98 protein-coding genes, 1 tRNA gene and 1 pseudogene (1 of these 100 cut by a window edge) are annotated in these 115,343 nt (G+C 51.2%); 46 read left to right on the forward strand and 54 right to left on the reverse strand.

Going from position 1 to position 115,343, the window contains the following annotated elements:
• The first annotated feature begins 28 nt into the window (after positions 1 to 28).
• From E4Z61_RS11855 to E4Z61_RS11865, 3 genes are all read left to right on the forward strand, one after another.
• Positions 29 to 841 carry a DNA-binding transcriptional regulator gene (locus tag E4Z61_RS11855; RefSeq protein ID WP_135322938.1) on the forward strand — a complete coding sequence of 271 codons (813 nt, stop codon included), beginning with the start codon at positions 29 to 31 and terminating at the stop codon, positions 839 to 841.
• 283 nt (positions 842 to 1,124) lie between these two features.
• Complete coding sequence (locus E4Z61_RS11860; protein ID WP_135322939.1) at positions 1,125 to 1,421, forward strand: putative quinol monooxygenase; 297 nt, start codon at positions 1,125 to 1,127, stop codon at positions 1,419 to 1,421.
• A 25-nt stretch (positions 1,422 to 1,446) separates the two neighbouring features.
• Positions 1,447 to 1,842: a VOC family protein gene (locus tag E4Z61_RS11865; RefSeq protein ID WP_135322940.1), complete on the forward strand. Its 396-nt coding sequence runs from the start codon at positions 1,447 to 1,449 to the stop codon at positions 1,840 to 1,842.
• 90 nt (positions 1,843 to 1,932) lie between these two features.
• On the opposite strand, the gene E4Z61_RS11870 is transcribed toward E4Z61_RS11865, so the two are convergent.
• Both E4Z61_RS11870 and E4Z61_RS11875 read right to left on the reverse strand, forming a co-directional pair.
• Complete coding sequence (locus tag E4Z61_RS11870) at positions 1,933 to 2,415, reverse strand: cold-shock protein (protein WP_135322941.1); 483 nt, start codon at positions 2,413 to 2,415, stop codon at positions 1,933 to 1,935.
• Between the two features lie 80 nt (positions 2,416 to 2,495).
• Positions 2,496 to 2,741, reverse strand: coding sequence for a YmjA family protein (locus tag E4Z61_RS11875; RefSeq protein WP_135322942.1), 246 nt, complete (start codon positions 2,739 to 2,741; stop codon positions 2,496 to 2,498).
• A 314-nt stretch (positions 2,742 to 3,055) separates the two neighbouring features.
• On the opposite strand from E4Z61_RS11875, the gene E4Z61_RS11880 reads away from it, so the two are divergent.
• Positions 3,056 to 3,304, forward strand: a complete 249-nt coding sequence (locus tag E4Z61_RS11880) for a hypothetical protein (protein WP_135322943.1) — start codon at positions 3,056 to 3,058, stop codon at positions 3,302 to 3,304.
• 226 nt (positions 3,305 to 3,530) lie between these two features.
• On the opposite strand, the gene E4Z61_RS11885 is transcribed toward E4Z61_RS11880, so the two are convergent.
• The 5 genes from E4Z61_RS11885 to E4Z61_RS11905 all read right to left on the reverse strand — a co-directional run bounded on the left by E4Z61_RS11885 (position 3,531) and on the right by E4Z61_RS11905 (position 18,658).
• Positions 3,531 to 3,755, reverse strand: coding sequence for a hypothetical protein (locus E4Z61_RS11885; protein WP_135322944.1), 225 nt, complete (start codon positions 3,753 to 3,755; stop codon positions 3,531 to 3,533).
• Positions 3,755 to 4,288 carry a hypothetical protein gene (locus E4Z61_RS24140; protein ID WP_240703869.1) on the reverse strand — a complete coding sequence of 178 codons (534 nt, stop codon included), beginning with the start codon at positions 4,286 to 4,288 and terminating at the stop codon, positions 3,755 to 3,757. Before E4Z61_RS24140 ends, E4Z61_RS11885 begins: the two co-directional genes overlap by 1 nt.
• Positions 4,289 to 4,928: 640 nt before the next feature.
• On the reverse strand, positions 4,929 to 5,240 hold the full coding sequence (gene imm45, locus E4Z61_RS11895) for an Imm45 family immunity protein (protein WP_135322945.1): 312 nt from the start codon (positions 5,238 to 5,240) through the stop codon (positions 4,929 to 4,931).
• Positions 5,240 to 17,008, reverse strand: coding sequence for a hemagglutinin repeat-containing protein (locus tag E4Z61_RS11900; protein ID WP_167817551.1), 11,769 nt, complete (start codon positions 17,006 to 17,008; stop codon positions 5,240 to 5,242). Before E4Z61_RS11900 ends, imm45 begins: the two co-directional genes overlap by 1 nt.
• A gap of 12 nt (positions 17,009 to 17,020) precedes the next feature.
• Entirely contained in the window at positions 17,021 to 18,658 is a 1,638-nt protein-coding gene (locus E4Z61_RS11905; RefSeq protein WP_135324931.1) for a ShlB/FhaC/HecB family hemolysin secretion/activation protein, read from the reverse strand.
• Between the two features lie 308 nt (positions 18,659 to 18,966).
• On the opposite strand from E4Z61_RS11905, the gene E4Z61_RS11910 reads away from it, so the two are divergent.
• Together E4Z61_RS11910 and E4Z61_RS11915 are read left to right on the forward strand one after the other, a co-directional pair.
• Complete coding sequence (locus E4Z61_RS11910; RefSeq protein WP_135322946.1) at positions 18,967 to 19,743, forward strand: MBL fold metallo-hydrolase; 777 nt, start codon at positions 18,967 to 18,969, stop codon at positions 19,741 to 19,743.
• An 18-nt stretch (positions 19,744 to 19,761) separates the two neighbouring features.
• Positions 19,762 to 20,712, forward strand: coding sequence for a GlxA family transcriptional regulator (locus tag E4Z61_RS11915; protein ID WP_135322947.1), 951 nt, complete (start codon positions 19,762 to 19,764; stop codon positions 20,710 to 20,712).
• Here E4Z61_RS11915 and E4Z61_RS11920 read toward each other — a convergent pair.
• A complete protein-coding gene (locus E4Z61_RS11920) occupies positions 20,709 to 21,317 on the reverse strand; it encodes a class I SAM-dependent DNA methyltransferase (protein WP_135322948.1) in 609 nt (202 codons plus the stop codon). The genes E4Z61_RS11915 and E4Z61_RS11920 overlap by 4 nt on opposite strands.
• Before the next feature lie 304 nt (positions 21,318 to 21,621).
• Here E4Z61_RS11920 and E4Z61_RS11930 point away from each other — a divergent pair, with 304 nt between their 5' ends.
• The 5 genes from E4Z61_RS11930 to E4Z61_RS11950 all read left to right on the forward strand — a co-directional run bounded on the left by E4Z61_RS11930 (position 21,622) and on the right by E4Z61_RS11950 (position 28,308).
• Complete coding sequence (locus E4Z61_RS11930; RefSeq protein WP_135324932.1) at positions 21,622 to 22,713, forward strand: LacI family DNA-binding transcriptional regulator; 1,092 nt, start codon at positions 21,622 to 21,624, stop codon at positions 22,711 to 22,713.
• 121 nt (positions 22,714 to 22,834) lie between these two features.
• Positions 22,835 to 25,918: a beta-galactosidase gene (locus tag E4Z61_RS11935; RefSeq protein ID WP_135322949.1), complete on the forward strand. Its 3,084-nt coding sequence runs from the start codon at positions 22,835 to 22,837 to the stop codon at positions 25,916 to 25,918.
• 55 nt (positions 25,919 to 25,973) lie between these two features.
• The gene (locus E4Z61_RS11940; protein ID WP_135322950.1) at positions 25,974 to 27,227 is read left to right on the forward strand and encodes an MFS transporter; all 1,254 of its coding nucleotides are present in this window, start codon (positions 25,974 to 25,976) and stop codon (positions 27,225 to 27,227) included.
• A gap of 29 nt (positions 27,228 to 27,256) precedes the next feature.
• Positions 27,257 to 27,868, forward strand: a complete 612-nt coding sequence (gene lacA / locus E4Z61_RS11945; RefSeq protein ID WP_135322951.1) for a galactoside O-acetyltransferase — start codon at positions 27,257 to 27,259, stop codon at positions 27,866 to 27,868.
• 164 nt (positions 27,869 to 28,032) lie between these two features.
• Positions 28,033 to 28,308 (forward strand): YceK/YidQ family lipoprotein, encoded by a 276-nt coding sequence (locus tag E4Z61_RS11950; protein ID WP_135322952.1) that lies wholly within the window; start codon positions 28,033 to 28,035, stop codon positions 28,306 to 28,308.
• 46 nt (positions 28,309 to 28,354) lie between these two features.
• Here E4Z61_RS11950 and prpE read toward each other — a convergent pair whose 3' ends face one another.
• The 4 genes from prpE to prpB all read right to left on the reverse strand — a co-directional run bounded on the left by prpE (position 28,355) and on the right by prpB (position 33,890).
• Complete coding sequence (prpE, locus tag E4Z61_RS11955; protein ID WP_135322953.1) at positions 28,355 to 30,241, reverse strand: propionate--CoA ligase; 1,887 nt, start codon at positions 30,239 to 30,241, stop codon at positions 28,355 to 28,357.
• 26 nt (positions 30,242 to 30,267) lie between these two features.
• A complete protein-coding gene (locus E4Z61_RS11960) occupies positions 30,268 to 31,719 on the reverse strand; it encodes a bifunctional 2-methylcitrate dehydratase/aconitate hydratase (protein ID WP_135322954.1) in 1,452 nt (483 codons plus the stop codon).
• 39 nt (positions 31,720 to 31,758) lie between these two features.
• Complete coding sequence (gene prpC, locus E4Z61_RS11965) at positions 31,759 to 32,928, reverse strand: bifunctional 2-methylcitrate synthase/citrate synthase (protein ID WP_135322955.1); 1,170 nt, start codon at positions 32,926 to 32,928, stop codon at positions 31,759 to 31,761.
• A gap of 80 nt (positions 32,929 to 33,008) precedes the next feature.
• The gene (prpB, locus tag E4Z61_RS11970) at positions 33,009 to 33,890 is read right to left on the reverse strand and encodes a methylisocitrate lyase (RefSeq protein ID WP_135322956.1); all 882 of its coding nucleotides are present in this window, start codon (positions 33,888 to 33,890) and stop codon (positions 33,009 to 33,011) included.
• 250 nt (positions 33,891 to 34,140) lie between these two features.
• Between prpB and prpR the strand changes: the two genes are divergently transcribed.
• A complete protein-coding gene (gene prpR, locus E4Z61_RS11975; RefSeq protein ID WP_135322957.1) occupies positions 34,141 to 35,736 on the forward strand; it encodes a propionate catabolism operon regulatory protein PrpR in 1,596 nt (531 codons plus the stop codon).
• Between the two features lie 48 nt (positions 35,737 to 35,784).
• On the opposite strand, the gene yahO is transcribed toward prpR, so the two are convergent.
• On the reverse strand, positions 35,785 to 36,060 hold the full coding sequence (gene yahO, locus E4Z61_RS11980; protein WP_135322958.1) for a DUF1471 family periplasmic protein YahO: 276 nt from the start codon (positions 36,058 to 36,060) through the stop codon (positions 35,785 to 35,787).
• Positions 36,061 to 36,420: 360 nt separating this feature from the next.
• On the opposite strand from yahO, the gene E4Z61_RS11985 reads away from it, so the two are divergent.
• From E4Z61_RS11985 to E4Z61_RS11995, 3 genes are all read left to right on the forward strand, one after another.
• Complete coding sequence (locus E4Z61_RS11985) at positions 36,421 to 37,053, forward strand: LysE family transporter (protein ID WP_135322959.1); 633 nt, start codon at positions 36,421 to 36,423, stop codon at positions 37,051 to 37,053.
• Positions 37,054 to 37,144: 91 nt separating this feature from the next.
• Positions 37,145 to 38,533 carry a diguanylate cyclase gene (locus tag E4Z61_RS11990; RefSeq protein WP_135322960.1) on the forward strand — a complete coding sequence of 463 codons (1,389 nt, stop codon included), beginning with the start codon at positions 37,145 to 37,147 and terminating at the stop codon, positions 38,531 to 38,533.
• A 118-nt stretch (positions 38,534 to 38,651) separates the two neighbouring features.
• Positions 38,652 to 39,746: a 4Fe-4S binding protein gene (locus tag E4Z61_RS11995; RefSeq protein WP_135322961.1), complete on the forward strand. Its 1,095-nt coding sequence runs from the start codon at positions 38,652 to 38,654 to the stop codon at positions 39,744 to 39,746.
• 49 nt (positions 39,747 to 39,795) lie between these two features.
• Here the strand turns inward: E4Z61_RS11995 and foxA are convergent, their stop codons facing one another.
• The 6 genes from foxA to pepT form a co-directional block, all read right to left on the reverse strand.
• Positions 39,796 to 41,904: a ferrioxamine B receptor FoxA gene (gene foxA / locus E4Z61_RS12000; RefSeq protein WP_135322962.1), complete on the reverse strand. Its 2,109-nt coding sequence runs from the start codon at positions 41,902 to 41,904 to the stop codon at positions 39,796 to 39,798.
• Positions 41,905 to 42,025: 121 nt separating this feature from the next.
• Entirely contained in the window at positions 42,026 to 43,009 is a 984-nt protein-coding gene (locus tag E4Z61_RS12005) for a helix-turn-helix transcriptional regulator (RefSeq protein WP_135322963.1), read from the reverse strand.
• A 198-nt stretch (positions 43,010 to 43,207) separates the two neighbouring features.
• A complete protein-coding gene (locus E4Z61_RS12010) occupies positions 43,208 to 44,767 on the reverse strand; it encodes a methyl-accepting chemotaxis protein (RefSeq protein WP_135322964.1) in 1,560 nt (519 codons plus the stop codon).
• Positions 44,768 to 44,997: 230 nt separating this feature from the next.
• The gene (locus E4Z61_RS12015; RefSeq protein WP_240703870.1) at positions 44,998 to 45,606 is read right to left on the reverse strand and encodes a DUF2913 family protein; all 609 of its coding nucleotides are present in this window, start codon (positions 45,604 to 45,606) and stop codon (positions 44,998 to 45,000) included.
• Between the two features lie 148 nt (positions 45,607 to 45,754).
• Entirely contained in the window at positions 45,755 to 47,116 is a 1,362-nt protein-coding gene (dcuC, locus tag E4Z61_RS12020; protein WP_135322966.1) for a C4-dicarboxylate transporter DcuC, read from the reverse strand.
• Entirely contained in the window at positions 47,113 to 48,369 is a 1,257-nt protein-coding gene (gene pepT, locus E4Z61_RS12025) for a peptidase T (RefSeq protein WP_135322967.1), read from the reverse strand. The genes dcuC and pepT overlap by 4 nt, the downstream gene beginning before the upstream one ends.
• A gap of 1,084 nt (positions 48,370 to 49,453) precedes the next feature.
• Here pepT and E4Z61_RS12030 point away from each other — a divergent pair.
• Positions 49,454 to 49,583: pseudogene (locus E4Z61_RS12030) on the forward strand (YjhX family toxin); the annotation flags it as partial.
• Positions 49,584 to 49,663: 80 nt separating this feature from the next.
• Here the strand turns inward: E4Z61_RS12030 and E4Z61_RS12035 are convergent.
• Positions 49,664 to 50,233, reverse strand: coding sequence for a DJ-1/PfpI family protein (locus tag E4Z61_RS12035; protein ID WP_135322968.1), 570 nt, complete (start codon positions 50,231 to 50,233; stop codon positions 49,664 to 49,666).
• Between the two features lie 397 nt (positions 50,234 to 50,630).
• On the opposite strand from E4Z61_RS12035, the gene E4Z61_RS12040 reads away from it, so the two are divergent.
• Positions 50,631 to 51,743, forward strand: coding sequence for an agmatine deiminase family protein (locus tag E4Z61_RS12040; RefSeq protein WP_135322969.1), 1,113 nt, complete (start codon positions 50,631 to 50,633; stop codon positions 51,741 to 51,743).
• Positions 51,744 to 51,848: 105 nt separating this feature from the next.
• Here the strand turns inward: E4Z61_RS12040 and E4Z61_RS12045 are convergent, their stop codons facing one another.
• From E4Z61_RS12045 to E4Z61_RS12065, 5 genes are all read right to left on the reverse strand, one after another.
• Positions 51,849 to 55,046, reverse strand: a complete 3,198-nt coding sequence (locus E4Z61_RS12045) for a hypothetical protein (protein ID WP_135322970.1) — start codon at positions 55,044 to 55,046, stop codon at positions 51,849 to 51,851.
• Between the two features lie 9 nt (positions 55,047 to 55,055).
• Positions 55,056 to 56,471, reverse strand: coding sequence for a hypothetical protein (locus tag E4Z61_RS12050; protein ID WP_135322971.1), 1,416 nt, complete (start codon positions 56,469 to 56,471; stop codon positions 55,056 to 55,058).
• Between the two features lie 9 nt (positions 56,472 to 56,480).
• A complete protein-coding gene (locus E4Z61_RS12055) occupies positions 56,481 to 57,422 on the reverse strand; it encodes a helix-turn-helix transcriptional regulator (RefSeq protein WP_135322972.1) in 942 nt (313 codons plus the stop codon).
• 270 nt (positions 57,423 to 57,692) lie between these two features.
• Positions 57,693 to 59,081 (reverse strand): APC family permease, encoded by a 1,389-nt coding sequence (locus E4Z61_RS12060; protein WP_135322973.1) that lies wholly within the window; start codon positions 59,079 to 59,081, stop codon positions 57,693 to 57,695.
• A gap of 347 nt (positions 59,082 to 59,428) precedes the next feature.
• Entirely contained in the window at positions 59,429 to 60,847 is a 1,419-nt protein-coding gene (locus E4Z61_RS12065; RefSeq protein ID WP_135322974.1) for a glutamine synthetase family protein, read from the reverse strand.
• A 211-nt stretch (positions 60,848 to 61,058) separates the two neighbouring features.
• On the opposite strand from E4Z61_RS12065, the gene puuD reads away from it, so the two are divergent.
• From puuD to E4Z61_RS12135, 14 genes are all read left to right on the forward strand, one after another.
• A complete protein-coding gene (puuD, locus tag E4Z61_RS12070) occupies positions 61,059 to 61,823 on the forward strand; it encodes a gamma-glutamyl-gamma-aminobutyrate hydrolase (protein WP_135322975.1) in 765 nt (254 codons plus the stop codon).
• Positions 61,824 to 61,848: 25 nt separating this feature from the next.
• Positions 61,849 to 62,406: an HTH-type transcriptional regulator PuuR gene (gene puuR / locus E4Z61_RS12075; protein WP_135322976.1), complete on the forward strand. Its 558-nt coding sequence runs from the start codon at positions 61,849 to 61,851 to the stop codon at positions 62,404 to 62,406.
• A gap of 138 nt (positions 62,407 to 62,544) precedes the next feature.
• Positions 62,545 to 64,032 (forward strand): aldehyde dehydrogenase PuuC, encoded by a 1,488-nt coding sequence (gene puuC, locus E4Z61_RS12080; RefSeq protein WP_135322977.1) that lies wholly within the window; start codon positions 62,545 to 62,547, stop codon positions 64,030 to 64,032.
• A gap of 2 nt (positions 64,033 to 64,034) precedes the next feature.
• Positions 64,035 to 65,315, forward strand: a complete 1,281-nt coding sequence (locus E4Z61_RS12085; protein ID WP_135322978.1) for an NAD(P)/FAD-dependent oxidoreductase — start codon at positions 64,035 to 64,037, stop codon at positions 65,313 to 65,315.
• A gap of 211 nt (positions 65,316 to 65,526) precedes the next feature.
• Positions 65,527 to 66,654: a hydrogenase 1 small subunit gene (gene hyaA / locus E4Z61_RS12090; protein WP_135322979.1), complete on the forward strand. Its 1,128-nt coding sequence runs from the start codon at positions 65,527 to 65,529 to the stop codon at positions 66,652 to 66,654.
• The gene (gene hyaB, locus E4Z61_RS12095) at positions 66,651 to 68,444 is read left to right on the forward strand and encodes a Ni/Fe-hydrogenase large subunit (protein WP_135322980.1); all 1,794 of its coding nucleotides are present in this window, start codon (positions 66,651 to 66,653) and stop codon (positions 68,442 to 68,444) included. Before hyaA ends, hyaB begins: the two co-directional genes overlap by 4 nt.
• An 18-nt stretch (positions 68,445 to 68,462) precedes the next feature.
• Positions 68,463 to 69,197 (forward strand): Ni/Fe-hydrogenase b-type cytochrome subunit, encoded by a 735-nt coding sequence (gene hyaC, locus E4Z61_RS12100; protein WP_135324933.1) that lies wholly within the window; start codon positions 68,463 to 68,465, stop codon positions 69,195 to 69,197.
• Positions 69,194 to 69,775, forward strand: coding sequence for a hydrogenase 1 maturation protease (gene hyaD / locus E4Z61_RS12105; RefSeq protein WP_135322981.1), 582 nt, complete (start codon positions 69,194 to 69,196; stop codon positions 69,773 to 69,775). Before hyaC ends, hyaD begins: the two co-directional genes overlap by 4 nt.
• 5 nt (positions 69,776 to 69,780) lie before the next feature.
• Positions 69,781 to 70,185: a hydrogenase-1 operon protein HyaE gene (gene hyaE / locus E4Z61_RS12110; RefSeq protein ID WP_135322982.1), complete on the forward strand. Its 405-nt coding sequence runs from the start codon at positions 69,781 to 69,783 to the stop codon at positions 70,183 to 70,185.
• Positions 70,182 to 71,039 carry a hydrogenase expression/formation protein gene (locus E4Z61_RS12115; protein WP_135322983.1) on the forward strand — a complete coding sequence of 286 codons (858 nt, stop codon included), beginning with the start codon at positions 70,182 to 70,184 and terminating at the stop codon, positions 71,037 to 71,039. The genes hyaE and E4Z61_RS12115 overlap by 4 nt, the downstream gene beginning before the upstream one ends.
• An 89-nt stretch (positions 71,040 to 71,128) precedes the next feature.
• Positions 71,129 to 72,673 (forward strand): cytochrome bd-II oxidase subunit 1, encoded by a 1,545-nt coding sequence (gene appC, locus E4Z61_RS12120; protein WP_135322984.1) that lies wholly within the window; start codon positions 71,129 to 71,131, stop codon positions 72,671 to 72,673.
• Between the two features lie 11 nt (positions 72,674 to 72,684).
• Positions 72,685 to 73,821, forward strand: a complete 1,137-nt coding sequence (gene appB / locus E4Z61_RS12125) for a cytochrome d ubiquinol oxidase subunit II (RefSeq protein ID WP_135322985.1) — start codon at positions 72,685 to 72,687, stop codon at positions 73,819 to 73,821.
• 13 nt (positions 73,822 to 73,834) lie between these two features.
• Complete coding sequence (gene cbdX / locus E4Z61_RS12130) at positions 73,835 to 73,924, forward strand: cytochrome bd-II oxidase subunit CbdX (protein ID WP_135322986.1); 90 nt, start codon at positions 73,835 to 73,837, stop codon at positions 73,922 to 73,924.
• A 234-nt stretch (positions 73,925 to 74,158) separates the two neighbouring features.
• Complete coding sequence (locus tag E4Z61_RS12135; protein WP_135322987.1) at positions 74,159 to 74,695, forward strand: tetratricopeptide repeat protein; 537 nt, start codon at positions 74,159 to 74,161, stop codon at positions 74,693 to 74,695.
• Positions 74,696 to 74,906: 211 nt separating this feature from the next.
• On the opposite strand, the gene E4Z61_RS12140 is transcribed toward E4Z61_RS12135, so the two are convergent.
• The 3 genes from E4Z61_RS12140 to proB form a co-directional block, all read right to left on the reverse strand.
• Positions 74,907 to 74,982, reverse strand: a tRNA-Thr gene (locus E4Z61_RS12140).
• A gap of 114 nt (positions 74,983 to 75,096) precedes the next feature.
• A complete protein-coding gene (gene proA, locus E4Z61_RS12145) occupies positions 75,097 to 76,350 on the reverse strand; it encodes a glutamate-5-semialdehyde dehydrogenase (RefSeq protein WP_135322988.1) in 1,254 nt (417 codons plus the stop codon).
• A gap of 11 nt (positions 76,351 to 76,361) precedes the next feature.
• A complete protein-coding gene (gene proB, locus E4Z61_RS12150; protein ID WP_135322989.1) occupies positions 76,362 to 77,465 on the reverse strand; it encodes a glutamate 5-kinase in 1,104 nt (367 codons plus the stop codon).
• Positions 77,466 to 77,754: 289 nt separating this feature from the next.
• On the opposite strand from proB, the gene phoE reads away from it, so the two are divergent.
• A complete protein-coding gene (gene phoE, locus E4Z61_RS12155; RefSeq protein WP_135322990.1) occupies positions 77,755 to 78,810 on the forward strand; it encodes a phosphoporin PhoE in 1,056 nt (351 codons plus the stop codon).
• Positions 78,811 to 78,866: 56 nt separating this feature from the next.
• Here phoE and crl read toward each other — a convergent pair whose 3' ends face one another.
• The 3 genes from crl to gpt form a co-directional block, all read right to left on the reverse strand.
• Positions 78,867 to 79,268, reverse strand: a complete 402-nt coding sequence (gene crl / locus E4Z61_RS12160) for a sigma factor-binding protein Crl (RefSeq protein ID WP_135322991.1) — start codon at positions 79,266 to 79,268, stop codon at positions 78,867 to 78,869.
• A 57-nt stretch (positions 79,269 to 79,325) separates the two neighbouring features.
• Positions 79,326 to 80,570, reverse strand: coding sequence for an esterase FrsA (gene frsA / locus E4Z61_RS12165; protein WP_135322992.1), 1,245 nt, complete (start codon positions 80,568 to 80,570; stop codon positions 79,326 to 79,328).
• Positions 80,571 to 80,669: 99 nt separating this feature from the next.
• Positions 80,670 to 81,128 (reverse strand): xanthine phosphoribosyltransferase, encoded by a 459-nt coding sequence (gene gpt / locus E4Z61_RS12170; RefSeq protein WP_115259349.1) that lies wholly within the window; start codon positions 81,126 to 81,128, stop codon positions 80,670 to 80,672.
• A gap of 261 nt (positions 81,129 to 81,389) precedes the next feature.
• Here gpt and pepD point away from each other — a divergent pair, with 261 nt between their 5' ends.
• Positions 81,390 to 82,847 carry a cytosol nonspecific dipeptidase gene (gene pepD, locus E4Z61_RS12175; RefSeq protein WP_135322993.1) on the forward strand — a complete coding sequence of 486 codons (1,458 nt, stop codon included), beginning with the start codon at positions 81,390 to 81,392 and terminating at the stop codon, positions 82,845 to 82,847.
• A 52-nt stretch (positions 82,848 to 82,899) separates the two neighbouring features.
• Here pepD and dinB read toward each other — a convergent pair whose 3' ends face one another.
• From dinB to lafA, 11 genes are all read right to left on the reverse strand, one after another.
• Positions 82,900 to 83,955, reverse strand: a complete 1,056-nt coding sequence (gene dinB, locus E4Z61_RS12180; RefSeq protein WP_135322994.1) for a DNA polymerase IV — start codon at positions 83,953 to 83,955, stop codon at positions 82,900 to 82,902.
• A 66-nt stretch (positions 83,956 to 84,021) separates the two neighbouring features.
• Positions 84,022 to 84,669 (reverse strand): DNA primase, encoded by a 648-nt coding sequence (locus E4Z61_RS12185; protein ID WP_135322995.1) that lies wholly within the window; start codon positions 84,667 to 84,669, stop codon positions 84,022 to 84,024.
• A 57-nt stretch (positions 84,670 to 84,726) separates the two neighbouring features.
• On the reverse strand, positions 84,727 to 85,725 hold the full coding sequence (lafU, locus tag E4Z61_RS12190; protein WP_135322996.1) for a putative lateral flagellar export/assembly protein LafU: 999 nt from the start codon (positions 85,723 to 85,725) through the stop codon (positions 84,727 to 84,729).
• Between the two features lie 2 nt (positions 85,726 to 85,727).
• Entirely contained in the window at positions 85,728 to 86,591 is an 864-nt protein-coding gene (motA, locus tag E4Z61_RS12195; protein ID WP_135322997.1) for a flagellar motor stator protein MotA, read from the reverse strand.
• 29 nt (positions 86,592 to 86,620) lie between these two features.
• On the reverse strand, positions 86,621 to 87,337 hold the full coding sequence (locus E4Z61_RS12200) for a FliA/WhiG family RNA polymerase sigma factor (protein WP_135322998.1): 717 nt from the start codon (positions 87,335 to 87,337) through the stop codon (positions 86,621 to 86,623).
• A 20-nt stretch (positions 87,338 to 87,357) separates the two neighbouring features.
• Positions 87,358 to 87,828, reverse strand: coding sequence for a flagellar basal body-associated FliL family protein (locus tag E4Z61_RS12205; RefSeq protein WP_135322999.1), 471 nt, complete (start codon positions 87,826 to 87,828; stop codon positions 87,358 to 87,360).
• Between the two features lie 7 nt (positions 87,829 to 87,835).
• Complete coding sequence (locus E4Z61_RS12210) at positions 87,836 to 89,011, reverse strand: flagellar hook-length control protein FliK (protein ID WP_135323000.1); 1,176 nt, start codon at positions 89,009 to 89,011, stop codon at positions 87,836 to 87,838.
• Entirely contained in the window at positions 89,008 to 89,325 is a 318-nt protein-coding gene (locus E4Z61_RS12215; RefSeq protein WP_135323001.1) for a flagellar protein FliT, read from the reverse strand. The genes E4Z61_RS12210 and E4Z61_RS12215 overlap by 4 nt, the downstream gene beginning before the upstream one ends.
• Before the next feature lie 4 nt (positions 89,326 to 89,329).
• Positions 89,330 to 89,722: a flagellar export chaperone FliS gene (gene fliS, locus E4Z61_RS12220; RefSeq protein ID WP_135323002.1), complete on the reverse strand. Its 393-nt coding sequence runs from the start codon at positions 89,720 to 89,722 to the stop codon at positions 89,330 to 89,332.
• A gap of 33 nt (positions 89,723 to 89,755) precedes the next feature.
• Positions 89,756 to 91,096: a flagellar filament capping protein FliD gene (gene fliD, locus E4Z61_RS12225; protein WP_135323003.1), complete on the reverse strand. Its 1,341-nt coding sequence runs from the start codon at positions 91,094 to 91,096 to the stop codon at positions 89,756 to 89,758.
• A 201-nt stretch (positions 91,097 to 91,297) separates the two neighbouring features.
• Complete coding sequence (gene lafA, locus E4Z61_RS12230; protein WP_135323004.1) at positions 91,298 to 92,200, reverse strand: lateral flagellin LafA; 903 nt, start codon at positions 92,198 to 92,200, stop codon at positions 91,298 to 91,300.
• 571 nt (positions 92,201 to 92,771) lie between these two features.
• Here lafA and E4Z61_RS12235 point away from each other — a divergent pair.
• Both E4Z61_RS12235 and E4Z61_RS12240 read left to right on the forward strand, forming a co-directional pair.
• On the forward strand, positions 92,772 to 93,734 hold the full coding sequence (locus E4Z61_RS12235) for a transcriptional regulator (protein WP_135323005.1): 963 nt from the start codon (positions 92,772 to 92,774) through the stop codon (positions 93,732 to 93,734).
• Positions 93,712 to 94,191 (forward strand): hypothetical protein, encoded by a 480-nt coding sequence (locus E4Z61_RS12240; protein WP_135323006.1) that lies wholly within the window; start codon positions 93,712 to 93,714, stop codon positions 94,189 to 94,191. Before E4Z61_RS12235 ends, E4Z61_RS12240 begins: the two co-directional genes overlap by 23 nt.
• Before the next feature lie 2 nt (positions 94,192 to 94,193).
• Here the strand turns inward: E4Z61_RS12240 and E4Z61_RS12245 are convergent, their stop codons facing one another.
• The 12 genes from E4Z61_RS12245 to flgB form a co-directional block, all read right to left on the reverse strand.
• Positions 94,194 to 95,195: a flagellar hook-associated protein gene (locus tag E4Z61_RS12245; protein WP_135323007.1), complete on the reverse strand. Its 1,002-nt coding sequence runs from the start codon at positions 95,193 to 95,195 to the stop codon at positions 94,194 to 94,196.
• 25 nt (positions 95,196 to 95,220) lie between these two features.
• Positions 95,221 to 96,150: a flagellar hook-associated protein FlgL gene (gene flgL, locus E4Z61_RS12250; protein WP_135323008.1), complete on the reverse strand. Its 930-nt coding sequence runs from the start codon at positions 96,148 to 96,150 to the stop codon at positions 95,221 to 95,223.
• Between the two features lie 17 nt (positions 96,151 to 96,167).
• Positions 96,168 to 97,544: a flagellar hook-associated protein FlgK gene (gene flgK, locus E4Z61_RS12255; protein ID WP_135323009.1), complete on the reverse strand. Its 1,377-nt coding sequence runs from the start codon at positions 97,542 to 97,544 to the stop codon at positions 96,168 to 96,170.
• 98 nt (positions 97,545 to 97,642) lie between these two features.
• Positions 97,643 to 97,945, reverse strand: a complete 303-nt coding sequence (locus E4Z61_RS12260) for a rod-binding protein (RefSeq protein WP_205746896.1) — start codon at positions 97,943 to 97,945, stop codon at positions 97,643 to 97,645.
• A gap of 8 nt (positions 97,946 to 97,953) precedes the next feature.
• On the reverse strand, positions 97,954 to 99,075 hold the full coding sequence (locus tag E4Z61_RS12265; RefSeq protein ID WP_135323011.1) for a flagellar basal body P-ring protein FlgI: 1,122 nt from the start codon (positions 99,073 to 99,075) through the stop codon (positions 97,954 to 97,956).
• A gap of 14 nt (positions 99,076 to 99,089) precedes the next feature.
• Complete coding sequence (gene flgH / locus E4Z61_RS12270) at positions 99,090 to 99,755, reverse strand: flagellar basal body L-ring protein FlgH (protein WP_135323012.1); 666 nt, start codon at positions 99,753 to 99,755, stop codon at positions 99,090 to 99,092.
• A gap of 67 nt (positions 99,756 to 99,822) precedes the next feature.
• Positions 99,823 to 100,608, reverse strand: coding sequence for a flagellar basal-body rod protein FlgG (gene flgG / locus E4Z61_RS12275; protein WP_135323013.1), 786 nt, complete (start codon positions 100,606 to 100,608; stop codon positions 99,823 to 99,825).
• A gap of 16 nt (positions 100,609 to 100,624) precedes the next feature.
• The gene (locus E4Z61_RS12280) at positions 100,625 to 101,362 is read right to left on the reverse strand and encodes a flagellar basal body rod protein FlgF (RefSeq protein ID WP_135323014.1); all 738 of its coding nucleotides are present in this window, start codon (positions 101,360 to 101,362) and stop codon (positions 100,625 to 100,627) included.
• A gap of 11 nt (positions 101,363 to 101,373) precedes the next feature.
• Positions 101,374 to 102,606, reverse strand: a complete 1,233-nt coding sequence (gene flgE, locus E4Z61_RS12285; RefSeq protein WP_135323015.1) for a flagellar hook protein FlgE — start codon at positions 102,604 to 102,606, stop codon at positions 101,374 to 101,376.
• 26 nt (positions 102,607 to 102,632) lie between these two features.
• Positions 102,633 to 103,517 (reverse strand): flagellar hook capping FlgD N-terminal domain-containing protein, encoded by an 885-nt coding sequence (locus E4Z61_RS12290; protein ID WP_135323016.1) that lies wholly within the window; start codon positions 103,515 to 103,517, stop codon positions 102,633 to 102,635.
• Positions 103,517 to 103,948 carry a flagellar basal body rod protein FlgC gene (flgC, locus tag E4Z61_RS12295; RefSeq protein WP_135323017.1) on the reverse strand — a complete coding sequence of 144 codons (432 nt, stop codon included), beginning with the start codon at positions 103,946 to 103,948 and terminating at the stop codon, positions 103,517 to 103,519. The genes E4Z61_RS12290 and flgC overlap by 1 nt, the downstream gene beginning before the upstream one ends.
• Before the next feature lie 2 nt (positions 103,949 to 103,950).
• Positions 103,951 to 104,298 carry a flagellar basal body rod protein FlgB gene (gene flgB, locus E4Z61_RS12300; protein ID WP_135324934.1) on the reverse strand — a complete coding sequence of 116 codons (348 nt, stop codon included), beginning with the start codon at positions 104,296 to 104,298 and terminating at the stop codon, positions 103,951 to 103,953.
• Positions 104,299 to 104,380: 82 nt separating this feature from the next.
• Between flgB and flgA the strand changes: the two genes are divergently transcribed.
• From flgA to E4Z61_RS12355, 11 genes are all read left to right on the forward strand, one after another.
• Entirely contained in the window at positions 104,381 to 105,151 is a 771-nt protein-coding gene (gene flgA, locus E4Z61_RS12305; protein WP_135323018.1) for a flagellar basal body P-ring formation chaperone FlgA, read from the forward strand.
• 96 nt (positions 105,152 to 105,247) lie between these two features.
• The gene (gene flgM, locus E4Z61_RS12310; RefSeq protein WP_135323019.1) at positions 105,248 to 105,535 is read left to right on the forward strand and encodes a flagellar biosynthesis anti-sigma factor FlgM; all 288 of its coding nucleotides are present in this window, start codon (positions 105,248 to 105,250) and stop codon (positions 105,533 to 105,535) included.
• Positions 105,536 to 105,547: 12 nt separating this feature from the next.
• Positions 105,548 to 105,976 carry a flagellar protein FlgN gene (flgN, locus tag E4Z61_RS12315; RefSeq protein WP_135323020.1) on the forward strand — a complete coding sequence of 143 codons (429 nt, stop codon included), beginning with the start codon at positions 105,548 to 105,550 and terminating at the stop codon, positions 105,974 to 105,976.
• Positions 105,977 to 106,109: 133 nt separating this feature from the next.
• A complete protein-coding gene (locus E4Z61_RS12320) occupies positions 106,110 to 107,054 on the forward strand; it encodes a lysine-N-methylase (RefSeq protein ID WP_135323021.1) in 945 nt (314 codons plus the stop codon).
• A 56-nt stretch (positions 107,055 to 107,110) separates the two neighbouring features.
• The gene (locus E4Z61_RS12325) at positions 107,111 to 109,660 is read left to right on the forward strand and encodes a glycosyltransferase (RefSeq protein WP_135323022.1); all 2,550 of its coding nucleotides are present in this window, start codon (positions 107,111 to 107,113) and stop codon (positions 109,658 to 109,660) included.
• 234 nt (positions 109,661 to 109,894) lie between these two features.
• The gene (locus E4Z61_RS12330) at positions 109,895 to 111,085 is read left to right on the forward strand and encodes a UDP-N-acetylglucosamine 4,6-dehydratase (protein ID WP_135323023.1); all 1,191 of its coding nucleotides are present in this window, start codon (positions 109,895 to 109,897) and stop codon (positions 111,083 to 111,085) included.
• Positions 111,086 to 111,100: 15 nt separating this feature from the next.
• Complete coding sequence (locus E4Z61_RS12335; protein ID WP_135323024.1) at positions 111,101 to 112,249, forward strand: LegC family aminotransferase; 1,149 nt, start codon at positions 111,101 to 111,103, stop codon at positions 112,247 to 112,249.
• 11 nt (positions 112,250 to 112,260) lie between these two features.
• A complete protein-coding gene (gene neuC / locus E4Z61_RS12340) occupies positions 112,261 to 113,409 on the forward strand; it encodes a UDP-N-acetylglucosamine 2-epimerase (RefSeq protein WP_240703871.1) in 1,149 nt (382 codons plus the stop codon).
• Between the two features lie 6 nt (positions 113,410 to 113,415).
• Positions 113,416 to 114,489, forward strand: coding sequence for an N-acetylneuraminate synthase (gene neuB, locus E4Z61_RS12345; RefSeq protein ID WP_135323026.1), 1,074 nt, complete (start codon positions 113,416 to 113,418; stop codon positions 114,487 to 114,489).
• A complete protein-coding gene (locus E4Z61_RS12350) occupies positions 114,482 to 115,123 on the forward strand; it encodes an acetyltransferase (RefSeq protein ID WP_167817552.1) in 642 nt (213 codons plus the stop codon). The genes neuB and E4Z61_RS12350 overlap by 8 nt, the downstream gene beginning before the upstream one ends.
• A 25-nt stretch (positions 115,124 to 115,148) precedes the next feature.
• A protein-coding gene (locus tag E4Z61_RS12355; protein WP_135323028.1) for a nucleotidyltransferase family protein crosses the window boundary here: on the forward strand, positions 115,149 to 115,343 show its 5' end (the start). 858 nt of this gene lie beyond the right edge of the window; the window shows 195 of its 1,053 coding nt (coding positions 1-195); it begins with the start codon at positions 115,149 to 115,151; its stop codon lies beyond the right edge, outside the window.

Consider the following 115,343-nt stretch of genomic DNA (forward strand, 5'->3'; position numbering starts at 1 on the left):
TGTTTTACCTGTAGATTTGTCAATAAATATGAAAAATGACGACAGTACTGAGTACAAAACCGTGCGTGGGTTAACGCGCGGATTAATGTTATTAAATATGTTAAACCGGCTCGACGGCGGGGCCAGCGTTGGCCTGCTGGCAGAGCTGAGCGGCCTGCACCGCACGACGGTCAGGCGACTGCTGGAAACGTTGCAGGATGAAGGTTACGTCCGACGCAGCCTGTCCGATGACAGCTTTCGCTTAACCATTAAAGTCCGCCAGCTTAGTGAGGGGTTTCGTGACGAGCAGTGGATTTCTGCGCTGGCCGCCCCGCTGCTGGGAGATTTACTACGCGAGGTCATCTGGCCGACCGACGTTTCCACACTAGACGTGGACGCCATGGTCGTGCGTGAAACCACCCACCGCTTCAGCCGCCTGTCGTTTCACCGGGCGATGGTCGGGCGTCGATTACCACTGCTGAAAACCGCCTCCGGCCTGACCTGGCTGGCGTTTTGTCCGGAGAATGAGCGTCAGGAACTGATTGAAATACTGGCATCACGACCGGGAGAAGAGTTTCAGTTGGCGCGCGAACCCTTAAAGCTCGACGCCATTTTGACCCGTGCGCGTAAAGACGGTTTTGGTCAGAACTTTCGCGGCTGGGATCAGGAGGAGAAAATCGCCTCCATCGCCGTGCCGATCCGCAGCGAACAGCGTGTCATCGGCTGCCTGAACCTGGTGTATATAGCCAGCGCGATGACCATCGAACAGGCTGCGGAAAAGCATCTTTCGGCCTTACAAAAGGTGGCAAAACAGATAGAGGAAGGCGTCGAGTCGCAGGAGATTTTGGTTGCAGGGAGGTGAGGTGGATCACAGTTATGCGGATCATCTGATTGATAGTTGGGAAGACTTAGAGCCTATCCCAGTAGGCGTTATTGGCGCAGGCAGTTTGAACATGGCCAGCGCGGAAGAACCGGAGCGTACACGGAGTACGTGAGGATTCTGAGCACTGCCCAGGTTCGAAATGGCAAGCAAAATAGCCCTAATGGGATAGGCTCTTACTCACCTGTCGATATAACATTGTGGCATCTTGCCCAAATGATAGCTTCATTACATAGTGTGCATTGTTTATTTGCCTGGAGGCTGCATGTTAAAGGTCATTGCCGAAGATTTTATCAAACCTGAGTGTATTGAAACCGTTATCCCTTTGTATCGTGAGCTCATATCGGCAACGAAAAAGGAACCACTCTGTCTTGCTTATGACCTCTATATTGATGAAAAAGATCCGGGGCATTTTATATTTATAGAAGAATGGCCAGACCACGCGGCTCTCGATGAACATTGTGCCAGTGAGCATTTCCGGCGACTTGTGCCGTTAATCGATCAATACACGCGCAAAGAAGCTCGTTATATTCTTATGGATAACGTGGTGAACCCTCGCTAATATTAACTTAATACAGGGAAACATCTTGAAAACGCATAAAAAATGCCTGGGATTTATTTCGATTGTTGTCGATGATTACGACAGGGCTATTGATTATTACATAAATAAGCTCGGTTTTACCCTGGTTGAAGATACTCCACAGCCTGGAAAACGTTGGGTTGTGGTATCACCGAACCCGGACAGTGACTGTCATTTGTTACTTTCCAGGGCCGCTAATGAGACTCAGAAAGCGTTCATCGGTAACCAATGTGGCGGACGCGTATTCCTGTTTCTGCAAACCGATGATTTTTGGCGTGATTACAATGCAATGAAGTCAGCCGGTGTTCAGTTCTGCGAAGCTCCCAGAGAAGAAGAGTATGGTACCGTGGTGGTATTTGAGGATCTCTATGGCAATCGATGGGATTTATTACAGAAGGCTTAAACCCTAGCGTTAGTTTTTTGACTCATAAAAAAACCGAAACCCCGCTTCAGAAAAGAGCAGAGTTTCGGTATTCATTCAGTCCGAAGAGCTTCAGACCTTAAGCAGTTTCACCGTTTCCTCGATGTCGATCTCATCTTCCGAGAAGATCAGCGTCGTACCCTGGAAGGTGGTGATGGCCAGCTTTTTCAGCGAACGCATTTCCCCAGGCTTCACGTCTGACTTCGGTTTGATGCTGTTCATCAGCGCGCCCACAGACAGCACCGCATTTTCTTTATCAATGCGAGTCTCAACCGGCACTTCTTCGCTGTAAACCAGATAGGACTTGATCGCCGTGAGCTTCAGGCGCTCGCCTGCGATATAGATGTATTTGCTGTCTGGTATGACTTTCACCGCGTAGGCTGACAGGCCTTTGTTGTTGGTGGTTGGCTCAAAGGTCACCGCCGCGTCTTTCTTGATCAGCTCAGGATTAGCAACCTTAATCACATGAAAATAGCGGTTATCGCCGTTTTCATCTTTGATAAATCCAAAGCCTTTATCTTTAAACCACGTTGTGATTGTTCCGTTCATCGCTATTTCCGCCTGATTAAACCTAATACTCGTAGAGTATATCTACTCAATTTGCGCGCAGTGTAAAACATAGGCCACGTCTTTGGCTACTCGTTACCCCAGCGATTGAGGAACTCGGCGATATCGTCGATACGCTGTGCGTCGACGCCTGCCACGGTTGCCATCTCCTGCTGCGCTTCTTCACTGATCTCTTCGTTGTTCATCAAACGGGTAATCAGCTGCTGGAAGTAGTGCGCCAGCGCGTCGCGTTCTGCATCGCCCACCGGCTTTGCGGCCTCGGTCGCGTACTCGTCGGCGATATCATAATATTTTAGCGGAATGTCGTTGTTCATCAGGTGCTCCGGGGTGAATGCGTGTGCCAGCAGGTTCCTGCCGCGTCTGGTGCGAATGATAGCATTCTTATTTCATGGTTCGCGAACTGTTTTATTGGCTGTAACACATTGCATATATTAACACTATTTCCCGGAGCCGCTTTGCATTTAATAAATATACCATTTTTAAATGACGACATTTTTATTAACACGGTATAATAGTCATAGGTTAAATAGTGTAGTAGCAAAGGAATTTCATATTTTTATTCGCGGAACAACGGTGCACGAACACTTTTATTCCGATTAGCACAGGGCAACTTACAAGGAGTTGATTATTGCTGACACGAATTTTATGCCAGAACCCGCCGTTGCCTAAGCAGCTTCTGGTGTTTTACCAGATGAGCCGCAAAACCGCGAACTGGTATGCAAAAAACCGCTTTCCCCCCCTGCACAGTATGCAGACAGGTACGGCAAGTATTCACCCGCGAGCGGAATCAGCGCAGGACAGTTCTGCCTTCACCCAGCTTTTCCCTAAACTGATTTTACAGGGATTCAGCAGCTTGTTTCGCCGCTTCGCGAGCTAGGTTACCAATGAGCGAGTTATTCTCAACAACAACTCGATCCGGCGCACATTGCTGTGATGATAACGATTTTTCTCTGTGCTTTCCGTCAGTTACAGCCCTTTTTGCCTGCTGTACTTACGGCGCGGCAACTTTTTGCCCCAACGCGCGTTTTTGACTAGGAGATGCTACTGAAGTGACGCTCAGGTCTATCACGCCACAACTATATAGACTTAATGTTTTCCCTGACTCATCGATAATAAAAATACCAAAAAATAAATCCAGCAGGTACTCCCATCCAAGTTAATTTGAGACAAACAATTAAATCTTTTAATGAAAATGGAAAACTATCATTCACATCCCAAGCCAACCATGCCCCTAATAAGCGGCCAAACACAGTCAGGACAAACAACGCCAAGCTCAAAGAGCAGCATAGGGATAAAAGGTTAAGTAACGACTTAGTGCTATCTTTCATCACTTACCCCCACTATCTTTCAGCTTATCCTGAACCATACCTGATATAGCAGAATCGCCGACATTACCCATTATTGATGGCAACGGGTGCTGTGGTGCTGGTTTCGTTATAGTCCAAACACCAGTAGGAACCCATTCATACTGCTTTGATATTGGGTTTAATTTTTTATCAAATGGGACTTTTAGAACATTGCCCGTAGCATAACCAGCCGAAGCACCTACTTTACTCAATAAAGATGCAATAAATGGATCATCACCACTGATTTGAGCCTGGTAATAACCACCTAATGCATTCCATGTCACGGTTGGATTATAACCTTTACCGGCAGTAATCCCACCAATCAGGCCGGTTCCTATCAGATCTGAAAGTTTCACCTCTCCCGTCGTTCCGTATTGAATACCGGCCCCTAATCCAACACCAACACCCACAGCTATAAGCTGTTCTTTAGTGTTATTGACTGCATTGGTGATAAAGGCCTTACCTCCCATTACCGCAACAGGCCAGGAAGTTGGATCGCTTATTACGGACAGCAAACGGTCACCTTCCGTAATGTTATCTTTTAGGAATTTAAGATCTGAACGATTGAGATAATTTACGATTGCTGCCGCATCGGGATCTTTCAGTTTTTCATCCAGTCTGAATTGTCCTGATTGCTGGTCATTAGCAACATTCGTTCCTCCCTGAATCAGCTCCTCCCAAGTTACACACGCGACGCCACCACCAGTACAGGCCTCAGCCAGCTCCTTGCTGTTTTTGTTACTAATATCCAGATACTTCTGAACAACAGATTTGCAGTCTCCGCCAGAAGCTTAGTATTCGGTTAATTCCTGATCAAGTTGTCGTGCTTCTTTAGAGCTTAAGTAGTTATTCTCAACAACAACTAACTCTGACATAAGACAGTGCTTTGAACTTACTTTTACCCTTCAAAATTAGTAAGTTGCAACATTTTTTTGCCTGTGCATTCTGATGCACGGACGACGAAGCCCCGACGCGCGTTTTCAGCCCGTTATGCCGTTTTCCACGATGATGTTAAAGAGCAACCACAACACCCGCTGTAGTATTCGGGACGGATACACCTGCCACTAAGACCGTTAAGCACGGACAACTGGTCATACGGCCGCTGGCTAAGTAACAGCTAAAAAGATCCCGGCACGCTTTGGCCGGGATCGTTGTTTATTCAATGGGAGTTGCCACATATCCATTAAGGATATAAACATCTTCGACATTACATTCCGGATATATCCATTTAGCCCAATTGGTAATGACCCATTCTGTACTTAATGCTCTACCTTCGATTGATGCACTTTCGATTGGTAAAGATATTAAAATCAGGCCAGCTTTGTGACCCGAAGATACAACTAAGCCATGAGTTTCAAATAAATCTATGACCATAAAATCAACCCATTTTTCATATGGCCAAACAGCAGGTAACCTAAAGATAGTTCCTCGCTTGATAGATTTATTCTTATAGTCAATAAGTTTCATTATTTCACCTTCAAATCATGGCCACCTGACTTATCTAGGCTGTTAGGGATTTTTTGCATAGAGAAATCAACTTCGCCCAAATGCTTACCTTTCGGGCTGACAGCCTCAAATCGGCCATGCTGGGTATCAAGTGCATATAAATTGCCATCTGCTCCTCGATAAACATCTCGATTATTTAGTTTGGTCAACTTATTGTCTTTCACCATACCTTGTTCAAGGACAACTTTATTAACTGTTTCTTTTACAATAGCTACTCGTTCTCCTGGTGGAAGCTTGGACAGGCTCGCTTCAAAAGCACCAACAGTACTCCCTGTGGCAATTTTTATAGTTGGATCAACTACTTTAATAGCACCAGGGACTTTCTTACCAGGCAGAATGATACTTGCCAGTATTCCACCTGTCGCTTCCAGCGCCGTCTGGTTCCCTGTTGAAGCTTCTTTAACTGTATCAGCTATCGCTGACCAGGTTTCACTCTTCATCAACGCAGTAACGCTATCTGCTACTGCCTGATTCTTCCCTGCCAAGTCGCTCATCGCTTTGCTGCAATAGCTATCCCCGGCAGCACAGGAAGCCAGTGCCATCGCCGCATCAGCCGCGTAGTCCGCAGAGCCTAATGCTGCATCACCGGTATCAGCAAGACCATTGATAATGGCGTTTGCGATAGCAGAAGTGGTGCCTTCACCCAGCTTTTCCCTGACCTGATTTTTCAGAGATTCAGCCGCCTGCTTCGCCGCTTCTCGGGCCTTATCACCGCTGAGCGAGTTATTCTCAACCGCATTTTTCCCGGCCTGCGCCCCGGCAGCCGCCGACGCCGTACTGTCACCCGACAGACCACCGGCCATCCCTGCTGATATCGTTGCCAGCGTGCTGATGGTCTGCTTCTGATCCTCACTCAGTTGCGACAGGTCAGTCACATCAGGATACAGCATACCTGCAATCGCCCGGGCCGCAAGTTCACCCGTTGCCGCACCCGCTGCGCCCGCTGCCGCGCTGTTTCCCTGCATCGCCGCCACTGCGCCGCCCAGTATCGCGTGGGCAATAACATTTACCGCAGTATTGCCCTCTGTCGATTTAAGCAGATGCGCTAGCTCCGGTGCTGACGCCCCCGCCAGCGCGGCCCCCATATCACCACCAGCCAGCCCCTGAAGCGCCGCCGTTGCCGCCTGAATCCCCCGCTGAATATCGCTGCCCGTGCCATACTTCGCCAGTTCTTCCTTATACTTCGGCGTATCTTTCAGCTTATCCGCAGGCAGATTCGGATTGTCCCTGCGCGCCTCTTTCAGCGCATTTATCTCTCCCTGTGTTCTGGCAATATCCGCTGCCTGACCGCCAATATCACTGATGAGACTTACCGTCTGCAGCCGCTTCTGCTCTTTCTCTTTGTCAAAAATCGGGCTGATGCTGTCGTTCGCATGTTCCGTATCACGGCTCAGACCGGATACATCCTGCTGCTTGTTCGCTGTATCACGAACCGTAATTGTTCCTTCCGCTACCGCCGCCTGCGTAGTTCCTTCCGCATGCCCGCTGTTGCCTCCGGCTGATATCATCCCGCCTGGCATATTGCCTTTGAACGTGTCGCCGCCAAAAGAACCGCCGCCACTCAGGCTGACGCCTGAATGACTGACCTTAAAATCCGCTTCGTTATGAATGTCCCTGAACCCCAGCGTTCCGGTATCCAGGCTGTTTTTGTCCCCCGTTGCCGTCGAAGCGATTACCGCGCCGTCCAGTTGCGTGTGACGTCCCACCGCCACATCAAATCCGCCATCGCCCGCAAAAAGCCCTGTCTGCTCCTGAACCGAGTCATAAGTGCTTTTCATCTTGTCCTGGCTGGCGCTGATATAGCCCGAACCGGTCATGCTACCGAAGGTAAAACTGCCGCCTGCCGCTACGCTGTTCTGCTTCGATTTGTAGTCGTTGCTGTCCTGCTGGCTGCTCATCCACAGGTCTCGACCAATATCCGCGACCACTTTATCGCCGCTGACCTGCGCGCCATTCAGAAGGGCATCGCGACCACTGGTCATCGATACAATGCCACCGCTGTCCAGTGTGGTCTCCGTCCACGCCGTGCCGTTACCCTTCTCATGTCCTTTTGCCGCATTCACGTTGGCGAAGACGCTGATACCATAGCCATTGGTTCCTCCGCCAATGCTGACCCCTACACCGCCGCCGCTGCTGCTATTTTTCCCGGTTGTCTGTTGAGTGTTTGCCGCACCGCTCAGTACGATATCATTCGCTGCTGCAAGCGTGGTGTCCCCACCCGCCTTTATCTGGCTGCCGCCGATCAGAATATCGCCGCTGTTCCCGCTCTGACCTTTACCCGTCGCCGTAATAGCCAGATTGTTGCCTGCATTCAGGGTGCTGCCTGCCACAGTATCACTCCGGGCATGCTGCTCAGACTTTGATTTCTGGGAAGTCAGAGAAATGCTGACGCCTATACCGTTATTCGGATCGCCGCCAGCCTGAGCAACTGCAACCCCCTGCGCAGCCTGCACGCCGGAAAGCGCCGCTTTCGTTGCCTTCAGAGCTGCAAGCCGATCATCACTCTCATCTTTCGCATCCTGCGCTGCTGAAACCGCGCTGTTCACCGCACTGCCCACAGCCCCTGACAACGCCACCGTCAGTCCGCTGGTTTTCTGCTCAAACTTCTCATCACGGGTGCGTTTGTCGTGTCCCGGTTCAATAAGTACACTATCGCCGCGAACAGCAATATCTTTCTGGGCGATGATATCCGCGCCGCCGATATGTGCCTGCTGGCCTGCGGTGATACTGACGTTGCCCCCCGTTGAGCCGACAGTACTGAAGCTCTCGCTTTGGGTGGTGCCTTTTTCGCGCAGATCGTGCGTCGTTTTACTGCTACCTATGGTGAAGCCGATCCCGCCCGACCCCATCAGCCCGCTCTTTTTCGTCTCTTTAAAGTGCCATGAGGTATCCGTATTGGTCGCGGCAACAATATCCACATTGTTGCCAGCCCCCAGCGCCACATTGCCGTCACCGGCAACGGCTGAGCCCTGTACCAGAATGTTATTCCCGGCGGCGACAGTCACATTGTCCCCGCTCAGCAACGCGCCTTTTTCCCGCGTAGCACTGTCTTCTTCAATCGTATGGGTAGTCTTTTTACTGAGGAATCCTTTTTTGGTTTTCGTGGTTTCCTGGTAGTGATAATCGCTCACTGTGGCGGTCGTGAGATTCACATCCCGGCCTGCCGTGACGCCGATATCGCCCTGCGCCGTAACATCCGCTGCCTGCGCACTCACATCGCGCCCGGCGATAATGACCGTGTCGCCACCGCTGGCAATTTCCGTCCCCTGCTGGCGTACGGCGTCATTGACCACGGTTTTCTTCTTCGCACGATAGCTGTCGCCGTCGGTCGTTGCTTCAGCCAGCAGGTTGACATCTCGCCCGGCCTGGAAGCCGACATCATTTTCCGCTGCCAGCCCGGCCGCGTGGGAATTAATATCCTGACCCGCTTTCAACACCAGATTGTCACCCGCTGACACGGTGGTACGGGAAAGCCCTGTACTGTGCGATTCACTGCCGCCGTTACGGCTATTCTGCTGAGTGGTGGCCGCATTCAGACTGAGATCGTTACCCGCTGTAAGCTGAGCATTCCCTCCCGCGTTAACATTGCTGGCGGTGACGTTGAGGTTATTCCCGGCATTGATACCGAGGTTACCGCCCGCGCTGATGGTGCTACCCTGCCAGTCCACTGACGAACGGCTAGTCTCAGTTATCCAGCGTCCGGAGTGGCTCCGGGCATCGTTAATCTGGTTGGCATTTACCGCAATATCTCCCCACGCCTCCATCAGCAATGAACCGCCTGCAGAGAGATTCGCGCCCGTAACGGTGATATCTTTACCTGCCAAGAGCGACAATCCGTCCTGCGCGGTAATGGATGCCGTAGACCCCAGCAACGTATCTTTAAAGCTCACGTTGCGGTATTTGTCCCTGGCACTCACATCAATCTGTTCCGCCAGCGTCAGGTTATTGATGTTGCCGCCCAGGCTTTCCAGCGCCACCGTTTTTCCGCTGATGGCGGAGCTGACGTTATTGATATCACCCATCGCGCTCAGGTCGAGGTTGCCCCCGGCCTGCATCAGACTATTGTTAAGGTTGTTAATACTGTTTTGGCTGTCGAGGGTGAGATCGTTTCTCGCCAACAGCGTGCTGCCGGAGTTGGTGATATTCCCGCTGGTCAGTTGAACATTATTCCCGGCAATGACGCTACCGTTGTTCACGGTGATATCTTTCGGCGAGAGATACAGCTTCGGTATCATTACCGTCTCACCGTTGACGGTCGCGGCTTCCCACCACAGCATGCTGTGCTCAAGGGACGCTATTTGATCGGCCGTCAGCGCCACGCCAAATTTCAGTCCCAGCGACTGCTGGGTACTGGCAGCGCTATCCATCAGATAACGCATCTGATCAAGGTCAGAACCAATACCGTTGATATATCGACTTCCCGTCTGATTCAGCATGGCGTTACTGACATAGCGAGTATCAAACGCCGCATCACCGAGGAAGCGGTAGTCATATTCCGGGTTCAGTTTGAGACGATCGAGCATATAGGCCGATCCCAGGAACTGGTTTTGATCGGTATACGCAATATTGGTTTCACGCGGCGCTTCGCCAGGTTTGATACCCAGCATTGCATTCAAATCACCAAACAGGCTGGGATCGAGCTGACCAAGACCGTTCAGTTTCGGGTTAACGTTGATCAGGTACGGGCTTTTCGGATCGTCAGAGACGACGAAATACCCGTTCTTTCCGGAAGGTAACGGATACGCGCTGGTATCCACCGTTTTGCCCTGATTTTGCCCGGCAGCATTCACGCCCTTCTCGCCTGGGTTAATCAGGCCATTGAGTTGACCGAGGCTGGCGTTACCTTTCTGCGTGGTAGAAACAGGGTTGAGCGTAGAGTCTGATACGCCACCGCTTTCCAGCGCGCCGCCGCCGTTAATCTGCTGCAATGCGTCATGCAGTCGATCGTTCCACTGTGGGGAACTGACGCTCACCGTGTCATTGCCTGCCAACGCCTGCTTCTGCACCCCATTACTGATGGTTTGGTTGCTGAGGGTGTTGAGGGTTGGGGTAACGATGGTATTTATCCCCCCTCCCGTATTAGGCGTGGTACTGGTATTGCTAATATCTTGCGAAAAAACAGCCAGAGTTTTTCCGCTCGACTGAATCACCGAACGATATATCGTTGCACCCGCAGCATCTTCTCGATCGCTTCCTTGTGCAATGTAGTGAATTGGGTTCTTTCTATAACTATCGGCTTTTACTGAAGCAACAGGCGTCTCCCATTTGTTATCTTGTTGGTCAGCAATATATGTCCGATAACGGGTAACTGTACCGTCTGTCCAGGACTGATTTTGCAGGGTTGTACCCGAAAGATGCATATCCCCACCAGCCAATAGCGTACTTGCACTATTTTCCAGATGTCCCGCCTGAATGACCATTCCACGAGATGAACTAATGCGTCCCGCCCCACCATTGGCTGATACAGAAAGGGTAGAACGTGAGATTGCAATCTCCTTAGCCGGACTATTTTTCATCGCCTTAGGAACAGCTATGTTGTAACAATCAGGACTAGCGCCGTGCCCCGGACTCCCTCCACCGCTGCAGGATCGGTTAACAATGTAGCCATAGTCAGTTCCAAGTTTCAGCTCAGAAAGAGGAATATCTGCAAAACTCTCATTCAGCCAAGCGTACTGTTGTGTCAGATCTTCAGTTTTGCCATTACTTACCACCAGACCATCCCGCTGGTTCAGCAGATGTCCTGTTTTGATGGTGATATCACCGTTCTGGGTTTCGATATTGCCGGAGGTGTTGACCACTTCGCTGTTGGCATTGCCCGCAGCATCTCGCTGCATCCACAGATTGTTGCCCGCGAGAATATCGCCGCGCTGGTTGGTAATGGTGTTAGCATAAAGCGCCAGATTATTTGCCGCGTACAACAGCGCCGTATTGACGATGGCGCCCGGTGCATTGAGCGTCAGAGAGCCACGAGTTCCGGTGAAACCAGCGACTGAAATATTACCGCGACTGGTCAGCGTAATATCGCCACCGCCCTGTAACGTTCCGGCGGCATTGAGCGCTACGCTGTCGCCGCTAAAATAACTGACGCCGTTGCCAGTTGTAATTTGTCCGTTATTGCTGAGCTGTCCGCCCGCCGCCAGGTTGAGCGATTGCCCCTGAAGCACGCTACGGTTGTCGATAGCGCCATCGCTGGTAATGGTCAACGTTTTACCCGCGGCAAAAGCGCTTTGCGCAGTAAAATCATTCACCAGCCTCAGCGTCAGATTACCCAGCGCAACCACCTGTCCCAACGCACCCAGCCCGCGACTTTCAACGGACAGGTCGCCGCCGCTGAACAGTTTCCCGGCCGCATTCTGATTAACTTCGCTGGCATTCACACTCAGCTGCGAGTTGCCTAACAGCGTACCGTTATTCGTCAGTTGCACGTATTTCACCGACAGTTGACCGGCCTGCGCGGTTCCCTGGTTGGTAAACCTGGTCCCTGCAAGCGTGGCGCTGTCGGCCAGCCAGTTACCGTCATTGGTGGCCGTTGCCGCATTCAGAATGAGGTTTGTCGCCTGTAACCAGCCTGCACCGGAATACTGCGCCGTGGTCAGCGTCATTCCCGCGCCGGAAAGCAGTTTGCCGTCATTGAGCGCGCGAGTTGTGGCGTTAAGATGGGTCTCTCCGCCGCCCTGCATTAAACCGTAGTTGGACAGCACTGGCGTAGAAAGCGTCAGCCCCTGGCGGCTGACAATCTCCCCGGAAGCCTGGTTTATCAAATCACCACTCAGCGACAGCGTTGCGCCATTATCCCCTTGTAGTCTTCCGCTGTTGGTCAATGCGCCGGTCGTCATGCCCAGCGTCGCACCCTGAATTTTGCCATCGTTGGTGACTGACGCCGCAGTCAGATCCAACGCGCCGCCGCTCAGCATACTGCCCGCTTTCTGCTGCCTGACCGCACCGTTCATGGCAAGCGTGAGCGCATTTACGCCGCTAATCGCCGCGCTGTTATCAAGGGTTGTCCCCTTCAGCGTAAGATTTTTCGCCGTCCATTGCCCGGAGTTAGTCAGAGAAAGCGCCTGTAGCGTCGCGTTACCAAGGGCGGTAATTTTGCTGCCAGCCGCAGAAGTCAGGTTATTTGCGAGCGTAAGGTTCAGGGCGTCGGCGCTTTGTATTGCCCCATTGTTTGTCAGCGTTTGCGCATTGAGCAGAACAGACTGTCCCTGCCACGTACCGTTATTCGTCACATCGCCAGAAGTGAGTTTCAGCGCTCCCTGCGTCAGCAGTGAACCGCCTGCTGCGTTAATCAATTCCTGTTGCGGTGAAGCCATCGCCATTCGCGCCATTAGACGCTGACGAGCCTCCAGCGTCAGGCTTTGCAGGCCGGTCAGCGTGCCCTGATTGTGGATCCGGTTTTGCTGCAGGGTCAGGGTATTTCCCTGTACCGTGCCACTGTTATCGAACTGTGCGCCGTCGAGCGTTACGTCGCTCTCGCTGAGCAGCTTTCCGCTGTTATCAAGCTGCTGCGCGGTTAGTGACATTCCGCCATGACTCATCACATCGCCTGATGTGGTAAGGCCGTTGTTTATAGTAGCCGTCAGATTACCCAGGCTTATCAGCGATCCTTTGTGCAGCCAGTTATCAGCGGTCAGCGTAAGCTGCTGCCCCTGCAGCGTTCCTTGCGTCGTTATATTGCCAGCATCGAAGGTCATCGCGCCGCCGCTCAGCGTACGGGACGTTATGCCCGTCGTGAGTACATCGCCAGACAGCGCAAGCCCGTTAGTCCCCTGCCACAGGCCTGAATTGTTTAACGTCGAGGCTGCAAGTGTCAGCCTGTCACCGGCAATACGTCCGGCGCTGTTGATATCATCAGCAGTAAGCGTCAGTGCGCCGCCACTTTGAATGTGTCCGGGGTTGGTAAGTCGCCCGGATAGCTTGCCTTCCAGGCCATGTAAGCCGCTAAGCACGCCGCTGTTATTCAGCGAGTCGGCAGTGAATGCCAGAGTTCCGCCCTGCAATACACCGGCATTTTCCATCGCACCGGTATGCACCAACAACGCATTACCGGCCAACAATTTACCTGTGGCATCCGTGGTGAAGTTATTCGCAGAAACCGAGGTACTGTCGTTACCCTGTACCAGACCGCTGTTACGGATTGATTTTCCATCCAGAGTGACACTTTTCGCCGCCAGCGTACCGCGGTTATCCAGGGATGCAGTATTCATCGACGCCCCCTGTTTCGCCACCAGGCTCCCCAGGTTTTCAACCGAGTTTGCCAGCGTCAGGTTCAGGGAATCGGCCTGAATATCACCTGCGTTAATTAATTTGCTGCCGCGCAGCGTGAAGTCGGTATTCGTCAACAGCAGACCGTGGTTTTCCAGCGAGTCGAGGCCTAAATCCAGCCCCGCGCCGCTAACCAATTGCCCCTGCTGACCATTGAACAGATTGCGGGTGGTGAGCTGTAGCGCCGAATTACCCTGCACAATGCCGTTATTCACCAGCTCCGGCGCGAAAATACTAAGGGATTTTGCTGCAATCGTTTTGTCGTTAAACAACTGCGCCGCAGCCAACTCAAACAGGTTGAGACTGCGCAGCGATCCCTGATTATCCAGTCGCCCGTTAGCCTTAATCTTCAGGCTGTCCAGAGCCTGAACGCTACCGCCATTGCGCAGGCTATCCAGTCTAATTACCGCCGTACGGCCCTCCAGTTGGCCATCATTTTCGAAACGTTTTCCGCTGAGCTGTAGATCTTCGCCGCTGGTCACCTGCCCACCAGCAAGGTTAGTGAAGCGATTGCCATCCCAAGCGAGCGCCTGATTCCCTTGCAGGATCCCACTGTTGCTGAGATCGCCGTATAATGCCAGCACCTTCGCCGCCAGCATTCCGCTGTTATTCGCACTGGCGGCATGCACGGTCATACCTTGTTGACTGAGTACCTTGCCCTGGTTAGTGAACGCGTCGTGTACTGTTGCCGTCACCCCTGCTTCACCCAGCGCATTACCGCTGTTTTGCCACGTATTTGCGTCCAGACTCAGCGTGCCGCCCTGCAGCAAGCCGGTGTTGTGCAGGGTCTGATTCTTCAGGCTCAATTCACCCACCGACAACACATTACCGTCGTTTTTCACGTCCTGACTGTTCAGCGCTAGCGTATCGGCGGCCATGAGCCCAAGGTTATCTGTCTGCTGTCCGTTAACAGATAATGAGGCGTCCGCCAGCAGGCGCCCTGCGGCTTCGTTTTTTACCGTCGCATAATTACTTTGCAGATTAACGCCGTTAATTTCTCCCGTGTTAACCAACTGGCGACCGTTGAGGTCCAATGAACCGTCGGTGGTAATCAGCCCATGGTTGGTCAGATACGGTATATCCAGCGCCAGAGAATGCCTGGCATAGAGCGAGCCGCCGCTAAGGTTATCTAACTTATCAATCTGCAGGTCCATTGCCGCGTTGCCCTGCATCAGACCGCTATTCACAGCATGCTGACTGTGGAGAGTTAGCGTGTCGGCTATCAGAGAGCCGCTGCTGGTCAGCAGTTCAGGTGCAATAATCGAGATGCGTTCAGCGCTGGCGCTGCCGCTATGAGTCAGTGTCGCCGCGCTGAGCGTCAGGGTGTCTGCCAACAGTTCGCCATGGTTATCAACTGACTGCTGCGCGCTGAAACCAACGTGCGTACCCGTGGATTTTCCGCCATGGCTGAGCCTGTCTGCCGTTACGTCCAGCGAACCTTTTGCCGCCTGCACACCGTCCAGCGTCACGTTATCGCCATTTATCGCGAGGTCCTGGCCACTCTGCAGATGACCGTCTTTGCCGGTCGTCAACTGTTTTGCACTAACTCCAAGCGCACCTGCCGCATTAACCTGACCGTTCAGGCCAAGGTTATGCGCAGCGTTTATCTGTATAGATTTTTGTCCGGTGATAAGCGAGTCTTTCGCTGCGTTGAGGCTCTCTGCATTGATGGTCAATGCCTGGTCGCCGGAGAAGATACCCTGTTGTTCGACCGTAGCGGCCCGCACCGTTAATGCGCCTTCGAAAAGCAGCTTCCCGCTGTTATACAGCGTGGCATCAGCCCGGATATCCGCATCACTTTTCGCGCTCAGCGTCCCCTGCTGATTCAGCGTTGTCGTCTGTACTGAAAGCAGGCTGCCGCTCACCAGCGTACCGGAATTATCCAGCGACCCGCTGTGGACCGATACGCTGTTACCCTGCATCAGACCTGCGTTGTTAAGGCTGCTGACAGAAGCATCAAGACTGCCGTTTGTAGCCAGTTGACCACCATTAACGAGGTGCTCACCGGAAAGGGACAACGCGCCTACCGCATTGATCTGTCCCTGGTTATTCATTTCGCTACCGGTCAGGTTTAATGCGCCTTTCGCATCGGCCCGACTGGCGTTATCCAGTGTTATGCGCTGTGCCTTCAGCGTTAATTCGTTACCTGCAGAGAGCAATCCCCCTTTCGCCGACAGATCGCCGTTACTGTTAAGACTAACATCAGCATCACTACCCAGCGTGGAACGTGTCAGCGTCAGCCCATTAGTACCCGCGATATCCAGTTTTTCTTTACTGGTCAGGCTGCCGTCGGTGATTGTCAGCGAACCGTCACTGCGTAGTGAGGTGTTTTTCTGGCTAACCAGAGTGGTTGCGGCAACGGCTATATCCTGTTTAGCAGACACCTGCAACTCACCAGCTGCGGCAACTCCGCCACCATCGATCGTCACCCTACCATCGCTGCCCAGCTGCACGTTTGCGCCGCTGGAGAGATTTGCATCCTGTAGCGCTAACGCCCCGGTGCTGTTGATGACCATCCCGCTTGCGGTCTTATGACTGCCGGTCAACGTGACGCCTTCGCCCCTGGCGGAAAGACCACCATTTGCCAGACTGTTGCCGATCGTTAATTTCCCGTTAGCATTGAGGGTGATATCCCCCTGACGGGCATTCAGATTCCCGAGGTTGACCCCCAGGCCTTTCTCGCTGGAGACCAAATGAATTCGATTAGCATACATGCCGCCTAACGCGCCGGTATCTACCGCGATTTTCGGTGCTTCTCCTTCGCCATTCAGCGGGCTCGTCTGGCCATTCGCCGCAACGCGATTCGCCCCTGCGATAACTGTCAAATCTTTGGCGTGTAGCGCAGCATTAATTTCCGTGGCGCGGGCAATAATCGACACTGCATCGCTCTGGCTACCATCCAGCCCCTTACCTTCGATGGTAATACTGCCCTTGCTTACATCCAGCGACTGCAGGTTGCCGTTGGCGTCCAACACAGGTTTGCCGGTGGTCAGGGTGGCGTTAGGCGTATTGATAAATCCACAACCATTACAGGTAATGCCATAGGGGTTAGCGACCATGACGTTGGCGGCTTTCCCCGCGACTTCGGTATAGCCCTGCAGCTGCGAACGGTTAGCGCCGGTAACTTCGTTGATGATCCCTGAAGCTTCCTTTCCTGGCTGTAGGTTCGGGTTATTCTGGATGATGCCGCCGAGCTGGGTTTGGGTAAATTGCCCGGTCGCGTTGTTGAGGATAAGCCCCTCTTTTCCCACGTTGTAGTCGTTATATTTGTTGTGTGAAATCCCGGACTGGTTCGGCGTAGCAATATTCACCACCGGAACACCATTGGCGGCTTTATCCATTTGTGTATTGCCTTCAGGCGTGATGGTGGCAGCCATCGCCGGGAGCAACGGTTGGGTAGCCAGCAGGACACTCAACACGCCACTTAACAAACGCTGGGAAAAACGAACCTGATCCTTTTTCATCACCCTTGTTCCTTAAAATGCCACAGCAACGCGGTAATACACATTGAGATGATCCGGTGCCACCCAGTCCGGATAGTTAACTGGCGTTCCTACGGTAAACTGACTGGAGAACCAGCGCCCTGAGCTGGTTAATCCCAGCGCTGCCCCCCACAACGTGCCGGAAGCATACCTGTCAACACTATCCTGTTTCAGCCAGCCGCCGTCGAATGCCGCCATCGCGCCAATCTGTCCGAATACCGGCAGCGTAAACAGCGAATAATTCACTTCATTTCGCCAGTAACCGCCGTTATCTCCAGAAATGTATTGTTCTTTAAAACCGCGAACTGAGGTTTCTCCGCCCAACGTCAGGCGTTCACTGCCGTAGAGTCGGTCCACAGACCATTGAAAATAGACGCTGCTAAGCCACCACAGTCTTTCAGCCAACGGGCGCTGAAAACTGCCATTGACGCTCCATTTGCGAAATTCCGCCCTTGGCACATCCCCCTGTTTATCGTTGTCATCCTCTGCGCCAAACCACGGCACGCCCTGGGTGAATGAAGGGTTAAACGTCGCAACGCCAGAAGCAATTTTTTGCGTATGGTTGATGCCCAGCGAAACGCTGGAAAGCTTGCGGCTACTGGTTTCCAGCAGGACATCATTCAATCTATTACGGTTAATTCGATGCGTGAGACCCAGCGATGCAGCGGTCTTGACATCACCATTGCGAAACAAAACCCAGGATCCGTTCAACCGATGGGTTTCGCTATCACCAGTGGAACGCCAGGCATAACCATTGTTATCAATAGTGCTGAGGTAGTTACTCCAGCTGTAACTGTAATCAAGCAGTCCGTAGCCATAAGGAATACTCACGCCGGCTGCAAAGTTCTGCGCATCTTTGCTACTGGAAAAATCGCTGCTGCGTCCGCCGCTGATAAACCATTTATCTGCCAGGCCGAGCATATTATTGAAAAATAATGCACCACTGAGTTGCCCGGTTCCGGTGCTCTTTTGCCCGCTGTTATCAAAACTCACTGAACCACTGAGTGGAAATTCTGGCGTGGCGGTGAGGTTAACTATTGAGAACCCCTGCTGACTGCCCGGCAAAATTTCAATTTCCACCGGCGTCTGGCGAACCCGGTTCAACTGCTCCATCCCCTGTTCAATGTCACGCAGATTGAGAATTTTTCCTTCCATTCCGGGAAAGGTCATCAGCAGAGTGCGCGATGGGACGCCTTCCAGACGTATTTGCTGCAATTTCCCCTCAAGCACCGCGATATGCAGCACCCCGGATGAGAGATCCTGTTCGGTTAAAAAGGCACGACTGGTGATATAGCCTCGACTGATATACCAGTCGGAAATTGCATTTGTCAGTTCCGTCAGCCGGGGAATATCCAGGCATTGATTCACCCACGGCGCGATAAGCTTTGCCGAGGCAGCGGCGGACAACTTCGTTGCGCCGTCAATATCAATGCGTGAAATCATAAAACACGGCCCTTCAGCCCGGGCTGGCGTTTTCGGCGTTACGGTTTCAGGCAGCGTAACGCTACGCTCCAGCTCTTCACGCTGGCGCTGGTTTTCATTAAGTAGCTGCTGCTGTTGCTGCTGAATGGTATTACGATCCGCAGGAGAGAGTGGTGCGGCAGAAACAGTTGTGAACGGCAAAATTAACATCCCAATCAGTAATGCCAACTTTCTTTCATCCCTGAACTTCACCCCAACCCCCAAAAAAAGTACGAAAGCGAACTTGACTGCAAAGCACAGCCGACCATTTTAAAAAAGCACAAAATGTAAACAAAAGTAAAGACATTAAGTGCTGTTTCACTTCATTCCTATTGCATTTTAGGATTTTTTATATTTTTTAATTAGATTATTCTTACTCTATTGGCCCGATCTCATCGCTACTCGCCCATTTGCCCACATTCATCTTCTGGACAACACTCTACGATGACACCACTGACCCAACACGTGGAGCAAACACCATGAACATCACGCAAATTCGTAACGCTACGCAGCGCATCACCTTTGGTGGAATGACTTTTCTGATCGATCCGATGCTGGCAGCGAAAGGCGCGTATGCGGGTTTTGCCGGAACGGCACGCGCGGAGATCCGCAACCCAACCGTCGATCTACCCGTTGATATCGCAACCCTGCTCAACGTCGACGCGCTGATCGTGACCCATCTGCATGAAGATCACTGGGATGAGTCTGCGGCTCGCATTGTGCCGAAAGACAAACCGATCTATGTACAAAATGAGCAGGATGCGCAGGTGCTGCGAGGTCAGGGTTTCACGCAACTGACCGTCCTGACACACAACACCATGCTGGGCGACATCACCCTGCGTAAAACCGGCGGTCAGCACGGCTCCGATCGCGCTTACGCCATCCCGCAAATGGCGGAACGCTTAGGCGAAGCCTGCGGAATTATCTTCCAGCATCCGGCGGAAAAAACGCTGTATTTGGTCGGCGACACCATCTGGCGCGACGAGGTGGAAACCAACATGCGGAATTTCCAACCCGGCGTGGTAGTACTGAATGCGGGATTTGCCCACGTCATCGGTTTTGGGCCAATCATTATGGGCGCGGAAGATGTGCTGAAAACCCACTTCACGCTACCCGAAGCACAAATTGTGGCAACGCATATGGAAGCGATTAACCACTGTCTGCTGACCCGCGCGGCGCTGAAAGAGTACGCACGCGACAACCAGATTGCGCAATTCGTTAACGTGCCGGAAGATGGCGAAACCCTGACGTTTTAATGCCCGCAGAGGAATCGTATGCAGCCGCTTACCGTTGCCATTGTTGCCGTGGAAGATTTCAGCCCGTTTCACTTTTCGGTGCCGTGCATCATTTTCAGTGACAAAGTGGCGGTGAAAAAGCGCTTTGAGGTGCAACTGTGCGCCGAACAGCCCGGCATCGTCTCCTCGCAGGATGGCTTCTCCATTACCGCAGCTCATGGTTTTGAGGCTGTGGAAACCGCCGATATCGTGGTGATCCCCTACTGGGGCACCACGGCGCATCGCCCGCCACAAAACCTGCTTGACGCACTCAACAGTGCGCGACAAAACGGCGCGCAGATTGTCGGGCTGTGTCTGGGTGCATTTGTCCTTGGCTATGCCAGTCTGCTGGATGGCAAACGGGCGGCCACACACTGGGAGTTCGAACGGGATTTTCAGGCCCGCTTCCCGGCGGCTCGTCTGGATATCAACGCCCTGTATGTAGATGATGACGGCATTATTACCTCGGCAGGCACCGCCGCCGCGCTGGATTGCTGCCTGTACGTTATCCGCCAGCGTTTTGGTAGCACGGTGGCGAATCAGATTGCCCGACGGATGATTGTGCCGCCACATCGTGAGGGCGGTCAGGCGCAGTTTATCGAACAACCGGTAGCGAAAAACACCCAAGATCAGCGCATCAACGCCCTGCTCGACTATTTGCGCCAGCATCTCCACGAACCCCAAAATCTCGACGTTCTGGCCCAGCGGGTGATGATGAGTCGTCGCACCCTAACCCGCCACTTTATGAAGGCTACCGGGTCGAGCGTCGCGGAATGGCTGATTGCCGAGCGCCTGCGCCGTAGCCAGACGTTGCTGGAATCCAGCTCGTTGCCCGTTGAGCGCATCGCTGAGCAGGTCGGATTTCAGTCGCCCGTCACCTGGCGTCAGCATTTTAAATCCCACTTTGGCGTCAGTCCGGCTGAATGGCGCAAAACCTTTCGTGGCGTTTAACCGCTTTTTTTCGCCAGCCAGATGGTGTGCCCGGCGCAGTGCGGATCTTCCATCACCATCTCGACCACCACAAAGCCATGCGCTGACAGCAATGCGCGGTATTCATCCGGTGCGAGGCTAGCGTGAAACAGCGGCTCGCCCTCAAATTGCCCCATGGCGATGCCGTTATCCGTACCGCTGGTAAACATCAGCGCGCTACCGGGATGGCTGAGACGGTCAAAAATCGGGAACATCTTTTGTTGGTCCCGCTGGGTTAAATGGAAAAAGCTGTCCCACGCGATCAGACCGTCAAAAGTTTCGTTGAGCGCCAGCTTGCGCATATCCTGCTCCAGCCAGCGCTGTGCGGGAAAAGATTGCCGGGCGCGCGCCAGCATCGCCGCGGAACCATCAACGCCCGTAAGCTGAAAGCCTTGCTGGATAAAATAACCGGCAATCGGCAGACCGTTGCCGCAGCCAATATCCACAATACTGCCCTGCCCGCCCATCACGGTGATGAACTTGTCCAACCAGTTTTTCTCGAACAAGGTGCGCGAGCGCTGGCTGGCAAAGGCATCCGCATGGCGTCGGTAGATGGACAGAATATTATTTGCCGCAGAGTCGCTCACGATTTCCTCTCTTTTTTATTCTGTATAAGAGCCTATCCCAGTAGGCGTTATTGGCGCAGACAGTTTGAACACGGTCAGCGCGGAAGAACCGGAGCGTACACGCAGTACGTGAGGATTCTGAGCACCGTCCAGGTTCAAAATGGCAAGCAAAATAGTCCTAATGGGATAGGCTCTAAACATCACGACGATAAATCCTCTAGCACACGATCCGCAACCCTGGAATGCGCCTCGCAGAACCAATGAGCAAATCCCCCAAAACCGCCTCGCTGTGGCATCATAGCGTGCAGATAACGACATGACAGGGGTGATAAACGTGAAACCGGTAACGTTGTACGATGTAGCAGACCATGCAGGAGTCTCTTACCAGACCGTCTCGCGCGTCGTGAATCAGGCCAGCCACGTTTCCGCAAAAACCCGACAGAAAGTTGAGGCCGCGATGGCGGAACTCAATTACATCCCTAACCGCGTCGCACAGCAGTTGGCAGGCAAACAGACGCCGCTGATTGGCGTTGTGACGGCGAACCTTGCCCTGCACGCCCCCTCACAAATCGTTGCTGCCATAAAATCCCGCGCCGACCAGTCTGGCGCCAGCGTGGTGATCGCCATGGTCGAGCGCAGCGGCGTAGAGGCATGTAAAGCCGCGGTCCACAACCTGCTTTCTCAACGCGTAACCGGGCTTATCATCAATTATCCGCTGGATGAAAAAGACGCCATTGCCGTGGCCGCCTCCTGTGGCACGGTGCCAGTGCTGTTTCTCGATGTCTCTGACCAGACGCCAATTAACAGCGTGATTTTCTCCCATGACGACGGCGCGCGCCTCGGCGTTGAACATCTGGTTCAGTACGGGCATCAGCGTATCGCCCTGCTGAGCGGGCCTCATACTTCGGTATCGGCAAGGCTCCGGCACGCGGGCTGGCACAAGTATCTGGCGCACTACCAGCTGCAACCCGTAGCTGAACTGGAAGGCGACTGGAGCGCGATGTCTGGTTTTCAGCAAACGCTGCATATGCTCAATAGCGGTAATCTCCCCACCGCTGTGCTGGTTGCCAACGATCAAATGGCGCTGGGGGCGATGCGAGCAATCAGCGAGTTCGGTCTGCGTGTAGCGGTGGATATCTCGGTAATCGGCTACGATGACACCGAAGACAGCGCCTGCTACATCCCACCGCTGACCACTATCAGGCAGGATTTTCCGTTATTGGGTGAAACCAGCGTCGACAGGCTGCTGCAAATTCCCCGTGGCGAATCAACCGTGGGCAACCAACTGCTGCCCGTAACTTTGGTTAAGCGCAAAACGGTTCTGCCTCCCGATACGCAAACCACCTCTCCCCAGGCGCTGGCGAATTCACTGATCCAGCTCGCGCGGCAAGTTTCTCAGCTCGCACCTAAATTGTGAACGCATAACAATTGTGTGAGTCAGTTCACTCATTGAACGCCCCATCCTTTACAGTTGGGATCGCTTATCCGTATTTTGATTGAAATTGTGAGCGAATAACAAATTCAAACAGGATACCGTTATGAACCTGAACACAGATTCACTCTCCGCTGTTCTGGCCCGCCGTGACTGGGAAAATCCCGGCGTCACGCAACTCAACCGTCTGGAGGCGCACCCGCCGTTCTGTAGCTGGCGCTCAGCGGATGATGCGCGTATCAATCAGCGCTCGACTCAGTTACGCTCGCTGAATGGCAAATGGCAGTTCGCCTGGTTTCCCGCGCCGGAGGCAGTGCCGGAAAGCTGGCTGACAAACGATCTACCACAGGCTGACACTATCAACGTCCCCTCTAACTGGCAGATGGACGGTTACGATGCGCCGATTTATACCAACGTCACCTACCCGATCCCGGTTAATCCCCCTCATGTTCCAGCGGAAAACCCTACAGGGTGTTACTCGCTCACATTTAATATTGAAGACGCGTGGTTAGATGAGGGGCAGACGCGCATTATTTTTGACGGCGTCAATTCCGCGTTTCATCTGTGGTGCAACGGTCGTTGGGTCGGCTACGGTCAGGACAGCCGCCTGCCGTCTGAATTCGATCTTAGCGATTATCTACTGAGCGGCGAAAACCGCCTGGCCGTCATGGTGCTGCGCTGGAGCGACGGCAGCTATCTGGAAGACCAGGACATGTGGCGGATGAGCGGTATCTTTCGCGATGTCTCCCTGCTGCACAAGCCCACTACGCAAATCAGTGACCTGCGCATTAACACCCGCTTTAACGACGACTTCAGTCGCGCAGTGCTGGAAGCGGAAGTCAGGGTGGCGGGCAACGAGAGCGAAGATTTACGCGTCACTCTGCAATTGTGGGAAGGTAAAACGCTCACTCACGAAACGACCTCCCCGCTCGGCAGCGAGATCGTTGATGAACGCGGCGCTTATCATGACCGGGTTACCCTGCACCTGAACGTCGAAAACCCGGCGCTGTGGAGTGCCGAAACGCCCAATCTGTACCGCGCCGTTGTCCAGTTACGCACCGCTAACGGAGTGCTGATTGAAGCGGAAGCCTGTGACGTTGGCTTTCGTCAGGTTCGTATCGAAAACGGCCTGCTGCTGTTAAACGGTAAGCCACTGTTGATTCGCGGCACCAACCGTCATGAGCATCACCCGGTCAACGGTCAGGTGATGGACGAGGCGACGATGGTGCAGGATATTCTGCTGATGAAGCAGAACAACTTTAATGCCGTGCGCTGCTCCCATTACCCGAACCATCCGTTGTGGTACACCCTGTGCGATCGCTACGGCCTGTATGTGGTTGACGAAGCCAACATTGAAACCCACGGCATGGTGCCGATGAATCGCCTCACCGACGATCCCGCATGGTTGCCAGCCATGAGCCAGCGCGTCACGCGCATGGTGCAGCGCGATCGCAACCACCCGAGCATTATCATCTGGTCGCTGGGCAATGAATCCGGTCACGGCGCGAACCACGACGCCCTCTACCGTTGGATAAAATCCGACGATCCGTCACGTCCAGTACAGTATGAAGGTGGCGGCGCAAATACCGCGGCGACCGACATTATTTGCCCAATGTACGCCCGCGTCGATCAGGACCAGCCCTTCCCGGCGGTACCGAAATGGTCGATTAAAAAGTGGCTGTCGATGCCCGGCGAACAGCGTCCGCTGATCCTCTGCGAATACGCCCACGCCATGGGCAACAGTTTTGGCGGCTTCGCCAAATACTGGCAAGCGTTCCGTCAATATCCGCGCCTGCAGGGCGGGTTTGTCTGGGATTGGGTGGATCAGTCGCTAATTAAATATGATGAGAACGGCAAGGCGTGGTCAGCCTACGGCGGTGACTTTGGCGACACGCCTAACGATCGTCAGTTTTGCATGAACGGACTGGTGTTCGCCGATCGTACCCCGCACCCGGCGTTATATGAGGCCAAACATGAACAGCAGTTTTTCCAGTTCACGTTACTGTCGGGCGCTGAACGCCAGATTGAAGTGACCAGCGAATATCTGTTCCGCCGCAGCGATAACGAGATTCTGCACTGGACAATAACCCAGGACGGTAATCCGCTGGCCGCCGGAGAAATCGTGCTGGATATCGCCCCGCAGGGCCGCCAGGTGATTACCCTGCCAGATGTCCCGATGCCGGAAACCGCAGGTCAGCTCTGGCTGACGGTGCGTGTAGAGCAGCCTGTGGCAACCGCGTGGTCAGATACCGGCCATATCAGCGCCTGGCAGCAGTGGAAGCTGGAAGAAAAACTCAGCCAGGCACAGCCACCACGTATCAGCACCACGCCACAACTGAACGTTAGCGAGAGTACCTTTACTGCGGCGGTCAACGACAAGCGCTGGCAATTCGATCGTCAGTCTGGCCTGCTAACACAATACTGGATTGGTGATAAACCTCAGTTGTTAACCCCGCTCACTGACCAGTTCACCCGTGCGCCGTTGGACAACGACATCGGCGTGAGCGAGTCAACCCGCATCGACCCTAATGCCTGGGTTGAACGCTGGAAGGCCGCCGGTCATTATCAGGTCGAGGCAACGTTACTGTACTGTGCTGCCGACACGCTAAGAAATGCAGTGCTGATTACCACCGAACATGCCTGGCAATATCAGGGCAACACTCTGTTTATCAGCCGTAAGTCCTACCGTATTGACGGCAATGGTGAAATGCAGATAACGGTGGATGTCGATGTCGCCAGCGGTACGCCGCATCCGGCCCGCATCGGCCTAAGCTGCCAACTGGCACAGGTCGCAGAGCGAGTGAACTGGTTAGGTCTCGGCCCGCATGAGAACTACCCGGATCGCCTGAGCGCCGCCTGTTTCGATCGCTGGGATCTGTCGCTTGATGAGATGTACACCCCGTATGTTTTCCCGAGCGAAAACGGTCTGCGCTGCGGCACACGCGAACTGCACTACGGTGCGCACCAGTGGCGCGGAGACTTCCTGTTCAATATCAGCCGCTTTAGCCAGCAGCAACTGATGGAAACCAGTCACCGCCATCTGCTGCAGCCGGAAGCGGGCACCTGGCTCAATATTGATGGCTTTCATATGGGCGTCGGCGGCGATGATTCGTGGAGTCCTTCCGTGTCGCCGGAATTTCTGCTGAGCACCGGACGCTACCACTACCAGTTCGTCTGGGGCCAAAAATAATAATAAAAATCGGGCAGGTTGGTGCCTGCCCGCATTCATAGTAAGGAAGTCTGTTATGTATTATTTAAAAAACACTAACTTTTGGATGTTCGGCTTTTTCTTCTTCTTTTACTTTTTCATTATGGGTGCTTATTTCCCCTTCTTCCCTATCTGGTTACACGATGTAAACCATATCAGCAAAGGTGACACCGGGATCATTTTCGCCTGTATTTCACTGTTTTCGTTATTATTCCAGCCTGTTTTCGGACTGCTTTCCGATAAGCTTGGCCTGCGTAAACACCTGCTGTGGGTAATTACCGGAATGCTGGTAATGTTTGCCCCGTTCTTTATTTACGTTTTTGGCCCGTTATTACAGGTTAATATTTTACTGGGTTCGATTGTCGGCGGGATTTATCTTGGCTTTATTTACAATGCCGGCGCTCCGGCGATTGAAGCCTATATTGAAAAGGCCAGCCGCCGAAGCAACTTTGAATTTGGTCGCGCGCGCATGTTTGGCTGCGTGGGCTGGGCGCTGTGCGCCTCGATTGCCGGGATTATGTTCACCATCAATAACCAGTTCGTCTTCTGGTTAGGTTCTGGCTGTGCGGTCATTCTGGCATTGCTGCTGCTCTTTTCAAAAACAGATGCCCCCTCATCTGCAAAAGTCGCGGATGCGGTAGGCGCCAACAACTCGGCATTCAGCCTGAAACTGGCGCTGGAGTTATTCAAACAACCGAAACTCTGGTTCCTCTCCCTTTACGTGGTCGGCGTTTCCTGTACTTATGATGTGTTTGACCAGCAGTTCGCCAACTTCTTTACCTCGTTCTTTGCCACCGGCGAACAGGGCACCCGTGTGTTTGGCTACGTCACGACCATGGGGGAATTACTCAACGCCTCGATCATGTTCTTTGCGCCGCTGATTGTGAATCGCATCGGCGGAAAGAACGCCCTGCTGCTGGCCGGTGCGATCATGTCGGTGCGGATCATCGGATCCTCATTCGCCACCTCTGCGCTGGAGGTCGTTATCCTCAAAACGTTACATATGTTTGAGATACCGTTCCTGATTGTCGGTTGCTTCAAATACATCACCAGTCAGTTTGAGGTGCGCTTCTCGGCGACGATTTACCTGGTGTGTTTCTGTTTCTTCAAACAGTTAGCAATGATTTTCATGTCAGTTCTGGCCGGAAAAATGTATGAGAGTATTGGTTTCCAGGGAGCTTATCTGGTGCTGGGGGTGATCGCGCTGAGCTTCACACTGATTTCCGTATTTACCCTTAGTGGGCCGGGGCCATTTTCCCGCGTTTTCACCCCAGCAAGTAAACAAGTCTGAAGACGAATGACAGGGAAGGAATATCTTCGATGAGCATTTCTATGAGAGACAGATTAAAAGCAGGCAAGCTGTTTACCGATATGTGCGAGGGGTTGCCGGAAGAGAGACTGCGCGGAAAAGAGTTGATGTATGAATTTAACCACACGCGTCCATCGGAGGTTAAAAAGAGGGAAACACTGATTCGTGAAATGTTTGCCACCGTGGGAGAAAATGCGTGGATTGAGCCCCCCATTTATTTCTCGTACGGGAGCAATATTCACATTGGCAAAAACTTCTACGCCAATTTTAACTTTACTATTGTGGATGATTACACGGTCACCATCGGCGATAACGTTTTAATTGCGCCCAACGTCACGATCATTGTAACGGGTCACCCTGTCCATCATGAATTAAGGAAATCCGGAGAGATGTTTTCCTTTCCGATCACCATCGGCAATAACGTATGGATTGGCAGTAACGTAGTCATCAATCCCGGCATAACGATTGGCGATAATTCTGTTATCGGCGCGGGGAGCGTAGTCACAAAAGACATTCCGGCAGATGTCGTGGCCGTGGGGGTTCCCTGTCGGGTTATCAGAACCATTAATGAAAGAGACAGAGAGTACTATTACCAAAATTATAAAGTAGAGCCGTCAATATAAGGTGTCATGCCGGATGCACCGCGCGCGGCTTACCCGGCTTACGGGGGCAACCCCCGCACCATGATTAGCCGCTTGATCAGCCTGACCTGGTAGCTTAAGTTCTGCTGGCAAAAAGCCGCTTTTCTACCGTTATGGTAAAACGGGACGATAAGCCAGGTCATAACATGAGCAGAAAGACGGTTGCGGTAATGGCGCTATTTATCAGCGCATTACTTTCAGGATGTGGCAGCATTAATGCACGCACGGAAGGTGAGGACTCAAACACGTATTACGTGGGTATGCACCACGACATTGAAAAAATAAAAAATCCGGGCGCTTACGATTATAACTATTTTGATTTAGCGCTGTTATTTATCGATGTGCCGTTATCTTTCGTGGTCGATACGGTTTATGCGCCGTTTGATTACTATCATGGACCGTATAAGAAAGAGAATAAGTAAGACTTAGGCCCGGTACGCATGGCGAAACCGGGCCATTTAACGAGAATTACTCTTCTATTGCCTGGCGAATTTGCTGCAACGATGCGGGATCGTCAATTGTCGTGAGATCGCCGGGATCGCGGCCTTCACAGATCGCCTGGATCGTGCGCCTGAGCATTTTGCCAGAACGCGTTTTCGGCAGTTGCGACACAAACCAGACGTGTGCCGGACGGCCAAAGTTACCAATCTGGCTGTCCACCAGCGCCATAATCGCCTTTTCTTCCGAATGCGCGATGTCGCGATCTTCCAGGCTGTCGCTCTGTTTCGGAATGACAAACGCCACCGCCACCTGCCCTTTCAGCGCATCCTTCACGCCGACCACCGCCACTTCCGCGACGTTCGGATAGCTGGAAATACTCTCCTCTATCTCGCGCGTGCCCAGTCGATGTCCTGCAACGTTTATCACATCATCCGTACGGCCCAGGATGAAGTAATAGCCATCGGCGTCGCGAATGCCCCAGTCAAAGGTGGCGTACACCTGGCGAGAAAACAGCGACCAGTAGGTATTCACAAAGCGCGCGTCATCGCCCCAGATAGTTTGAATGCAGCCCGGCGGCAGCGGTCCTTCAATCACCAACATGCCCTTTTCGTTCGCCGCGCAGGGTTCGCCAGTGACTTCATTGAGCAATTGTACGTTGTAGCCGTACATCGGCACGCCGGGGCTGCCCAGCCGCGACGGTCTGTCGTCCAGCCCGCGGGCGATCGCCATAATCGGCCAGCCGGATTCGGTCTGCCAGTAGTTGTCGATAACCGGGACACCCAGCGTTTCCGTGACCCAACTCGCGGTCGGTTCATCCAGCGGTTCTCCCGCCAGATACAGCACCTCCAGCGACGAGAGATCGTGATTGCGGATTTGCGCGGTGGGGAATTTCTTCAGCACGCGGATGGCAGTGGGTGCCGAGAACATCCGGCTGACCTGATACTTCTCAACAATCTTCCACCATACGCCGCAGTCCGGGTACGTTGGCAGCCCTTCGTAAACCACCGTCGCCATCCCCGCCAGCAGCGGGGCATAGACGATGTAGGAATGCCCAACCACCCAGCCAATATCCGACGCGCAGAAGAACACGCCGCCCGCTTTGCCGCCGAAAATAGTGTCCATCGAGGTCGCCAGCGCCACCGCGTAGCCGCCAACATCACGCTGCACGCCTTTCGGTTTCCCGGTTGTCCCGGAGGTGTAGAGAATACAGGACGTTTCGTTCGATTCCAGCCAGGTCACCGGCACGCTCGCGCCGAGATGTTGTTGGCGCAGCGCGGCAAAATCGAGGTCACGCCCCTCAACCCGCGCCATTTTCGCCAGACCGCGATCGACCAACACCACGTGGCGCGGCTGATGCTGCGCCTGATTGATCGCATCATCGAGCAGCTTTTTGTACGGCAGGATCTTGCCCCCGCGCGCCCCGGCATCTGCCGAGACGATAACCACCGGTCGGGCGTCGTCAATTCGCGCCGCCACGCTGTGCGATGCGAAGCCACCGAACACCACCGAATGGATCGCGCCAATTCGTGCGCAGGCTAGCAGCGTAATGTGCGCCTCGGCGATCATCGGCATATACACAAGCACCCGATCGCCGCGCTGCACGCCCAGCGACAGCAGCATTGCCGCCGCGATATTCACCTCGTCATGCAGTTGGCGGAAGGTAAACGTGCGCTCTTCTTCGGTTTCTGATGACACAGCAATCAGCGCCAGCGCATCAGGTTGTTTCTCCAGCCAACGGTCGATGGCGTTATGGCACAGATTGGTCGTCCCGCCGCAAAACCAGCGGGCAAACGGCGGATGGCTGCTATCCAGCACCTGAGTGAACGGCTGCTGCCAGTCAATACGCTGGGCCTGCTCGGCCCAGAATGACTCTGGTTGAGTAACAGAACGCTGATAAAATTCGTTAAAAGACATCATGCTCTCCTGTTAAGCCTGCGCGCTTAAATGACGTAGAGGTCCATATACTCATTAACCGGCATCTGCTCCAGGCGGGCTCTGTCCAGGGAGACATCCAGAATGCGCTGTTGCTGGCGGGTCGGGAACTGGCGTGCCAGATTGATTTTGAATTTCTCGACCAGCTTCGGCATGCCGTCAGTACGACGACGCGCGTGGCCGATAGGGTATTCCACCACTTCTTCATCAAAGCGGGTGCCATCGGTAAATTCCAGGGTGATGGCGTTGGCGATGGCGCGTTTTTCCGGGTTGTGATAATCGGCGGTAAAGGCCGGATCTTCGAAGCAGTTGATCTTCTCACGCAGAGTATCGATGCGCTTGTCCTGTGCCACACCGTCTTCGTAATCAGCCGCCGTTAAGCGTCCGAACAGCAGAGGAATGGCGACCATGTACTGAATGCAGTGATCGCGATCCGCCGGATTATCCAGAGGGCCTTTTTTGTCGATGATGCGAATGCAGGCTTCGTGCGTGCGAATAGTCACTTTTTCGATATCGGCTGCAGTCTTACCGGCGGCCTGCAGTTTTTCATGCAGCGTCATTGCGGCTTCTACTGCAGTTTGCGAGTGGAACTCAGCCGGGAATGAGATTTTAAACAGCACGTTTTCCATCACGTAGGAGCCGTACGGACGCTGGAAGCGGAATGATTCCCCTTTGAAGGAAACATCATAGAAGCCCCAGGTTTTCGCCGTCAGCGCAGACGGATACCCCATCTCACCGGTTTTGGCCATCAGCGCCAGACGGACTGCGCGGGAGGTCGCATCCCCTGCCGCCCAGGATTTGCGCGTGCCGGTATTCGGCGCATGACGGTAGGTACGCAGCGACTGACCGTCGACCCACGCCAGCGAGACTGCATTAAGGATCTCATCGCGGGTCAATCCCAGCATCTCGGCTACCACGGCGGTCGAGGCCACTTTCACCAGCAGAACATGATCCAGACCAACGCGGTTAAATGAGTTTTCCAGCGCGATACAGCCCTGTATTTCATGGGCCTTTATCATACCGGTCAGCACCGTTTTCATGGTCAGCGGCGCTTTACCCGTCGCTACCGCATTGCGCGATAGCCAGTCAGCCGTCGCCAGAATACCACCGAGGTTATCGGAAGGATGACCCCATTCAGCGGCAAGCCAGGTGTCGTTGAAGTCCAGCCAGCGGATCATTGCACCGATGTTAAACGCCGCCTGCACCGGATCGAGCTGGAACTGGGTGCCCGGCACGCGAACGCCGTTCGGCACCACGGTCCCCGGCACCACCGGTCCCAGCAGTTTTTTGCAGGCCGGATATTCCAGCGCTTCCAGGCCACAGCCGAGAGTGTCGAGCAGGCAATAATGCGCGGTGTCGTACGCCACCTTCGAGGTGATCTCGTAATTCATGACGTAATCAACGATATCAACGATTTCACGGTCAAACTCTGGGCGGACGTTCGAAATATGTGCAGACATAAAATGGGTTCCTGTTTTTTATCTTTAGAGGTTTTTGAATTAGCAACGTTTTTCAATCGGGACAAATTCACGATCTTCCGGGCCGGTATAATTGGCGGAAGGACGGATAATTTTGTTGTCCTGGCGCTGTTCGATGATGTGCGCCGCCCAGCCGGTGACGCGGGCGATGACAAACAGCGGAGTGAACATTTCGGTCGGGACACCCATCATGTTGTAGGAGACCGCCGAGAACCAATCGAGGTTGGGGAACATCTTTTTGGTGTCCCACATCACGGTTTCCAGACGGTCAGCGATGTTGTACATTTTCAGCGAACCGCCTTCCTGAGAAAGCTGTTTTGCCACACGCTTGATCACCTGATGACGCGGGTCGGCGATGGTATAGACCGGATGACCAAAGCCAATCACCACTTCTTTGTTTTCCACGCGTTTGCGGATATCCGCTTCGGCTTCATCCGGCGTTTCATAGCGCTGCTGAATTTCCAGCGACACTTCGTTCGCCCCGCCGTGTTTCGGCCCACGCAGTGCGCCAATCGCGCCGATAATCGCGGAATACATATCCGAGCCTGTCCCCGCAATCACCCGACTGGTGAAGGTGGAAGCGTTGAATTCATGCTCGGCATACAGCACCAGCGAGATGTGCATCGCTTTTTCCCAGCTTGCCGACGGCTTTTCGCCATGCAGCAGATGCAGGAAGTGACCGCCAATAGAATCATCGTCGGTTTCAGGCTGAATGCGCTCGCCGTTGTGGCTGTAGTGATACCAGTACAGCAGGATCGAACTGAGCGAGGCCAGCAGTTTGTCGGCAATGTCGCGCGCGCCGGAGACGGTGTGCCCTTCTTTTTCCGGCAGCGTACAGCCCAGCGCGGAAACGCCGGTGCGCATCACGTCCATCGGGTGCGAGGCGGCAGGCAGCGCTTCCAGTACGGTACGCACGTTTGCCGGCAGACCACGCAGCGCTTTTAATTTGATCTTGTAGGCGTTGAGTTCATCACGGGTGGGTAATTTTCCGTGGATCAGCAGGTGCGCCACTTCTTCAAATTCGCACTGTTGCGCCAGGTCGAGAATATCGTAGCCGCGATAGTGCAAGTCGTTACCGCTTTTACCGACGGTGCACAGGGCGGTATTTCCGGCGGCGACGCCTGACAGCGCAACCGATTTTTTCGGTTTGATGACGTTTGTATTATTTTGCAGGATCGTTGTGTCGCTCATATTGTCCTCGTCATTTTTATAATATGTAGGATACAAATTCATTGCCGGATGGCGGCTACGCCTTATCCGGTCTACGACGGCTACTTCCTGGTATACAACGCGTCGAGTTTCTCTTCGAACTGGTAGTAATTGATGCTTTCGTACAGCTCGTTTCGCGTCTGCATAATGTCGATGACGCTCTTTTGCGTCCCTTCCTGGCGCAGCACGTTGTACACCTTTTCCGCAGCGCGGTTCATGGCACGAAAGGCCGACAGCGGATACAGCGCCATCGCGACGTTCGCGCTGCGCAGTTCATCGGTGGTGAACAGCGGCGTGGCTCCAAATTCAGTGATGTTGGCGAGGATCGGCACCTGCACCGCGTCAGCAAACTGGCGGTACATCGCAAGCTCAGTAATAGCCTCCGGGAACAGCATGTCAGCGCCCGCTTCGACGTACGCCTGCGCGCGATCGATTGCTGCCTCCAGCCCTTCTACCGCCAGCGCATCGGTACGCGCCATAACAACAAAGTTGGGATCGGTACGCGCATCCACGGCGGCGCGGATCCTGTCGACCATCTCTTCTTTAGAGACGATCGCCTTATTCGGGCGATGACCGCAACGCTTGGCACCGATCTGATCTTCAATGTGCAGCGCGGCAGCTCCGGCTTTGATCATCGATTTCACGGTACGCGCCACATTGAATGCGGACGATCCAAAACCGATATCCGCATCCACCAGCAACGGTAGCGGGCAAACATCGGTAATACGTCGAATATCGGTCAGCACATCATCAAGGGTAGAAATACCGAGATCCGGCAGCCCTAACGACCCTGCCGCAACGCCGCCGCCGGAGAGGTAGATCGCCTGATACCCGGCGCGCTGGGCTAACAGGGCGTGGTTAGCATTGATGGTGCCAACGATTTGTAATGGATTTTCTTTGGTGAGAGCGGCGCGAAACGCCTGACCCGGAGAGTGTAAAGACATACCCCATCCTCTTGTTATCAACTTGTTATCGTTCGTTGATTAACCTAAAGCAAGGGGTATGCCAAAGCCTTCATTGGATACGTAATTTTTATTTATTTATTTTAAAACAATGAGTTAAAATTAAACCCTGCATTTTTGTCGCACAAAAGCGTGTCAGCACGCGTTTCATGAATCCGACCTGAACGTTTCATTGCAACATTTTTGAAACACAACTAAACCCAATATGGGTTCTTTAATTTTGGGGTTAGCGATGGCTGAGACGCATCTTCCACCACGGGTCAATGACGACAAACCAGTCATCTGGACGGTCTCTGTCACGCGCCTGTTCGACCTGTTTCGCGACATCAGCCTGGAGTTTGACAACCTGGCGACCATCACCCCTATTCAGCTTGGTTTTGAAAAAGCGGTGACTTATATCCGCAAGAAGCTCGCCACCGAGCGCTGTGATGCCATCATCGCGGCGGGCTCCAACGGGGCGTATCTGAAAAGCCGCCTGTCGATTCCGGTGATCCTGATTAAACCCAGCGGATTCGACGTGCTGCAGGCGCTGGCGAAAGCCGGCAAGCTGACCTCGTCAATTGGCGTTGTCACCTATCAGGAAACACTGCCCGCGTTGACGGCCTTTCAAAAGACGTTCAATTTGCACCTTGAGCAGCGCAGCTATATCACCGAAGAGGATGCGCGCGGGCAAATCAATGAGCTGAAAGCCAACGGTACACAAGCGGTGGTTGGCGCGGGCTTGATTACTGACCTGGCGGAAGAAGCAGGGATGACCGGGATCTTTATCTATTCGGCGGCCACCGTGCGCCAGGCCTTTATCGATGCGCTGGATATGACCCGCCTGACGCTACGTCGCAACGGGCAATACGCCAGCGGCGACACGCTACGCACCCGCTATACGCTGGGCGATATGCGCGGTCATTCGGCACAGATGGAACAGGTTCGCCACACCATTATGTTGTACGCCCGCTCCCGTGCGCCGGTGCTGATTCAGGGCGAAACCGGAACGGGGAAAGAGCTGGCGGCGCAGGCGATTCATCGGGAATATTTCACCCGCCAGGATCGTCGGCGTGGTAAGCCCTCGCCGCCATTTGTCGCCGTCAACTGCGGGGCCATTACCGAATCATTGCTGGAAGCAGAGCTGTTCGGCTATGAGGATGGCGCCTTTACCGGCTCCCGTCGGGGAGGACGCGCAGGCCTGTTTGAAATCGCCCACGGCGGGACGCTGTTTCTTGATGAGATTGGCGAAATGCCGCTGCCGTTACAGACCCGACTGCTGCGCGTACTGGAAGAAAAAGAGGTGACCCGGGTCGGCGGGCATCAGCCGATCCCGGTCGATGTGCGGGTAATCAGCGCCACCCACTGCCATCTTGAACAGGAGATGAAACAGAATCAATTTCGTACCGATCTGTTTTATCGGCTGAGCATTCTGCGCCTCACGCTGCCGCCGCTACGCGAGCGCCTGTCCGATATTCTGCCGCTGGCTGAGGGATTTTTAAAACAGTCGCTCGCGGAACTTGAGGCACCATTTTCTGATGCGGTACGTAAGGGGCTAGCACTGAGCCAGCAAACGCTGCTCAATTATGGCTGGCCGGGAAATATCCGCGAATTGCGTAATATGATGGAGCGCCTGGCGCTGTTTTTGAGCGTGGATCCGCAGCCTGAGCTGAACGTCCGGTTTTTACAGCAGCTATTACCGGAGTTGATCGTCGTGGACGAGACACCTCAGGTATCATCATCGCTGACGCCGCAACAGGTGTTGGCGCAATTTAATGGCGATAAAACCGCAGCCGCGCGGTATTTAGGGATCAGCAGGACTACATTCTGGCGCCGATTAAAAGAATAACCCGCTGGTACAATGACCAGCGGGTTGTTTGTCTTTCAGTTCAGCGTGTTATTTTTTCTTGTAAATATTGGCAGTGCCATGGATTTTATTATCCGTCTGGCCGGAGGTTAATACCACCACGTCAGCGCCTTTCTCTTCCGCTTTTTTCAGAAGCTCTTCTTTGGCATCCGAAACGGAAACTTCATTACTTGTTGAAATATCACCAATTTTTGTATATTGCGACTCAACTTTTTCAAACTCAACCTTGGTCATAAATTCCGCAGCATATACGTTGGAAACGACAAAAGCTAACGCACCAATTAATACCTTGTATCCAGTTTTCATATAAAAGCTCCAGTTTTTTTGTTTTTACACCATCATCGCCCCTGAACATCGATAGTGCGAGTCAAGGATGTTTAATAAGTAGTCTAGCCGGTTCAATAAATCCAGAGCTAACGGAAATATAAAGAGATTTTGCAAAACGAAGATAACCGACGATCCTGCGCCGCAGCGTTTACCACCGCGCCTGGCCACGAATAATCGACCAGCAGACCCGCTTGCAACATCGGTAATATTTCATAAAACAGTGTGAGTAAATACTCAGAATAATGAGTGCGGTAAACTTATAATGTATGGTGATGCAGAATATTCTTAATCCTGACTGCGAATAACGCGCCACTTTTCTCACTGATGGAATCGTTATACATGGAACCTCTACACGCCGTTGTGCTGACCGTCAGCCTGTTTGTCTTAACCTTTTTTAATCCCGGCGCGAATCTGTTTGTGGTGGTGCAAACCAGCCTGGCGTCGGGACGCCGGGCGGGCGTGATGACTGGTCTGGGGGTGGCGCTGGGCGATGCGTTCTATTCTGGTCTTGGGTTGTTTGGCATGGCGACGCTCATTACCCAGAGTGAAGAGATATTTTCATTGATTAAAATTGTCGGCGGCACCTATCTGCTGTGGTTTGCGTGGAACAGTATCCGCCACCAGGCTACGCCGCAAATGCCAACATTACAGCAACCGCTCTCCGCGCCCTGGTACCTCTTCTTCCGACGCGGCTTATTAACGGATTTATCCAATCCACAAACCGTGCTGTTTTTTATCAGTATTTTCTCAGTCACGCTGAGTGCAGACACGCCGACCTGGGCCAGGCTGATGGCATGGGCGGGGATTGTGTTGTCTTCCGTTATCTGGCGTATTTTTCTCAGTCAGGCGTTTTCATTACCCGCCGTGCGCCGGGCGTATGGACGGATCCACCGGGTTGCCAGCCGGGTGATTGGTGCCATTATCGGAGCCTTCGCCCTGAGGCTGATTTATGAAGGCATCACCCACCGTTAATGCACTTGAAACATAGTTTCGCTTGACCATCGTGACGTAATTGTCCGTAATACCGCCTGAATTTTTAAACGTATTTTTGAGTGGCTGTGAGATGGAACAGGTTGCCCCCGTAAACAACACATTACTTCTGACAGAATGGCAGGCGCTGCTGCGCCAGACGTCTCCTGACGTCCATACGCTTCTGACCTCATTAAGCGATGATGAGATCCGCCATTTAGTGACCGTTTTTTATGACTACATGCTTTCCCATGCCGAGAGCGCATTGTTCCTGAATACCGAACAGGTCAGCACGCGGCTTAGCGGCAGTATGTTTGGCTGGCTGCGCAGCGTGCTCGGCAGTGCGCAGGAAGACCTCTCCCAGTTGCTGACCAAACAGCGCGAGATAGGCGTGGTGCATGCACGCATCGGCCTGCCCATCGACTTGGTGAATCGCGGCGCGCGCAAGCTGAAGGATGAGCTGTATCGGGTGTTGAAAAATAAAGCGGATTACCCGCCTCACCTGTTGAGTGACGCAATCTGTTTCAGCAGCCTGGCGATGGATACCGCGCTGGAGGCGATGACCGTCTCCTATTCGCCGAGTTATCAAAACTCCCTGAACACGCAGGAACAGTATCGCCTGCAAACGATTTATGATGACGTCAACGTCGAGCGCGAACGGCAAATCCGATCGTTTACCGACTGGGAAAATCAGTTTATTTACAACATTGCCACCGGATTACCCGTCGGGGAACTGGTCTTTCTGGCGAACTCAGATTTCGGGATGTGGTTCTCCCATAAGGGCAAACACATTCTCGGCAACAGCAATCTGCTGGTAGAAATGGAAGTGCTGATCGCAGAAATCGATAGTCGTCTGACCCAGACGCTGTCGAATCAGCAACAGCCAACAGAAGCCGCACGAATGAGCTTATTGCAGGATGTTCGCCAGCTTTCAGCAAAAATCCATTTCCTTCTTGCCTCAATGTTTGAGGCGCTGGTCAAACAGGAAAACGGCAAAGATTCGCTGACTCAATTGCTTAACCGTCGTTTTATTCCGACCATCATGCGCCGCGAAATCTCACTGGCATTGCATTCACGCAAGCCGTTTACCCTGGCGATGTTAGATATTGATTACTTTAAGCAAATCAACGATCGCTTTGGGCATATCACCGGCGACCTGACGCTAAAAAGCGTAGCGGCCGTGATTTATGAGCATATCCGCAGCAGCGACTATGTTTTCCGCTACGGTGGCGAAGAATTTATGATCCTGCTGGTCGAGTCGGACGTTTCACAGGCCAGTATTATTCTGGAAGGACTGCGTAAGAAGATCGCCGACCTGCGCTTAGGGGCCCAGGCCACCGAGTCATTCTCGATCACTGTCAGCATCGGTATCGCCGAATACGACTACCATCCGGACTACAAACAGCTGGTTGATAAAGCCGATCGCGCACTGTATCTGGCGAAAAACAACGGACGTAACCGCTTAGAAACGTATCAGGAATGATCGTTGTCGCCCTCTTAATAAGATGCAAATCAAATACATCATATGTAAATAGCGCTAGCATATCCTGAGATAACCCCACTGAATGTAGGTGGGGAACCATGAGGGATGTGATAAAACCATGAACGGGAAAAAGAGAACACGCTGGCAGCGCCGTCCTGGAACGACCGGTGGAAAACTGCCGTGGAATGACTGGCGTAATGCCAGCACCTGGCGCAGAGCCACCCAGTTTTTTCTGCTGGCGATTAATATCTATATTGGCGTGGCGTTCTATTACTGGGTCCGCTATTTCGAAACGGGCGGCACCAGCGTTTATATTCCAAGACCGGGAGGGATTGAAGGATGGCTTCCCATCGCCGGGCTGATGAACATTCGCTACACGCTGGAAACAGGTTATCTTCCGCCGATCCACGCTGCCTCCATGCTACTGCTCGTCGCGTTTATCGTGGTAAGCCTGCTGTTAAAAAAATCATTCTGTTCGTGGCTGTGCCCGGTTGGCACGCTGTCAGAGCTGATTAGTCATCTGGGTAAAAAATGCTTTGGCCGGCATTTCACGCTGCCGCGCTGGCTGGATCTTCCGCTGCTAAGCCTGAAATATCTGTTGCTGAGCTTCTTTTTGTATATTGCCTTGTCGATGCCCGCACAGGGGATTCAGTACTTTCTGATGTCGGCCTACGGAATGATTATCGACGTTAAGATGCTCGATTTCTTCCGCCATATCGGCACGGCAACGCTTGTTTTCGTAGCGATAATCAGCGTCATGAGCCTGTTTATTCGTAACGCCTGGTGTCGCTATTTATGTCCGTATGGCGCTCTGCTCGGCCTCTTCTCCCTGCTCTCTCCGTTTAAAATCCGGCGTAACGCGGAAAGCTGCATCGACTGCGGCAAATGTGCGAAGAACTGCCCGTCGGCGATTCCGGTTGACAGGCTTATTCAGGTCCGCACCGTTGAATGCACTGGCTGTATGACCTGCGTAGAGTCTTGTCCGGTCGCCTCGACGCTGACCTTTTCACTGCAAACCCCGCCGGGTGCACAGGATAACGGTAAAGCGTTATGGCGACAGACGGCGTTGTCAGGTGTTGTCATGACAATACTGGTACTGGGGATTCTTTTTGCCGCCATTGGCTATGCTGTGTATGCCAACGTCTGGGACACGCCGATACCGGAACATATGTATTTCCAGCTGATTCCGAAGGCCAGAATGATCGGCCATTAAAACCCGTACTGCCATGCCCGACGAATTAACGCCGGGCCTGTTTATAGCATCAGAATTTCCACGACACGCTGCCGACAATGCTGCGCTCAGCGCCAAAGTAGCAGTAAGAGAGCGAGTTACAAGACGCCACGTAGCGTTTATCGGTCAGGTTGTTGACGTTCAACTGGGCGCTCAGACCTTTAATACCGATGTTCGTTAAGTCATAGCCAATCGCCATATCCACCAGCGTGTACGACGGCAGAGTGTGGGTATTCAGACGATCGCTGGTAATCCCGTTGACGTAGCGCACGCCCGAGCCCAGCGTCAGGCCGTCCAGCGGACCGTTTTTCACATCGTAGCTCAGCCAGGTGCTGGCCTGATTACGCGGCGCGTACACCGCGCGCTTGCCCTGCTCTTCCGGACTGCTTTTCTTGTAGCGAATGTCGGTATAGGTATACGCCGCCTGCAGGCGGAAGCTATCCGTCAACTGGCTGATCGCCTCCAACTCCACCCCTTTTGATTCAATTTCCCCAATCGAGCGATACGGATCGGTCGGCTCTTCTTTGGTGGCGATGTTGGTCTGATTGATACGGAACACCGACGCGCTGAACTGGCTGTTCAGCCCTTCTGGTTCATACTTCAGCCCGGCTTCCCACTGCTTGCCTTTCATTGGGTCCAACAGGTCGCCGTTCTCATCAGCAAAACTGGTCGGCGTGAAGGCTGTGGAGTAGCTCACGTACGGCGCAAAACCGTTATCGAACAGATAGAGCAGCGCGGCGCGGGTGCTGAAGTTGTTTTTATCCAGATCGCTGCGGGTGTCGTTTTGCTTATCAATGTTAGAGACGCTTACCTGATCGTAGCGGCCACCGAGCGTAATGCGCCAACGGTCCCATGACATCTGATCCTGCAAATAGTAGCCCGTCTGGCGCAGCTTGTGCTTCTCGCGCGCATACATGTCGATGTAATCCGGCTTCGCGCCGTACACCGGGTTAAAGGCATCGATCGGCGGAAACGCGCCGTAATAGCCGGTGGTGTTGTTGCTGCGATCCTGATAGTCGATCCCCACCAGCAGGCGATGGTTCACCTGCCAGGTATCAAAGCTACCATCGAGCTGGTTATCCAGCGTAATCGCCGACATATTTTCATCAGAGCCGGAATAGCCGCGATTAAGCTCGGTTTCATTCAGCCAGCCCGCCGCATACACCTGGTTCAGTTCAACGTCGGTATGCAGATAGCGCAGCTTTTGCCGTACCGACCAGCCGTTGTCGAACATGTGCTCAATGTTGTAGCCCACCATGTTCTCGCGGCGATCGTATTTGTCGTAATCATCCTCGCCCTCATAGAAGGTGTTAGAGATCTTTTGTCCGTAATGCGGAACCACGGTGCCGTCATAAGGCAAGCCAGAGTGGCTGCCACCTTCAGGATCACGATGTAAATAGGCCATCAGGTCAAGGCGTGTCTGGTCGGTGATGCGCCAGGTCAGGCTGGGCATTAGCGCGTAGCGCTCTTCCTTCAATGGACCAAACTGCGAGTCCGCGTAGCGCGTCATCCCGCTCAGACGCGCCGCCACGCGATCGTTATCATCCAACGCGCCGGTGACATCAAACGCCGCACCGCGCTGATTGTTATTGCCGGCAAACAGCTTCACTTCACCGCCCGCATCAAACGACGGCTTACGAGATGTCAACGCCACAATACCGCCCGGCGAAGAGCGACCATATAGCACCGACGCCGGACCGCGCACCACTTCAATGTTGTCGAGGAACCACGGATCAACCACCAGCGAGCTGTGCGAGTTGGTGTCGCCCATCATCTTCAGGCCGTCGAGATAGACGTTATCAAGGCTACCGTCGGAGAAGCCGCGCAGTACGATGTAATCAAAGCGGTTAGAGGCGCCAATTTGGTTGCTGTACACCCCTGGCGTGTAGCTGACGGCCTGGCGCACGCTGGTAGCACCCTGCTCTTCAAACTGTTCGCGGGTAATAATAGACACCGACTGCGGGGTTTCAATATCCGGCGTGGCAAGCTTGGTGGCCCCGCTCTGCATTTGCGAGGTGACCACCACCGTATCATTTTTTGTTGTTTCCTGCGCCAGCAGAGGAAAAGCCACGCTGCCGGTCACCCATCCCACCAGCAGCGCCAACCGAGTCTTCGCGAACATGAACATCTCCCAAGGCATTTCTAATTGTAAATGAGAATTATTGCGCTATTTATGCCGGAGATAGCTATGCCGGATGCCAGGTTACGTATGCGCAGCGCCAAAATGTGGGTAAGGCGCGCGCGCAAAGCGGGAAAATGGATTAGCAAAGTTTAAGGACATCGCCAGGTGAAAAACCGTAGCGGCGACGAAAGGCGGTGGAAAAGTTGGTGGCGTGTTGATAGCCCGACATCCAGGCAGCCTGCTGTACGCTGTACCCTTCTAATAAATACCCTCGCGCCCGTTCCAGGCGGCAGTCGCGCAGGTAGTCAAAAACGGAGCTGCCATACGCCGCACGAAACTTACTGCGCAGGCTGCTCGGGCTCATCGCCGCGCGCTGGGCCAGTTCGCTGAGGGTGTAGTCATTTTCTGGCGTCTGTTCCAGCAGGCGACGTACGATCTCGAGGCGCTGCTGTTCGCCGCTGGCGGCCTGGCGCTTGCCGCTCTCAACCTGACAGACGCTGAGGCCGTGGCCGAACAACTGCAGAATTAGCCCTTCCAGCATCAGTTGGCGGGAAACATAACTGAGGGTGCTTTGCTGAGCATACTGTAATCCACTAAGCAAAAAGCCCGGTACTTGCCAGATAAGCGTCGGCGTCTGGCATCTTTCCCACTCAAGCATTAACGACTCAAGTAACCCCTTACGCCACGCGCCATCAGGATACAGCCCCAGCGATAACGTTCGCAGTTTGCAGTCCGCAGAGTGACGGGCGCTCATGGTCTGGTGTTCGCTGAGACGCGAGCTAAACGCCATACCAGAACGCACCACGTGTTCCTGCCCGTTGAGCGTCAGTATTACGCAGCCTTCCAGCACCACCAGCATATACAAGGGGCTGCTGTGGCGGGAGGTGGTTTCGTAGGGTTGCAATACCTGCACATCAGAATGGGTGACACACATCCCACAGGGTAATGTCATCTCTTCGACATTCCCCTGCAATACGGGGCTGGAGTGAGATAAACCCGGCTTTTGCGATAGCTGCGGAAAGCGGTAATCAATCCCGTAACGCTCACCAAAATCCATAAACTCACTGACGGAGAAGGTACGAGTCAGACGTGCGGATGTATTTTGGCCGGTGGTGTTGTTCATGCTCTCTTCTGCACAGAAAATGGGATTAATGGTTTATGACTGATAGCAACATTACCATTCCCCGCAGAACACAACAATAATAATGAGAACTATTATCAACTGAGTGATAAAAAAGTCTCTCAGCAGCTAGCCATCTCATCAGCCTGAATAACCAACTGATGAGATGAGCAGCGCCTACTTAACGTCCTGAATACTATGCTACGATTTTTCTTCCACCTGAAACACAGACACAGCTTGGGACAACATTGCCGATTGTTCTTCCACACTGCCAGTCGTCGCGGCAATTTCCTCCACTAATGAGGCGTTTTGCTGGGTCACCTGCTCCATTTGAGTCACAGCAACGCGGATCTGCTCTATACCGCTACTTTGTTCCCCTGATGCTCCGGATATATCTTCCATTAATATATTGATGTTGCGTATTGCCCCAGCAATGTCCGCCATCATGACACCACTGCTTTCGGCTATTTCCACCCCCTCTTTGACGCTGATTCCAGCTTTAGCAACCAGTTCACTGATTTCCTTCGCCGAAGCCGCGCTGCGTTGGGCAAGAGTCCTGACTTCGCTCGCAACAACGGCAAACCCGCGCCCTGATTCACCTGCACGCGCTGCTTCTACTGCGGCATTTAATGCGAGGATATTGGTCTGAAAAGCAATGCTATCTATGACATTCGATATTTCATTCACGCTTTGCGCATTACGGCGGATCAGGTGAATTTTCTCGACCATTTCGCTCATTAAGCGCTCACCGCGCAATGCCATTTCAGTGCTTTCACTGGTCATTACGGATGCCTGATGTGACTTATCGGTATTATTTTTTGTTGTCGCTGATATCTGTTCCATACTGGCGGCTGTCTCCACGACTGCCGCAGCCTGCTGTTCGGTTCTGGTAGATAAGTCGGTATTTCCTGAAGCAATTTCCTGCATACCGACATTAATAGACTCAACACCATCACGAATAGTTTTGACCGTATCGCGGAGCCCGTTCTGCATATTTTGTAAATTCAGACACAGAAGACCTATTTCATTGTTACTCTGTACCTTAATGGAATGGCTCAGATCGCCTTTGCCAATCCGTGAAAAGTGTTCAGACACGGTTCTCAACGGTTGAATAATGCTTCGATTCAACCAGAGATTACAAATAATAAAAATAATGATCGAAAACGCCAAAATAACTGATATTTTGATTATTGATTCGTTAAACTGTGAATGCGTTTGTGCTACGATCTTCTCACTGATCAACATTGTAGATTTATAATAGTTTTCCAGTTTACTATCAAAATTTTTACGTGCAGTGAGCAATTCACTATTTAAACTTATTGATGTATCAACGACACGGCCGCTAGATATCACTTCGTTTAATTGATCGATAGACTTTTTTTCATGCTCCATCTGTTGTTCAAAGGCCTTTCTGATGACGTTTCCTTCCTGTGGATCGTCCATCGTCAATCCGGGTATATCCCAAAAAACATTGAACATTTGCTTTGCATAAACCATCTCATCTTGTGCTTGTTTCAATGTTTGCTGGGCAGCTGACAAATCGTGTAGCTGAATATTATCAAGCATACTCCTTAATTTATAAACGGTTTCTGTGACGCGATGCAGCGAATCCTGCTCTTTTACTATATTATGCAGTAAAAGCGTGCTTGTCTGAGTTTTTTTAAGGTCACGTAACTCCAGTCCATTAGAAAAAAACTGCATAAATGTAAATAACAGCAGCAGTAATAATAGACTGGTTTTAACCTTCATGTTTTTTAACATTTAAACATCTCCATAACAATTAAAAATCATCTACGACTTAATTGTTATCGACAAATTTAGTAATACCTTAACTTATAAAATGGTTAATTATTATAACGTTTCCGTACTATTTTTAGCATGATAAATTAAGTGAACAGGTGTGTGAATGGCAGATAACGCTATACTTCTCGCACCATGAGCAATAGAAACAAGCCGTTCAACATTAACTCTTCTTATATATTTATCCCGCATTATTCATCTAAAAGAAAATAGAAATAAGAAAACTCATTTGAAGCATGCTTCACAAACTCCACCGGGAGGTTGTTTTTGATAAAAAGCGATTTTGCAAATTCAGCATCGCCATAAACCCGCAAGCAGAAAGGTTTTAAAATCTGGCCCTGAATGCCAAAGCACTCCTGCAACCTCGCATCATCCATAAAGATAAAATTACCTTTCCTGACTTTAATACTCTCACTCAGATCGCGCCACTTTCCAGGTGTAAGCAGGAAGTTTTCCCAGCCATTATCCCTCAGCATTTCAATAACATGGGTAAATTTAAAGTAGTAATTCTGCATTGTCACATCACCGCTTGCGGTAGCGTACAAATACTCTATTTTAAATTTGAGCTGTGCATTGATGCTTTTCTTCTTCCCCTCATCTATTAACCATTGAAGTTCATTCGCGACGATTTTCGAAAATATCTTCCTCTTTTTTGCTGTTGCCAACCAGTTCATAATAAAAAGATGCTCTGACATTTTAGAGTAAATCTTACTATCATGTATGGCGATACCAACGGCGACTAATGCACTCCAGGTAAACGTTTCAAGTTCATCCTGATAATTATGTCTCAACTGACTCACTGTTGCTAAATTCCTTACCACTTAAACCCCACCCAGATATATCGTAATAATATTTTAACTTTGTATAACACCATGTAAAAAATGACGACAACCAAAACCAGCAAACCTCCTGATTCTGCAACCGGAAGTTTGCTGGTGGCATTCGTGGTTAATAGAAAATACCGATGATAAGTGTATGGGTAATAAAGCCCACAATTAACGGTACGGCGGTACGTTTTACCACATCAAAAGGCGTAATCTTCGCACCACTTGAAACGGCAATCACAACGCCGGAGACAGGTGAAATAGCCCGTCCCATATGAGATGCTTGCTGCATTGGCAGGATCATCGCAACGGCATTAGCCCCCATACTTGCGGCAATTTGCGGGATAAGCTCAACAAATGCCAGGAATGGCGCATTCCCCGATCCCATGATGATAGCGGCTGCAAGCGTCACCAGTGCAAACACGACAGCCATGGCAAATGGCGGTAAACCCACGTGTTCTGCCATCAAAATTAATTGATCGATCGCGCCAATAACTTTAATACCATGTGCGAAAACACCCGCCGCAACCAGCAACCCAACCACACCGGTAAACGCGGTGCCCATTCCTTTAAGAAAATGGCTGAATCCTTCACATACTGACTTTAGATCACGCGCTCGTAACCATTCAATCAGCATACATATAGCCATTGAAATGAGGACAATGGTGATAATATTCAGGTTAATACCGCTGACAAACATTGCGGATGATCCCACCGCCATCAGTATTGGAAGCATGGGGAGTAACGCATAAAAAGCCGGTGCTTTTCCTGAGTCAATAATCTCAGCGCTGCCGATTTCCCGTGGTAACGTCCCCGCTTTACGATCGCAATACCTCTGCCAGAAAAAGTGGCAGATCCCCACAACCAGTACGGTTGCCAGAGCCGCAGGTCCCTGGTGGTAAACAACATATTCCACCACATCCATATTGACCGCTTTAGAGCCACGAATAGCATCAATTGCCGTCGGGGTGTACGCCACCCCGAGCGAGGTGGCAATCACGCCAGCAGCAGAGGCCGCAGAGAGACCTAACCCCAGCATAATCGGGAACATTGTTCCCATCAGTAACACGGCGAGCCCGGTAGCTGAAGGGATGGCCAGTTGCAGCAGGCTGGCGAGCAGATAGGAGAAAAAAAGCAAAATATAGGGCGACCGCAGTGTGCGTAATGGTTTCGTCACGACACGCACCACGGCCTCATTTGCCCCGATGTGATCCATATAATGCGCAAATCCCATTAACGCCATAATCATTAAACCGAGATCGGCGGCACGCGTACTGAAGAGATCGCGCATCACTTCGAACGGATCGAGAAATGAAATTCCCGTACCGGCAACCCCTTTCGGCAATACGGAACCCCATCCGGTTAAGCCGGTACAAATCATCAACACCAAACCCGCAATGAATAACACGGGCTCAGCACGATAACCTTTGAGGATCAGTCGGGCGACCACCACAATAACCAGGAGGGCAACAAAGACCTGGATCATGACTGAGCTCTCCCTGTGGCAAACTCAGCGAACGTCTCCTCAATCACCGCCACCACGACATCACTGGCTGCCCGCAGTGAACGTACAGGCAGGTATTCATAAATTGAATGAAAATTATGAGCACCGGTAAAAATATTCGGGCAAGGCAATCCTTTTTGCGACAGCACCGCGCCGTCATATCCGCCGCGCATGGCGACAGGCTGTGGAGTAATGCCACATTTCTGATAGGCGCGCATCGCAATATCAACAGGATAATGCGCCTGGCCCTGCAGACTGTTGAACACATTTGCATAACGATCGGCTAAGTGGCAGACCACGCTATTTTCGCCCCACAGCGCGCAGGTACTGACGGCAAGCTGGCGAATAAATGCCATACGTGCCTTATAACCTTCTTCACTGAAATCGCGAATATCCAACTTAAGCACCGTGCGGGCACTGTTGCCCTGCAACTGTTTTACCCAGTAATACCCTTCGCGACCTTCTGTATATTCAGGGGCTTCTCCGCCAGGTAGCATAGCGATGAACTTATGGGCCATCAGTAAAGAGTTCTTCAGCTTACCTTTGGCTGACATAGGATGTGCGGACTGGCCGGTAAAGATGATTTCTGCATCACCTGCATTCCAGTTCTCATAGACAAACTCACCGATCCCGCAGCAATCCAGGGTATAGCCAAAGTCAGCGCCAAAACTGGCAACGTCAAAGGCTTTGGCGCCGCGCAATCCCTGCTCCTCATCAGGAACAAAGCCAACCTTTACAGGCCCGTGCTTAATCTCCGGATGCGCGACCAGATACTGTAAGGCATTCATAATCGCGGCGATGGCTGCTTTATCATCAGCCCCTAACAGGCTGGTTCCATCAGTCACGAGCAGGTCATCGCCAATATAATTTTTCAATTCCGGAAATTCACTTTCGCGCAGATAAATATTCAGTTCTTTGTTCAGACACAAATCCCCACCGCGATAATGCAGGCGTTGCGCATTGGTGTCCGCAGTCTGTTCCGCACTGGTATCCAGATGACCGAAGAAGGAAACGACGGGAATATTATCCTCTGTATTCCCAGGCAGTGTTGCCGTCACAATGGCGGTATCCCGGACCTCAATGTGTTCCATACCTAATGCTTCAAGTTCTGCAGCCAGTAGTTTTGCCAGTACCATCTGACCAGGAGAGGATGGCATGATGCCATTAGCACCGTTTTCTCTTGAAGTCGTGGTATTGATTTTGGTGTAGTTAAGAAAGCGTTCAACAATATCCATTGTAGGAGATCCTTTAATATTTTATTTACGAGGTACTGCGGAAGGAGGCCTGCATGTAGCGCAAGCAGGATTAATCAGAATAATTAAATAAAACCAGCGAGCATCCCTGAACGCTGATTTTATGATTATGATGACAACGATTATATAAGGAAGATAAAAACAATAATTACTTCAGGTATTAACAAGTGCTTTTTTGATATTGCCTGTTTCTACTGCTAATTTCCATGGTGTTGAGCTAACAGAAATCATAAACGGATTCCGTATACCTAAGAGAGAATAGAAATCATTTAAGTTAGTCTATCCCGTACCACCACAAGGTATACCGTCGTTATATTTTTTTAATGAACGAATACTATTACAATCGAATGCAACCGTTTGCACCCCTCTACAAATAGCTACTTAGCGCACTAAAATCTGTGAACAATGTCACATTTACCTCAACAACAAAAAAAACCTATCACACTGAAAAAAAGACACTTATAAGAAACCCTGCACAATACCCGCTAAAACAATATGGAAATTAAATCATTCGTTAAAAAATAGATTCATCACGGTACTATGTGAATTGTCTGTATTGTAGGTTGGATAAAAATCCCGGCTACGTTAATTTTTAAACATTACTCATCATTGCATTATAAATTTTAACATTTATATTTATGGCAACTCTTACAATAAATTTTGCGCAAAAAAACCTCTCCCCTGAGAAGAGATTCAGGGCAGAGGCAATACGGGTGTTAAGGAGATAGTTATAGTTTTAATGATAACAAAAGAGCTTCTTGCAGGATCGAGTATACACACTTAACAACATTAAGAAAATTCTTAAAACCAATTAATCGGAAATTTAATTTAAATCGCCCATTATAATAAAACAAAACTAATCGAAAAATAAAATAAAGCAATGAAAAAATCAAGTTTTACTAATAAGTAACATCACACAGGCTGGGCAAAAAACGCTGTATTGTCATAGAGTCCGTTACTGGAGGTGATAAAATATAAAGTTAACTTAATATATTAATGCACTATTAACATAACGAGAATTTAAAGTTATTCCCTACGCTAAACGCGTTGAATACTATAGCCGAGGGGACTTTTGCTCAGCGACTGCACGCTCGAGGTGTTCAGCCAAAAAACTGATCAAATCCGTTAAGGGCCAGCCCTACCGCATCAACACCACCGAGTTGAACAACGTTCGCGCCCAGTTAGATAATCACTAATATTCGCCCTTATGCGGCGGTAAAACGATGCAGTCGGTATAGCCGAACAAGTTATACCGACGTGCAGGTTTACTGGTCAGTTACTTCATTAACACGTCAACAAATTTGGCCAGCCATTCAGGATGTGCTGGCCATGCTGGCGCGGTTACCAGATTGCCATCGACGTGGGCCTGGTCAATGCCGATATCCGCGTAATGCCCGCCGCTCAGGCGAATTTCAGGCGCACAGGCCGGATAGGCGCTACAGGTACGATTTTCTAACACCCCGGCCGCCGCTAACAGCTGTGGACCATGACAAACGGCGGCAATAGGTTTACCCGCTGAGTTGAAGTCCTGTACCAGTTGAATGACATCCGGGTTCAGCCGCAGATACTCCGGGGCACGTCCTCCGGGGATCAGCAGCGCGTCATAATCGGCAGCCCGCGCATCAGCAAAATTTGCATTTAGGGTAAAACGATGGCCGGGCTTTTCGCTGTATGTCTGCGCCCCGTCAAAATCATGAATGGCGGTTTGAACATAGTCTCCCTCGCTTTTATCCGGGCAGACGGCGTCAACGCGATGGCCTAACATTTTCAGCGCCTGAAAAGGCACCATCGTTTCATAATCTTCGACATAATCTCCAACCAGCATCAGTATTTTCTTCATTAACATCCCCGCCTATTGTTATTAAACTCAGAAATAACGGCCCTCTTTACTATAGTCCACGCGCCACTCGTCATTAATAAATACCGCAGAATAATCGGTCAGATCACAGTCTGTGCAGAGACGCGCCAAATGGGCGTTATCAGCTTAAGTGCTAAGGCAAAACATGATTAATAAATATAAATTATATATAAATATATAGTTGAGAAATTTTAATACTGGCCAGTATTCACTCATTAATCAATAGCAAATGGATTGCAGATTATCATTCTCATGTTATATTCCACCTGAACTTTCTCGAGACATAATTTATTTATTACTTAATAAATAAATGCTGTCCATTATTTGTCATCTATTATTATTCTGTTCAGCGTAAATCGGGTGAATAGACACAAAAGGTTTTCCCATGATAACAAGACGTTCGTTCGTCAGGCAGAGTCTGGTCACTTCAACGAGCATGTTACTCGCCAGTATGGCAGGCATCAGCTTTAGTCAATTTGCCCGCGCAGCCGAGAACCGCCGCTGGCAAATGCCGGATGAAGGCGCTCCCCATGCAGCGACCTGGATGGCATTTGGCGCCAGTGCGGAAATCTGGGAGCCTCATCTACTGTCGGTGGTGCAGAGAAATCTGGCATTGGTCGCCAAAACCATCGCAGCATTTGAACCGGTGAATATGCTGGTACGCGAAGAGGACCGCGACATCGCCGCTCGTCTGTGCGGGCCGTCGGTTAATCTGCTGGTTCACCCAATTGACGATCTGTGGATCCGTGACACGGGGCCAGTGTTTGTAAAAAGCGCTCACGGCGCGCTCGGCGGCGTCGGGTTTAATTTCAACGGTTGGGGCGATAAACAGGAACATGAGCGCGACGCCGAGGTGGCAGAATTCGTCACCGATGACGTTAACGCCGAATTTATCCGCTCGTCGCTAACACTGGAAGGCGGCGGTATCGAAGTGGACGGCGAAGGTACGGCGATTATTACCGAGAGCTGTGTTCTCAACCCGAACCGCAATCCCGGCGTCAGCAAAGCAGAATGTGAAGCTGAACTGAAACGCCTGCTGGGGCTGGAAAAAATCATCTGGCTACCCGGCATTGCCGGGAAAGATATTACTGATGGGCACACGGATTTTTATGCAAGATTCACACATCCGGGTACGGTGGTGGCCGGTATTGAGCAAGATCCTTCGTCCTTTGATTACGCAGTCACCCGGCGTCATCTGGAAATTTTACGTGCCGCCACGGACGCACAAGGGCGACGGCTGAAGGTAGTGACGCTGGAAGGACCTTCCACCATCCGCCAGACTTATGCGGGTGATGATTTCGCCGCCGGCTATATCAATTTCTATGTCTGCAACGGCGCCGTTATTGCGCCGGAGTTTGGTGATAAACGCACCGACCGAAATACCCGCGCTATTTTGCAGGAGCTATTTGCTGAGCGTGAAATTATTCAACTGAATATCGACGGTATCGCGGCAGGCGGCGGTGGTATTCACTGTGCAACGCAGCAGCAGCCTCGCTAGCAGATGATGGTGCCAGTTTAAACCTGGATGGATGCTTTATTACCCGTAAAAAATAACGGGTAATAAAGCGTTTATCGATTAAGCATCAGTAATACAATCGTCTTCCTAAGCCTGCCAAATATAGGTTCCGAGGCGCAGGAATGTTTCGTGAGAGTTCGGCGAATAGACGCTCAACAATCCTTGTTCGTTAGCCGCAAGATATTGCCAGTCCCCCTCATCCATCATCAGTTCTTTGAAATCAATACCGTCATGGCTCAGATAAATCACCTGGCGATTATAGCTGGAGGGGAACAGGCTGATTTCCGACAGATGGAAACAGTCAGCTACGTGCAGTTCGCTATCATGCCTTTTCCACTCATAGCCTTTATCAGAAGTCACTAAATAGCGGGAGTAGAAGCACATTAGCGAACCATTCATCCGGGATACCAGAATATCGTTATAAAACTCCTTCTCACCGTTCCAGGTACACGTTCGCCAACTTTTTCCCGGTACGTGATACTCGATAATAGATTCTGATTTAGGGCGCTTCTTCACCGAAGTATAGAACCAGTCGTATTTGCAGAATGCCAGCAAACAATCGACACCCGGCAGAGCACAAAGGCGTTCCATTTCAATCCCTTCACTGAAATTCGGCGCGCCCTCATAACGACGCCATTTTTCATCAAGGTTATCAGTACAGAAAATCACCGGCTTATTATAAGTCGATGTTTTCGTCGAATCGAAGAAAAAACCGTCCTCTTTATACTGATACTCTTTACGCTCCTTAAACCGCCACAACCAAAGGTGGTTAAAATAAACAAGATCCTCGGTAAAACTGAACTCCCAAGTATTCGGTACATCCGGGAACTGGCTTTGCTGCCAATTCAGAGCATCGCTGGAATAATAGAATCCGGAATCGGAGCTGGAGAATATCACCCACATGCCTTCCACAATGATGATTTTACTCACATAGCGTAATTTACCTGATAGATCTGGCATGACCTCCTGCCAGTTGAGTCTATCCTCGCTACGGTAAAAAACTTCATCAGTGTCAACGAGTAACCAGAAATGACCATCCGTTTTGATATGACGAATTTTCTCCGGATCGCAAGGGGGATTTTCGATATCCTGCCACTCAATTCTAAAACGCTGCTCCTTGCCAGATTTCACAACCGTAACAGATTGCTTATCAAGCTTTTCAAGTTTCTTCTGCTGTAGCCACTCAATATGTTTCTGCTCTTTGATTCGAATGACAGACCGGTCAAACTCACCGCCAGCAAATAGTTCAAGCTGTTCGGCGGCATCGGAACATGCGCTTGAAAAGGCCGTTAGCGAATCATCAATTTGCGCCTGATAATTACTAATCTGATCATACCAGTCTTCATTTTCTGCAGAGTTATCCAGTTCATAATCGGAATAACTGATTTGATTGTCGTATTCAAAAGTCGGCAACCCCCAGCGCGAGGTTATACCGTTGGCTTTGCTCAAAGAGGAATCTGTCGAGAGGAAATCGCGGGCCTTTTTGCGAAAATCATTCAGGCCAGAAAGACAGGATTTTCTCCCCAGTGCACAGGCAGAGCCACCTACAGCGGAACCCATTTTGCTCAGGAAGCTTTCATTATCAACCGCCCCTACGAAGAAGCTGTAATCACCGAATTTCATCGTCACTTTCAACATGTCAAAGCTAAGCATAGTACATGCAAAACTAGCAGTATTAAGCTGCTTGATCGCTTCAGAGAATTGGTCTTTAAATCGTAGCTCTCGATAGCGAAAGATATTATTCCATCCCTGCGTTAGCGAAGTCAGTTTCGCCGCGCTGATAAGCAGCTTCGCTTCGTCACTTTCTTGAAGCAGCGTCAGCATGTGGGGAAAACTTTCCTTGAATTGCGCAGGCTTCAGGCTACTGAGCAAGCGCATCACCTGTGGATTTTCAATTTTCTTGCCGCACAGCATCAGCAAGAAGAAAACGTCGAACAGCCAGGTGTAACGCGTATTATCATCACCGAGCAGTTCTAACATCGTCTGCTGGTATTCCTGATATTTATAAGGACTGTCGATCAGGCTGGAGATATCGCCAACTACAGCAGGACAGCCCGCATATTCCCCTAACAACGCAAGAAACTCATACCCTTGCTTGCTCAGAGATGCAGTATCTTCAACGCTCAGAGCGAGTAAAAGCAGATACAGAGATTTTTTCTCTTTATTTTCTGTGGCGTCCAGAAAGCTGTGCTGACGAATATCAGGCAACGCTGAAACCAGCGTCAACGCCTCTGCTGCATCATCCTGCATTTCCTCAACTGCAATTGCATTTAATCCATGAATATCTCGATAAATATCAATAGTCAGCAGACTGCCGCCGATCACTTCAAGAACCAGTTCGCGCAACTTGTAGGTTGTTGATAAGCCGGAGAACGCTTCGCCAAAAAGTCTGGAAATCAGCTTTTCGCGTGCTTCATCGCTGTTGCACAACGCATCATCCTCAATCAGAGAGACGATTTTTTCGTATTGTTCAGAGAGAAAATATAGTGCGTTAAAACCAATGCCTGAGATATTGGTCTGAATAAAGTGTGAGTCTATCTCATGATCTTCCACTGAAAGTTCAATGAGTGAACGGTAGCGATCGATGCTGACAATATCTATCTGATCGATAAGCTCAATAATGAAATCGAGCAGGCGCACTTCTTCATCACAGTTGACACCTAACTTATCGAGCGTCACGATCAGGTGATTGATATCATTTTCCGTCAACTCAGCATCTTGATGCTTGCGCATAAAATCATAGCTAAGGCTTAACACCAGAATGATACCCGGATAGGATTTGTAGCGACGTTTATTCGCTTCGATATCTACCGACCAATTATGAAATCGGGTGTTATTTTCCACATGTACTAGGCGGCTATTAATTTTATCAATTGCCTGGCCGAGGAATTCCCGCGTTTCAATAATATATTCATTCATGGTTCCCATATTATTTCGAATAATGGCAATGCTCTGGGAATTGATTAAGTTTTGCTGCTGCAGTTGCTTCAGATAATACCAGGCAAATCTCTGCATTTGCAAAGTGTCTGACTGATTCAGCAACTGATTCTCACTGTTTTTTCCGCTGACAGCTCCCATAAATCGTTTGAAAAAACCACTACTCTTCTGGTCTTGTAACCGCTCCTCGCTGCTGGAAATCAGCTTTGAGGCGTCCAGCGCCAGTTGTTGCGTAAGCGCTGCGTTTGCTTTGTGCTGCCTCACCAAATCAGTGACAGCTTTCTGTTCCGACTCTTCCAGAGGTTGATGAAAAATCTGTTGTTGCTGCGCGGCAGTCATATCAGTCATTTCAGTTCCTTACAGATTATTAATTTTATTTCTTAAGCGGATACTTTGCGCTTCCAAGGTTTTTATCTGGCTGGCAAAATGCTTTTCAGATAAATAAAGGCCTTTATGGAAGTCGGCGTAATAGATTTGGGATTGATGCAGATAGCTCAGCGCATCGTGCATCACCAGGCCATTACTCACTACCTGTTCGGTATTGGCGAGGGTAAGTTCGAAATTTTTCTCGATGTGATTATCCAGGGCGATATTCATGCCCAGCGTAGTGATTAAACCACCAATGAGGCTTCCGACCAGCATACCAACAGGCCCACCAGGCGCACCTACTGCCGCACCTATGGATGCACCTGCAACACCGGCCCCCGTCTGAAATAGGCCCTTGCCCGTGCGAGACTCCAGTTCCTGTGCTGTGATTTTCCCGGCTGCAAACAACACCACGTTTTGCACAACCTCTACCGCACAAACGGCGGCACCCGCGATGCCACCATTTGCGAGGCTGCGTTTAAAAACGGTACCCGCAAACAAACCGGGTAAGGAGCGCGCGGCAATACTGACGCTTGCGGTGGCAACTCCTGCTTTCAAAGCGCTATCTCCAGCGGCAATTACGGTGTTTTGCAGGATCTGTACTGTGGCTTGTTCAACGGTGATCTCTCCATTTTTCACCTGCCGGACGTACTGGAATGTATTGATACTACCCGCAATGACAGTGGTGATCACTGCCGCAGAACCCGCAGCGCGTACGCTTTGTTGGATGGTTGCTTTGTTTAGATATCCGGTCTGCATTTTCTCGTGCAGATCTTTACCCGATTGCGTACCCGCCCCCACTGCTTCCGCATCACGTTTACTCAGCGGTGTCGATTTAACACCTTCCACCTCAATGGATCCGGCAGTGTTATCACGCACTTTTTCCGCCGCCGCCGAAACAGCCGGACGCGTTTGTTGGTTTTTAAGTACGGTGCGCTGGGCTGAGTCCCTGATCCCATCAATTTGATCGGCCGGGCCGATAAACGCATCGCTGTGCTGATACTGATGAACGCCATCTTTGGTGGAACGGAAGGCTTTCTGTGTCTCATCGGCGTTGCGGAAATATTTAAGCTGCGCGCCTACTAACTGCTCATCGCCTTTCATCACCACAATGTCATGAACCTGATGATTTTTCCCCAGCGGGGTATTCTTAAACTGGTCCGTAAAAGCACGTATATCTTTGTCTTTCAGAATGGCATCAAGATTGAAGGATTCAGCGTGCCAAGTTTCCGCAGCAAAGCCACCTTTTATTGCATTGTTTTGCGCCGTGGAAGAGATGGTTGACATAATATTGTTAGCCTGGTTTATTTCACCAACCATTTTTCCAATTTTTTCCGCAGCCTGCATTGGCCAGATTGGACAGAGGCTAATCGACTGCGTGACAGCCTTTTTACGATCGTGCGTCATGGTGCATCCTTAGGCGTTATCCTGTGAAACATTATCGGTTACAAGGTCATTTTCTTGAGCAAGGTGGGAAATGTACTGAGAAAGTTGCGCCGCAAATGCATTAGCTTCGGCCCTGGGCGATACAATTCGCACATTTGGTAGCCAGAACCGCAACGTAGAAAAGAGTTGATCCCGATGCGCAATTCGCGTTGAGACGATTAACTTACCGTCCGGTGTTTTGCTGATGATTTTTTGCTGCGGCAGTATGTTTCGTCGCTCAAAATAACGGGTAATGCCGGGTAGTACTTCAACCATGACCTCCATTTTATTCATACTGAACCAGGCGTCATCTTCGCTATCGAGATAGTCATGGATATCACTGTCTGGGGTAAACGTTGATTTTTTAACATCCAGCCACTCAATTGCACTCAACCGAAAGGCTTTAATCATTAATTCAGCATCCGTTGCCGCCAGATACCATACTCCTTTTAAATTCATTAAACGGTATGGATGGAGTGTTCTAACTTTTCCTTTGTAATGAATAATGCAAACCAAACTTTCTTTAATGGCTTTATCAAGGCTGGAAAATATGATCTTCTGTTGCTCAGAGTCCAAAGTTTCTGGTGGGAGCGGTAATATTTTTATCCGCTTATATTCAATCGCCGTGAGAATATTTCGTAACGAACTCTCTCCTGATAAGGGGAGTAATTCACTCAACCCCGTTTTTTCACTTAGACTCTCTAACGAAGGCAGTTTGTGTTCTGCCTCATTTTGCATGCTAATTCGATATACCCCGGCTTTAGAGCAAGTGACAAACTCTCCCAAGCGATTTAAATCACGATAGATGGTTCTCTCCGTAACCTTAAAGCGACTTGCCAGTTCACAACGCGAAACCGCACCATCTTTAAACAGCTGCAACAAAATGAGTGCGATACGATTTGCCAAACGCTCATGCCGTGAAGAATTATCCATAATCAAATCTCGGTCAGAATTTGGGCTCCATACTACTCCAGCAAACTGACAGGAAGTGTCAGTCGCCTCAAGATTAGTGGTTAAAAAATCACAATTTTACGTTAATCACAGAATAGAGAAGTTTAAAATCGAAGAGTTCAGTCAGGGAGCTGAGCGTGGAACGGCTAAACCACTGGGCAGGTGTACGAAAGGGGCGCAGCCTGACGGCGGCCCCTGTTCCTACTGTCTTGATTTACAACACTGTTCGTTGGCTTCTATTATCGAAAACCCTTACTCCCAGGCACGTTCGGTTTTCGCGGCGTCAAACTGCGGCGGCGGTTTACGAAAGCGTCTGGTCAAGTACGCAAGATAAACCAGGCCTAACCCAGCCCACACCAGCCCAAGCGTCAGCGACGTCACCTCAAGGTTGACCCACAACACGGCAACCGTGGCTGCGCCCACCATTGGCAATACCAGATAGTGCAATTTATCCTGCCAGCTATGCTTACGCCCTTCACGACGCCAGAAGTGGTTATACACGGACAGATTGACGAAGGTAAACGCCACCAGCGCGCCAAAGTTAATCAGCGCCGTTGCGGTAACCAGGTCAAAAAACAGAGCCGACAGCGCCACAATTCCGACCATAATGACGTTCAACGCAGGCGTGCGCCATTTTGGATGCACGTAGCCAAAATACTTTTCCGGGAAGACATTATCGCGCCCCATGACGTACAGCAGTCGGGAAACGCTGGCGTGAGACGCCAGACCTGAAGCCAGCGTATTCACAAAGGTCGTACACAGGAAAATCGACTGGAACAGCTTGCCGCCGACGTACAACGCAATCTCCGGCAGCGCCGCGTCCGGGTCTTTAAAACGGCTGATGTCCGGGAAGAACAACTGCATAAAAAACGAGGCCAAAATAAAGATCAGCCCGCCGTACAGCGCGGTGAGGAAAATAGCTTTTGGGATGGTACGCGCGGCATCCGGCGTCTCTTCTGAAAGCGTCGTCACCGCATCAAAGCCGAGAAACGAAAAGCAGACGATGGTCGCCCCGGTGATAATCGGGATCAGATGCGCGTTCTGGCTGACAAACGGTTGCAGCGACCAGACCGTCCCTACCCCTTCGCCTTTATGCAGCCCCTGCACCACCAGGAAAATAAATACGGCAATAATCGCTACCTGAACCAGCACGAACAGCGCGTTGAAGTTCGCCACCAGGTTAACGCTTTTTAAATTGGCCGCAGTGAGGATCACCACGAACATCACCACCCAAATCCAGGGCGCGACCTCCGGAAACAGTGCGGACAGGTAAATTTTCGCCAGCAGGACGTTAATCATCGGCAGGAAAAGGTAGTCAAGCAGTGATGACCAGCCGACCATAAACCCGACATGCGGGTTAATCGCCTTTTGCGCATAGGTATAAGCTGAACCGGCCTGCGGAAATTGCCGCACCAGCTTTCCGTAGCTGATCGCGGTAAACAACACCCCCGCCAGAGCCAGCAGATAGGACGCCGGAACATGACCATTGCTGATGCCCGAAACAATGCCAAAGGTGTCAAACACCGTCATCGGCGTGAGGTAGGCCAGCCCCATCACCACCACCTGCCACAGTTTCAGAGATTTACGCAGTTGGGTTTTGCCCGTCTGGGCAGAAAGATTCTCGGAGGAATTAGTCGTCATGTCGATCCTCCCCGACACGGGTCCAGGTCTGCGTTCGAAACGTCGGTACAGCAAACCTGGGTCGCGTCGGGGTGGATCCCATTAAGAAAGGTGTCAGTGTAGCGGCATGGCACAGGTGCGGTCCGTACTGGCTGCGGGAGCCACGGATGCTCGCGCCGGGCTGATTTTTGAACATTGGCATCATCTCATTTCCTCGTCACAAACTCTGTCGGTTATTTGAAGACCCGTTGTCGCAAGCCGCTCCATCATGCGACATCCGGGAAATGGCAGGTAATCCTGCAATATGTACGGGCTGACTCCGCTCAGACCGCATGATGCGACTTATTTTTAAATGACCTGTACGACGGTCAGGCGTTTTTCAACATCCACTCAATTTCGGTATCGGTGATAAGACGTTCAAACTGGATAAGTTCATCGTTTTTACAGGCGTGATAGACGTGGCTAAAACGTTCCCCGAGTAATTCACGCAGATGATCGTTTTGCATAAACTCCCACAGGGCATCACTTTGGCGGATCGGGAAGGGCACGCCATCCTGCTCCAGTCCGTTACCTTCCACTTCTTCCTGCAACGGCAGCTCGTTATCCAGACCGTGGAGGATCCCGGCAAGAATGGTCGACATGACCAAATACGGGTTGGCGTCAGCGCCTGCCACGCGATACTCCACTCGGTGGCTGTCACGATCACCACACGGGATCCGCAGCGCTACCGTGCGATTGTTATGTCCCCACGATGCCTGGGTCGGAACATACATACCCGGCTGGAAGCGGCGATAAGAGTTCATATTCGGTGCCAGTAGCGCCATCGATGCCGGCATCAGATCGATCATCCCAGCCAGTACGCGCTTTAATAACGCGGAATCTTCACCATCCGTCTCGGCCAGCACGTTCTCGCCTTTTTTATTCAGGATGCTGATGTGTATATGCATCCCACTACCGGCATGCTCCTCATAGGGCTTGGCCATAAACGTGGCGTGCATCTTATGTTTCTCTGCGACCAGTCGCACCAGTCGTTTTAGCGCCAGCGCATCGTCACAGGCGTCGAGCACGTTATCGGTATGATAAAGGTTGATTTCAAACTGTCCTGGGGAGGCTTCAGCCACCGCACCGTCAGCCGGGATCAACTGCAGTTTGGCCAGCTCATCAATATCGTTGAGCACATCAGCAAAGTGGTTCAGGTTATCCACGGAGTAAACCTGACTTTGGGTATTGCGGTCGCCAGTGCCCGGCGCACATGGCGGCTGAAGATAGCCTTCGGAATCACGCTGACGATCGAGTAAATAGAACTCCAGCTCTACCGCTACGACGGGGAACAGGCCGCGCTGGCGAAGTTTCTGCCAGAGTCGGTTCAGTACGTTCCGCGGCTCAACGTCAAAGGGAGCGCCATCTTCATCTAACATCGTCAGCATCATCTGCCCGATATATTCCGGATCGGCTGCCGAAGGGGTTAACGTACCGGGCACCGGAACGCACGTGCGATCCGGTTCACCCAACTCCTGTCCTAACCCGGCCTCTTCTACTACGTTGCCCAGAATATCCATCGCAAACACGGATGCCGGGAAATAACAGCCCTTCTCCAGCTTATGCAAACCAGAAACCGGAATACGTTTACCGCGAAAACTACCGTTCAGATCGGTTAACAGCACATCCACAAACTGCGTGTTGGGATAGCGCTCCAGATACTGTTTTACTTCACGCGCAAACGCGCTACTTCGTCTCTCTTCAGAATGCTGAACAAAATTCTCAACTTCTACGATATTGGTTTCCATGATTCACCGCCGTTGCTATGGATGCTGATCTGTATTTTGACTGTTAAATATAATGTCCACTCTTCGACTCTGGATGCAAAGGAATTGTTTGTCAAATGTTAAATTGAGTTTGCTAGAAGGTTACTTCACTGCTAAATTGAGAAAATATTGAACGAAATTGCACAACAAGGAACCGTTTGGCAATAATTTATTCCAAAACGTGAGGTCGATCATGGGCAATATATTTGACAAGCCAGTTATTGGTGTCGTGATGTGTAGGAACAGGCTTAAGGGTCACGAGACCCAGACTCTGCAAGAGAAGTACCTGAATGCGGTATTGAATGCCGGCGGATTACCGATTGCCCTTCCACATGCGCTGGCGGAGCCTGAGTTACTGAATGCTTTATTACCGAAACTGGACGGTATTTTTCTGCCAGGCAGCCCGAGCAATATGCAGCCGCACCTGTATGGTGAAAATGGCGATGAGCCTGACGCCGATCCTGGGCGTGATCTTCTGAGCATGGCGCTAATTAACGCCGGACTCGAAAGGCGCATTCCCATTTTCGCCATCTGCCGGGGCTTACAGGAATTAGTTGTCGCCACTGGCGGGACTCTGTATCGTCGCCTGTGCGATCACGCACAGTTCCTGGAACATCGTGAAGATGCGGAACTCCCGGTGGAGCAGCAATATGCGCCATCTCATGAAGTCCAGGTTCAGCAGGGAGGATTGCTGTCTCAGTTAATACCAGGTTGCAACACGTTTTGGGTTAACTCCTTACATGGCCAGGGCGCTAAAACCCTTGGTCCGCAGCTGCGTGTGGAAGCACGATCGCAGGATGGACTGGTCGAGGCCGTCAGTGCTCATGACCATCCTTTCGCGCTTGGCGTGCAGTGGCACCCGGAATGGAACAGTAGCGAATACGCCCTGTCGCGTTTGTTGCTTGAAGGTTTTATCACCGCATGTCAGAACCATCTCGCTGAAAAACAGCGTCTCTGACCACTACTGTTAAGGAAATGCAATTATGAGCGATGACGGCCTGGCGCCGGGTAAACGTCTGTCAGAGATCCGCCAGCAATTGGGTCTTTCGCAGCGTCGTGCCGCCGAACTGTCTGGGTTAACGCATAGCGCCATCAGCACCATAGAGCAGGATAAAGTCAGTCCTGCCATCAGTACGCTGCAAAAGCTATTGAAAGTCTATGGGCTGTCGCTCTCCGAGTTCTTTGCGGAACCGGAAAAGCCTGACGAACCGCAGGTGGTTATCAATCAGGATGATCTGATTGAGATCGGGAGTCAGGGGGTATCCATGAAACTGATTCACAACGGCGATCCTAATCGTACGCTGGCCATGATTTTTGAAACTTATCAGCCAGGTACGACGACCGGGGAGAGAATTAAACACCAGGGTGAAGAGATTGGGACAATACTGGAAGGTGAAGTGATACTGACCATCAACGGTCAAACGTATCATCTTGTTGAAGGACAAAGTTATGCCATTAACACCGGCATACCACATAGCTTCAGCAACACCTCGGCAGGGATTTGCCGCATCATCAGTGCCCACACTCCCACCACGTTCTAAAGAATAGCGGCCTGAGATCCTCAGGCCTTCTTAAATATTATGAATTAACAGGGTTAATCCCTGGGGCACCGTGCAGCCTGATTTTGCCTGAAAAAGATCAGCAACGAACTTTATCTTATTGAAATAAAAGGAGTAGCTATGAACTTTCAGAATTTAAAATATTGGCGTGAGAAAGCCAGCCATTATTCACCGGAAACCCGTTTATTTATTAACGGTGAATATTGCGCTGCCGCCGATAACGAAACCTTTATTACGCTTGATCCAGCAGGACAGCGCCCGCTTGCCAAAGTCGCTCGCGGTAAACAAGCGGATGTGGATCGCGCCGTCACCGCCGCCCGCACCGTATTTGAACGGGGCGACTGGTCGCAGGCGTCGCCTGCAGAGCGTAAAGCGGTACTGAACACGCTCGCGGATTTAATGGAGCAGCATCACGAGGAGCTGGCGCTACTGGAAACACTCGACACCGGTAAACCGATTCGCCATAGCCTGCGTGATGATATTCCCGGCGCGGCCCGCGCCATCCGCTGGTACGCCGAAGCCATCGATAAAGTGTATGGCGAAGTGGCCACCACGGCGGTGAACGATCTGGCGCTGATCGTGCGCGAGCCGGTGGGCGTAATTGCAGCCATCGTGCCGTGGAATTTTCCCCTGCTGCTGGCCTGCTGGAAACTCGGTCCGGCGCTGGCGGCGGGTAACAGTGTGATCCTCAAACCTTCGGAGAAATCTCCACTGACCGCGATTCGCCTGGCCGCACTGGCTAAAAAAGCAGGCTTACCCGACGGCGTCCTCAACGTCATTAGCGGGTACGGTCATGAAGCGGGCCAGGCACTGTCGCTACATCCGGATGTCGATGTGCTCACCTTTACCGGTTCGACCCGCACCGGCAAGCAACTGCTCAAAGACGCTGGCGACAGCAATATGAAGCGCGTCTGGCTGGAAGCCGGTGGCAAAAGCGCCAACATCGTTTTTGCCGACTGCCCGGACCTGGCGAAAGCCGCCGCCAATGCTGCGGCAGGCATCTTCTATAACCAGGGCCAGGTTTGTATCGCTGGAACGCGCCTGCTGCTGGAAGAGAGCATTGCCGATGAGTTCATCGCGCTTTTAAAAGAGCAGGCGAAAAACTGGCAGCCGGGCAACCCGCTGGATCCTGAAACCACGATGGGCACACTTATCGACAATGCGCATGCTGACACCGTGCACAATTTTATTCGCGACGGCGAAGCGCATGGCACGCTGGCGCTGGATGGACGCAGCCACGTACATCCTGCGGCTATCGGCCCGACCATTTTTATCGACACCCCGGCACAGGCCCACGTCAGTCGCGATGAGATCTTCGGCCCGGTGCTGGTCATCACCCGCTTTACTCATGAAGCCGAAGCTCTGGCGCTTGCCAACGACAGCGACTACGGCCTTGGCGCAGCGGTCTGGACTCGGGATCTGTCGCGCGCGCACCGCATGAGTCGTCGCCTGAAAGCCGGTTCCGTCTTCGTTAACAACTACAACGACGGTGATATGACCGTGCCATTTGGTGGCTACAAGCAAAGCGGCAACGGGCGCGATAAATCCCTGCATGCACTGGAAAAATTTAGCGAACTGAAAACCATCTGGATCTCCCTGGAGCCTTAATCATGTCTGAACATACCCGCAGTTATTACGCCGCAAGCGCCAATCAGTACGAACCGTTTCCCACCCTCACCGAGTCGGTTAGCTGTGATGTCTGTGTCGTGGGAGGCGGTTATACCGGGCTATCCTCTGCCCTGCATTTAGCCGAGATGGGCTACGACGTCGTGCTTCTGGAATCTGCACAAATTGGTTTCGGCGCCAGCGGGCGTAACGGCGGCCAATTGGTGAACTCTTACAGCCGCGATATCGACGTCATTGAACGTACTTACGGCCCGGACACCGCCAAAATGCTCGGTAGCATGATGTTTGAAGGCGGCAATATCATCCGCGAACGGATCAAGCGCTATCAGATCGACTGCGACTACCGTCCTGGCGGGCTGTTTGTGGCGCTGAACCACAAGCAGATGGACACGCTGGAGGAACAGAAGTCTAACTGGGAGCGTTACGGTAACAGGCAGCTTGAGCTGCTGGACAGCAGCGAAATCCGTCGCGAGGTCAACAGCGATTGCTATGTCGGCGCACTGCTCGACCACAGTGGCGGTCATATTCACCCGCTGAACCTGGCGATTGGTGAAGCCAACGCCATCCGCCTGAACGGTGGGCGCGTCTTCGAGCTGTCGCCGGTTACCCATATTCAGCACACCAGCCCTGCGGTAGTCAGCACCGAAAAAGGCCAGGTCACGGCACGCTTTGTAATCGTCGCAGGCAATGCTTATCTGGGTGATAAACTTGAACCCGCGTTGGCAAAAAGCAGCATGCCGTGCGGTACGCAGGTGTTAACCACCGAACCGCTGTCTGCAGAGATGGCACGTTCGCTGATCCCGAAAAACTACTGTGTGGAAGATTGTAACTACCTGCTGGATTACTACCGTCTGACCGGCGATAACCGCCTGCTGTACGGCGGCGGTGTGGTTTACGGCGCACGCGACCCTGATGATATTGAACGCCTGCTGATGCCAAAACTGCTGAAGACCTTCCCGCAACTGAAAGGGGTGAAAATTGATTACCGCTGGACCGGGAATTTCCTGTTGACGCTATCTCGCATGCCACAGTTTGGTCGTCTTGATACCAACATTTATTATATGCAGGGTTACAGCGGCCATGGCGTGACCTGTACCCATCTGGCAGGACGCCTGATTTCCGAATTACTGCGTGGGGATGCCGAGCGTTTTGACGCGTTCGCCAAGCTGCCCCACTACCCGTTCCCGGGCGGGCGCAGCCTGCGCATTCCGTTTACCGCAATGGGTGCGGCCTATTACAGCTTACGCGATCGCCTTGGGGTTTAAGTTCTTCCGCTGTAAACCCAACGCACAGGGCGGTCTCCCCTGTGCGTTTTTTTATTCCCGGTCTGTGAAAAACAGATAATAGGCATGAAAATATCGCAATAAGATATAACCCTACCTTCTGCATTGTTTCTCCCCTCTAATCAGATACGCTTTTTTTTACATTTTCGCTGGCGGCGTGCGCCAGTACTCAAAAAGGGAAGAAACGCGTGTTATGAATACGAATAACGAGGAGACCTTTTATCAAGCGATGCGCCGGAAGGGAGTGAGCCGACGCAGTTTTCTCAAATATTGTAGCCTCGCCGCCACATCACTGGGTTTGGGGGCCGGAATGACGCCCAGAATAGCCTGGGCGCTGGAGAACAAACCCAGAATTCCAGTGGTCTGGATCCACGGCCTGGAATGTACCTGCTGCACCGAATCGTTTATCCGCTCCTCTCACCCACTCGCCAAAGACGTCATCCTCTCCCTGATATCCCTCGATTACGACGATACCCTGATGGCCGCCGCCGGAACACAAGCCGAAGAAGTCTTTGAAGATATTCTGAGCCGCTACCACGGCAAATATATTCTGGCAGTCGAAGGCAATCCTCCGCTGGGGGAACAAGGGATGTTCTGCATTAGCGGCGGGCGACCGTTTATTGAAAAGCTAAAAAGAGCCGCCGCCGGTGCCAGCGCGATTATCGCCTGGGGCACCTGCGCCTCCTGGGGCTGCGTACAGGCCGCACGGCCCAATCCGACTCAGGCCACCCCGATCGATAAAGTGATCACTGACAAACCGATCGTTAAAGTACCCGGCTGCCCTCCGATTCCTGACGTCATGAGCGCCATCATTACTTACATGGTGACCTTTGATCGTCTGCCAGAACTCGACCGACTGGGGCGCCCACTGATGTTCTATGGCCAGCGTATTCACGACAAATGCTACCGTCGCGCCCACTTTGACGCCGGTGAGTTCGTTGAGAGCTGGGATGATGACGCCGCCCGCAAAGGCTATTGCTTGTACAAAATGGGCTGCAAAGGGCCTACCACCTATAACGCCTGTTCCACTACCCGCTGGAATGGCGGCGTTTCCTTCCCCATCCAGTCCGGTCACGGGTGTCTGGGATGTTCAGAGAACGGCTTCTGGGATCGCGGTTCGTTCTACAGTCGCGTGGTCGATATCCCACAGATGGGTACGCATTCTACCGCCGATACCGTAGGCCTCACCGCGCTTGGCGTCGTGGCTGCCAGCGTCGGCGTCCACGCTGTTGCCAGCGCCGTCAATCAGCACAACCGCCACAAACAACAATTAACTGAAGCCGAACAACCGCAGCCGGACAAAGAGGATAACCAGGCATGAGCAACTCGTATCAAACCCAGGGATATACGTTAAACAATGCGGGTCGCCGCCTGGTTGTCGATCCAATAACCCGCATTGAAGGACACATGCGTTGCGAAGTGAACATCGACGAGCAAAACATCATTACCAATGCGGTTTCCTGCGGCACCATGTTCCGCGGACTGGAAATCATTCTTCAGGGGCGCGACCCGCGTGACGCCTGGGCATTTGTCGAACGTATTTGCGGGGTATGTACCGGTGTGCACGCGCTGTCATCGGTGTATGCCATTGAGGATGCTATTGGTATCAAGGTTCCCGACAACGCCAACATCATTCGCAACATTATGCTGGCCACGTTGTGGTGCCACGACCATCTGGTGCACTTTTATCAGTTAGCCGGAATGGACTGGATTGACGTCCTGAATGCCCTGAAAGCAGACCCGCGCGCCACATCGCAGTTGGCGCAGAGCCTTTCTGCCTGGCCGATGTCCTCACCGGGTTATTTCTTTGACGTACAAAATCGGCTGAAGAAATTTGTTGAAGGCGGTCAGTTGGGGATCTTCCGTAACGGTTATTGGGGGCATCCGCAGTACAAGCTGTCGCCAGAAGCCAACCTGATGGGCTTTGCCCACTATCTGGAAGCACTCGATTTTCAGCGCGAGATTATCAAAATCCATACGGTGTTTGGCGGTAAAAATCCGCACCCTAACTGGATCGTCGGCGGTATGCCGTGTGCGATTAATATCGATCAGAGCGGCGCGGTAGGTGCGGTCGATATGGAACGCCTGAACCTGGTGCAGTCGATCATCACCCGTACCGCAGACTTCATCAATAACGTCATGGTTCCTGACGCGTTAGCCATCGGTCAGTTCAATAAGTCCTGGAGCCAGATTGGTACCGGGTTGTCTGATAAATGCGTATTGAGCTACGGCGCGTTCCCGGATATCGCCAATGACTTCAGCGCCAGGAGCCTGTTGATGCCGGGTGGTGCAGTCATTAACGGGGATTTTAAAAACGTACTGCCCGTGGACCTGGCCGATGAACAGCAAATTCAGGAGTTTGTCGATCATGCCTGGTACCGTTATCCGGACGATCAGTTAGGTCGCCACCCCTTCGAAGGGATTACCGAACCCTGGTATAACCCAGGCGATGTCAAAGGTAGCGATACCCATATCCAGCAACTCAACGAGCAAGAACGCTACTCGTGGATCAAAGCGCCGCGCTGGCGCGGACACGCCATGGAAGTTGGGCCACTGGCGCGCACGTTGATTGCCTATCACAAAGGGGATGACGCTACCGTTGAATCTGTGGATCGCATGATGTCGGCACTCAAACTGCCGCTCTCGGGTATGCAATCGACGCTGGGTCGCATTCTGTGCCGCGCGCACGAGGCGCAGTGGGCCGTGAGCAAGCTGCAATATTTCTTCGACAAACTGATGACCAACCTGAAAAACGGCAATCTGGCGACCGCAAATACAGAAAAATGGGAACCTGAAAGATGGCCGCAGCAGTGCCGCGGGATCGGTTTTACCGAGGCACCGCGCGGTGCGTTGGGCCACTGGGCATCGATTCGCGACGGGAAAATCGACCTCTATCAGTGCGTGGTGCCAACCACCTGGAATGCCAGCCCGCGCGATCCCAAAGGGCAAATTGGCGCCTACGAGGCTGCGTTGATGGGAACCCAAATGGCAATACCCGATCAGCCGCTGGAGATCCTGCGCACCCTGCACAGCTTCGACCCTTGTCTGGCATGTTCAACCCACGTGCTCGGCGACGACGGCAGCGAACTCATCGCCGTCCAGGTACGCTAAGCGCTGAGGAAAGGAATGATGACTGGAAAGATATCCCCCAGCGTCGGGGAGGCGCGTGATACCGCCGTCAGCCACTATGTGTTTGAAGCGCCGGTCCGCTTGTGGCACTGGCTCACGGTCGGCTGCATGTTAGTGTTGATGGTGACCGGATACTTCATTGGCCGACCGCTGCCGTCGGTCAGCGGCGAGGCCACGTATCTGTTCTACATGGGCGACATCAGGCTGGTACATTTCGCCACCGCGATGGTGTTCACGGTGATCCTGCTGGGTCGCATTTACTGGGCCTTCGTCGGTAACCGCTATTCACGCGAGCTGTTTATCGTGCCGGTCTGGCGTCGCAGCTGGTGGCAGGGCGCGTTTTCGGTCGTGCGCTGGTATCTGTTTCTGGAGAAAAAACCGGGGGACGATATCGGGCATAACCCTGTCGCACAGGCGGCGATGTTCGGCTATTTCCTGCTCTCCGTTTTTATGATCCTCACCGGTTTTGCCTTATACAGCGAGCATAGCCAGTACGCCATCTTTACCCCCTTCAATTATGTGACGGAGTTTTTCTACTGGGTGGGCGGTAACTCCATTGATATTCACAGCTGGCATCGGTTGGGAATGTGGATCATTGCCGCTTTTATCATCGGTCATGTGTATATGGCTATCCGTGAGGACATCATGTCTGACGATACGGTCATCTCCACCATGGTCAACGGCTATCGCAGCCATAAATTTGCCAAACGTCAGCACGACAAGGAGGCGTCATGAGTGAACCACACGTCATTGTGATGGGCTTAGGCAACCTGCTGTGGGCTGACGAAGGCTTTGGCATTCGCGTCGCCGAGCGACTGTACGCCCATTATCACTGGCCGGAATACGTAGAGATCGTCGACGGTGGTACGCAGGGGTTGAATCTGCTGGGCTACGTTGAGCAAGCCAGCCATTTGCTGCTGCTGGACGCCATCGACTACGGTCTCCCCCCGGGTACCCTGCAAACCTATGACGGTGAAAAAGTCCCCAGTTACCTCAGCGCCAAAAAAATGAGCCTGCACCAGAACAGCTTCTCCGAAGTGCTGGCGCTGGCGGATATTCGCGGTCATTTACCCCAGCACATCGCCCTGGTGGGGTTACAACCGGTGCAACTGGACGAATATGGCGGCAGCCTGACCGACATCGCCCGCACTCAGCTTCCGGTAGCGGAACAGGCTGCGCTTTCACAACTGGCCGCGTGGGGCATTGTGCCGCAGACAAACGATGAAACGCGTTGCCTGAACTATGAATGCCTGTCGATGGAAAACTATGAAGGCGTGCGCATTCGCCAGTATCGCGTGACGCTGGAGGAATAAGCAACATGTTGAATGACAACCCATTTTCTGCACTATGGCAACGTATGCTAGCGCGTGGCTGGCAGCCGCTGCGCGCGTCTGAACTGGACAACTGGGTAGCCCACACTAGCGATGGCGTTGTGCTGCTCAGTAGCGATCCCCGCCGGACACCGGAAGTCAGCGACAACCCGGTGATGATTGCCGAGCTACTGCGCGAGTTTCCGCAGCTTGACTGGCGCATCGCCATAGCTGACCTCGAACAAAGCGAGGCCATCGGCGATCGTTTTGGCATATTCCGTTTCCCGGCCACGCTGGTGTTTATCCACGGCGAACTGCGCGGCATTCTCAACGGTATCCACCCGTGGGCCGAGCTACTCACCCTGATGCGTCCTCTGGTTGAAGAACGCATACCATCGGAGCCTGAACGATGAGCGATTCCTTTTTTCATCTGCTGGGGCCAGGAACGCAGCCAGACGATGACAGTTTCAGCATGAATCCTTTACCCCTCACCTGCCAGGTTCACAGCGACCCCAGCATGGCGTCACTGGAAAACTGCCCGCACAGCCCGGCGGTGATGGCATTGTTAGCCGATGTCCGTCAGCAGCTCACACGGCGCATTCCCGCAAGACAGGACGTTCTGGGATGGGATTTATCCTCGCTCAATGTAGACGATCTCACGTTCCTTAATACGCTGCTCGGTGAAGGCGAAGTTTCCGTGCGTATTCAGCATGCTGACGGCAGAGCGAGCGAGATCCAAGAGTCGATTTTCTGCGGTATCTGGCGTGTGCGTTGCCAGAACGACAGGGGGCAATGGGTGGAACATCTGGAAGCAGGCAGCGCGCCACTGGCGCTGTGGCAGGCGGCAACCATGAATACGCTGCCGGACGACAGCCTGCTGCCTCCGCCGGTTAACGGGTTGATGAATGGGCTGACGCTGGCCCAGGAATTGCTGGCGCACGTGCGCGATCCGGCAACGCAACCCCATAGCATCAATCTTACCCAACTCCCAATTAGCGACGCGGATCGCCTGTTTCTCGCCCGTCTCTGCGGCGAAGGTCGTATCCAGATCCGCACCATCGGCTACGGCGAGAGCCAGATCGATTCCACGGCATTACGTCATGTCTGGCATGTCCGTTGTCTGGATACCCTGAAGGGGAACCTGCTCGAGAGTTATGAGATCTGCCCTTTGCCAGAACTGGTGCTGGCGGCACCGGAAGATCTGCTCGACTCGCTCCAGCGCCTGGATGAAGTCTGTGGCTGGCTGGCATCCGGCCCACCAGCCTGACCTCCCTCTTCAGACCCGCGTAATTTTCTGCTGCGGGTCTGGCGTTTTCTTCCTTACCTATTCACTCTCTAATGCCTGATGGAGTTCGCATGTGGGATGTCATTGACTTATCGCGTTGGCAGTTTGCGCTGACCGCGCTGTACCATTTTCTGTTTGTTCCCCTGACGCTGGGGCTGATTTTTTTGCTGGCCATCATGGAAACCATTTACGTGGTCACGGGCAAAACAGTCTACCGTGATATGACGCGTTTCTGGGGAAAGTTATTCGGGATTAACTTTGCGCTCGGCGTAGCGACCGGCCTGACCATGGAGTTTCAGTTCGGTACTAACTGGTCACTCTATTCCAACTATGTGGGCGATATTTTCGGCGCGCCGCTGGCGATGGAAGCCTTGCTGGCCTTCTTCCTCGAATCCACGTTCGTGGGGCTGTTCTTCTTTGGCTGGCAACGCTTAACCAAGTACCAGCACCTGATGGTCACCTGGCTGGTGGCGTTCGGCTCCAATATCTCGGCGCTGTGGATCCTCAACGCCAACGGCTGGATGCAATATCCAACCGGCGCTCACTTTAATATTGATACCCTGCGCATGGAGATGAGCAGCTTTAGCGAGCTGGTTTTTAACCCCATCAGCCAGGTGAAATTTGTGCACACCGTGATGTCCGGTTATGTCACAGGCGCTATGTTTGTGATGTCCATCAGCGCCTGGTATCTGCTGAGTGGTCGAAATCGCGAGTTCGCCCTGCGCTCCTTCGCGGTGGGCTCCGTCTTTGGCACGTTGGCTATCTTAGGCACGCTGCAACTGGGTGACAGTTCAGCCTATGAGGTCGCCCAACGCCAGCCGGTAAAACTAGCGGCAATGGAAGGCGAATGGCAGACCGAGCCAGCACCAGCGCCCTTTCATGTGATCGCCTGGCCACAGCAGGAGCAAGAACGTAACGCCTTTGCCGTCAAGATACCGGCCCTGCTGGGCATCCTGGCAACCCACTCTTTAGATACGCAGGTTCCGGGGCTGAAGAACCTGATGGCGGACGCGCTCCCCCGCCTGCAGCGGGGTCGGGAAGCATGGCTGCTGATGCAGGAAATCGCCAAAGGTAACCGCACACCTCAAGTGCTGAAGGCGTTTCACGACGTGGAAAAAGATCTGGGTTACGGCATCCTGTTGGCAAACTTCGCGCCTGACATGAATCATGTCACGCCAGAGCAGTATCAAACCGCACAGCTCGGTGCGATCCCGCAAGTGGCACCGGTGTTCTGGAGCTTTCGCATAATGATTGGATGCGGTTCGCTGCTACTGATGGTGATGGCAATTGCGCTGATACAGACCCTACGCATGCGTATCGACCAGCATCGCTGGGTGCTGCGCATGACGCTGTGGAGCCTGCCGCTACCGTGGATTGCCATTGAAGCAGGCTGGTTTATGACCGAGTTTGGCCGTCAGCCGTGGGCAATTCAGGATATTTTGCCGACCTGGTACGCCCACTCCGCGGTGACCGCAGGCCAGCTGGCCTTCTCGATGGGGCTTATCCTGACGCTTTACACCCTGTTTTTAATTGCAGAAGTCTACCTGATGCAGAAATACGCGCGTCTTGGTCCAGATGCGATGCAGCGTCAACAACCGGCGCAACAACAGGGATAAAGGAGACAATCATGTTGGATTATGAAACGTTGCGGCTCATTTGGTGGCTGCTGATTGGCATCATTCTGGTGGCATTTATGGTCACTGACGGGTTTGATATGGGAGTCGGCTGCCTGCTACCGCTGATCGCGCGCAATGATGATGAACGTCGGGTGCTGATCAATAGCGTCGGGGCGCACTGGGAAGGTAACCAGGTGTGGCTCATTCTCGCAGGTGGCGCATTATTCGCCGCATGGCCTCGGGTCTATGCCGCCGCATTTTCGGGTTTTTATGTGGCAATGATTTTGGTGCTGTGCGCCCTCTTCTTCCGCCCACTGGCCTTTGACTATCGCGGTAAAATTGCCAATGCACGCTGGCGCGCCATGTGGGACACCGGGTTAGTGATCGGCAGTCTGGTGCCACCGGTGATCTTCGGCATCGCGTTCGGCAATCTGTTTTTGGGGGTACCTTTTCTCTTCACGCCGCAGCTTCATGTGCAATATCTCGGTACCTTCTGGCAGTTACTCTCTCCTTTTGCCCTGCTGTGCGGCGCATTAAGCCTGATGCTGGTCATTATGCAGGGGAGCGTATGGCTACAGTTGAAAACCGATGGCATTGTTCGCCAGCGCGCGCTGTCCGCTACCAGCCGTAGCGCTATGCTGGTGGTGCTTTGCTTCCTGATAGCCGGGTACTGGCTATGGGTAAGTATTGATGGCTATGTACTGCTTGGTCAGGATCCTAATGGCCCATCCAACCCGCTATTAAAAGCGGTCGCGATACTCCCTGGCGCGTGGATGGCGCACTTTGAACATTCACCGCTGCTGCTGATTATTCCGCTGCTTGGCATGATTTCCCCGATGCTGGCACTCTATGCCTGTGTCCACCGTCGGGTTGTCGGGGGATTCCTGTTTGCTTCACTGACTCAAGCCTGTGTGATATTCACCGCCGGAATCACCCTGTTTCCGTTTATCATGCCTTCAAGCGCGCACCCACTCTCCAGCCTGACGGTGTGGGACAGTACTTCCAGCCAGATGACTCTCAGTATCATGCTGGTTATTGTGCTGATTTTCCTACCGATTATTCTACTTTATACCTTGTGGTGTTATTACAAGATGCTGGGTCGCATCAATGTAGAAACGATCCGCCGCAACCATCACGAACTTTACTAGGGAGGACTGTACGATGTGGTACCTGTTTTGGTTTGTCGGCATTCTGTTGATGTGTGCGCTTTCCACGCTGGCAATGGTCTGGCTCGAGTCACGTCAGAAATAGTCCTGGATCCGGAGGGAGTCATATACTGTCTCCGGTTTTCTTTATTCATTTACACAGCATGGTTTATAAATCAGTACGTTGCTTTCAAATAGCGGATCGGGCTGACCCGTTTTAATGGACCACTCAAAAAAATAAACGGCAAGTCAATTTAATGACATCAATAATGAATAAAAGCATGCACTGTGTTGTTTACGGCATGTCGCAATCCCTTTCACACACTCACAGGACGGGATCATGAAAATGCAATTCGCTACGAATTTACTGCCGCTGATTTGTCTGGTCTCAAGCGGGCTGCTCTATTCAGCTTCGACAAGCGCCATGGGGAATGACGATACCACGACGCCAACATGTCCGAAGGGTCAGGTATACGACAACAAAACCAAAAACTGTTTGCCAGAAAAAAGCAGTATGATCGACGATCAGGATAAAACGCAGTATGCGTATCACCTGGCAAAAACCGGCCACTATCAGGATGCTATCAATTTACTCGATACCTTGCAGCAGCCCAACACGCGTGAGGCCTGGAACTATCGTGGCTATGCCACGCGCAAACTGGGCCGTACGGATGAAGGGATTAGCTATTATCAACGATCGATAGCCCTTGATCCTCACTATGCCAAAGTGCGCGAATATCTTGGTGAGGCATGGATGGTTAAAGGCCGTCCCGATCTGGCGAAACAGGAACTGGCTACTATTAAAAGCCTCTGCGGCACCCACTGCGAAGAGTATCGTGACCTTAAAGCAGCGATCGACGGGCACCCAGAGTCATAAGCCAGAGAGGAGCGCGAAATCAGCGGCAACGGTGGGTGTTTAACTTCATTGGGGGTTCTGCCTGAACCAAACACAGAAGGCCCCTTCATACGCCCCTAACAGTAACGTGACGTCGGCGGAGTCTGGTTAACCCTGGAGATTTAGACAAACATCAGCACCCGCAAAACAAGGGCTTTACGTTTATTTAAGTAGACTTGGGAAGCGTTTGAAATGGTGCCGATAATAGGAGTCGAACCTACGACCTTCGCATTACGAATGCGCTGCTCTACCAACTGAGCTATATCGGCACTGATAAAGACATGCCCACGACTATGAACACGGGGTAGAAGGTTAAAACTAACCGGGCGATGCGTCAATGGCCTTGCGAATCAAACGCCTATTTTTGCATCACCCGGTCTTAATTATGCACGAATTGTGTCGTCACCGAAGCCGATCCACTTGTAGGTGGTCAGTGCTTCCAGTCCCATCGGGCCACGTGCATGTAATTTTTGCGTACTTACCGCCACTTCCGCACCGAGACCAAACTGGCCGCCGTCGGTAAAACGGGTGGAGGCGTTAACGTACACCGCTGACGAATCGACTTCGTTAACGAAGCGGTTGGCATTGTACATATCACGCGTCAGAATTGCGTCGGAATGCTGGGTGCCGTGCTCGCGGATATGAGCAATGGCATCATCCAGATCGGTAACGATTTTCACGTTCAGATCCAGCGACAGAAACTCATCGTCGTACTCTTGCGCTTTAACCGCCACTATGTTGGCTGGTCCCGCTTGCAGTGATGCCAGCGCCGCCTCGTCTGCATGTAACGTTACACCGCTTTCTGCCATCTGCTGGCTCAGCGCAGGCAGAAAACGCTCAGCGATATTCTGATGCACCAGCAGCGTTTCAACGGTATTACAGGTACTTGGACGCTGGGTTTTAGCGTTAACAATTATCTTCAGCGCCGGTGCTATCTCAGCGCTGTCATCCACATAGATATGACAGACACCAATTCCGCCAGTGATTACCGGGATCGTCGACTGCTCACGGCATAGCTTGTGCAGACCCGCACCGCCGCGCGGGATCAGCATATCGATATACTTATCCATACGCAGCATTTCAGTAACCAGCGCACGATCCGGGTTATCAATCGATTGTACGGCCGCGGCTGGTAAGCCACAGGCTTCCAGCGCCTTCTGAATCACTGCCACTGTTGCAGCATTAGTACGGTAAGTCTCTTTCCCGCCGCGCAGGATCGCCGCATTGCCGGTTTTCAGGCACAGGGAGGCAACATCAACCGTTACATTAGGACGAGCTTCATAAATCACGCCAATTACGCCCAGCGGGACGCGACGACGCTCCAGACGCAGTCCGCTATCTAACAGGCCACCGTCAATCACCTGCCCCACAGGGTCGGCGAGGTTACACACCTGACGTACGTCGTCGGCGATGGCTTTCAGACGCGCCGGGGTCAGCGCCAGACGGTCAAGCATTGCCTCGCTCAGACCGTTGTCCCGCGCCTGATCGACATCCTGCTTGTTCGCACTGAGGATACTTTCCGTTTGTGCTTCCAGTTCATCAGCAATTTTTTCCAGCACGCGGTTTTTTTCGCGGCTAGAGAGTAGCGCCAGTTTGTATGACGCAGCTTTGGCAGCAATGCCCATTTGTTCCAGCATATGCCTGCTCCTTAACGGGTGATCATGTCATCGCGATGGACGGCAACCGGGCCATATTCATAGCCGAGGATCGCGTCAATCTGTTGTGAGTGGTGTCCGGCAATACGGCGCAGCGCGTCGCTGTTATAGCGGGTCACGCCGTGGGCAATATCACGCCCTTCAAGATTGCAGATACGAATCACTTCACCACGAGAGAAGTTGCCTGTCACGCTTTTAATGCCTTTTGGCAGCAACGAGCTACCGCGCTGCAGAATGGCGGAGGTTGCGCCTTCATCAACAGTAATTTCCCCGGCAGGCGGAGCACCGAAAATCCAGCGTTTGCGGTTCTCCAGCGGAGAAGCCTGGGCATGAAAACGCGTTCCCACGGAAACACCTTCCATCACATCGCCAATCACACCAGGCTTGCTGCCTGCGGCAATAATGGTGTCGATACCGGCACGGCAGGCCACGTCAGCCGCCTGCAGTTTGGTGCCCATACCGCCGGTTCCCAGACCAGAAACGCTATCTCCAGCGATAGACCGCAGCGCGTCATCAATCCCGTAGACGTCTTTAATCAATTCGGCCTGCGGATTGGTACGTGGGTCAGCAGTAAACAGCCCCTGCTGATCGGTGAGCAGCAGCAGCTTGTCGGCCCCAGCCAAAATTGCCGCCAGCGCCGACAAGTTGTCGTTATCACCGACTTTAATTTCGGCGGTTGCCACCGCGTCGTTCTCATTGATGACAGGAACGATGTTGTTATCCAGCAGCGCACGCAGGGTATCGCGGGCGTTGAGGAAACGCTCTCTGTCTTCCATATCCGCACGCGTCAGCAGCATCTGCCCGACATGAATACCGTAAATGGAGAACAGTTGCTCCCACAGTTGAATCAGTCGACTCTGCCCTACCGCCGCCAGCAGCTGTTTAGAGGCGATGGTTGCCGGGAGTTCAGGGTAACCAAGATGCTCACGTCCGGCGGCAATCGCGCCCGAAGTAACAATAACAATACGATGTCCTGCGGCATGTAGCTGCGCGCACTGGCGGACCAGTTCTACGATGTGGGCACGGTTCAGGCGGCGCGATCCGCCCGTTAGCACACTGGTGCCAAGTTTTACCACCAGCGTCTGGCTGTCACTCATGATTCTCTGCCATTCAAGATTGGGGAAAATGATATCAAACGAACGTTTTAGCAGGACTGGCTCCGGTTGCCAACAGCCAGCGCACAAAGCATGGAATTTTATTGCGCAGGATCAGCAAGCGTAACGGCAAATTTTGATGCTTTTATTACAGAAACAAATAAACATCATTTTTTAAAAATATTCTTACTTTGTCATAAAACGTTCATTGCCAGACGTTAAAAACCCTCCTGTCTTTTAACGGGGATCACACCCAGTAGATATTAGCGCGTACTTTTAATCAGGAATGAAAATGAAAAAGAGCACTCTGGCATTAGTGGTGATGGGGATTGTTACGTCGGCATCCGTACAGGCAGCGGAAGTGTATAACAAGAACAGTAATAAACTGGATCTGTATGGCAAAGTTAAAGCCATGCATTACATGACGGATTACGACAGCAAAGACGGCGACCAGAGCTATATCCGTTTAGGTTTTAAAGGCGAAACGCAAATTAACGATGAACTGACGGGTTATGGTCGTTGGGAAGCCGAGTTCGCCGGTAATAAAGCCGAAAGCGATTCCAACCAGCAAAAAACACGTCTGGCCTTCGCGGGCCTGAAATTGAAAAACCTCGGTTCCTTCGACTACGGTCGTAACCTGGGTGCGTTATACGACGTGGAAGCGTGGACCGATATGTTCCCAGAGTTCGGCGGTGACTCTTCCGCGCAGACCGATAACTTTATGACCAAACGCGCCAGCGGACTGGCGACGTACCGCAACACCGACTTCTTCGGCGTCATCGATGGACTGGATCTCACCTTGCAATATCAGGGTAAAAACCAGGATCGCGATGTGAAAAAACAAAACGGCGATGGTTTTGGTACGTCTGTAACCTATGATTTTGGCGGCAGCGATTTCGCCATCAGCGGTGCCTATACCAACTCCGATCGTACCAACCAGCAGAATCTGCAAGCTCGCGGTACGGGTGATAAAGCCGAAGCCTGGGCGACGGGTTTTAAATATGATGCCAACGACATCTATATTGCGACGATGTACTCTGAAACGCGCAATATGACGCCAATTTCCGGTGGCTTCGCTAATAAAACGCAGAACGTCGAAGCGGTAGTTCAGTACCAGTTTGACTTTGGTCTGCGTCCATCCCTGGGATATGTGCTGTCGAAAGGCAAAGATATTGAAGGCATCGGCAATGAAGATCTGGTGAATTATATCGACGTTGGCGCGACCTATTATTTCAACAAGAATATGTCGGCGTTTGTTGATTATAAAATCAACCAGCTGGATAGCGATAATAAGCTGGCCATCAACAATGATGATATCGTTGCTGTCGGTATGGTTTATCAGTTCTGATTTAGCATAAAAAATGCCGGATGGGGTTGCGCCGCCATCCGGCATTTTGCTGTTCACTATGCCGTTAATTTAACCGGCTGATCCTTAAAGCCGTCCGCAGGCTCCAGTGCCAGATTGAGCGACGTTAGCAACCCACGTAATTTTTCATGAAACTCACGTAGGGTGTACTCCAGTCGATCTACCACTTCAGTCTCTTTGATCGGCACGGCAGTCCAGTTGCCGTCTTGATCAAACAAACCAAACTGGTAGCTGTACGTGAAGCGTTTTTCCTGTGCTTCTAACTCCATCCACCAGCCCCAGAATTCACGTTTCTCCGGAGCGGGTTTCACGTTGACGCAAACAGCCAGACAATCGAAAAAAAATCGATTATCTTCGCACTGCCCTTCCCGGATGTAAGGGCCAAGTGCGGTAAATTTCTTGATTAATCTGCTTTTCGGGTGTCCACTCGGTAACGTCATTGCGATCTCCTTAGGTGAAGCAACTGTTTTACCAAATCAATAAAATTTAGCAATCTATTAACACAATCTATGACTGATCCATCCGGTTATTTCTTGCAGTGCTTTATCAAAATTGCGATACACCGGGTTGAACGGGATCTCTAGCAGCTTACCGTCAGAAGATGACGATGTGATTAAGCGGGACTCTTCTTCCGGGCTAAACGGATCGTTTTTCCAGAACCCTGACAGCATCGGCGTTGGGCAACGTCGGCCCAGCAGGCCTTGTACCTTTAATGAATAACGATTGAGTTCGACGCGCAGAGCGTCGTCGGAGGCATCGTGCATGCCCAGACGGCTGGCCAGCACATCAAGGTACATTTCCGGTACGCTTGCCTGACGCTGTGGGTCGCTGAGCAGCGCATGAACCACTGGCCCCAGACACGCCACCGCTTTCAGACGCGAAGATTCCAGGTACGCCAGTCGTACCGCCACGTTAGCGCCAAAGCGAAAACCAAATGCAGCCACGCGGGTGTGATCGACCCAGGGAATATTAGGCAGCGCTTTTAATACGTGCTGATGCAGCAGGCTGGAATCCTGAGTCAGTTTCCATTTTGATGAGAACCCAACCGAAGGCATATCCAGCGTCAACATGGCAATGCCGCGCGGAGCAAAATAGCGCTCATATAGGGTGTAGTAGTCCGTTTGCATGGAATCCAGACCACCGCACATTAGCACCGTCGGGAACGGGCCGTCGCCTTTTGGCATATGCAGAAAACCCGTGATCGGCGAGCCACCAGCAACAGGAAACTCCATCTCGCGCAAGGTGCCAGGCAGGCGTTGAGCCGCCTCTTCATACGCGCGATTCGCCAGAGCCTGTGCTTGTTCAGCTAAATCGTCGCCTTTCAGATGCGGATACGCCGCAATGTTATACAGCGTAGAGGCATGCAGCCAGTGACGCCCGCTAATTTGCGGGTCCTGTTCCACAGTGGCTTTCTGCTGCCAGTCCATTGCCTGCTTCGCCCACTCGTAAATCCAGTTGCCGCCACGATAGCCAATGACCGTGTCATAAAGTTCTTTATCCGTGCGCTCAGCTTCGCTCATCACGATACGCGCCTGCACTTCAAGGATTTCGCGCGGATCGACGCCACGCCAGATCCACATCAGGCGATTCACCATGCGATACCAGTGCGGAATTGTTTTGCCATCCAGGGCAGATTGCACAGCCGGCTGCGCGCCGTGATTAAATCGACGAACCAGCGTTGACGTTTCAGGGTGTTTGAAGCGGGGTTTAAACAGGACTTCGCTGAGGTTAGCCTGTGACATAATTACGGCCTCCATGAGTACTCACTAAGGCATAGTGTAACCCGATGGAGACGAAAAAGAACAACGCCCGGCATAGCCAGGCGTTGAAAACTTTTTAGATTAGCGACCAGAGATTGGCGGAACGAATACGACGCCCATGTCCCACGGCTGCTCAATCCAAGTATCCTGAGGGATATCAACCACATAATCATTCACCAGCGGGCGACCTGCCGGCTTAGCGAAGATGGTGACGAAATGCGCTTTAGGGTACATTTCGCGAATCGCAACTGCGGTGCCACCGGTGTCAACCAGGTCATCGATTACGATGAAACCTTCACCGTCACCTTCGGCACGTTTCAGCACGGTCAGTTCGCGCTGATTGTCGTGATCGTAGCTGGAGATGCATACGGTATCGACATGACGAATACCCAATTCACGCGCCAGCAGTGCACCCGGCACCAGACCACCACGGCTAACGGCAATAATGCCTTTCCATTGTTCAGAAGGCATCAGGCGGCTCGCCAGTTTACGTGCATGGATCTGCAACATGTCCCAGGTGACGACGTATTTTTCGCTCATGTGAAGTATCCCAGCCTGTTTATCTACGGCTTAAAAAGTGTTCGAGGGGGAAATAGGTTGCGCGAGATTATAGAGATCTGACGCGCTAAAAACCAGTGTTTCGCGGAATCCGCGCCTCTTTTTGCATGCTTTTTGCTAGCCGTGAGCAGAGAAAGTGGTATTCTCGATCGCATCGCGCAAGCCTGGCTTGTGATGTTTTTAATTCTGCTAACCCCGTGGACTGTAAGCAAGTTTTACAGGACATCGCCAAGGAGACTCAACGTGTCTGAACTGTCTCAATTATCCCCGCAACCGCTGTGGGATATTTTTGCTAAAATCTGTTCTATTCCTCATCCGTCTTACCATGAAGAGCAACTCGCTGAACACATTCTGAGCTGGGCCCAGGAGAAAGGTTTCCACGTCGAGCGCGATCAGGTCGGTAATATCCTGATTCGCAAACCCGCTACCGCAGGAATGGAAAACCGCAAGCCGGTCGTTCTGCAGGCGCACCTGGATATGGTGCCGCAAAAAAACAACGATACCGTACACGACTTCACCAAAGATCCTATCCAGCCTTATATTGACGGCGAGTGGGTGAAAGCCCGTGGCACCACGCTGGGTGCGGATAACGGCATCGGTATGGCCTCTGCGCTGGCCGTTCTGGCTGATGACAGCGTGGTTCACGGCCCGCTGGAAGTACTGCTGACCATGACCGAAGAAGCGGGCATGGACGGTGCGTTTGGTCTGCAGGCTAACTGGCTGCAGGCGGATATTCTGATCAACACCGACTCCGAAGAAGAAGGTGAGATCTATATGGGTTGTGCGGGGGGTATCGACTTTACCTCTAATCTGAAGCTCGAGCGTGAAGCAATTCCGGCTGGCTTCCAGAGCTTCAAGCTGACCTTAAAAGGCCTGAAAGGCGGTCACTCTGGCGGTGAAATCCACGTCGGCCTCGGTAACGCCAACAAGCTGCTGGTACGCTTCCTGGCAGGCCATGCTGAAGAGCTGGATCTACGCCTGGTTGACTTCAATGGTGGTACGCTGCGCAACGCGATCCCGCGTGAAGCCTTCGCCACCCTTGCCGTTGCCGCAGACAAAGTTGATGCGTTAAAAGCACTGGTCAGCACTTATCAGGAAATCCTGAAAAACGAGCTGGCAGCAAAAGAGAAGAATCTGGCGCTGCTGCTGGATGCCGTAGCTAACGACAAAGCCGCGCTGACCGCGCAGTCTCGTGATACTTTTGTTCGCCTGCTGAACGCCACACCAAACGGTGTGATCCGCAATTCAGACGTGGCCAAAGGCGTGGTGGAAACCTCTCTTAACGTCGGCGTTGTCACCATGACTGACGACAACGTGCAGATTCACTGCCTGGTTCGCTCGCTGATCGACAGCGGTAAAGACTATGTCGTGAGCATGCTGGATTCTCTGGGCAAGCTGGCTGGCGCCAAAACGGAAGCCAAAGGCGCGTATCCTGGCTGGCAGCCGGATGCGAACTCTCCGGTGATGCACTTGGTTCGTGAAACCTATCAGCGCCTGTTCAACAAGACGCCGAACATCCAGATTATCCACGCCGGTCTGGAATGTGGTCTGTTCAAGAAACCGTATCCGGAAATGGACATGGTTTCCATCGGGCCAACCATCACCGGTCCGCACTCCCCGGATGAGCAGGTTCATATTGAAAGCGTCGGCCATTACTGGACCCTGCTGACCGAACTGCTGAAGTCTATTCCGGCGAAGTAAGTCTCTGCACTAAATGCCGGATGGCGCTACGCCATTCGGCAATACATCCGGGTCACAGCCCTAACAGCAGTTGTCGTTCAAGCTGTGGATCCAGCAGCGTAACGTGTAATCCCACCAGCCTCACGCCTCGTCCTCCCCGACGCTCGTCCCAGGTTTTGCGTGCTGTAAAAATTAAGTCGTCTTTACTTAAGCGCGGCCAGACGTGTTCCTGCGTGGTCTGCTGAAAATCATTAAACTTTAATTTAATACCCTGCCGGGCAATGAATAAATCCGGTTTTACTTTTGCCAGACGCCGCTCCAGCTCCGGATAAAGCCGCTCAATAATCGCCTCACACTCTGGCCACTCATGAATATCCTCGGCCAGCGTGCGCTCAACGCCAACGGATTTGCGCAGCCTGTCGTTGTTCACATCCCGTTCGTCAATGCCCTGGCTGCGCTCCCACAGCACCCGACCAAATTTACCAAAGCGCTTAAGCAATATCGCCAGGTCGCACTTTTGCACATCTTCACAGGTGCGTAATCCCATGGATTCCAGCCTGGCGGCGGAAACCTTGCCGACGCCAGGAATTTTCCCCAACGGCAACGTTCTGATAAATTCCGGCACATCATCGGGCGTAATCACATATTGCCCGTTGGGCTTGTTAAGATCGGAGGCGATCTTTGCCAGAAACTTCACTGGCGCAATTCCCGCAGACGCGGTGAGCTGTAGCTCGTTAAAAATCGTCTGGCGGATCTCCTGCGCCATCAGCGTGGCAGAGCCGTGACAATGGGGGCTGTCGGTCACATCCAGATAGGCTTCATCCAACGAAAGAGGTTCAATAAGCGAAGTGTAGCGTGAGAAAATCGCCTGAATTTGGCGCGAGGCTTCTTTATAAGCCTCGTAGCGACCAGGTAATAAGGTGAGATGTGGGCACAGTTTAAGCGCCATCCCCGTGGGCATTGCGCTACGTACACCAAATTTTCGCGCGGGGTAATTGGCGGTGCTGATGACCCCTCTGCGTTCCCGACTGCCGCCTATAGCAATGGGAATATCACGCAAGGCGGGGTTATCGCGCATTTCTACCGCCGCGAAAAAGCAGTCCATATCGACATGTATGATTTTGCGCATAGCCACCTCTCTACAACACTGTTTAAGTATACAGTATTTTTATACAGTGAGAAGCCTCAATGTGCTTTACGCTGGTGCTGGCCCATTCATCACGAAACGGGCATCACACAGGTAACGCACGACGTCCTTTGGCGCATGCTCTGCGGGATTGCCTGCCGTACTGACAAACAGCTTATTCACTTTTCGCACATTTGCCCGCAGCAATTTTTCAATCGTCATCAGGCGAAAAGCATCATCTTCGACGCAGAAAAGCTCGTAGTCCCCCAGACGTTCACCACAAATTTCGCAGTGATTCATCCAGTAGCGTAGTCCGGTTGTTTTACTCTTATCCAGGAAGTAATTGCTGGCTTTGATATTCTTAATGATCTCTTCTGGCAGCGCATTAATATGGAACAGAAAGGTATTACGCCTGACCGATTGCCAGCCTTCACCATCCTGATTTTTCTTAATAAATCGGGTAAACATTACCCCATGGATACGGGTAATCTGATGGCAGTTCCAGCAGTGCATCTTTGAGGTAATAACCAGGTAGTAAGGAGCGACAATATTAAAACTGTCGGAGCTGTAAACATAATCATGGAGCGCCCCATTTAGCTCATGAGGTTCGGTGTACCAGATACCTGAAACGTTATCGAAATGCACACCCTGGCAGGCTAGGTCCGTAATGCTATCGTCATGAATATCCAATGGAATTATATGGTTTACATTTATCACATTGCCTTCCTGATGAGATAATATGCCCCCACGTTGCGTGGGGGACAGGGAATAAAATTAATGCGGGGCTGGAGTAGGTTGTTGGTGTAAGGAAGTCACCTGCTTGTTTTTATCCAGCTTATCCACCAACGGCTGCACGACCTTCTCTCCGTGTTGACCAAAGTATTGATACAGCGTGTCAGACGCACTTTGCGTCAATACCATGATCTCAATACGTCGGTTGCCTGCGCTCTCAGGGTTTTTCGTATCCAACAGCATCTGGTCCGCCATGGCACTGACCTGCATGACTTTATCCTGTGGCATGCCGGCATCTTCCAACACTCGACGCGCCGACAATGCGCGGTCGCCAGAAAGGTTCCAGTTATTGTAGAGGTTACTCTTGTAGCTCATCGCATCCGTATGTCCGGTGATGACGATCCTGTTGTCCAGAGAATCAAATACGGGAGCAAGCTCAACCAGCAGCGATTTGAAGAACGGCATGATTTTTGCGCTGCCGCGTTCAAACATGTTCCGGTTCTGGTCATCTTTGATCAGTACACGAAGCCCCTGGGGTACGATCTCCATTTCGAGGTTGGTTTCCATATGCGCATTGCGGGCAATAACGTTAATATTGGTGGCCAGTTCTCCCAATTCACGCGCCGATTTTTGCTTCAGTAACACCGTTTTCTCATTCACATCCATCGCCTTTTTGGCGTTTTCTTCTGTGATCTGTGCGGTCTCTTGTGGGCGTGTCGTTTTATCCAGCTTATTGCGTGCGACGTTTTTCTGCTGGGCTCCCGGCGCTATCGGCTGCTTGCCCAGCTTGTTTAATGGCGCCATACCGCCACCGTTAAAGATCGACTGACCATGCAGCGCCGCCACGATATTTTCGCGGTCGGCCTTACTGACGCTGTTCACAATCCAAAGCGTCATAAATAACGCCATCATCGCCAGCGTAAAGTCGGCAAATGCGACCTTCCATGCACCGCCATGATGACCTGCATGATTCTTTTTAATTTGCCGCCGGATAATGGTGGTCTTTGCGCCGCGATCGCGGCGATTTGGCCCCTTCCTCATGCTTATTCTTGCTCCAGCATCGCATTAACCCACGCATCCAGATTAGCGAAAGTGGGTTTAGAAGCCAGATGAAGAAGTTTACGACCTGCATCGACCGCCAGCAGAGTCGGCTTACCGCCCGCTTGTGCTACCAGCACAGTACGCACGCACTCCAGCAGAGAGTGCTCAGCCCGGGCCTGCTGTTCCATGGCGTTCGCCAGCGGGTCCATCAGGCAATAACAGATGAACACCCCCAAAAAAGTCCCCACCAGCGCGGCGGCCACTTTTAAACCGATAAGCGCAATCGAACCATCGATAGACTGCATGGTGATGATAATCCCAAGCACTGCCGCGCAAATACCAAATCCAGGCATTGCCTCTGCGGTACGCTGTAACGAACGTGAAGGCGTCAATAGCGACTCTTCAGCCGTATCGAGTTCCTGATCGAGAATGCCTTCCAGTTCATGAGCATCAATTTTGCCCATTGCCATTAAACGGAAGTTATCCGCGATAAACGTCACCAGGCGTTTCTGCGTTAGCACCAGAGGATATTTTTGAAAGATGGTACTTTCTTCCGGCTGTTCAATATGCTGATCCAACATACGCAGACCGCCGTTTTGTACCATTTCCAGCAGTTCATACAGGCACATCAGTAACTGGCGCTGAAATTCTGGCCCCATTTTCTTTTTACTGATCACCCCTTTAATTTGGTGGACGATCTCTTTCAGCACATGCATCGGGTTACCAATAATCATGGCACCCAAACCTGCACCGATAATAATGATAATCTCCGCCGGTTGCCAAATCGCAATTAACTGCCCACCCGCCTCAAAATAGCCACCAAATACGCAGCCGACAACCACTAGTAAACCAAAAATCTTTTGCATTAGATCCTCCGCATTTCGATTCGGAATTGTTAGTCTGGATATAAACAATCACGAATCTTCTGCGTGATTTTTTTATTCATTTGACAAATTCGGGCTTCAGTTAGCCCCAACACCAGCGCGATCTCTTTTAAATTCATATCGTGCTGGTAATACATTGAGAGCACGAGCCCCTCTTTTTCACTGAGTTGATTCAGGGCGTGTCTTAGCATTTCCTGAGTGACAATTTGCTCCTCAAGACCTCGCCCTTCCAGCGGGGCAATTGGCATTTCCCCACTCAGCATTTCATCCAGGCTGGCCAGCGTTTCGGCACCTTCCAGCTGTTGGTATTCCTGATAATCTTCAGACGATAAACCCAGCTGAGAGAGTTCCTCCCATCCGGGTTCATGGCCTAGTTTTGTGCGCGCATCACGAATCAGATCTTTAATCTGATGATATTTTTGCCGTAACTGGCGAGGTCGCCAGTCGAGACTGCGCAACTCATCCAGTATGGCGCCGCGTATGCGGTGTACCGCATAGCCTGCAAAGCCTTCATCTGGCAAACCGTAACGGCGAATCGCATTCAACAATCCCATCAGTGCCGTTTGCTCCATGTCCTGCCTGTCCATAACGCAGGTACACTGCGGCGCAAGTTGACGTACCACTTTGCGCACCAAAGGAAGATAAGCCTGTAAGTAATGGCTCTCCTGTTGTGGTGTTAGCACGGGTGTCGCATTAAAGTCATCTGACTCGTAAGCATCCTGTATCATGTTATTTCCTGGCTCGTCGCCTATTGAAACACGACTTTTTTCACCAAAATATCCTTATACGGTGTAGCCATTTTTCGAGTTGTTAATTCTTTTTTCAGCGTATTAGAAACCATCGTTCTGATTTCCGATATTTTTAAAGATCGAACCTCTTCATATTTCATATCGGAGAGTTGATCGACAGTAATACTTTGATATAAGGGTTCTTCTTTCTTTATTTTGTCAGCATCTTTATCTGAATCCACAACCATCACTAATTCAGCCAACATATAATGATCTTGGCCTTCACTATCATGAAGTGTGACTACCGTTTCTGGTAAGGAGACAAAAATACTGCTGGTTTCATCCTGGCTTTCTTCGGCTTCATCAGCAGGTTTCTCTGACGCAACCATCGTTCCCTTAGCCATAAAATGATAAATGCCCCACCCTGCTGCACCCGCAATACTCAGAGCAACGACGGAACTGATCACACATGCGATAACGATTTTCTTCATTTTTCTTTTACACTTTGATCAAAACGGATTCATTCCGTTGAAATTGAGGTTCGTCATTGAGCACTAATGCCGACGTCACCTCATCCTGCTGATGACCTGACTGCTGCTGTTTCTGCTGCTGTTGCGATTGTCCTTCGGAAGACACCTGTACATTCACTTCCATGAAGTTCTGTGCCGTCAGATGCTGGCGTAGGTTCTCGCTAAATTGCTGCAACGATCGGCAGACATCACTCTGAGTTGCCCCGATGTGTACCATCAGTTTTCCCGCATCCAGTTGGACGGCAATTTCCAGTTTGCCAAGCGAGGGGGGGTCAAGACGAATGGTCGAAATTTGCTGTTGCTGGCCGAGCTGAAACTGGATCCGATCTTTCAGCAGTGCGGTCAGTTTCTCCCCCATCTCATCCGGAGACAGCTCTACAGGAGTAGAAATCTGTGTTGTGACGACATTGCGGTCAGCAAGGGGGTTAACCGGTTGGTTCCCTTGTACTGCCGTATTGAGCAAGTTCTGTGCGGAAATGGGTTGAGTGCCCGTAATACCATCCGTTTTTTTCCCCGCCAATGGACGAGGAAATCCACTTTCCTCTGCTTTCGCGCGAGCGGAAATTTGCTGCATGGTTGACGGTGTTATTTTCTCCGGGGTGATAGCCCGTAAATTCTGGGCAGAAAACGTGGCCAGTGTTGCCTGCTGCTCAGGTGTTGCCTGCGGCATATCCTGGGTTAATGCGGTCAATAATCCCTGCAGCTTAGGTGGCAATGAAGGTAAATCCGGCGCGTTATGTGAAGCAGACGTCGCATGATCTCTTTCTCCTTGCTGTGCCATCGCACTCACCAGTTGGCGGAGGAGAGGAGCCCCAGAGCCACCTGACTGCACCTGCGCCAGCATTTTCAGCATTTCACCGTCAGGCTGCTTCTGTAAACCAGATGGCGCAGCGGATTGAGCAGGTTGTGCAAGCAACATGGCCAGAAGCGCCTGCATAGCCGCAGGACTGGTATCGTCGGGCTGATGCTCGACAGCCTGTTGCTTCACTTTTGCACCAAGCAGACGTTCCGCCACAGGATTAAGTCCTTCCTGCGGTAAAGAAAATGTGCTGCCACTCTCAGTGGTTACCGGGGCCGAAATAGAGGCCTTCTCCGGTGTCGCCTCTGCCAACGCACTGGCCGAAGCCAGTAATACAGGGTTCATGCCTTCTCCGAAATTAAATTAACCATTGAATACGCCATCATTCCTTCCTGATGTTGCTGATGTTTATCCATGCGCGTTTTGAGTTCTTCCGCGCGCCGCTCACGTCGCTCAATCAGGTCTGAAAACGCCCTTCGCATGTGGGTTTTCACTTCGTGTAGCGCGGTCACGTCTGTTTCCCATGCTTCATATTCATGAAAGACGCGCATTACCTGCTTATGCAGCGCAGGCAACCGCCGCCAGCGTTTTTTATCCAGCGCTTCATTCATCGCATCGACCAGAGCATAGAGCTGCTGTTGCTGCTGCTGCCTTTCCATCACGTTATCCAAGTTTGGCTGACAGACCTTCCCAGCCGGTACGAAGATTCGTCAGAATGACAATCACCTCATCAATTTTCTCAATTGACAGCTCGCCGCTGGCTTCATACAGTCGATAGACACAGTGGTCATAAAGCCGTGACAGGTTCACCACCAGTTCACCACCGGTTTCAAACTCCAGCGAACTGGTTAAAGCATTAAGAATATCGATACATTTATTGATGCTTTGCGCTTTGCGCTCATAACGTTTGTTCTCGATATGGCTTTTCGCGCGCTCCAGTTCATCCATCAAACCGGAGAACAGCACCAGTACCAGCTCTAACGGTGAAGCAGCAGCCGTGCGAGCAGCAAGATCCATCTCTTTGTATTGCGAATAACCATCCTGCGTGTCGTACATGTTGACTCTCTATTCTTTTACTAAACCGGGCGCTTACATAAACGCGGCCATACTCACTTTCATGGTGTACGTTTCAATCAACGTATTGGTGTACTCTTCCAGGTAGCGTTCATAGTTGGTGTTGTAGGTTTGGGTAAGCTGATCGCTTTCGTCCTGAATTTTGCTTTGCTGATCCTCAATATTGTCTTCACGCATGGTGATGATGCCGGTACTGGAATCAAGGTAGCTGTCCATCAGGTCATCCATTTGGGCGACCATACTGTCATCACCGACAAAGATAGAAGACAAGCCATCCGGGTTCGCTTCCATCTCTTCGTTAAATTTATCTGAGTCGATCTGCAAATGACCGTCAGAATCCAGCGAGATGCCGTAATCCACGATCGACACACCGTCGTAGTAAGAGTGGGCAATATCGTCAAGCTGGTTGGTCAACGAGCTAAGTCCTGCATCTCCCGCGAAAACACCGGGATTGGAGCCATCACCACCATTACTGGTTAATGAGTCGACGGTGTCGATCAATGTGTTATAGGCATCAACAAAGGTTTGTACCTTGGCCTGCGAAGCGCTGGAGTCTTCCGCTACGGTAAAAGTGGTCACATCGGTGGGATCGTCAGGATCGCTGACCTCGGAGAAGGTCATGGTCACGCCGGGGATCACATCATCGAAGGTATTAGTGCTGCTAGTGATTTCCGGACCTGTCGAACTTCCCAGATGAATTTCAGCATCTTGTGCTTGAGTAGTAGAAACCAGAGGTGCAAGAGGAATAACTGGATTGCCATTTTCATCCTTTGCATTCGTTGCCGGATCATGGTCCACTGACATGGTAAAACCACTTTGCGCACCGGTACTATCAGACGTCAGCATAATGGTTGTCTGACCGTCTGTTTTCACCAGAGCAGCCGAAACGCCCGGGTTTTCATCGGAATTATTGATAGCATCGACAAACCCGGCAGCGTCAATATAGCCATCATTGTCACTATCCGCGGTAGAAAGATCGATCTCCATGGTGCTGCCATCTTCCATAGTCAGCTCAAACGTACCACTTGCACCATATACGTTGTCATCCATCTGGAAGGTGGACTGCTGCGCCTGTGCCAGCTGGCTGACATAAAACGAGTACGTTCCCGCCTGCGCTTCTGAGTTGGCAGACACCGTATTCGACTCATTGTTCGACGTCGCTGAAAACGTCAGCGGGCCGTCGGTATCACTGTTCAACGCATCGATAGCCGATTGAAAATCGGTTAACGCCGTGCTCAGCGAATCCAGTCCGCTGCTTTCAGCATCCAGGTCAGCTTGCTGCTGCTGCAGGTTTGCGGTCTGCGTGGCGATATCGGCATAGGCTGCGGCTTTCGCCATGGTTCTTGGGTTAATCATGAATAACTCCGTGCGACGTTATCGTTACTAAAGCAAAAGGTGTGCCAGCTTTATATTTCATTTAAAATCAATTGATTGCTAAGCACGTGGAAATCAAATTTCCGTTGGACCGGAAGCTTCCAGACCAACTTTCTGCCGCTGAAAGCACAACACCGCCAGACGGCGGTGTTGTGAATGGCGCAATGTCACCACTGAACAGATTTACTGCAGCAGGCTGGACACCATGCTGGACATGCTGTTGGACTGCTTCAGCATGGTGATGCCGGTTTGCATCAGCACCTGTTGTTGGGTCATGTTCGACGCTTCCGTCGCGTAGTCGGTATCCATAATGTTACCGATCGCCACTTCCGTGTTGTCCTGCATACTGGTCAGGTTGTTCGCGGTGTCATTCAGACGGTTGATAGACGCACCCAGTTTGGACTGGATCTTGGAAACGTCGTCCATTGCAGTCTGGATGGTGCCGATCATGGTGTTAGCTGAACCAGAAGTGGTCAGTTCAGTACCACCGGAAACACCAGTACCCGCCTGATCAGAAGAGAAAGAATCGCTCACATCTCCCAGGGCAGTGACCAGATCGCCCAGTTGTGTGGAAATATCAACGGTCATGGTATCGGAAGACTCAGCCCCTACCTGGAAGGTCACTGAGCTCTGGAACAGACCAGAAGCACCGGTGTTGCTACCAGAAGCCGTACCGAACAGGTTAGTCCCGCCGTAGGTGGTGTTCTGCAGCATGTCAGACATCTGCTGACCCAGTTCATCATACTCATCCTGCATAGCCTGCAGGTCGTCGGTGTTGTAGGTTCCGTTCGCTGCCTGCGTGGACAGGTCTTTCATACGACCCAGAACGTCAGTCATTTCGTCAAACATGCTATCTGCAGTCTGCAGCATCGCCGTTGCGTCCTGAATGTTGCTCAGCGCAACGCCCATACCGCTGGACTGTGCAGTCAGGCGGCTGGCAATCTGTTTGCCTGCGGCGTCATCAGCAGAAGAGTTGATACGGTTACCCGTTGCAAGACGTTCCATAGAAGTGGACAGAGATGCGCTGCTTTTGTTGATTGCGTTAACAGCCGCCATTGATGCGGTATTAGTATTAATTGATAACATGGTACTGCTCCTTGGGAATAATCATCTTCGTTTCGATACCCTGTAAAAACGACCACCCGTTCGGAAAACTTAAAGCACTGCGAAAAAAATTTCGCACTCGTTTAAAAACATCACGTCTGGAGGATATAGACATAAGTAAACATGCGCTTTTATTAGCATCCCGTGCTATCCCTCCTCGCACCACACACTATGAGAATTAGCCCAATCAATTTTTAATTAAAAGATTATTAGAAATATCTAATCATGAGACGACCACCCAGACATCGACGACTAAATCAATGAAATTGATAAGATTATACTCAATCAAAAATCACTTAATTCGCCCTACCCATTCCTTATTTTACATTTGGTTGCAAATACGACGTACTTTTATATTGTGAGTATCAAGCACTTTCGTTACATTTCAAGTCCTTTTTCGGACAGCACAAAAAACACTCAATGCCGATTAGGCTGCCGCTTCTCATCCAGTCAGCCAGAAAAAGATATCTCAAATTCTTCAGAGTTTTAATGCACTGATTTTTAACGGTGTGGCATCAAGGCTTTAAAAAATCTTGCACGAGTAGACAAAATCATGAGTATTGTAGTCAATAACTGGCGAATGGATTCTTCGCTTAATGCATTAATCCATTGTGAAACAGGTGAGACACGTCGCCTGGGCGAATACCATTTTATTCTGTTAGAGACATTAGCTAAAAATGCCGATGTCGTCTTATCGCGTTCGTTTTTAATGACTGCGGTATGGAAGAATCGCATCGTCGGTGGAAATAGTCTTCCCACCGCCGTTCATGCTTTACGCGTCGCTATCGATGATGATGGTAAACAACAGGAAATTATTAAAACGGTCCCCAAAAAAGGGTACTTATTTAATAAAAATTACCTGACCGAAATCATTGACCATAATATTAATGTGGTTGATAACATCGCCAGTGATGAAACCAAAGAGAGTGCTATTTTATCGGCAGACGACGTGCCAGATGAAAACATGAACACTCATCATGGAGCACCAGAAACAGCACAAATAACCTTATTAAACAGTGCATTAGAAGTTGAAAGTCAGAAGGTATCGGGTGCTAAAAGTCATCCTTACAGAGCCGTTCTGATAACGCTGCCCGTCATCATCATCGCCCTTTTGTTGTTTGTCCTGATGTCTGATTTTAAAGCGCCATCCGCCACGAAAAGAGAAGAAACCCCACAGTTAGTGAAAGAAAATATTGAGAATGCTAGCCGTGTTACGGTTTACCATCTTTACGACCCAGATGAAAATAAGACATCACCGTCTCTTTTTTCGCAACATATTCTCCCTGGAATGCAACAAATCAATCAACTTTTGATTACGCACAATGCTTCAATGACCTTGTATTACAGAGTGTCTCTGAGCAAATTTGCACTTGATATTGTGCTGAGCAATCAATGCAATGACAGTTGGCAGTTAGCATTAAACTTTAATAGCTGGCTAAATAAAGATAATGAAATGAATGCTGTTTTAATTAAAGAAGTGGAGAAAATGTTAAATGAAATGCCAAAATGCAAATAATTACTTTTTCTACCCTCTGGGCATGGTTACTTTATTTTTTACCGTCATGGCTCATGCGCGTATAGAGAACACGGTCATTGCTAATTACGATCTTAACAGCGGAAAGAATGCACATTACGAGCTCATTATGAGTCCGCAGAACAAAAACACCACCCTCACGCTCATTCCTCTGGACCAAATTAACAAAGCGCCTTCAACATTTAAGATCTCAGCATGTATTAATCGTTCTACGAGTTCGTCTAAACAGGGTGAATTTCATTTTACTGATGCGAAAGCGGATAAAGACGACCTTCGCTTAGCGGGTTTTAGTACATTTGTTGTTGAGCACAATCTGCATACATGGTGGATTCATTTAAACCCACAGCAAAATTTGCTCTTTACTCAGGATGTTGGAGGTCTGTTAGTCACAGACCCCTCTGCATTTATATTCTCAACGACAGCATGCCAACCGAACTAGAGCTAGCTTAATAAACTACGGACAGTCTGGCTGGAAAGTCTGGCCTGTCCATTAACCGCTTGGGCTAATACCTGATAGTTGTGATTAGCATGATCTAATACCCCGCCGAGTGACTCAGAGGCTTTTACCGCACTTTCTGCCTGCGGAAAACGTGCCATACCGTCAATGAGTTGCCGGGCCTTCTCTTGCTGAGCGGCCATTTGCGCCCGCTGATCGCCAAGGGTATCCAGCGCGTGTTGCACCCCATCCGATATGCGGGAGCTACCCTGAGAGAGACTCTGCAACAACTCTTCGGCACGTGAGGAATCGGCGAAGACTTTCAATGATGTAAATGTTGATGACTGAGTCTCCACATCGCGGGCACTCAGTGTCTGCACCACCTGCGGCCACTGTTTCTCCGTGGTGGAAAAGGTAATCGTCCCCTGCTGCTCGTGCATCTGCACACCAACACGACGCAGCGCATGGCTCATCATCATTTTATATTGACCAGACTCAACATCGTCTCCCACCACCACGGCGGAGAGTTGAGTTTGCCGTCCGTCGGAGACGCTAAACATCCGCGACCCCATCGCATTTTTTTGCAGCATTTTCGCAAGATCTGGCGAGTGAAACGTAACCCGGGCATCCCCCTGCAATACCGGGCGCAGTTGCCTGTCAACCGACCCGCCAGAGAGTGACTGTCGTTTTTCCAGCCACTGCGTAAGCTCGGCCCCTTTCTGCTGCTGCGCCTGGCCGCCCCGACGTGCTGCATGGCGATAATCCAGCAAATGCTGCTCCAGTTGCCCCAAATAGTGATCGGCCTGTTGCAGCGTGGTGAGCTGATCGTTGAGCTGAACGCTGTAGCGCTGGGGCCGGGTCGTGATCAGTGGAGAGGCCGGGTAATCACTCGCCGTTGCGGGTAACTTTTGACGGACGGGGGCATTCTGCGCAACAGCATGCTGTTGAGCTGAAGGATTAAGCGCTCCGCTACCGGAGAGTGATGTTGTATTTAAACCGACCTGCATACTGTTCCTGAACTGTTGCTAACTGTTAAATCACACTAAAAAGGTTTAACTCACTCACTTTGGAGTAGGTTTTCAACGTGGCTTCCATCGCCATTTCCAGTCCGGAAAATTCAATAGACGCCGGACCGTAATCCAGATCGCTCAACTGGCCGATTAGCTGATCGTTAGAGGTGGATATATCCGTCTGGGCACCGCTTAACATGGTCATCGTATTCTGCGTTCCCCCCAACGAAGCGATAGATGCATTAAGTGAATCAGAGGCGTCATCCACCGTATCGATCGCATTCGTAATATCGGTTTGCACCTGTGGATCGGCAGGATCAACCGATGGGTCCTGAAGCTCTTTCGATAATGAGGTGAGCGTGTTCAACACATCCAGACTGTCGCCGAAGAAATCACTGACCGCAACGTTGGTATCCACCTCTACACCATTGGATACCGTCGTTTGGCGATGGTCGCTATTGCCCTGATAGGTATAGCTGTCGGTCACACCATCACCATCATCATCCACCGCGACAATCGGCGGCTGATCGTTGACCGTCCCGCCAAACACATAGTGACCGTCTTCGTCCTGGTAATTCAATGCCGATACCATGGCTTCGGTCATCGACTGAATGTCCTGACCCAGGCTGGCTAACGAATCAGCGGTGTTGGTGCCATTTGCCGCTTCCAGCAAATCGTCGCGTATTGCTAACAGATTATTGTTAACCCCATCCAGAATCGATTCCTGCTGGCTCATCCCCGCCGACGCTGAGTCAATATTGCTTTGATACTGGTCAATGGCAGATTGCTGGCGATTAAGCTGAGTAATGCGGGTGGCCGCTATCGGATCGTCCGACGGAAGCAGAATACTTTTTCCAGTCGCCATTTGCTCAACGACATGAGACAGTTCGCTGGAAAGGTTGTTAAAACTCTGCGTCATAGACACATAAGATTGTTGAGTAGAGACTCGCATACTAATACCCCTCCAGGTTAGCTACACATTTCCAGCACAGAGTCGAAAATATCGGCACCCGTTGAAATCACTTTCAGGTTGGCCTCATACATCTGCTGATAGGTGATAAGGTTCACCGCCTCTTCATCCATGCTGACGCCGCTGACGCTGCTCCGTTGGTTCACTGCTTCGGAGTGTGCTGTCGAGGCAGCACTCGCTTCCGTCTGGTTCTGCTGGCTGTAGATACCGACATTACTGATGATCGATGAGCACGCTTCACCGACGGTCACGCTTCCCAGACCATCAATTTCCAGCGGTTCGGTAGAAATGTTGATCAGCGCCTGCAGGTTATCGCTATTGCCGCTTTCATCCGGTGAGCTGGAAAATGCCAGTTCATCGGCCGTGATATCCGGGTTAACCTCCAGGGGACCATCTTCTGAATTTTCATCATAAATAAACAACGGCTCACCAGGAGCCCCGTTCAGGTCATAACCTTTTGCAAGCTGGGTATTCACCGCATCCGCAAACTGCTCCGCCATGCTGTCGATGCTATCCGACAATGGGGTTAATAATTGATTCTGGTAATCGAATAGCCCTCCCAAAGCGCCACCTGTATCGGTGGTCATCGACGAAGTCGTTCCGGCGAACGTCAATGACATGCTCTGCGTGCCGTCGGCGTTAGTTTCCAACGCAATCGTTGAGCTCTCCTGCCCACTCACCAAGGGCTGCCCATTTTGCAGCGTAACGTCATAGTTGCCTTCATCATCAATATTGACCTGAACATCCATGATTTCGCTAAGCTGTTCAACCATCTGATCGCGGGCATCGTACAGCGCTGACGCGTTATCCCCGTTAGCTTCTGCCTCGGTGATTTGCTGGTTATAACCGGCAATGCCGCTGGTCAGGGTATTCACCTGAGCCACCATTGCCTGCTCCTGACTCACAATCTCACTGCTTTGCGAGTCGATATAACTCAGCGTGTTATCCACACGCAGCGCCAGCGACCCCGCTTCACTTATCACCTGCTCACGCAGAGCTGAGTCATCCGGGCTGGTTGTTGCTTCGTTCAGCGCGGCAAAAAAGTTATCAAACCCGCTGCTTAAACCGCTATTAGGATCATTAAGTACAGATTCCAGGGCGGTCAGATACCCTTGTTGAGAATCGTAGTACTTGAAATCACTGGCCGTATGCCAGACCTGATTCACCTGATACTGATTTGATACGCGGCGAATACTATCCACCTGCACACCATTACCGGCGCTGTTTGACGAACCAGAGCTGGCACCAATGCTGCTGGTGACAGCAACCTGTCTTGTGTAACCATTCGTCATCGCGTTGGCGGTGTTTTGCGCAGTGACGTTCAGCTCCACCTGCGCTGTCGATGCGCCGCTGTAGCCAATATTAATCATATCCATCAAAGAGTCCTTGCCGGCCTGTTGCCCGGTCTGTCGTTAACAACCTTGCAGATTAAAAGCGGCTTAAAAACCTCAGTTCTTAAGCCGCCGCGCAACCTTTATCCTTTGTGCTGAGGAGAGAGCTGTTTGACGATCATCTCCGCAATTCCAATGCCGTGCTGCTGGGCAAGGCTGTTGCACAGTTGATCGTCATAAAACCCCTGCATCATGCGCACCGAGTCGCTGTTAAACGGGTTGTCTTTCGAGTCAAAGATCTCATTGGTTTTACGCATTTCTTTCAGCATGTTGCGTAAGAAAATGGCTTCAAACTGCTGGGCAGCTTTTTGCAAATCGTTGTCTTTGATTTTGGGGCCCATTAACGCATCGCTGCTGTCAATGCCGCCGCTACGGTTCACCTTGATGTCGGACATTAAATAACCTCCAGGTCGGCATCCAGTGCGCCAGCTTCATGCAACGCCTGTAAAATGGACATGATGTCGTCCGGTGTCGCCCCTAAACTATTGAGTGCGTTAACCAGTGTTTTTAGACTGCTGGACTCCGGCAGAGTAATCATTCCCGGTCGCGCATGGTTCACCGAAATATTGCTTTGTGGTGTGACCGCGGTACGACCGCCAGCAAAGGCGTTCGGCTGGCTGACATTACTGCTTTCGTTGATGGAAACCGTCAGACTACCGTGGGATACCGCCGCAGCGTGCAGGGCGATACCGTCCCCCATCACCACCGTGCCGGTACGCGAGTTAAACACCACGCGAGCACGGACTTTTTCGGCCTGCACCTGCACGTCATCAAGCTGAGACATAAAGGCAACGCGTGCGCCAGGGCTGGTTGGCGCGCGAACGCTGACGTTGGTCGAGCTTTGCGCCGTGGCGATACCGCCAAACGCGGCGTTGATCGCTCCGGCAATGTTATTAGCATCTTTAAAAGAAGGACGTTTCAGATTAAGCGTAATGGTGTCACCCATCTGGAAGTCGCTGGGGATCTCACGCTCGACCGACGCACCATTAGGAATAAGCCCGGCAGTTGGGGTATTAACGGTAACGCTGGAGCCGCTGGCCCCGGTCGCATTCATCCCGCCAACCACCACGCTACCCTGCGCAAGGGCGTACACTTCCCCATCTGCACCATGCAATTGTGTGAGCAATAGCGTGCCGCCGCGCAGGCTTTTGGCATCGCCAATAGAAGAGACCGTGACATCAATGGTCTGCCCACGCGAGTACATTGGCGGAAGCATCGCACTGACCGCCACCGCCGCGACGTTCTTCACCTTCGGGTCGATTTTGCTCGGTAACTGAACGCCAAACTGACGCAGCATGTTGGTGATAGTCTGGTTAGTGAACTTGACCTGGTTTTTATCGCCGGTGCCGTCCAGGCCGACGACCAGACTGTAGCCGACGAGTTGGTTTTCCCTGACCCCCTGGACGTTAACCAGCGACTCCAGAGATTGCGCCTGCGTCGTGCCGGGTAGAACCAGGCTCAGGGCGATAACAATGCCGTTTAACGCCTTCATCCAGCGCCCGCTTAAGTGTTGCATATCAAAATCCTGCATTAGATCGGGAAGAGAGGATGGTTAAACAGACGCGTCAGCCAGCCCGCCGCGTTGGCATCGCTGAGTGCTCCACGCCCTGCATACGAGATTCGCGCATCGGCAATACGTTGCGAGGAGACCGAGTTATCGTTCTGAATGTCATCGGCACGCACCAGCCCACTCAGGCGAATATATTCATCCCCCTGGTTAAGGGTGAGCCATTTTTCACCGCGAATTTCCAGAATGCCGTTCGACTGTACCGAGTGCACAGACACCGTAATTTCGCCGCGTAAGCTGTTCTGCTGTTGCGAAGTCGCCGTACCGTTAAAATCACGGTTGGCATCAACTGAGGCAGACAAATTATCTTTGGTGTGACCAAAGAGGGTCGGCGCGCCAATATCAACAGTGTTGTTTTTGCCAAAATTGGTTTTCGCCTGTTTGCTGGATTGGGTCGATTCCTCCAGCATAACGGTCAGGATATCCCCGACCCGATAGGCGCGGCGGTCCGCCGTCAGTGACCACTTGTAGCCTGTTTCAAACACGCCCCCCGCCCGGCCATCCGCCGTCGGTTGTGCCTCCGTTTTAGGGGGAGCAAAGAATTCGTCATTTTTTTTGACCATGATAGCCTGCGATTCACACCCACTTAACAGGGGGAGCAGTACCATCAGCCAGAGATAATTTTTCACGTTCTGCCTGTTTACTTTAAATTTGCCGGATGGCGCTGCCGCTTATCCGGCATTTCACCACGTTGCTTTACAGCGTCTGACTAATAAACTGCAGCATATCGTCTGCTGCAGAGACCATTTTGGCGTTCATCTCATAGGCGCGCTGTACGGTGATCATCGCCACCATTTCGTTGACGATATCCACATTCGAGCCTTCCAGCGCGTTGTCCTGCAGCTGACCTAAGCCATCTTCCCCCGGAATGCCTTCCGTCGGTTGACCACTGGCGGTCGTTTCCATGTACAGGTTGTCGCCTTCGGCTGACAGGCCTGCCGGATTGGCGAAGTTCACCAACGTCAGCTGCCCCATTTCGGTCGGTTCACTGTCGCCAGGGACGATGGCTGTCACCGTACCATCGGGGGCAAACGCGATACTCGTTGAACCCGCTGGAATATCGATTTCCGGCTGTAAAGGTAACCCTTGCGAGTTGGTCAGCACGCCGTCGGCATTCACCTGCAGGTTGCCATCGCGGGTATACGCAATGTCACCATTGCTCTTTTGTACCTGCCAGAATCCCTGCCCCATGATGGCGACATTCATCGAGTTATCGGTGGTTTCAACGTTACCTTCGGTGAAGGTTTTCTGCGTACCGACGATGCGCACACCGCTACCGAACTGCATTCCGGTCGGCATGATGTTGTTTTGATCGAGCATCGCGCCCGGTGCTTCCTGAGTCTGATAAAACAGATCCTGGAACATCACGCGGTCACGCTTAAAGCCGGTGGTGTTGACGTTGGCGATGTTGTTGGCAATCGCACTCATCTCAGCATCTTGTGCCGACAGGCCGGTTTTACTGATCCATAACGCTGCATTCATAAAACTTTATTCCTGATTAAGAGCCACGTAACAGCCGGTTGCCCGAGTCACTCAGTTCCTCGGCGGTTTTCATCATCTTGATTTGCGCTTCAAACTGGCGATTCATCGCAATGGACGACATCATTTCGCTGACCGCAGACACGTTACTGCTTTCCAGAAACCCGCCGCTCACTTTGATGTTTTCATCACGTTGCGCCGGTACGCCGTCAGCCGTCACCAGCATGCCTTCGGTGTTTTTCGCCAGATTCGCGACCGGAATATCCACCAGCTTCAGACGGTCGATATCCATCGTGGCAGTAACATCACCATCATCGGGCGTGACTGAGAGCGTACCGTCGCTGCCGAAAGAGGCAATCGCGTTGGGCGGCAAAATGATCGGGCCGTTATCGCCGAGGACAATATTGCCGTCGATGGTCAGTTGCCCCTGGTCGTCCTGCTGAATATTGCCGTTACGGGTATAAACTTCGTTTCCGGCTTTATTCTGCACGGCGATATAGCCAGCGCCCTGAATAGACACATCCAGCGGGCGCTCTGTTTTTTCCGCCACACCGGTGCTGTCATTGACGCCGCTTGGACTTTCCTTCGCCATGAAACGCGTATCGAATCCGCCGCCCTTCACCTTGTCATTACTCGCCATCGCCATATCAGCACGAAAACCATTGGTGTTCACGTTGGCAAGGTTGTTGGCGCTAATCTGCTGTTCTTGCAGTGTCTGAGTGGCTCCGCTCAGCGCGGTATATATCAACCGATCCATTTCTTAACGCCTTACATCGCCTGGAAGAGAGCCTGATCCAACTGCGTACTGGTCGAAATCACTTTCGTGTTCGCCTGGTAGTTACGCTGGGCGGTCATCAGGTTGACCAGTTCGTTGGTGATATCGACGTTTGAACTCTCCAGCATGCCGGAAGAGAGCGTACCGCAAGAACCAGAGCCTGGGACGCCAATCAGCGGCGTACCGGATTCGCCCGTCTGCACCCAGGCTGTACCGCTTACCGCTTCCAGTCCGTTTTCGTCCGGGAAGGTGGCCAATACAACCTGACCCTGCAGCATGCGTTCACCGTTGCTATAAGTGGCGTAAACTTTACCGTCGTCATCGACCTGCACGCCGTTTTGCGTTGCGGAGGCATATCCGGTTGCGGAGTTGGTGGTGACCGAGAAGTCAGAGCCGTATTGGGTACAATCGGAGTAGTCGACGGTCATTGAGATCGGCGCGGCTTCATCGGTGGTGAAGGTAATGGTTTGCGGCGTCGTCGGAGACGTCAGCTTGCCGGTGTTCGGATCGAAGGTCAGCGTGGTTGCAGGTACACCGCTCTGCGGCTCGCCATCAAAGGTGTACTGCACTTCCCAGGTGTTATCCGCCGTTTTGGTAAAGTACTGGCTGACGGAGTGTTCATTGCCCAGTGAGTCATACACGGTGGTGGTGTAGCTGTCGGTGTAAGTATCACTGTTGTTCGGATCAAAGGGCACGGCAGGAACTACAGGGTCGGCCGTAGGGTCACCTGTACGGCTAATAATGTCATCACTGGCATTAAAGTTGGCCGTGAAGGTCATGCTGTCAGTGGCCTGCGCCGGGATGTTGCCGGTTTTAATTTGAATGTCGGTCACGGTACCGGTTTGCAGCGTGCCGCTGTCATCAACCGGATAGCCTTGCAGGTAATCGCCTGACGCATTGATGATATAGCCGTTTTTGTCAGTCACAAAAGAACCGGCGCGGGTATAGGAGATGTTCCCTGCGCTGTCGCACATGACAAAAAAACCATCGTCGTTGATCGCCAGATCCAGCGCATTGCCGGTAGAGACCATTGAGCCGCCGGTGGAGATACTTTGCGCGGAACCCGCCACACTCACGCCCATCGCCTGCGTTCCGGCATACATCGCGGAAAACTGAGTGGTCATCGATTTGTAACCGACGGTACCGGAGTTAGCGATGTTGTTACTGATGCCATCAAGCTGTTCATTGACGGCGTTCAGCCCCGTCGCTGCAATTTCATAACTCATTGTTTATTCCTGTAATATAAACTAAATCAGATCGTGTTATCGCTGTCGGAATTATCACTGCCGCCGTCAGTATCCGGTGGCGTCGTGTCATCGGAACCGCCGCTTCCGTCGGTGCTATCCGGTATCCCAAACTGGGTAATCATGGTGAAAGGCACTTCACCAACGCCGTCAACGTTGAGCACCGGCGTGCTGCCATCGAGCGGAATACGCACATCTTTAACTTCTCCGGTCACCTCGATCGGGACTTCTTCTTCTCCGGTATTCGTCACCACAGACACGTTGTAATCCCCCGGCGGAATACCGTAATCAGCCGGATTAATATCGAAATCCACTTGCCCAGGCCCGACAGATGTTTCGCCTTCGGGGATAAGCGAAACGGTGTAGTCATCACCCGCTTCATCGGTGAAATGCAGATCAACATCAGTACAACCATCATCCAGTGTGACGCGCCCCTGAATCGCCTTCGTGTTGTCTTCGATATCCAGCGTGGTGGCCTGCACCATAATGTCGTCCCCCACCAGATTCCCTAGCGCCATCACCTGGATGTTGCTCATCAACACAGCATTGGTATTCGCCTGCACGCTCATCTCTTCCATCATTGCCACCTGCGCCATTGAGGAGAGCTGATCGATATAAGCAGTCGGATCGGTCGGGTTTGTGGGGTCCTGGTTTTCGATTTCCGCCACGAACAGCGTCAGGAAGGTTTCTACCCCTGACGTTTCTGTGGATGTGGTGGTGGTCGGCGTATTGCTGGTGCCGCTGGTATCCGTTGTGCCGGAGGTTGAGGAGGAACTGCTGTCCCCCAGATTAGTGTCTTGCGACGTGGCGCCCACATTATTGTCTGCAACCGCCGTCTTCTCCTGAGAGGAAGCCAGAGCCTGAGATTGGGCATACAGCGCCAGGGTATTCATTACACTTCTCCTAGTTTAAGTAAGCTTTGCTGCATACTTTTGACGTTATTCAGCACATCCACGTTGGTTTCAAAATCGCGTGACGCGGACATCATGTCGGCCATTTGCTCCACCACGTTGACATCCGGATACCAGACGTAGCCGTTCTGGTCCGCCATCGGATGATGAGGCTCATAACGCTTCACCGCGCCGCCGCTTTGCATCACGTCCTGCACCTGAACGCTGGCGCCATCAATGGCGTGACGGTTGTGCCCACCAATCAGACTATTGTTGTAAACCGCGGCAAATACAGGGCTGCGCGCTTTGTAAGCCTGCGCCTCGCTGCTGGCCGGAGATTCCGCATTCGCCATGTTACTGGCGACGGTGTTCAGGCGAATGGTCTGCGCCGTCATCGCCGAACCGGAAATCTGATAAATATCAGTAAACGACATGGTTATTTTCCTTCGATGGCTTCTTTGATGCCGCTAAGTTGCAGATTCAAAAAAGTCAGACTGCTTTGATAATCCATACTATTTTGCGAAAACCGGGCCTGCTCGGTATTCAGCTCTACGGTATTGCCATCCTCTGAAGGCTGCATCGGCACACGGTATTGCACCTCAACCTCGGGCTGAACATTTGTGCGACTTGCCCGTTGCATCTCAGCGGCAAAATCAATATCTTTAGCTTTGAAATTTGGTGTATCGACGTTTGCCAGATTCGCAGTCAGTAGCTCGGTCCTCTCAAGACGTAACTTCACTGCCTGCGGATGTACACCCAATGCCTGCTGAAAACTGATTCCCATTTCTTGCATCACTCCTGCATCAATATCGCTGTTATTTGCAATATACATGCCAACTTTTAAGTGATTGATGAGAAATGATTTTATGAAACTACCGACGCACCGAAGGAAATCGTCTTTCCCCTTTGTCGCAAAAATCCTACTGGCGTTATGCTGTGCCTTACCCGTGCACGCCGCCGTCCATCCCGTTCAGCACAGCGCCCGGGAGCAAATCAGCGCGCAGGTACTCAATGCCGCTAGCCATGTCATTGACTCTTTAGCGCAGAGGCAGCAATGGCATGACTATCGCTACACCTTCAATATCTATATCCCCTCCGCGGTAAGCACCAGCGCACTATGCCCTTCGCCACCTCAGGTCACCTCCAGCGCATCTCCGGAGAAAGCCTTAACGCGAATGAATTTTGTTGTGAGCTGCCCTGGCAGCGCGGGCTGGCAATTCAACGTTGCGGTGCGTCCCGACGTGTCGGTTCCGGTGGTGATGCCAAAGTCGCTGATTGCACGCGATACGGTGATCACCGCCGACGACCTGCAGCTCAAAAAATTCAATATCAGCGGTCAACGCGAAGGGCTGATGATGAATATGGATGAGGCAATTGGTCTCACCAGTAAGCGCGCCCTGCAGCCAGGCAAACCGCTTACCCGCAGCGAACTGGTCTTGCCCGTGCTGGTCAAACGCGACCAACCGGTGATGATCGTGTCCCGTACGGCAGGGATCACCGCTTCCATGCCAGGCGTGGCATTGAAGAATGGTCGTAAAGGGGATGTGATAAAAATCCGTAACAGCAGCAGCCAGCGGGTAATCAGCGGCGTGGTGGATGATACGGGCGTGGTCACTACGCTGACCGCAGAGCAGTAAGGCAATATTTTATGACGGAATTAAAGTTTTCCCCCGGAGCGGTCGCTTATTCCCAATAACAGATAAACAACCCAACGGAAGATTTACGAGGTTGATATGAAAATTACACCTACTCTGCCAGGCAATCGCCCGACAACGGCGAGCGGAACGGAACGTTCAGACAAGAGCACCGCACCGATCAGTACGACCAGTACCACGGTAATTTCCGCCGATGACATTACCCAGGCCGGATTACAAACGGCGCAGCAAACGCTGGACAGCGATGCGCAAAGCGACGTTGATTACGACAAAGTGGCGCAAATGCAGGCCATGCTGGCCTCAGGCGACATGCAGGTTGATAACGATCAACTGGCTGGCGATATGCTCAGCTTTTTTCAGAAATAAGAGGCCAGAAAAGTGAGCACCAGGCTACAGCAGGTGAAGAGCCTGCTTCAGGGCATTCGTGAAGACGAGATGCTGTATGACACGCTTCGGGCCCAGCTTGAGCAACAGCGTCTGTGTATGATCCGTCGCTCCAGTGAAGAGTTACTGGCGGTAAATGACATCATTCAACAGCACTATGAACAGTTGAAAAACAACAGCCAGCAGCGTCGTTCAATCCTGCAACTGTTGGGCGTGAGCATCAATCGCGCCGGGTTGGAGCAGGTATTTAGCTGGTTACCCACGCTGCAAAAAAATGCCGCACACGGTCGGTGGCAAAATCTTGAGCAAAAAGCAGAACGCTGCAAATCCTACAACGAAAAAAATGGCGAGCTACTGATCCGCCAGTATGAATTTATTCAGACTTTTTTAGGCACTGAGCCTGATTTTATTTACCACCGTTAAAAACCTTCCTTGTCGCGGAAACTGGCTTTCCGCGCAAAACCCAACCAGTTGATATTATTAAAAATAAATTTCAGGCATGGATATTGCAATGTATTAGCAAGATTTTGAATATTGGGATTGCTGAGAACAGATTATGAGTATGATTGATTGCTATGAGCCTGACTTTGTCCGGTTGTTTTTATCCCGTCAGCCGGATTCTGCATTACATGTCAGACTGTGCTGGGACACGGAAATTCGTCAGAGTCTGGCGCTCACCTCCCCGGCAAGCTGTCAGGCTGCGTTAGGCGATCCCAACGCTTTTGTCCTGCATACCACGCAATGCGAATCTGACGCGCAAGGCACGGTGTTATCGCCACGCGATCAGGTATTGAATCAGTCAGCCCTGAATACCATCACCCTGCCCGGTTTGTCGTCAGAACTGCGCCTGTATGCGCTGGGCATCATGCTCTCTTTTTCCGATAAATGCCCCGGTGACAATAAAGATGTTCTGGAGAAACTGGCCTCGCTACCGCAGATTCTGGCGAGCTACGTGCAAGAGGGGAAACTGCAGGATCAGTTTGCACAATTGCCCAGCCTGCCTCAGCTTCAGCGTGAACTCATCACCCGTATAGGCAGCTGTGAATTCAACTGGGATCTGCTGCCGGAAAGTACGCGTAAACTGACATTGCCTCTGCAGGTAAGTCTGTTAATGCTGCAAGATGCCAACAGTGAAGCTTTACTCCAGCAGCAGCTCCAGGATCAATGGCTGAAAACCAATGAACGCTATTTCACGCAAGAGCCGTGGCTTTTCAGTAACTATCTGATTTACCGTCTTTACCATGACGTTTTCCCGCAACATGACAGCGAAAGTGCTCTCCAGCGTTACTTCTGGCTGGTCGCCGACGTCTTTATGATTCGTACATTATTTTGTCTGTGGACAATGGATGATTCCACGCTGAGCCATGACGATATTTATGCCCTTTTTGCCCTGTTTGAAGACTGGCGCAACAGCGGCGATGCCGTCTCAGTACGCCAGCATATTCTGGACATACTGCCAGGAGCCCCTCTGCTCTCGGCATTTTCCCTGCTTACACGTTAGCGCCTGTTGACCGGGTGAACGCCCGGTCTTTTTTCGAATCGCGAATACACATCAAAATGTCTGAATCATCTAAAGCACGCGCCGCCCTGACTGGCATTGTCAAAACTCTGGAAACTGGCCGCGAAAAACCTTTTGTCAGCGTCATCACGCCAACGTGGAACCGCGCCGCATTTTTACCTTATTTACTCTATATGTACCGTTATCAGGATTATCCAGCCGATCGCAGAGAATTGGTGATCCTAGATGATTCCCCCCAGAGTCACCAGTCGATCATCGACAGGTTGACGCAGAATCATCCCGAGAAATTTAATATTCGCTATATCTATCACCCGGAAAAACTCGATCTGGGTAAAAAGCGCAATATGCTCAATGAATTGGCCCAGGGGGAATATATTCTCTGCATGGACGATGACGACTATTATCCGGCAGATAAAATTTCTTACACCATTGAGATGATGCAACGTCATCGGGCACTCATTTCCGGCTCCGATCAAATACCTATCTGGTACAGCCACATTAACCGGATATTCAAAACACGCAGCTTTGGCCCGCAAAATATTCTCAACGGTACCTTCTGCTACCATCGTAATTACCTGAAAAAACACCGCTATGAAGATGAGTGTAATTTAGGTGAAGAGGAAGGCTTCACTAATCGCTTCACGGCCAATCCGCTGCAATTGCCGGGCGAGCGCACCATTATTTGTATCTCACACAGCCAAAATACGTTCGATAAAGACTTTGTGCTGGGTAGCAGCGAGCCACTGGAAACCTCGCTGGCACAGGCGATTGCAGACCCGATGCTGAAAAACTGGTATCAAAGCCTGCATAACGCCACCCATCATCAGCCGATCCAGTGGGATTACATCGAGCAGGTGGTGATCGTGAATCTGGATTCACGTACGGATCGTCTGGCGCTTATCCAGCAAGAGCTGGCACAACTGCATTTCCCCGCAGAAAAAATAACCCGACTGTCTGCTAGTGAGGCGATAAATGGGCGAACCGGAAGATGCCAGTCCCATCTTCAAGCACTCAAGCTGGCACAACAAATGGGGTGGAAAAATTACCTGCTGCTTGAGGATGACGCCGTTATCCTGAAACAGGAAAAACATATTCGGGTACTTAATTCACTGTTTAATGCCCTGCCTAAATTCCCGTGGGAGGTGATTCTTCTCGGCGGTGAAATTAAATACGGAAACGAGTTAAAAAGTCTGAATGGGATGATCCATGCTCGTGATTGCCAGAAAGTCTGTGCATATCTGGTCAACAGCCATTATTACTCTGAGCTGTTTCAACAAATGGAGCACGACCTCTCTGATTCGCTTGAAGAACAATGGCAACCACTGTTAAGCGCAGGTAAATGGCTAGCATGCTACCCGAGCATTTGCTATCAGCGTATGGGGTATAGTGACATCGAAAATAAAGAAACAGATAATATTCGATTTTATTTCAATAAAATAAATAAAAGCCCAGCGACCACCAAAACAATCAGTCAAGCGGCCCCCAATAGCGTCGGCGAAACGATCGGTTTCTTTATGGAAACGACCTTCCACTACCAAATCTACCGCCCTATTATTGCGGCGCTTCAGTCCCAAGGGCAGCGTTGTTCGTTGTTAATCAATGATCGCATGCCAAAACCCTTGCGGGACGACATGCTGAACCTGATACAAACTATCAGCAATTCTGATCTGGGCGGGAATCTACTCTCCAGCATGTTGCAGACACGCCAGCGCTATAAATGCCTGATCAGCCCTTACTATATTTCACAACTCAACGGACTGGCTGACATTCATGTACGAGCAATACACGGTCTGGTTAATGAGGCCTGGAGCCATGCGTGGTGGAACACGTTTTATCAGCTCATACTTTGCTTTGCGCCTTATACCCAACGCGCACTGGATATTAATGGCAGTACACGTATTGTCGGTAACCCGCGCTTTGATGACTGGCATACAAAAAATGAGAGATCGACACTGCCATCAACCCTTAATCTCGATCCCAAAAAACCGACCATTTTGTATGTGCCAACCTATGGCTTATCCAGCTCTCTTCCTTCTTGGGCGGAAAAACTGTCACGTCTGAGCCATGGTTACAACCTTCTGCTTCTGGTCCAACATACGGTGCCTTACGCAAGTGAGGGTGAAAAAATGCTGACCCTTATGAATCGCTGGTTTAAGAAACAGATTACCACCTGCGATCTTGTTCTGCCTGTATTCGATAAAGCAGACTTTATCCTGACCGATAGTGACGAATGTACATTTGATGCCCTGCATATCAACAAGCCGGTTATTCAGCTCGCAATCTCTGGTGCAAAAACATCCACGGACAGTCAGACACCATGCACGCAAAAAATATCACCCATTGCTTATGATATGAACGAATTAAGGTCGTTTCTCGCTGATACGTTTGACTGGTCAACGCTGCAAAAATCCATCGATAACATCCGTAGCCAGTATTGTGATGCGTTTATGGATGGAAAAGCAGGTGAAAGAGCAGCACTCACCATTATGGATAGTATTAAGCATTCCGACATAAATGAAAGAAATAGACTATTAGTGAGTCTACGGAAAAAACTATTCGCTAAAAATATATCATTCTCAGAAAAATAATCTCTTATAACAGGTTAAACACACCAACCAGGATTGGTGTAAAAAATAAGATCGCAGCACCATGATTTCACGGGTCAACACCACCGTAAAGTCAGGGCGGTAGCGTGCCTGAAAATGATAGAATACAAATTCATATCATTAACAAAACAGGTTGTCATGAATTTTTTTACTCTCTTTTAGAACATTTATGCAACACAAACACCCTAAGCAATATTTTTGTTCGGTAGACTCACAATGAATAACATCTCACAGTTAATTGGTAGAGAATATAATTTATTTGCCAATGACATCGCCAGTCATGAAAAAGAATTAAAAACCATAATCGCAAATTCGAGTTTTCTTGTGCTCGGCGGAGCCGGATCTATTGGCCAAGCGGTAACGAAAGAAATATTCAAACGTCAGCCTAAAAAGTTACACATTGTTGACATTAGCGAAAACAACATGGTTGAGTTGGTTCGCGATATCAGAAGCTCATGTGGTTATACTGAAGGTGATTTTCAAACCTTTGTCTTAGATATTGGGTCACTGACATATGATGCGTTTATCAAATCTGACGGTAAATATGATTATATCCTCAACTTGTCCGCGCTAAAGCATGTCCGCAGTGAGAAAGATCCTTTTACTTTAATGCGGATGGTTGAAGTTAATATTCTCAATACTGAAAAATCTATAAGCCAATCGATCGCCGCAAACGCTAAAAAATATTTTTGCGTTTCCACAGATAAGGCAGCGAATCCGGTCAACATGATGGGTGCATCAAAACACATCATGGAAATGTTTTTAATGCGACAAAGTGAACAGATTGATATCTCAACGGCGCGCTTTGCAAATGTCGCATTCTCCGACGGTTCACTGTTACATGGATTTAAACAGCGGCTTAATAAACAACAACCTCTCGTTGCGCCCAATGATATTAAGCGCTACTTTGTCACTCCGCAGGAATCGGGCGAGCTTTGTTTGCTATCCTGCATTTTTGGAGATAACCGGGATATCTTCTTTCCTAAATTGGACCCACAACAACACTTGATATCATTTTCCGATATTGCCGTACGCTATTTGCAACAGCGAGGCTTCGAACCCTGGCTATGCCAATCAGAAGATGAAGCGCGCGAACTGGCAAAATCTCTCCCGGAAAAAGGAAAATGGCCATGCTTATTTACATCCAGTGATACTACCGGTGAAAAAGATTTCGAAGAGTTTTTTACCGCTAATGAAAAGTTAGACATGGATCGATATGCAAAAATCGGCGTTATTAAAAACGCCCTTAGTTATGACAATGCATTGCTAACACGCTTTGAGTCTAAAATTAACACCATGCGTAATGAACTGCAGTGGAATAAAGAAGACTTTATTAGATTGTTTTTTACGATGATCCCAGACTTTGCACATAAAGAGACAGGGAAATATCTTGATGGAAAAATGTAACAAAGGTATTTTACGATGAACAGTCAGTTAGTCATCGATTTTATTCGCGACACCTATAAAACCAATAATTTTATTCCACTGCATGCTCCCTCTTTTGAGGGTAATGAAAAAAAATATGTCCTTGATACGCTGAACAGTACCTTTGTTTCCAGTGTCGGAAAGTATGTTGACGACTTCGAAAGTAAAATACAGCGTTATACCGGAACCGCAAGAGCCATCGCTACAGTTAATGGCACCGCGGCACTCAGTACTGCGCTCTATCTTGCTGGAGTGGGACGCAATGATCTTGTGCTCACTCAAGCTTTAACCTTTGTGGCTACCTGCAACGCGCTTTATCACCTTGGCGCTGAACCTGTATTTATCGATATATCTAAAACAAGTCTGGGGCTTTGCCCGGTAGCAATGGAGAACTGGTTAGACGAAAACGCAGAGCGCATAGAAAATGAATGTATTCATAAAAAAACAGGAAGAACTATCCGCGCGGCAGTTCCCATGCACACCTTTGGTCACCCCGTCGAACTTGATGAAATTCTCGCCGTATGTAACAAATGGCATATTACCTTGATTGAAGATGCCGCAGAAAGCCTGGGTTCATTTTATAAAGATACACATACCGGTACTGCCGGAAAATATGGTGTACTCAGTTTCAATGGTAATAAAGTGATAACCACCGGTGGCGGTGGCATGGTTTTGTGTAAATATGCCGATGCCGGTATCAGAGCCAAGCACATAACCACGACGGCTAAAGTACCCCATCCTTATGAGTTCTTTCATGATGAACCGGGATTCAATTCCCGCATGCCTAATCTGAATGCGGCGCTGGGATGTGGTCAAATGGAACATCTGAATAGGTTTCTTCAGCAAAAGCGAACGCTGGCTATGCGTTATGCAGAATTCTTCAGTGATTCTGCGTTTAAATTTGTTAAAGAACCTGCCTATGCACAGTCAAATTACTGGCTAAACGCCGTCATCTGTGAAAATAAAGAGGCCCAAAAGGCATTTCTTTATCAAATGAATATGGCAAAAGTGATGGTCCGTCCGGCATGGAAACTCATGCATCGCTTGCCTATGTTCTCTCATGCTATGCGCGGTGACTTAACACAATCAATCTATATAGAAGAGCGCTTGGTTAATTTACCCAGCTCAGCATCCAATTTATTATGATATCAACAAGAATGAAAATAGCCGTATTTACCGGTACCCGTGCAGAATATGGACTGATGTACTGGTTGATGAAAGATATCCAGGCAGACCCGACACTCCAACTTCAATTATTGGTTAGCGGGATGCACCTCTCTCCTGAATTTGGTTTTACCTGGCAGGAAATAGAGAAAGATGGGTTTCTCATTGATGAGAAAATAGAAATTTTACTCTCTTCAGATTCTGCTGTCGGTGTGGCCAAAAGCGTAGGGCTGGGAATACTTGGGTTTTCTGATGCTTTAATGCGACTTCAACCCGATCTTTTAATCCTATTAGGCGATCGGTTTGAAGCGCTTGCTGCAGCACAAACAGCGATGTTCCTTCGTATTCCAGTCATGCATCTGCACGGCGGCGAAATAACCGAAGGGGCATATGATGATGCAATTCGCCATGCTATCACCAAACTTAGTTACCTCCATGGCGTCTCGACTGAAGTACATCGCCATCGGGTTATCCAGTTGGGCGAAGCGCCTTCCAGAGTTGTAAACGTCGGAGCGGTAGGGCTTGATCATCTGCAAAGAAGTTCGTTCCTAGCCTTAGATAAATTAGCATCTTCACTCAACTTTGCGTTGCAGCGTCCCTACTTCTTGGTGTCCTATCACCCGGTAACATTAGGCAATGAACCTGCGCAGGAGAGTTTTAGCCAATTATTATCCGCGCTGGATGCCTTTCCTGAATATCAGATTATTTTAACCTGGCCAAATGCTGACGATGGTGGCAGGAAGATCATTAACCAACTGGAAAAGTATGCGCAAAGAAATCCGCAACGCGTCCTTGCGATCCCATCCCTTGGACAGCATCGTTATCTCAGCGCCATCAAGCACGCTGCTGCATTAATCGGTAATTCTTCCAGCGGCATTATTGAAGCTCCTGCATTTCATGTTCCGACAGTAAACATTGGCGAAAGACAACGTGGACGAATCGCCGCTAAAAGCGTTCTCCACAGTCCCGTTATCACCGAGAATATCGTCCAAACCATTCATCAAGCACTCAATCATACTTATAAAACTGCCGATGAAATCATTATTAACCCCTATGGACAAGGTGATGCCAGTGCAAAGATTCTGACCATGATTAAATCAACACAATTTAGTTCCCAGAAAACATTTTACGATCTGAAGTGAATAACAATGACATTAATTATTGCAGAAGCGGGTGTTAATCATAACGGAGATGAACAACTGGCGTTTGAACTTGTAGATGCTGCACATAAAGCAGGTGCGGACATTATTAAATTTCAAACATTTAAGGCCCATAATCTTGTCACTGAACATGCTCAACAGGCTGATTATCAAATTGCCAATACGCAAAAACAAGAATCACAGCTCGCGATGCTTAGCCGACTTGAACTTTCGTGGGACGCTCATCACACACTGGCAAAATACTGTCATTCGCTGGGGATAGAGTTTCTCTCTACGGCATTCGACTCAGAAAGTCTCCATTTTCTCGTCCACGATCTGGGGTTAACACGTTTAAAATTACCCTCCGGCGAATTGACCAACGCTCCACTGGTTCTGGAGTATGCGAGGAGCGGCTGCAACATCATTGTTTCTACTGGCATGGCCTCGTTATCTGAAATTGAATCAGCCCTTAGCGTTATGGCTTTTGGCTTTACTACGCCAGAGGATGAATATCCCTGTTACGCATCATTTGAAAAAGCCTACATTTCTGCTGAAGGCCAACAAGCGTTAAAGCAAAAAGTCATACTGCTCCACTGTACAACAGAATATCCGGCACCGATAAATGAGATTAATTTACAGGTCATCGATACGTTAAGTTCTGCATTCGATCTTCCTACTGGCTATTCCGACCATAGTGAAGGAATCTACATTCCTGTCGCCGCTGCGGCCAGGGGTGCTACTGTTATTGAAAAGCACTTTACACTCAATAAAAATATGGAAGGACCAGACCATAAAGCTTCCCTGACATCTGAAGAATTGGCAGAAATGATTACGGCGATTCGCCAAATCGAACAGGCTCTAGGCCATAAAATTAAAGCGGCAACGGCATCAGAATCCAAAAATAAACATATCGTTAGAAAGAGTCTGGTTGCTGCCCAAGAGATTCGTTCAGGGGAATGTTTTACTGAGGACAATGTAATGATAAAAAGACCCGGCGTTGGTATGTCGCCTTACTCATATTGGGATGTCCTGAAAAAAAATGCAACAAGAGACTACCAACCTGGAGATATTATCATTGAGTAAGACATTACGAAAAATCGTTATGCTCGGTTCAGGCGGACATGCTGCAGCATTGTTTGATATATTACAACAAAATAATGAGACAATTGATCTGATTGTTGCTCCTCACATTCCCAGAGAACGAATGATATTCAAGGGAATCGATGTCATCAGTGATAATGAGTTCACCAAGACCAACCATCCGAATGATGTTATTTTAATTAATGGCATCGGTATGTTTCCTTACTCACTGCGGAGAGAACATATATATACCGAATACACAACGCTAGGGTATCAGTTTAAGAGCATTATTTCCAAACACGCAATTATATCCTCCTCCATCACTTTGGGGGAAGGCGTTCAAATTCTACCCGGTACCATAATACAAATCGGTGTCCATATCGGTGACAACAGTATTCTCAATACCCGTTCAGTCGTTGAGCATGACTGTACAATCGGCAAGCATAACCATATTGCTCCTGGTGCCATTCTTTGCGGTGGTGTTAGCACCGGAACCAGCACATTCATTGGTGCCGGTGCTGTCATCATTCAAAATATCAGAATTGGCGAAAAAACAATTATTGGTGCTGGAACAGTAATAACAAAAGATATTGCATCACACCATATTGTGTACCCCAGCAATAAAAGTCATTACTAACTCCAGTCTCTTCAAGGTATTCTGCATGAAAAAAAATTGGGGCAAAATCGTTCTGTCTCCTGAGAGTTCCATTTTGGACGCCCTCACCGTCATCAATGAAGGTGCACTCCGAATATGCTTAATTGTCAACACGGATACAACACTGCTCGGTATCATCACAGATGGCGATATCCGCCGAGCAATATTAAAAAATGTGCCACTTAATGAAAACGTAACACAA

Origin of the sequence: Citrobacter tructae, assembly GCF_004684345.1 — a bacterium.
Classification (GTDB): Bacteria; Pseudomonadota; Gammaproteobacteria; order Enterobacterales; family Enterobacteriaceae; genus Citrobacter; species Citrobacter tructae.

Excerpts from the sequence above, each read along its gene's own strand:
- E4Z61_RS11855 (WP_135322938.1), top strand. The coding sequence starts at position 29 with ATGAAAAATGACGACAGTACTGAGTACAAAACCGTGCGTGGGTTAACG.
- E4Z61_RS11860 (WP_135322939.1), top strand. The coding sequence starts at position 1,125 with ATGTTAAAGGTCATTGCCGAAGATTTTATCAAACCTGAGTGTATTGAA.
- E4Z61_RS11875 (WP_135322942.1), bottom strand. The coding sequence starts at position 2,741 with ATGAACAACGACATTCCGCTAAAATATTATGATATCGCCGACGAGTAC.
- E4Z61_RS11885 (WP_135322944.1), bottom strand. The coding sequence starts at position 3,755 with ATGAAAGATAGCACTAAGTCGTTACTTAACCTTTTATCCCTATGCTGC.
- imm45 (WP_135322945.1), bottom strand. The coding sequence starts at position 5,240 with ATGAAACTTATTGACTATAAGAATAAATCTATCAAGCGAGGAACTATC.
- E4Z61_RS11900 (WP_167817551.1), bottom strand. The coding sequence starts at position 17,008 with ATGAAAAAGGATCAGGTTCGTTTTTCCCAGCGTTTGTTAAGTGGCGTG.
- E4Z61_RS11905 (WP_135324931.1), bottom strand. The coding sequence starts at position 18,658 with ATGTTAATTTTGCCGTTCACAACTGTTTCTGCCGCACCACTCTCTCCT.
- E4Z61_RS11910 (WP_135322946.1), top strand. The coding sequence starts at position 18,967 with ATGAACATCACGCAAATTCGTAACGCTACGCAGCGCATCACCTTTGGT.
- E4Z61_RS11915 (WP_135322947.1), top strand. The coding sequence starts at position 19,762 with ATGCAGCCGCTTACCGTTGCCATTGTTGCCGTGGAAGATTTCAGCCCG.
- E4Z61_RS11935 (WP_135322949.1), top strand. The coding sequence starts at position 22,835 with ATGAACCTGAACACAGATTCACTCTCCGCTGTTCTGGCCCGCCGTGAC.
- E4Z61_RS11940 (WP_135322950.1), top strand. The coding sequence starts at position 25,974 with ATGTATTATTTAAAAAACACTAACTTTTGGATGTTCGGCTTTTTCTTC.
- lacA (WP_135322951.1), top strand. The coding sequence starts at position 27,257 with ATGAGCATTTCTATGAGAGACAGATTAAAAGCAGGCAAGCTGTTTACC.
- E4Z61_RS11950 (WP_135322952.1), top strand. The coding sequence starts at position 28,033 with ATGAGCAGAAAGACGGTTGCGGTAATGGCGCTATTTATCAGCGCATTA.
- prpE (WP_135322953.1), bottom strand. The coding sequence starts at position 30,241 with ATGTCTTTTAACGAATTTTATCAGCGTTCTGTTACTCAACCAGAGTCA.
- E4Z61_RS11960 (WP_135322954.1), bottom strand. The coding sequence starts at position 31,719 with ATGTCTGCACATATTTCGAACGTCCGCCCAGAGTTTGACCGTGAAATC.
- prpC (WP_135322955.1), bottom strand. The coding sequence starts at position 32,928 with ATGAGCGACACAACGATCCTGCAAAATAATACAAACGTCATCAAACCG.
- prpB (WP_135322956.1), bottom strand. The coding sequence starts at position 33,890 with ATGTCTTTACACTCTCCGGGTCAGGCGTTTCGCGCCGCTCTCACCAAA.
- prpR (WP_135322957.1), top strand. The coding sequence starts at position 34,141 with ATGGCTGAGACGCATCTTCCACCACGGGTCAATGACGACAAACCAGTC.
- yahO (WP_135322958.1), bottom strand. The coding sequence starts at position 36,060 with ATGAAAACTGGATACAAGGTATTAATTGGTGCGTTAGCTTTTGTCGTT.
- E4Z61_RS11985 (WP_135322959.1), top strand. The coding sequence starts at position 36,421 with ATGGAACCTCTACACGCCGTTGTGCTGACCGTCAGCCTGTTTGTCTTA.
- E4Z61_RS11990 (WP_135322960.1), top strand. The coding sequence starts at position 37,145 with ATGGAACAGGTTGCCCCCGTAAACAACACATTACTTCTGACAGAATGG.
- E4Z61_RS11995 (WP_135322961.1), top strand. The coding sequence starts at position 38,652 with ATGAACGGGAAAAAGAGAACACGCTGGCAGCGCCGTCCTGGAACGACC.
- foxA (WP_135322962.1), bottom strand. The coding sequence starts at position 41,904 with ATGCCTTGGGAGATGTTCATGTTCGCGAAGACTCGGTTGGCGCTGCTG.
- E4Z61_RS12005 (WP_135322963.1), bottom strand. The coding sequence starts at position 43,009 with ATGAACAACACCACCGGCCAAAATACATCCGCACGTCTGACTCGTACC.
- E4Z61_RS12010 (WP_135322964.1), bottom strand. The coding sequence starts at position 44,767 with ATGTTAAAAAACATGAAGGTTAAAACCAGTCTATTATTACTGCTGCTG.
- dcuC (WP_135322966.1), bottom strand. The coding sequence starts at position 47,116 with ATGATCCAGGTCTTTGTTGCCCTCCTGGTTATTGTGGTGGTCGCCCGA.
- pepT (WP_135322967.1), bottom strand. The coding sequence starts at position 48,369 with ATGGATATTGTTGAACGCTTTCTTAACTACACCAAAATCAATACCACG.
- E4Z61_RS12035 (WP_135322968.1), bottom strand. The coding sequence starts at position 50,233 with ATGTTAATGAAGAAAATACTGATGCTGGTTGGAGATTATGTCGAAGAT.
- E4Z61_RS12040 (WP_135322969.1), top strand. The coding sequence starts at position 50,631 with ATGATAACAAGACGTTCGTTCGTCAGGCAGAGTCTGGTCACTTCAACG.
- E4Z61_RS12045 (WP_135322970.1), bottom strand. The coding sequence starts at position 55,046 with ATGACTGATATGACTGCCGCGCAGCAACAACAGATTTTTCATCAACCT.
- E4Z61_RS12050 (WP_135322971.1), bottom strand. The coding sequence starts at position 56,471 with ATGACGCACGATCGTAAAAAGGCTGTCACGCAGTCGATTAGCCTCTGT.
- E4Z61_RS12055 (WP_135322972.1), bottom strand. The coding sequence starts at position 57,422 with ATGGATAATTCTTCACGGCATGAGCGTTTGGCAAATCGTATCGCACTC.
- E4Z61_RS12060 (WP_135322973.1), bottom strand. The coding sequence starts at position 59,081 with ATGACGACTAATTCCTCCGAGAATCTTTCTGCCCAGACGGGCAAAACC.
- E4Z61_RS12065 (WP_135322974.1), bottom strand. The coding sequence starts at position 60,847 with ATGGAAACCAATATCGTAGAAGTTGAGAATTTTGTTCAGCATTCTGAA.
- puuD (WP_135322975.1), top strand. The coding sequence starts at position 61,059 with ATGGGCAATATATTTGACAAGCCAGTTATTGGTGTCGTGATGTGTAGG.
- puuR (WP_135322976.1), top strand. The coding sequence starts at position 61,849 with ATGAGCGATGACGGCCTGGCGCCGGGTAAACGTCTGTCAGAGATCCGC.
- puuC (WP_135322977.1), top strand. The coding sequence starts at position 62,545 with ATGAACTTTCAGAATTTAAAATATTGGCGTGAGAAAGCCAGCCATTAT.
- E4Z61_RS12085 (WP_135322978.1), top strand. The coding sequence starts at position 64,035 with ATGTCTGAACATACCCGCAGTTATTACGCCGCAAGCGCCAATCAGTAC.
- hyaA (WP_135322979.1), top strand. The coding sequence starts at position 65,527 with ATGAATACGAATAACGAGGAGACCTTTTATCAAGCGATGCGCCGGAAG.
- hyaB (WP_135322980.1), top strand. The coding sequence starts at position 66,651 with ATGAGCAACTCGTATCAAACCCAGGGATATACGTTAAACAATGCGGGT.
- hyaC (WP_135324933.1), top strand. The coding sequence starts at position 68,463 with ATGACTGGAAAGATATCCCCCAGCGTCGGGGAGGCGCGTGATACCGCC.
- hyaD (WP_135322981.1), top strand. The coding sequence starts at position 69,194 with ATGAGTGAACCACACGTCATTGTGATGGGCTTAGGCAACCTGCTGTGG.
- hyaE (WP_135322982.1), top strand. The coding sequence starts at position 69,781 with ATGTTGAATGACAACCCATTTTCTGCACTATGGCAACGTATGCTAGCG.
- E4Z61_RS12115 (WP_135322983.1), top strand. The coding sequence starts at position 70,182 with ATGAGCGATTCCTTTTTTCATCTGCTGGGGCCAGGAACGCAGCCAGAC.
- appC (WP_135322984.1), top strand. The coding sequence starts at position 71,129 with ATGTGGGATGTCATTGACTTATCGCGTTGGCAGTTTGCGCTGACCGCG.
- appB (WP_135322985.1), top strand. The coding sequence starts at position 72,685 with ATGTTGGATTATGAAACGTTGCGGCTCATTTGGTGGCTGCTGATTGGC.
- cbdX (WP_135322986.1), top strand. The coding sequence starts at position 73,835 with ATGTGGTACCTGTTTTGGTTTGTCGGCATTCTGTTGATGTGTGCGCTT.
- E4Z61_RS12135 (WP_135322987.1), top strand. The coding sequence starts at position 74,159 with ATGAAAATGCAATTCGCTACGAATTTACTGCCGCTGATTTGTCTGGTC.
- proA (WP_135322988.1), bottom strand. The coding sequence starts at position 76,350 with ATGCTGGAACAAATGGGCATTGCTGCCAAAGCTGCGTCATACAAACTG.
- proB (WP_135322989.1), bottom strand. The coding sequence starts at position 77,465 with ATGAGTGACAGCCAGACGCTGGTGGTAAAACTTGGCACCAGTGTGCTA.
- phoE (WP_135322990.1), top strand. The coding sequence starts at position 77,755 with ATGAAAAAGAGCACTCTGGCATTAGTGGTGATGGGGATTGTTACGTCG.
- crl (WP_135322991.1), bottom strand. The coding sequence starts at position 79,268 with ATGACGTTACCGAGTGGACACCCGAAAAGCAGATTAATCAAGAAATTT.
- frsA (WP_135322992.1), bottom strand. The coding sequence starts at position 80,570 with ATGTCACAGGCTAACCTCAGCGAAGTCCTGTTTAAACCCCGCTTCAAA.
- gpt (WP_115259349.1), bottom strand. The coding sequence starts at position 81,128 with ATGAGCGAAAAATACGTCGTCACCTGGGACATGTTGCAGATCCATGCA.
- dinB (WP_135322994.1), bottom strand. The coding sequence starts at position 83,955 with ATGCGCAAAATCATACATGTCGATATGGACTGCTTTTTCGCGGCGGTA.
- lafU (WP_135322996.1), bottom strand. The coding sequence starts at position 85,725 with ATGAGGAAGGGGCCAAATCGCCGCGATCGCGGCGCAAAGACCACCATT.
- motA (WP_135322997.1), bottom strand. The coding sequence starts at position 86,591 with ATGCAAAAGATTTTTGGTTTACTAGTGGTTGTCGGCTGCGTATTTGGT.
- E4Z61_RS12200 (WP_135322998.1), bottom strand. The coding sequence starts at position 87,337 with ATGATACAGGATGCTTACGAGTCAGATGACTTTAATGCGACACCCGTG.
- E4Z61_RS12205 (WP_135322999.1), bottom strand. The coding sequence starts at position 87,828 with ATGAAGAAAATCGTTATCGCATGTGTGATCAGTTCCGTCGTTGCTCTG.
- E4Z61_RS12210 (WP_135323000.1), bottom strand. The coding sequence starts at position 89,011 with ATGAACCCTGTATTACTGGCTTCGGCCAGTGCGTTGGCAGAGGCGACA.
- E4Z61_RS12215 (WP_135323001.1), bottom strand. The coding sequence starts at position 89,325 with ATGGAAAGGCAGCAGCAGCAACAGCAGCTCTATGCTCTGGTCGATGCG.
- fliS (WP_135323002.1), bottom strand. The coding sequence starts at position 89,722 with ATGTACGACACGCAGGATGGTTATTCGCAATACAAAGAGATGGATCTT.
- fliD (WP_135323003.1), bottom strand. The coding sequence starts at position 91,096 with ATGATTAACCCAAGAACCATGGCGAAAGCCGCAGCCTATGCCGATATC.
- lafA (WP_135323004.1), bottom strand. The coding sequence starts at position 92,200 with ATGTTATCAATTAATACTAATACCGCATCAATGGCGGCTGTTAACGCA.
- E4Z61_RS12235 (WP_135323005.1), top strand. The coding sequence starts at position 92,772 with ATGAGTATTGTAGTCAATAACTGGCGAATGGATTCTTCGCTTAATGCA.
- E4Z61_RS12240 (WP_135323006.1), top strand. The coding sequence starts at position 93,712 with ATGAAATGCCAAAATGCAAATAATTACTTTTTCTACCCTCTGGGCATG.
- E4Z61_RS12245 (WP_135323007.1), bottom strand. The coding sequence starts at position 95,195 with ATGCAGGTCGGTTTAAATACAACATCACTCTCCGGTAGCGGAGCGCTT.
- flgL (WP_135323008.1), bottom strand. The coding sequence starts at position 96,150 with ATGCGAGTCTCTACTCAACAATCTTATGTGTCTATGACGCAGAGTTTT.
- flgK (WP_135323009.1), bottom strand. The coding sequence starts at position 97,544 with ATGGATATGATTAATATTGGCTACAGCGGCGCATCGACAGCGCAGGTG.
- E4Z61_RS12265 (WP_135323011.1), bottom strand. The coding sequence starts at position 99,075 with ATGCAACACTTAAGCGGGCGCTGGATGAAGGCGTTAAACGGCATTGTT.
- flgG (WP_135323013.1), bottom strand. The coding sequence starts at position 100,608 with ATGAATGCAGCGTTATGGATCAGTAAAACCGGCCTGTCGGCACAAGAT.
- E4Z61_RS12280 (WP_135323014.1), bottom strand. The coding sequence starts at position 101,362 with ATGGATCGGTTGATATATACCGCGCTGAGCGGAGCCACTCAGACACTG.
- flgE (WP_135323015.1), bottom strand. The coding sequence starts at position 102,606 with ATGAGTTATGAAATTGCAGCGACGGGGCTGAACGCCGTCAATGAACAG.
- E4Z61_RS12290 (WP_135323016.1), bottom strand. The coding sequence starts at position 103,517 with ATGAATACCCTGGCGCTGTATGCCCAATCTCAGGCTCTGGCTTCCTCT.
- flgC (WP_135323017.1), bottom strand. The coding sequence starts at position 103,948 with ATGTCGTTTACTGATATTTATCAGATTTCCGGTTCGGCGATGACGGCG.
- flgB (WP_135324934.1), bottom strand. The coding sequence starts at position 104,298 with ATGGGAATCAGTTTTCAGCAGGCATTGGGTGTACATCCGCAGGCAGTG.
- flgA (WP_135323018.1), top strand. The coding sequence starts at position 104,381 with ATGAAACTACCGACGCACCGAAGGAAATCGTCTTTCCCCTTTGTCGCA.
- flgM (WP_135323019.1), top strand. The coding sequence starts at position 105,248 with ATGAAAATTACACCTACTCTGCCAGGCAATCGCCCGACAACGGCGAGC.
- E4Z61_RS12320 (WP_135323021.1), top strand. The coding sequence starts at position 106,110 with ATGAGTATGATTGATTGCTATGAGCCTGACTTTGTCCGGTTGTTTTTA.
- E4Z61_RS12325 (WP_135323022.1), top strand. The coding sequence starts at position 107,111 with ATGTCTGAATCATCTAAAGCACGCGCCGCCCTGACTGGCATTGTCAAA.
- E4Z61_RS12330 (WP_135323023.1), top strand. The coding sequence starts at position 109,895 with ATGAATAACATCTCACAGTTAATTGGTAGAGAATATAATTTATTTGCC.
- E4Z61_RS12335 (WP_135323024.1), top strand. The coding sequence starts at position 111,101 with ATGAACAGTCAGTTAGTCATCGATTTTATTCGCGACACCTATAAAACC.
- neuC (WP_240703871.1), top strand. The coding sequence starts at position 112,261 with ATGAAAATAGCCGTATTTACCGGTACCCGTGCAGAATATGGACTGATG.
- neuB (WP_135323026.1), top strand. The coding sequence starts at position 113,416 with ATGACATTAATTATTGCAGAAGCGGGTGTTAATCATAACGGAGATGAA.